110 protein-coding genes (1 of these 110 only partly in view) are annotated in these 112,851 nt (G+C 58.4%); 42 read left to right on the top strand and 68 right to left on the bottom strand.

The annotated features are described in order from the left end of the window. The 9 genes from ACNY69_RS18100 to fkpA form a co-directional block, all read right to left on the bottom strand. Positions 1-624 (bottom strand): GTP-binding protein (locus ACNY69_RS18100; protein WP_418799430.1); only part of this gene is annotated, 624 nt, incomplete at its 3' end. Between the two features lie 67 nt (positions 625-691). Next, positions 692-2,806 carry an elongation factor G gene (gene fusA, locus ACNY69_RS18105; protein WP_111139691.1) on the bottom strand — a complete coding sequence of 705 codons (2,115 nt, stop codon included), beginning with the start codon at positions 2,804-2,806 and terminating at the stop codon, positions 692-694. 90 nt (positions 2,807-2,896) lie between these two features. Beyond that, the gene (gene rpsG, locus ACNY69_RS18110; RefSeq protein ID WP_009087603.1) at positions 2,897-3,367 is read right to left on the bottom strand and encodes a 30S ribosomal protein S7; all 471 of its coding nucleotides are present in this window, start codon (positions 3,365-3,367) and stop codon (positions 2,897-2,899) included. A 96-nt stretch (positions 3,368-3,463) separates the two neighbouring features. Then, positions 3,464-3,838: a 30S ribosomal protein S12 gene (rpsL, locus tag ACNY69_RS18115; protein ID WP_003852912.1), complete on the bottom strand. Its 375-nt coding sequence runs from the start codon at positions 3,836-3,838 to the stop codon at positions 3,464-3,466. A 124-nt stretch (positions 3,839-3,962) separates the two neighbouring features. Continuing rightward, positions 3,963-4,250 carry a sulfurtransferase complex subunit TusB gene (gene tusB / locus ACNY69_RS18120; RefSeq protein WP_111139692.1) on the bottom strand — a complete coding sequence of 96 codons (288 nt, stop codon included), beginning with the start codon at positions 4,248-4,250 and terminating at the stop codon, positions 3,963-3,965. Positions 4,251-4,259: 9 nt separating this feature from the next. Next, positions 4,260-4,619: a sulfurtransferase complex subunit TusC gene (tusC, locus tag ACNY69_RS18125; RefSeq protein ID WP_111139693.1), complete on the bottom strand. Its 360-nt coding sequence runs from the start codon at positions 4,617-4,619 to the stop codon at positions 4,260-4,262. Then, a complete protein-coding gene (gene tusD, locus ACNY69_RS18130) occupies positions 4,619-5,005 on the bottom strand; it encodes a sulfurtransferase complex subunit TusD (RefSeq protein WP_111139694.1) in 387 nt (128 codons plus the stop codon). The genes tusC and tusD overlap by 1 nt, the downstream gene beginning before the upstream one ends. Next, positions 5,005-5,727 carry a helix-turn-helix transcriptional regulator gene (locus tag ACNY69_RS18135; protein WP_111139695.1) on the bottom strand — a complete coding sequence of 241 codons (723 nt, stop codon included), beginning with the start codon at positions 5,725-5,727 and terminating at the stop codon, positions 5,005-5,007. The genes tusD and ACNY69_RS18135 overlap by 1 nt, the downstream gene beginning before the upstream one ends. Positions 5,728-5,893: 166 nt before the next feature. Continuing rightward, complete coding sequence (gene fkpA / locus ACNY69_RS18140) at positions 5,894-6,742, bottom strand: FKBP-type peptidyl-prolyl cis-trans isomerase (protein ID WP_111139696.1); 849 nt, start codon at positions 6,740-6,742, stop codon at positions 5,894-5,896. A gap of 269 nt (positions 6,743-7,011) precedes the next feature. Between fkpA and ACNY69_RS18145 the strand changes: the two genes are divergently transcribed. After that, positions 7,012-7,230, top strand: a complete 219-nt coding sequence (locus tag ACNY69_RS18145; protein WP_111139697.1) for a SlyX family protein — start codon at positions 7,012-7,014, stop codon at positions 7,228-7,230. Between the two features lie 93 nt (positions 7,231-7,323). Here ACNY69_RS18145 and slyD read toward each other — a convergent pair whose 3' ends face one another. The 4 genes from slyD to kefG all read right to left on the bottom strand — a co-directional run bounded on the left by slyD (position 7,324) and on the right by kefG (position 10,657). After that, the gene (gene slyD, locus ACNY69_RS18150; protein WP_111139698.1) at positions 7,324-7,884 is read right to left on the bottom strand and encodes a peptidylprolyl isomerase; all 561 of its coding nucleotides are present in this window, start codon (positions 7,882-7,884) and stop codon (positions 7,324-7,326) included. Between the two features lie 197 nt (positions 7,885-8,081). Beyond that, positions 8,082-8,276 carry a YheV family putative zinc ribbon protein gene (locus ACNY69_RS18155; protein ID WP_010253033.1) on the bottom strand — a complete coding sequence of 65 codons (195 nt, stop codon included), beginning with the start codon at positions 8,274-8,276 and terminating at the stop codon, positions 8,082-8,084. A gap of 23 nt (positions 8,277-8,299) precedes the next feature. Then, complete coding sequence (gene kefB, locus ACNY69_RS18160) at positions 8,300-10,105, bottom strand: glutathione-regulated potassium-efflux system protein KefB (protein WP_111139699.1); 1,806 nt, start codon at positions 10,103-10,105, stop codon at positions 8,300-8,302. Beyond that, positions 10,106-10,657, bottom strand: coding sequence for a glutathione-regulated potassium-efflux system ancillary protein KefG (gene kefG, locus ACNY69_RS18165; RefSeq protein WP_111139700.1), 552 nt, complete (start codon positions 10,655-10,657; stop codon positions 10,106-10,108). It abuts the gene before it with no gap. Positions 10,658-10,769: 112 nt separating this feature from the next. Here kefG and ACNY69_RS18170 point away from each other — a divergent pair, with 112 nt between their 5' ends. Further along, on the top strand, positions 10,770-12,674 hold the full coding sequence (locus tag ACNY69_RS18170; protein ID WP_111139701.1) for an ABC transporter ATP-binding protein: 1,905 nt from the start codon (positions 10,770-10,772) through the stop codon (positions 12,672-12,674). 42 nt (positions 12,675-12,716) lie between these two features. Here ACNY69_RS18170 and tauD read toward each other — a convergent pair whose 3' ends face one another. The 4 genes from tauD to tauA are packed head-to-tail and all read right to left on the bottom strand — an operon-like array spanning position 12,717 to position 16,131. Continuing rightward, positions 12,717-13,556, bottom strand: coding sequence for a taurine dioxygenase (gene tauD, locus ACNY69_RS18175; protein ID WP_111139702.1), 840 nt, complete (start codon positions 13,554-13,556; stop codon positions 12,717-12,719). Continuing rightward, the gene (gene tauC, locus ACNY69_RS18180) at positions 13,553-14,380 is read right to left on the bottom strand and encodes a taurine ABC transporter permease TauC (RefSeq protein ID WP_111139703.1); all 828 of its coding nucleotides are present in this window, start codon (positions 14,378-14,380) and stop codon (positions 13,553-13,555) included. Before tauC ends, tauD begins: the two co-directional genes overlap by 4 nt. Further along, positions 14,377-15,144 (bottom strand): taurine ABC transporter ATP-binding subunit, encoded by a 768-nt coding sequence (gene tauB, locus ACNY69_RS18185; RefSeq protein ID WP_418799435.1) that lies wholly within the window; start codon positions 15,142-15,144, stop codon positions 14,377-14,379. Before tauB ends, tauC begins: the two co-directional genes overlap by 4 nt. 9 nt (positions 15,145-15,153) lie before the next feature. Continuing rightward, complete coding sequence (tauA, locus tag ACNY69_RS18190) at positions 15,154-16,131, bottom strand: taurine ABC transporter substrate-binding protein (protein ID WP_367395876.1); 978 nt, start codon at positions 16,129-16,131, stop codon at positions 15,154-15,156. 235 nt (positions 16,132-16,366) lie between these two features. Between tauA and ACNY69_RS18195 the strand changes: the two genes are divergently transcribed. Next, positions 16,367-17,347 (top strand): LacI family DNA-binding transcriptional regulator, encoded by a 981-nt coding sequence (locus ACNY69_RS18195; protein WP_111139706.1) that lies wholly within the window; start codon positions 16,367-16,369, stop codon positions 17,345-17,347. 1 nt (position 17,348) lies between these two features. Here the strand turns inward: ACNY69_RS18195 and ACNY69_RS18200 are convergent, their stop codons facing one another. Then, complete coding sequence (locus ACNY69_RS18200) at positions 17,349-17,951, bottom strand: LysE family translocator (RefSeq protein ID WP_111139707.1); 603 nt, start codon at positions 17,949-17,951, stop codon at positions 17,349-17,351. Positions 17,952-18,009: 58 nt separating this feature from the next. Here ACNY69_RS18200 and ACNY69_RS18205 point away from each other — a divergent pair, with 58 nt between their 5' ends. The 3 genes from ACNY69_RS18205 to ACNY69_RS18215 all read left to right on the top strand — a co-directional run bounded on the left by ACNY69_RS18205 (position 18,010) and on the right by ACNY69_RS18215 (position 20,180). Further along, positions 18,010-19,026, top strand: coding sequence for a hydrolase (locus ACNY69_RS18205; RefSeq protein WP_418799438.1), 1,017 nt, complete (start codon positions 18,010-18,012; stop codon positions 19,024-19,026). A gap of 4 nt (positions 19,027-19,030) precedes the next feature. After that, entirely contained in the window at positions 19,031-19,249 is a 219-nt protein-coding gene (locus ACNY69_RS18210; RefSeq protein WP_111139709.1) for a YheU family protein, read from the top strand. A gap of 61 nt (positions 19,250-19,310) precedes the next feature. Continuing rightward, positions 19,311-20,180 carry a phosphoribulokinase gene (locus ACNY69_RS18215; protein WP_111139710.1) on the top strand — a complete coding sequence of 290 codons (870 nt, stop codon included), beginning with the start codon at positions 19,311-19,313 and terminating at the stop codon, positions 20,178-20,180. Positions 20,181-20,423: 243 nt separating this feature from the next. Here the strand turns inward: ACNY69_RS18215 and ACNY69_RS18220 are convergent, their stop codons facing one another. Further along, positions 20,424-20,828, bottom strand: coding sequence for an OsmC family protein (locus ACNY69_RS18220; protein ID WP_003852949.1), 405 nt, complete (start codon positions 20,826-20,828; stop codon positions 20,424-20,426). 304 nt (positions 20,829-21,132) lie between these two features. On the opposite strand from ACNY69_RS18220, the gene crp reads away from it, so the two are divergent. Both crp and ACNY69_RS18230 read left to right on the top strand, forming a co-directional pair. Then, positions 21,133-21,765: a cAMP-activated global transcriptional regulator CRP gene (gene crp / locus ACNY69_RS18225; RefSeq protein WP_003852956.1), complete on the top strand. Its 633-nt coding sequence runs from the start codon at positions 21,133-21,135 to the stop codon at positions 21,763-21,765. A 57-nt stretch (positions 21,766-21,822) separates the two neighbouring features. Further along, on the top strand, positions 21,823-23,898 hold the full coding sequence (locus tag ACNY69_RS18230) for a YccS/YhfK family putative transporter (protein ID WP_111139711.1): 2,076 nt from the start codon (positions 21,823-21,825) through the stop codon (positions 23,896-23,898). 1 nt (position 23,899) lies between these two features. On the opposite strand, the gene argD is transcribed toward ACNY69_RS18230, so the two are convergent. The 5 genes from argD to ppiA all read right to left on the bottom strand — a co-directional run bounded on the left by argD (position 23,900) and on the right by ppiA (position 27,245). Next, on the bottom strand, positions 23,900-25,120 hold the full coding sequence (argD, locus tag ACNY69_RS18235) for a bifunctional acetylornithine/succinyldiaminopimelate transaminase (protein WP_293773422.1): 1,221 nt from the start codon (positions 25,118-25,120) through the stop codon (positions 23,900-23,902). Positions 25,121-25,201: 81 nt separating this feature from the next. Continuing rightward, positions 25,202-25,777 carry an aminodeoxychorismate/anthranilate synthase component II gene (locus ACNY69_RS18240; RefSeq protein ID WP_111139713.1) on the bottom strand — a complete coding sequence of 192 codons (576 nt, stop codon included), beginning with the start codon at positions 25,775-25,777 and terminating at the stop codon, positions 25,202-25,204. Positions 25,778-25,818: 41 nt separating this feature from the next. Then, positions 25,819-26,412: a putative adenosine monophosphate-protein transferase Fic gene (locus ACNY69_RS18245; RefSeq protein ID WP_418799441.1), complete on the bottom strand. Its 594-nt coding sequence runs from the start codon at positions 26,410-26,412 to the stop codon at positions 25,819-25,821. After that, the gene (locus tag ACNY69_RS18250; RefSeq protein WP_111139715.1) at positions 26,402-26,572 is read right to left on the bottom strand and encodes a YhfG family protein; all 171 of its coding nucleotides are present in this window, start codon (positions 26,570-26,572) and stop codon (positions 26,402-26,404) included. Before ACNY69_RS18250 ends, ACNY69_RS18245 begins: the two co-directional genes overlap by 11 nt. Before the next feature lie 100 nt (positions 26,573-26,672). Next, positions 26,673-27,245 (bottom strand): peptidylprolyl isomerase A, encoded by a 573-nt coding sequence (gene ppiA / locus ACNY69_RS18255; RefSeq protein ID WP_111139716.1) that lies wholly within the window; start codon positions 27,243-27,245, stop codon positions 26,673-26,675. Between the two features lie 261 nt (positions 27,246-27,506). Here ppiA and tsgA point away from each other — a divergent pair, with 261 nt between their 5' ends. Beyond that, positions 27,507-28,685 carry an MFS transporter TsgA gene (gene tsgA, locus ACNY69_RS18260; protein WP_111139717.1) on the top strand — a complete coding sequence of 393 codons (1,179 nt, stop codon included), beginning with the start codon at positions 27,507-27,509 and terminating at the stop codon, positions 28,683-28,685. A 35-nt stretch (positions 28,686-28,720) separates the two neighbouring features. Here tsgA and ACNY69_RS18265 read toward each other — a convergent pair whose 3' ends face one another. Then, positions 28,721-29,998: a cytosine deaminase gene (locus ACNY69_RS18265; RefSeq protein ID WP_418799444.1), complete on the bottom strand. Its 1,278-nt coding sequence runs from the start codon at positions 29,996-29,998 to the stop codon at positions 28,721-28,723. A gap of 221 nt (positions 29,999-30,219) precedes the next feature. On the opposite strand from ACNY69_RS18265, the gene nirB reads away from it, so the two are divergent. Genes nirB through cysG form a run of 3 tightly spaced genes read left to right on the top strand, consistent with a single transcriptional unit; the run spans position 30,220 to position 34,495 of the window. Continuing rightward, on the top strand, positions 30,220-32,760 hold the full coding sequence (nirB, locus tag ACNY69_RS18270; RefSeq protein ID WP_418799446.1) for a nitrite reductase large subunit NirB: 2,541 nt from the start codon (positions 30,220-30,222) through the stop codon (positions 32,758-32,760). Beyond that, positions 32,757-33,083: a nitrite reductase small subunit NirD gene (nirD, locus tag ACNY69_RS18275; RefSeq protein ID WP_293773411.1), complete on the top strand. Its 327-nt coding sequence runs from the start codon at positions 32,757-32,759 to the stop codon at positions 33,081-33,083. The genes nirB and nirD overlap by 4 nt, the downstream gene beginning before the upstream one ends. Before the next feature lie 47 nt (positions 33,084-33,130). Next, entirely contained in the window at positions 33,131-34,495 is a 1,365-nt protein-coding gene (gene cysG, locus ACNY69_RS18280; RefSeq protein ID WP_111139721.1) for a siroheme synthase CysG, read from the top strand. A 57-nt stretch (positions 34,496-34,552) separates the two neighbouring features. Here cysG and trpS read toward each other — a convergent pair whose 3' ends face one another. The 12 genes from trpS to pilM form a co-directional block, all read right to left on the bottom strand. Beyond that, positions 34,553-35,554 carry a tryptophan--tRNA ligase gene (gene trpS, locus ACNY69_RS18285; protein ID WP_418799448.1) on the bottom strand — a complete coding sequence of 334 codons (1,002 nt, stop codon included), beginning with the start codon at positions 35,552-35,554 and terminating at the stop codon, positions 34,553-34,555. A 16-nt stretch (positions 35,555-35,570) separates the two neighbouring features. After that, the gene (locus ACNY69_RS18290; RefSeq protein ID WP_111139723.1) at positions 35,571-36,248 is read right to left on the bottom strand and encodes a phosphoglycolate phosphatase; all 678 of its coding nucleotides are present in this window, start codon (positions 36,246-36,248) and stop codon (positions 35,571-35,573) included. Beyond that, positions 36,232-36,915, bottom strand: a complete 684-nt coding sequence (gene rpe, locus ACNY69_RS18295; protein WP_111139724.1) for a ribulose-phosphate 3-epimerase — start codon at positions 36,913-36,915, stop codon at positions 36,232-36,234. Before rpe ends, ACNY69_RS18290 begins: the two co-directional genes overlap by 17 nt. Before the next feature lie 67 nt (positions 36,916-36,982). After that, the gene (gene dam / locus ACNY69_RS18300; RefSeq protein ID WP_111139733.1) at positions 36,983-37,798 is read right to left on the bottom strand and encodes an adenine-specific DNA-methyltransferase; all 816 of its coding nucleotides are present in this window, start codon (positions 37,796-37,798) and stop codon (positions 36,983-36,985) included. A gap of 93 nt (positions 37,799-37,891) precedes the next feature. Then, entirely contained in the window at positions 37,892-38,920 is a 1,029-nt protein-coding gene (locus ACNY69_RS18305; protein ID WP_111139725.1) for an SPOR domain-containing protein, read from the bottom strand. Positions 38,921-38,992: 72 nt separating this feature from the next. Continuing rightward, a complete protein-coding gene (gene aroB / locus ACNY69_RS18310; RefSeq protein WP_111139726.1) occupies positions 38,993-40,081 on the bottom strand; it encodes a 3-dehydroquinate synthase in 1,089 nt (362 codons plus the stop codon). A gap of 38 nt (positions 40,082-40,119) precedes the next feature. Next, positions 40,120-40,641 (bottom strand): shikimate kinase AroK, encoded by a 522-nt coding sequence (gene aroK / locus ACNY69_RS18315; protein WP_003852989.1) that lies wholly within the window; start codon positions 40,639-40,641, stop codon positions 40,120-40,122. Between the two features lie 362 nt (positions 40,642-41,003). Then, entirely contained in the window at positions 41,004-42,275 is a 1,272-nt protein-coding gene (gene hofQ, locus ACNY69_RS18320; protein ID WP_418799451.1) for a DNA uptake porin HofQ, read from the bottom strand. Continuing rightward, positions 42,211-42,597 (bottom strand): DUF2531 domain-containing protein, encoded by a 387-nt coding sequence (locus ACNY69_RS18325; RefSeq protein ID WP_418799453.1) that lies wholly within the window; start codon positions 42,595-42,597, stop codon positions 42,211-42,213. Before ACNY69_RS18325 ends, hofQ begins: the two co-directional genes overlap by 65 nt. Beyond that, complete coding sequence (locus ACNY69_RS18330; RefSeq protein ID WP_233498979.1) at positions 42,587-43,078, bottom strand: HofO family protein; 492 nt, start codon at positions 43,076-43,078, stop codon at positions 42,587-42,589. Before ACNY69_RS18330 ends, ACNY69_RS18325 begins: the two co-directional genes overlap by 11 nt. Then, positions 43,068-43,613, bottom strand: coding sequence for a PilN domain-containing protein (locus ACNY69_RS18335; protein WP_418799454.1), 546 nt, complete (start codon positions 43,611-43,613; stop codon positions 43,068-43,070). Before ACNY69_RS18335 ends, ACNY69_RS18330 begins: the two co-directional genes overlap by 11 nt. Beyond that, a complete protein-coding gene (pilM, locus tag ACNY69_RS18340; protein ID WP_418799456.1) occupies positions 43,613-44,413 on the bottom strand; it encodes a type IV pilus biogenesis protein PilM in 801 nt (266 codons plus the stop codon). The genes ACNY69_RS18335 and pilM overlap by 1 nt, the downstream gene beginning before the upstream one ends. A 116-nt stretch (positions 44,414-44,529) precedes the next feature. Here pilM and mrcA point away from each other — a divergent pair, with 116 nt between their 5' ends. From mrcA to ACNY69_RS18360, 4 genes are all read left to right on the top strand, one after another. Next, positions 44,530-47,079, top strand: a complete 2,550-nt coding sequence (gene mrcA / locus ACNY69_RS18345; protein ID WP_293773385.1) for a peptidoglycan glycosyltransferase/peptidoglycan DD-transpeptidase MrcA — start codon at positions 44,530-44,532, stop codon at positions 47,077-47,079. Positions 47,080-47,619: 540 nt separating this feature from the next. Next, positions 47,620-48,030 (top strand): GNAT family N-acetyltransferase, encoded by a 411-nt coding sequence (locus tag ACNY69_RS18350; RefSeq protein WP_111140881.1) that lies wholly within the window; start codon positions 47,620-47,622, stop codon positions 48,028-48,030. 24 nt (positions 48,031-48,054) lie between these two features. Then, a complete protein-coding gene (locus ACNY69_RS18355; protein WP_111140880.1) occupies positions 48,055-48,744 on the top strand; it encodes a helix-turn-helix transcriptional regulator in 690 nt (229 codons plus the stop codon). A gap of 20 nt (positions 48,745-48,764) precedes the next feature. Continuing rightward, positions 48,765-50,063, top strand: coding sequence for a cytosine permease (locus ACNY69_RS18360; protein WP_367395881.1), 1,299 nt, complete (start codon positions 48,765-48,767; stop codon positions 50,061-50,063). 41 nt (positions 50,064-50,104) lie between these two features. On the opposite strand, the gene nudE is transcribed toward ACNY69_RS18360, so the two are convergent. Further along, entirely contained in the window at positions 50,105-50,668 is a 564-nt protein-coding gene (gene nudE, locus ACNY69_RS18365) for an ADP compounds hydrolase NudE (protein ID WP_111140878.1), read from the bottom strand. A 391-nt stretch (positions 50,669-51,059) separates the two neighbouring features. Between nudE and ACNY69_RS18370 the strand changes: the two genes are divergently transcribed. The 5 genes from ACNY69_RS18370 to pckA all read left to right on the top strand — a co-directional run bounded on the left by ACNY69_RS18370 (position 51,060) and on the right by pckA (position 57,215). Continuing rightward, positions 51,060-53,195: an intracellular growth attenuator family protein gene (locus ACNY69_RS18370; protein ID WP_293773379.1), complete on the top strand. Its 2,136-nt coding sequence runs from the start codon at positions 51,060-51,062 to the stop codon at positions 53,193-53,195. Between the two features lie 56 nt (positions 53,196-53,251). After that, positions 53,252-53,899 carry a GMP/IMP nucleotidase gene (gene yrfG / locus ACNY69_RS18375; protein ID WP_111140876.1) on the top strand — a complete coding sequence of 216 codons (648 nt, stop codon included), beginning with the start codon at positions 53,252-53,254 and terminating at the stop codon, positions 53,897-53,899. 13 nt (positions 53,900-53,912) lie between these two features. Continuing rightward, complete coding sequence (gene hslR / locus ACNY69_RS18380) at positions 53,913-54,314, top strand: ribosome-associated heat shock protein Hsp15 (protein ID WP_111140875.1); 402 nt, start codon at positions 53,913-53,915, stop codon at positions 54,312-54,314. Positions 54,315-54,363: 49 nt separating this feature from the next. Further along, complete coding sequence (gene hslO, locus ACNY69_RS18385; protein WP_111140874.1) at positions 54,364-55,230, top strand: Hsp33 family molecular chaperone HslO; 867 nt, start codon at positions 54,364-54,366, stop codon at positions 55,228-55,230. Positions 55,231-55,595: 365 nt separating this feature from the next. Beyond that, positions 55,596-57,215: a phosphoenolpyruvate carboxykinase (ATP) gene (gene pckA, locus ACNY69_RS18390; RefSeq protein ID WP_111140873.1), complete on the top strand. Its 1,620-nt coding sequence runs from the start codon at positions 55,596-55,598 to the stop codon at positions 57,213-57,215. A gap of 39 nt (positions 57,216-57,254) precedes the next feature. Here pckA and envZ read toward each other — a convergent pair whose 3' ends face one another. Both envZ and ompR read right to left on the bottom strand, forming a co-directional pair. After that, positions 57,255-58,622 carry a two-component system sensor histidine kinase EnvZ gene (gene envZ / locus ACNY69_RS18395; RefSeq protein WP_111140872.1) on the bottom strand — a complete coding sequence of 456 codons (1,368 nt, stop codon included), beginning with the start codon at positions 58,620-58,622 and terminating at the stop codon, positions 57,255-57,257. After that, positions 58,619-59,338 (bottom strand): osmolarity response regulator transcription factor OmpR, encoded by a 720-nt coding sequence (ompR, locus tag ACNY69_RS18400; RefSeq protein ID WP_003853014.1) that lies wholly within the window; start codon positions 59,336-59,338, stop codon positions 58,619-58,621. Before ompR ends, envZ begins: the two co-directional genes overlap by 4 nt. 537 nt (positions 59,339-59,875) lie before the next feature. Here ompR and yjbE point away from each other — a divergent pair. The 4 genes from yjbE to ACNY69_RS18420 all read left to right on the top strand — a co-directional run bounded on the left by yjbE (position 59,876) and on the right by ACNY69_RS18420 (position 65,024). After that, the gene (gene yjbE, locus ACNY69_RS18405) at positions 59,876-60,124 is read left to right on the top strand and encodes an exopolysaccharide production protein YjbE (protein ID WP_111140871.1); all 249 of its coding nucleotides are present in this window, start codon (positions 59,876-59,878) and stop codon (positions 60,122-60,124) included. Between the two features lie 182 nt (positions 60,125-60,306). Then, positions 60,307-60,780 carry a transcription elongation factor GreB gene (gene greB, locus ACNY69_RS18410; protein WP_111140870.1) on the top strand — a complete coding sequence of 158 codons (474 nt, stop codon included), beginning with the start codon at positions 60,307-60,309 and terminating at the stop codon, positions 60,778-60,780. A gap of 103 nt (positions 60,781-60,883) precedes the next feature. Next, a complete protein-coding gene (locus ACNY69_RS18415) occupies positions 60,884-63,211 on the top strand; it encodes a Tex family protein (RefSeq protein ID WP_418799460.1) in 2,328 nt (775 codons plus the stop codon). 127 nt (positions 63,212-63,338) lie between these two features. Beyond that, positions 63,339-65,024: an alpha-amylase family glycosyl hydrolase gene (locus ACNY69_RS18420; protein ID WP_111140868.1), complete on the top strand. Its 1,686-nt coding sequence runs from the start codon at positions 63,339-63,341 to the stop codon at positions 65,022-65,024. On the opposite strand, the gene ACNY69_RS18425 is transcribed toward ACNY69_RS18420, so the two are convergent. After that, positions 65,025-65,294: a YdgH/BhsA/McbA-like domain containing protein gene (locus ACNY69_RS18425; protein WP_111140867.1), complete on the bottom strand. Its 270-nt coding sequence runs from the start codon at positions 65,292-65,294 to the stop codon at positions 65,025-65,027. Positions 65,295-65,464: 170 nt separating this feature from the next. After that, positions 65,465-66,241, bottom strand: a complete 777-nt coding sequence (gene bioH / locus ACNY69_RS18430) for a pimeloyl-ACP methyl ester esterase BioH (RefSeq protein ID WP_111140866.1) — start codon at positions 66,239-66,241, stop codon at positions 65,465-65,467. A gap of 34 nt (positions 66,242-66,275) precedes the next feature. On the opposite strand from bioH, the gene gntX reads away from it, so the two are divergent. After that, complete coding sequence (gene gntX / locus ACNY69_RS18435; protein WP_293773365.1) at positions 66,276-66,956, top strand: DNA utilization protein GntX; 681 nt, start codon at positions 66,276-66,278, stop codon at positions 66,954-66,956. A 58-nt stretch (positions 66,957-67,014) separates the two neighbouring features. Next, positions 67,015-67,590, top strand: a complete 576-nt coding sequence (gene nfuA / locus ACNY69_RS18440) for a Fe-S biogenesis protein NfuA (RefSeq protein ID WP_009087718.1) — start codon at positions 67,015-67,017, stop codon at positions 67,588-67,590. 36 nt (positions 67,591-67,626) lie between these two features. Here nfuA and malQ read toward each other — a convergent pair whose 3' ends face one another. The 5 genes from malQ to glpE form a co-directional block, all read right to left on the bottom strand. Further along, complete coding sequence (gene malQ, locus ACNY69_RS18445; protein ID WP_418799462.1) at positions 67,627-69,708, bottom strand: 4-alpha-glucanotransferase; 2,082 nt, start codon at positions 69,706-69,708, stop codon at positions 67,627-67,629. 9 nt (positions 69,709-69,717) lie between these two features. Further along, the gene (gene malP, locus ACNY69_RS18450; RefSeq protein ID WP_418799464.1) at positions 69,718-72,123 is read right to left on the bottom strand and encodes a maltodextrin phosphorylase; all 2,406 of its coding nucleotides are present in this window, start codon (positions 72,121-72,123) and stop codon (positions 69,718-69,720) included. A 155-nt stretch (positions 72,124-72,278) separates the two neighbouring features. Further along, positions 72,279-73,037, bottom strand: coding sequence for a DeoR/GlpR family transcriptional regulator (locus ACNY69_RS18455; protein ID WP_111140862.1), 759 nt, complete (start codon positions 73,035-73,037; stop codon positions 72,279-72,281). 31 nt (positions 73,038-73,068) lie between these two features. Beyond that, the gene (gene glpG / locus ACNY69_RS18460; protein WP_111140883.1) at positions 73,069-73,890 is read right to left on the bottom strand and encodes a rhomboid family intramembrane serine protease GlpG; all 822 of its coding nucleotides are present in this window, start codon (positions 73,888-73,890) and stop codon (positions 73,069-73,071) included. A gap of 29 nt (positions 73,891-73,919) precedes the next feature. Beyond that, a complete protein-coding gene (gene glpE, locus ACNY69_RS18465) occupies positions 73,920-74,246 on the bottom strand; it encodes a thiosulfate sulfurtransferase GlpE (protein ID WP_199560041.1) in 327 nt (108 codons plus the stop codon). 227 nt (positions 74,247-74,473) lie between these two features. On the opposite strand from glpE, the gene glpD reads away from it, so the two are divergent. The 9 genes from glpD (at position 74,474) to mdcH (ending at position 83,290) form a co-directional block, all read left to right on the top strand. Further along, positions 74,474-75,979, top strand: a complete 1,506-nt coding sequence (glpD, locus tag ACNY69_RS18470; protein ID WP_111141800.1) for a glycerol-3-phosphate dehydrogenase — start codon at positions 74,474-74,476, stop codon at positions 75,977-75,979. A gap of 252 nt (positions 75,980-76,231) precedes the next feature. Continuing rightward, a complete protein-coding gene (mdcA, locus tag ACNY69_RS18475; protein ID WP_111141798.1) occupies positions 76,232-77,887 on the top strand; it encodes a malonate decarboxylase subunit alpha in 1,656 nt (551 codons plus the stop codon). Further along, complete coding sequence (locus ACNY69_RS18480) at positions 77,887-78,747, top strand: triphosphoribosyl-dephospho-CoA synthase (RefSeq protein WP_418799468.1); 861 nt, start codon at positions 77,887-77,889, stop codon at positions 78,745-78,747. The genes mdcA and ACNY69_RS18480 overlap by 1 nt, the downstream gene beginning before the upstream one ends. 8 nt (positions 78,748-78,755) lie before the next feature. Further along, positions 78,756-79,055: a malonate decarboxylase acyl carrier protein gene (mdcC, locus tag ACNY69_RS18485; RefSeq protein WP_111141794.1), complete on the top strand. Its 300-nt coding sequence runs from the start codon at positions 78,756-78,758 to the stop codon at positions 79,053-79,055. Further along, positions 79,048-79,881 carry a biotin-independent malonate decarboxylase subunit beta gene (locus tag ACNY69_RS18490; protein ID WP_418799469.1) on the top strand — a complete coding sequence of 278 codons (834 nt, stop codon included), beginning with the start codon at positions 79,048-79,050 and terminating at the stop codon, positions 79,879-79,881. The genes mdcC and ACNY69_RS18490 overlap by 8 nt, the downstream gene beginning before the upstream one ends. Beyond that, positions 79,881-80,681, top strand: coding sequence for a biotin-independent malonate decarboxylase subunit gamma (gene mdcE / locus ACNY69_RS18495; RefSeq protein WP_418799470.1), 801 nt, complete (start codon positions 79,881-79,883; stop codon positions 80,679-80,681). Before ACNY69_RS18490 ends, mdcE begins: the two co-directional genes overlap by 1 nt. Before the next feature lie 131 nt (positions 80,682-80,812). Next, positions 80,813-81,772 (top strand): AEC family transporter, encoded by a 960-nt coding sequence (locus tag ACNY69_RS18500; protein ID WP_111141788.1) that lies wholly within the window; start codon positions 80,813-80,815, stop codon positions 81,770-81,772. A gap of 1 nt (position 81,773) precedes the next feature. Further along, positions 81,774-82,391, top strand: coding sequence for a malonate decarboxylase holo-ACP synthase (locus tag ACNY69_RS18505; protein ID WP_111141786.1), 618 nt, complete (start codon positions 81,774-81,776; stop codon positions 82,389-82,391). Beyond that, a complete protein-coding gene (mdcH, locus tag ACNY69_RS18510) occupies positions 82,388-83,290 on the top strand; it encodes a malonate decarboxylase subunit epsilon (protein ID WP_111141784.1) in 903 nt (300 codons plus the stop codon). The genes ACNY69_RS18505 and mdcH overlap by 4 nt, the downstream gene beginning before the upstream one ends. Here the strand turns inward: mdcH and ACNY69_RS18515 are convergent. From ACNY69_RS18515 to asd, 7 genes are all read right to left on the bottom strand, one after another. After that, positions 83,271-84,206 (bottom strand): LysR family transcriptional regulator, encoded by a 936-nt coding sequence (locus ACNY69_RS18515; RefSeq protein ID WP_111141782.1) that lies wholly within the window; start codon positions 84,204-84,206, stop codon positions 83,271-83,273. The two genes, mdcH and ACNY69_RS18515, sit on opposite strands and share 20 nt — an antisense overlap. A 174-nt stretch (positions 84,207-84,380) precedes the next feature. Next, complete coding sequence (glgP, locus tag ACNY69_RS18520; RefSeq protein WP_293773335.1) at positions 84,381-86,828, bottom strand: glycogen phosphorylase; 2,448 nt, start codon at positions 86,826-86,828, stop codon at positions 84,381-84,383. A gap of 18 nt (positions 86,829-86,846) precedes the next feature. Next, complete coding sequence (gene glgA, locus ACNY69_RS18525) at positions 86,847-88,280, bottom strand: glycogen synthase GlgA (RefSeq protein WP_367395888.1); 1,434 nt, start codon at positions 88,278-88,280, stop codon at positions 86,847-86,849. A 63-nt stretch (positions 88,281-88,343) separates the two neighbouring features. Continuing rightward, positions 88,344-89,636, bottom strand: coding sequence for a glucose-1-phosphate adenylyltransferase (gene glgC, locus ACNY69_RS18530; protein ID WP_111140383.1), 1,293 nt, complete (start codon positions 89,634-89,636; stop codon positions 88,344-88,346). A 10-nt stretch (positions 89,637-89,646) separates the two neighbouring features. Continuing rightward, positions 89,647-91,629: a glycogen debranching protein GlgX gene (glgX, locus tag ACNY69_RS18535; RefSeq protein WP_293773329.1), complete on the bottom strand. Its 1,983-nt coding sequence runs from the start codon at positions 91,627-91,629 to the stop codon at positions 89,647-89,649. Then, on the bottom strand, positions 91,626-93,809 hold the full coding sequence (gene glgB, locus ACNY69_RS18540; RefSeq protein WP_111140385.1) for a 1,4-alpha-glucan branching enzyme: 2,184 nt from the start codon (positions 93,807-93,809) through the stop codon (positions 91,626-91,628). The genes glgX and glgB overlap by 4 nt, the downstream gene beginning before the upstream one ends. A 356-nt stretch (positions 93,810-94,165) precedes the next feature. After that, entirely contained in the window at positions 94,166-95,275 is a 1,110-nt protein-coding gene (gene asd, locus ACNY69_RS18545) for an aspartate-semialdehyde dehydrogenase (RefSeq protein ID WP_293773325.1), read from the bottom strand. Between the two features lie 219 nt (positions 95,276-95,494). Between asd and ACNY69_RS18550 the strand changes: the two genes are divergently transcribed. The 4 genes from ACNY69_RS18550 (at position 95,495) to ACNY69_RS18565 (ending at position 97,519) form a co-directional block, all read left to right on the top strand. After that, entirely contained in the window at positions 95,495-96,088 is a 594-nt protein-coding gene (locus tag ACNY69_RS18550; RefSeq protein WP_111140387.1) for a YhgN family NAAT transporter, read from the top strand. Between the two features lie 122 nt (positions 96,089-96,210). Then, the gene (locus ACNY69_RS18555) at positions 96,211-96,792 is read left to right on the top strand and encodes a hypothetical protein (protein ID WP_418799474.1); all 582 of its coding nucleotides are present in this window, start codon (positions 96,211-96,213) and stop codon (positions 96,790-96,792) included. Then, positions 96,789-97,214, top strand: a complete 426-nt coding sequence (locus ACNY69_RS18560; RefSeq protein WP_111140389.1) for a hypothetical protein — start codon at positions 96,789-96,791, stop codon at positions 97,212-97,214. The genes ACNY69_RS18555 and ACNY69_RS18560 overlap by 4 nt, the downstream gene beginning before the upstream one ends. Next, on the top strand, positions 97,211-97,519 hold the full coding sequence (locus ACNY69_RS18565) for a DUF805 domain-containing protein (RefSeq protein WP_233498989.1): 309 nt from the start codon (positions 97,211-97,213) through the stop codon (positions 97,517-97,519). The genes ACNY69_RS18560 and ACNY69_RS18565 overlap by 4 nt, the downstream gene beginning before the upstream one ends. A 33-nt stretch (positions 97,520-97,552) precedes the next feature. On the opposite strand, the gene gntU is transcribed toward ACNY69_RS18565, so the two are convergent. The 4 genes from gntU to ACNY69_RS18585 form a co-directional block, all read right to left on the bottom strand. Beyond that, complete coding sequence (gene gntU, locus ACNY69_RS18570) at positions 97,553-98,893, bottom strand: gluconate transporter (RefSeq protein ID WP_111140391.1); 1,341 nt, start codon at positions 98,891-98,893, stop codon at positions 97,553-97,555. A 2-nt stretch (positions 98,894-98,895) separates the two neighbouring features. Then, positions 98,896-99,432, bottom strand: a complete 537-nt coding sequence (gntK, locus tag ACNY69_RS18575; protein WP_111140392.1) for a gluconokinase — start codon at positions 99,430-99,432, stop codon at positions 98,896-98,898. Positions 99,433-99,571: 139 nt separating this feature from the next. After that, positions 99,572-100,567 carry a gluconate operon transcriptional repressor GntR gene (gntR, locus tag ACNY69_RS18580; protein WP_111140393.1) on the bottom strand — a complete coding sequence of 332 codons (996 nt, stop codon included), beginning with the start codon at positions 100,565-100,567 and terminating at the stop codon, positions 99,572-99,574. A 102-nt stretch (positions 100,568-100,669) separates the two neighbouring features. Continuing rightward, positions 100,670-101,365: a pirin family protein gene (locus ACNY69_RS18585; RefSeq protein ID WP_111140394.1), complete on the bottom strand. Its 696-nt coding sequence runs from the start codon at positions 101,363-101,365 to the stop codon at positions 100,670-100,672. Between the two features lie 346 nt (positions 101,366-101,711). On the opposite strand from ACNY69_RS18585, the gene ACNY69_RS18590 reads away from it, so the two are divergent. Further along, complete coding sequence (locus ACNY69_RS18590; protein WP_233498990.1) at positions 101,712-102,203, top strand: GNAT family N-acetyltransferase; 492 nt, start codon at positions 101,712-101,714, stop codon at positions 102,201-102,203. A 68-nt stretch (positions 102,204-102,271) separates the two neighbouring features. On the opposite strand, the gene ggt is transcribed toward ACNY69_RS18590, so the two are convergent. Beyond that, positions 102,272-104,023: a gamma-glutamyltransferase gene (gene ggt / locus ACNY69_RS18595; protein ID WP_367395891.1), complete on the bottom strand. Its 1,752-nt coding sequence runs from the start codon at positions 104,021-104,023 to the stop codon at positions 102,272-102,274. Between the two features lie 207 nt (positions 104,024-104,230). Here ggt and ACNY69_RS18600 point away from each other — a divergent pair, with 207 nt between their 5' ends. Beyond that, on the top strand, positions 104,231-104,518 hold the full coding sequence (locus ACNY69_RS18600; protein ID WP_111140396.1) for a DUF2756 domain-containing protein: 288 nt from the start codon (positions 104,231-104,233) through the stop codon (positions 104,516-104,518). Here ACNY69_RS18600 and ugpQ read toward each other — a convergent pair. From ugpQ to livH, 9 genes are all read right to left on the bottom strand, one after another. After that, a complete protein-coding gene (gene ugpQ / locus ACNY69_RS18605; RefSeq protein WP_111140397.1) occupies positions 104,509-105,258 on the bottom strand; it encodes a glycerophosphodiester phosphodiesterase in 750 nt (249 codons plus the stop codon). The genes ACNY69_RS18600 and ugpQ overlap by 10 nt on opposite strands. Further along, positions 105,255-106,328 carry a sn-glycerol-3-phosphate import ATP-binding protein UgpC gene (locus tag ACNY69_RS18610; protein ID WP_111140398.1) on the bottom strand — a complete coding sequence of 358 codons (1,074 nt, stop codon included), beginning with the start codon at positions 106,326-106,328 and terminating at the stop codon, positions 105,255-105,257. Before ACNY69_RS18610 ends, ugpQ begins: the two co-directional genes overlap by 4 nt. A 1-nt stretch (position 106,329) precedes the next feature. Beyond that, positions 106,330-107,175: a sn-glycerol-3-phosphate ABC transporter permease UgpE gene (gene ugpE, locus ACNY69_RS18615; protein ID WP_111140399.1), complete on the bottom strand. Its 846-nt coding sequence runs from the start codon at positions 107,173-107,175 to the stop codon at positions 106,330-106,332. After that, positions 107,172-108,059 carry a sn-glycerol-3-phosphate ABC transporter permease UgpA gene (gene ugpA, locus ACNY69_RS18620; RefSeq protein WP_111140400.1) on the bottom strand — a complete coding sequence of 296 codons (888 nt, stop codon included), beginning with the start codon at positions 108,057-108,059 and terminating at the stop codon, positions 107,172-107,174. The genes ugpE and ugpA overlap by 4 nt, the downstream gene beginning before the upstream one ends. Positions 108,060-108,115: 56 nt before the next feature. Then, a complete protein-coding gene (gene ugpB, locus ACNY69_RS18625; RefSeq protein WP_418799478.1) occupies positions 108,116-109,432 on the bottom strand; it encodes a sn-glycerol-3-phosphate ABC transporter substrate-binding protein UgpB in 1,317 nt (438 codons plus the stop codon). A 573-nt stretch (positions 109,433-110,005) separates the two neighbouring features. Further along, on the bottom strand, positions 110,006-110,719 hold the full coding sequence (gene livF, locus ACNY69_RS18630; protein ID WP_111140402.1) for a high-affinity branched-chain amino acid ABC transporter ATP-binding protein LivF: 714 nt from the start codon (positions 110,717-110,719) through the stop codon (positions 110,006-110,008). A 1-nt stretch (position 110,720) separates the two neighbouring features. Further along, a complete protein-coding gene (livG, locus tag ACNY69_RS18635) occupies positions 110,721-111,488 on the bottom strand; it encodes a high-affinity branched-chain amino acid ABC transporter ATP-binding protein LivG (RefSeq protein WP_111140403.1) in 768 nt (255 codons plus the stop codon). Continuing rightward, positions 111,485-112,756 carry a high-affinity branched-chain amino acid ABC transporter permease LivM gene (locus ACNY69_RS18640; RefSeq protein ID WP_293773287.1) on the bottom strand — a complete coding sequence of 424 codons (1,272 nt, stop codon included), beginning with the start codon at positions 112,754-112,756 and terminating at the stop codon, positions 111,485-111,487. The genes livG and ACNY69_RS18640 overlap by 4 nt, the downstream gene beginning before the upstream one ends. Next, a protein-coding gene (livH, locus tag ACNY69_RS18645) for a high-affinity branched-chain amino acid ABC transporter permease LivH (RefSeq protein WP_111140405.1) crosses the window boundary here: on the bottom strand, positions 112,753-112,851 show its 3' portion. 828 nt of this gene lie beyond the right edge of the window; the window shows 99 of its 927 coding nt (coding positions 829-927); its start codon lies off the right edge, out of view — the gene reads right to left on this strand; its stop codon occupies positions 112,753-112,755. The genes ACNY69_RS18640 and livH overlap by 4 nt, the downstream gene beginning before the upstream one ends.

Here is a 112,851-nt window from a genome sequence, read left to right on the forward strand (position 1 = left end):
ATCGATTGCACGCTGTGGTTCCGGGATGTAGTTGTCCAGGTGTTCAGCCAGCTCGATGATTTTTGCTTCCCACTCAGCGTCGCCTTCCAGCGCTTTCAGCGCAGAACCACGAACGATTGGGGTGTCGTCGCCTGGGAAGTCATAAGCTGACAGCAGGTCACGCACTTCCATCTCAACCAGTTCCAGCAGCTCTTCATCATCAACCATGTCACACTTGTTCAGGAACACGATGATGTAAGGAACGCCAACCTGACGGCCCAGCAGGATGTGCTCACGGGTCTGTGGCATCGGGCCATCAGTCGCAGCAACAACCAGGATCGCGCCGTCCATCTGCGCAGCACCGGTGATCATGTTTTTCACATAGTCGGCGTGGCCTGGGCAGTCAACGTGTGCGTAGTGACGAGTCGGGGTTTCATACTCAACGTGTGAAGTGTTGATGGTGATACCACGAGCTTTCTCTTCTGGTGCGTTATCGATCTGATCGAATGCACGCGCCTGGCCGCCGTAAGTTTTAGACAGTACGGTGGTGATAGCTGCAGTCAGGGTGGTTTTACCGTGGTCAACGTGACCGATGGTGCCCACGTTTACGTGCAGTTTGTTACGCTGAAATTGCTCTTTCGCCATGGCGATAATTCCTTACGTTGTGCCTTCACCCTCGGGTGAAGGCATCAGTTCAAATTTAAACCGTAGCTTATTTGCTACGAGCTTCAATAACGGCCTGCGCTACGTTGTTCGGCGCATCGTCATACTTCAGGAACTCCATGGAGTAAGAAGCACGACCTTTGGTCAGAGAACGCAGCTGAGTTGCGTATCCGAACATTTCAGACAACGGAACTTCAGCGTGAATCTGAACGCCAGTAGCGTTAGATTCCTGCCCTTTAAGCATACCACGACGACGGCTAAGGTCACCGATGACATCACCTGTGTTCTCTTCCGGCGTTTCAACTTCAACCTTCATGATAGGCTCAAGCAGAACAGGTTGCGCTTGTTTAAAGCCCTGTTTGAAGGCGATAGACGCGGCCAGTTTAAACGCCAGTTCTGAGGAGTCGACATCATGGTAAGAACCAAAGTGCAGACGAATACCCAGATCCACAACCGGATAACCAGCCAGTGGGCCTGATTTCAGCTGCTCCTGGATACCTTTATCAACCGCAGGGATGTATTCACCAGGAATCACACCACCTTTGATGTCGTTGATAAATTCGTAACCTTTCGGGTTCGAACCTGGCTCCAGTGGGTACATGTCGATAACAACATGACCATACTGACCACGACCACCAGACTGCTTGGCGTGTTTACCTTCAACATCGGTAACTTTGGTGCGAATTGCTTCACGGTAAGCAACCTGTGGTTTACCCACGTTTGCTTCAACGTTGAACTCACGCTTCATGCGGTCAACGATGATGTCGAGGTGCAATTCACCCATACCGGCGATGATGGTCTGGTTAGATTCTTCATCAGTCCATACGCGGAATGATGGGTCTTCTTTCGCCAGACGGCCCAGAGCCAGACCCATTTTTTCCTGGTCAGCTTTGGTTTTTGGTTCCACGGCGATAGAGATTACCGGCTCCGGGAACTCCATGCGCTCAAGGATGATGACGTTGTCTGGGTCACACAGGGTATCACCAGTGGTCACATCTTTCAGGCCGATCGCAGCTGCGATATCGCCCGCACGGACTTCTTTGATTTCTTCACGCTTGTTAGCGTGCATCTGAACGATACGGCCCAGACGCTCACGGTTTGACTTAACCGGGTTAAACACGGTGTCACCGGTGTTAACCACACCAGAGTAAACGCGGAAGAAGGTCAGGTTACCTACAAACGGGTCAGTAGCGATTTTGAACGCCAGTGCAGCAAACGGCTCGTTGTCGTCAGAGTGACGAACAGCCGGCGTGTCTTTACCGTCGTCCAGCATACCGTTGATCGCGGTAACGTCAGTTGGTGCTGGCAGATATTCAACCACTGCATCCAGCATCGCCTGAACACCTTTGTTCTTAAATGCAGAACCACAGGTTACCAGGATGATTTCGTTGTTCAGAACACGCTTACGCAGAGATGTTTTGATCTCTTCTTCAGTCAGTTCTTCACCACCGAAGAATTTCTCCATCAGCTCATCAGAGCCTTCAGCAGCGGCTTCAACCAGCTTCGCACGCCATTCTTCAGCCAGTTCCTGCATATCAGCTGGAATATCTTCGTAGTCGAAGGTTACGCCCTGATCGGCGTCGTTCCAGTTGATTGCTTTCATTTTCACCAGGTCAACAACACCGGTGAATTTCTCTTCTGCGCCGATAGCCAGCTGCAGAGGAACTGGAGTTGCACCCAGACGAACTTCCATCTGGTTAACAACTTTCAGGAAGTTAGCACCCATGCGGTCCATTTTGTTAACGAACGCAATGCGTGGAACTTTATATTTGTTAGCCTGACGCCATACGGTCTCAGACTGTGGCTGAACGCCACCAACTGCACAGTAAACCATTACCGCGCCATCAAGCACACGCATAGAACGTTCTACTTCGATGGTGAAGTCAACGTGTCCTGGGGTGTCGATGATGTTGATGTGGTGTGGTTCAAACTGCTTAGCCATACCAGACCAGTAACAGGTGGTCGCAGCGGACGTGATGGTAATACCACGTTCCTGTTCCTGCTCCATCCAGTCCATGGTTGCTGCGCCGTCGTGTACTTCACCGATTTTGTGGTTTACACCGGTGTAGAACAGAACGCGTTCGGTAGTGGTAGTCTTACCGGCGTCGATGTGCGCACTGATACCGATGTTACGGTAGCGAGCAATGGGTGTTTTACGAGCCATTTGATTCCTCTGATTCTCGGACGTTCAAGGTAAGTCGACCCCAGCGGGTTGGCTATCTGAGCGCCCGCTGGTTTAACAACTACGTGGTTATTACCAACGGTAGTGAGCGAACGCCTTGTTGGCTTCTGCCATGCGGTGAACGTCTTCACGTTTCTTAACTGCAGTACCTTTGTTCTCTGCAGCATCAGAAAGTTCGTTCGCCAGGCGAAGAGCCATTGATTTATCACCGCGTTTACGAGCAGCATCTACGATCCAGCGCATTGCCAGGGCATTACGACGAACCGGACGGACTTCAACAGGAACCTGATAAGTAGAACCACCAACGCGACGTGACTTAACTTCGACAGTCGGACGCACGTTTTCCAGTGCTACTTCAAAAGCTTCCAGAGAGTTTTTACCTGAACGCTGAGCCAGGGTCTCAAGCGCGGTATAAACGATAGATTCTGCAGTAGATTTTTTACCATCTACCATCAGGATATTTACAAATTTGGCCAGCAGCTCTGATCCGAACTTAGGATCTGGCAGAATTTTACGCTGACCAATGACGCGACGACGTGGCATGGAAATACTCCGTTGTTAATTCAGGATTGTCCAAAACTCTATGAGTTTATTTTGACATTTAATTTAAAACGTTTGGCCTTACTTAACGGAGAACCATTAAGCCTTTGGCTTCTTCACGCCGTACTTGGAGCGAGCCTGCTTACGGTCTTTAACACCTGAGCAGTCCAGCGCGCCACGAACGGTGTGGTAACGCACACCTGGCAGGTCTTTTACACGACCGCCACGGATCAGGATCACGGAGTGTTCCTGCAGGTTGTGACCTTCACCACCGATGTAGGAGGTGACTTCGAAACCGTTGGTCAGACGCACACGGCAGACTTTACGCAGTGCGGAGTTTGGTTTCTTAGGAGTGGTGGTGTACACACGAGTACAAACGCCACGTTTTTGCGGGCAAGCTTCCAGCGCCGGCACGTTGCTCTTTGCAACTTTGCGGACGCGTGGTTTGCGAACCAGCTGGTTAACTGTTGCCATTAAATAGCTCCTGGATTTGCTTTTGCTTCGTAAACACGTAATAAATCGCCTCGTAGAATTACGAGGAGGCAGAATTTTAGGGCTGCGTCAAAGGGGTGTCAAGAAATAACCAGGTTTTAGCCGATCACCAGACCATTTGTTGCGGATGCCTGATCGTTAGCGTGACAAACCCATTATAGTCTACGGATTGCACGCTGGTCGAAATTTGTCCAGCGAGACCGCGCGCCTGGACGTCCTCCTCCAGCACCCACAGCGTTGCAGGGCTGGCGGCCAGCCGCTGCAGCGCGCGACTGCCCGCCACGGCTGCCAGTACCCCATCCTGCAGTAGCAGCAGGTCATCTCCGGCTTCTGTCATGGATATCAGCGTTTCAAGATCGCTGTGTGACGGAGAGTGCAGTAAAGTGTGCAGCATTCGCGCCTCTTAAAAAGTCAGGATACGGTCGTAACGGGCCAGAGTCTGGCGCAACGCAGGCGCATCCAGCAGCGTAACGTCCAGCAACCGTTCTGCCTCAGCATCCAGCCCCCGCGCCAGCAGCGATGTCCGGCAGAGATAGCACTGATCAATGTCATACAAAGCCAGTACGCCAAAGGTCGCCGCGTAGTGACGGCTCTTAATTGCCTCGGGTTGTTGATGCAGATTGAGCTGCAGTACGCCATCGCCGATAAAGAACAGGCCAATATCTTCACTGAGCGCGCCCGTTGCCAGTGCCGCGTCCAGCCCTTCGCGTCCGGCACTGCTGCCGTGCGGTGCCTGCGTAAAAACAAATGCGATGCGATTCATCAGAACTGCACCAGACGTTCGCAGCGCAGCGCCGCCTCGGCCAGCGCCCCCAGCCCGCTCAGGGTAAAGCCCGGCTGCAGGTTACTCCCCGCCAGCTGAAGCCGTGCCGACTCCTGCGCATCGCTTATGCCACGCCGCAGCGCGGCCGCCACACAGATATTCAGTGCCACGCCCTGCTCCTGATGTAATGTCTGCCACGCCCGGACCAGATCGAACTCATCGCTGGCTGGCGCAGTCAACTGATTCGCGTTCAGTACGCCTTCCCGGTAGAAGAACACGCTCTCCAGCTGATGGCCTGCCGCTAACAGCGCACGGGCAAAGAGCCACGCGCTGGTCGCCTGTTGCGTACCATAGGCCGGGCCGGTGACCAGCAGGGTGTAACGCATTACCGCTCCTGCCCCTGAAAGTCGCCATTTTTAAACTGGCGGATATAGAGATAGACCGTGTGCTTCGAGATGTTCAGGCGATCCGCCACCTGGTTTATCGCATCCTTGATGTCGAAGATCCCCTTCTCATAGAGATTCAGCACAATCTGACGGTTCTTGGCGTTGTTCGAGACATTGCGGTCCGCACTCACCTCTTCGATGGTGAACTCCAGCGTCTGCATCACCAGATCATCTACCGAGCTGGCGAAGTTAACGCTGGAATCGACCTGCTGCATCTCCGGTGGCATAAAGGTCGACATGATCTGCGAGAACGGCACATCAAGGTTCATGTTGATACAGAGCAGGCCAATCACCCGCTGCTGACGGTTACGGATAGCGATAGTGACCGACTTCATCAGCACACCGCTTTTGGCCCGGGTGAAATAGGCGCGCGACACATTACTGTCCGCCCCATGCATATCGTGCAGCATCCGCAGGGCTAAATCGGTAATCGGCGAACCGACTTTACGCCCCGTGTGCTCGCCATTGGCGATGCGCACAGCCGAACACTTAAGGTCTTCAAGCGAATGCAGGACAATCTCGCAATGGGAGCCAATCAGCATGGCAAGGCCATCCACGACAGCCTCGTACGATTTCAGAATATCGTAATCAGTTTGTTCGAACGGGCGCTGCTCAAGCAGATCGAAGTCGCTCAGTTCACCCGGATTGAATGGATTAGACATTGAAGAGTTTCACCCTGAATGGCTGGAGCCTGTCACAGCGGCTTATGGGCAGACTCAATATTGGGATAATTCGGCAGGCATTAGTCTGGCAAATGTCACCGGCTTATGCCAGAGGTTTGTCGTGAAGCGGAAATGAAACCGCCGCCCGGAGGCGGCGGCTGGCAGATTACTGCGCTTTCGGTGCAGCGGCAGCAGGCGCTGGCGCCTGTGCTTTTTCATCGGCCTTTGGTGCCGGTTTGATATCCAGCAGTTCGACATCGAACACCAGAGTGGAGTTAGCCGGGATGCCCGGAACGCCATTTTTACCGTAGGCCAGCTGTGGTGGGATCACCAGCTTGATCTTGCCGCCTTTCTTCACATGCTTCAGACCTTCAGTCCAGCCCGGGATCACGCCATCCAGACGGAACGAAAGTGGCTCGCCACGGGTGTAAGAGTTGTCGAACTCCGTACCGTCGATCAGCGTACCTTTATAGTTCACGACTACGGTGTCGCTGTCTTTAGGTGCGTCGCCGGTGCCCTCTTTCTCGACTTTATAGAGCAGGCCGGTTTCAGATTTCTTCACGCCGCTCTCTTTAGCAAATTTGGTTGCGTAAGCTGCGCCCTTATCGGCGTTCTCTTTCGCATCTTTTTCCATTTTCGCTGAGGCTGCGCCTTTCACGCGACCTTCGAAGGATTGCAGGGTCTGCTCGATCTCTTCATCAGAGAGTTTGCTCTTGCCACCGAATGCATCCTGAACACCTGCGATCAGCTGCTGCTTGTCCAGCTTAATGCCCAGTTTTTCCTGCTCCTTCAGGGAGTTGTCCATGTAGCGACCCAGTGAAGCACCCAGTGCGTAAGCAGACTGCTGGTCTTCATCTTTGAAGGCTGCATTTTTCGGTGCCTGCGGCGCAGACTGGGGTGCCGCGGCTGGTGCAGCCTGTGGCGCCGCAGCCGTCTCTGCCGCCATTGCCAGCGGAGCATTCAGCGCAACAGCCATTGTGGTAGCTAACAATGTGACTTTAAACAGTGATTTCATCCTTTCTCCAAAACCGAAGCGTCTAACCTCGGGAAACATTGCGGACCTGGGAGTCCACACTATAACTTTACGTGGCAGTGTCGAACACTCCCACAATGTAATTACCCGGTCTACCTCCGACCTTTATAACATCGGGAAGTTTCATCAGAGATGATGGCGCGCCCCGTTTTTTCAAGCGCAACGCCGGAGATCGTGAAAAAAACAGGTGATTCCTGGCAGTCAGGTCGTAGAATCACGCCCCGAGTCGCACCTTAACAGAGGAACAGGTCATGCAACAATCTGAGTGGGAACAGCGTCTGGAGACGTTAGAGAGCAAACTGGCCTTTCAGGAGATGACGATTGATCAGCTGAACAATGCGGTCGTCGAGCACGAACTGCAGATGAGCAAGCTGCGGGAGCAGATGCGGATTTTAACCGACAAGCTCAAGGCGAATGCGCCCTCTATGGTCGCCTCGCAATCGGAAGAGACACCCCCGCCGCACTATTAAGCGCAGCCTGTCTGGCGTTTCTCAGATGCGCCGGACCCGATGAGCGCCAAAAGAAAGGCCACCCGGAGGTGGCCTTGAACGGTCTGTTGAGACTTAGTGGCTGCAGCCACAGCCGCCTGTGCCACAACCGCCTTTGCCGTGATCGTGGTCGTGATCATGGCCGTGATCGTGGTCATGATGATGGCCATCAGCACCGTGAACATGGCCATGAGCCAGTTCTTCCGGGGTGGCTTCACGGATAGCAACCACTTCAACGTTGAAGTTCAGGTTCTGACCCGCCAGCATGTGGTTACCATCAACCACAACGTGATCATCTTCCACTTCGGTAATTTCTACCGGTACCGGACCCTGATCGGTTTCTGCCAGGAAGCGCATGCCGACCTGCAGTTCGTCAACGCCCATGAACACGTCTTTAGGAACGCGCTGCACCAGGTTGTCGTCATACTGACCGTAGGCATCGTTTGCCGGGATATGCACGTCAAACTTGTCGCCGGCAATGTGGTTTTCCAGCGCATTTTCCAGACCAGAAATCAGGGAACCATGACCGTGCAGGTAGTCCAACGGTGCACTCACCGGTGACTCGTCAACTAACACGCCGTCTTCTGTACGTACCTGATAGGCCAGGCTTACCACCAGGTCTTTTGCTACTTTCATGATATCTCCTAACCGTTGAGAGCTGAGATCCCGTCTCATTGGTCTATTCTTGCGTGCAATAACACCAACCAGAAAGGTTCGGGGCTGAGTACAAGAGGGGTTTCACTTTCTCTTGCGACTCCAGCCTTAATGGCGTCAATTGTAACGGAATTCAATGCCGCTGTAAGTTTAAGCGTAAAAAAAGCTGGTCGTTTACGCTATTCCGGGTGGAAAATGCCGATCACCTGCTCATTCGTGCGAACCTGATCGCGGGCCTGTTTATCGGCCTCACGCATCTGGTGACCACATTTCACGCACTCCACCACATCGACATTATTTTCACGCCACATCGCCAGCGTGTCCTTCTCCTGGCAGTGCGGGCATGTCGCACCTGCAATAAAACGTTTACGCATCAGCTTCTGCCTGTTTAAAGAGATTATTGATCATCGTCCCAGCCGTCGATCTGCCGCTTCTCGCGCTGCATTTCGCGCTGGAAGATATCTTCCAGTTCACGCCGCGCTTCACGGACGCGTGAAGCCTGGGCGCTTTCAGCCGGATTGGGCATCAGCTCGCGCAGCATCCGCATGTCCAGCCGGCGGAAATGCTGCTGGGCGCGGTGCGCCTGATGCGGATGCATCCCCAGCGACATCAATGTCTTGCGCCCCAGCTCCAGCGCACTGGAGAAGGTTTCGCGCGAGAACTGTGTGACGCCCGCCTGTAACAGCTCATGCGCTTCCACACGACCACGGGCGCGCGCCTGAATCTGCAACTGCGGAAAGTGCTGCTGGCAGAGATGCACGATGGTCATCACATCTTCCGGCTCGCTACAGGTAATCACTATCGACTGGGCGCTGGCCGCACCGGCGGCCCGCAGCAGCTCCAGCTCGGTCGCGTCGCCGTAATAGACCTTATAGCCATATTTCCGCATCAGATTGACCGCACTGATGTCGCGCTCCAGCACGGTGATGCGTTTGTTGTTCGCCATCAGCAGACGACCCACCACCTGCCCGAAGCGGCCAAAGCCCACCACAATCACCTGCGGCTGATCGTCCTCAACGAAGTGCTTTTCCGCCTCGTCGTCCGGCTCATTGAAGCGTCGCGCCAGCAGACGGTCGATGCCCTGCATCAGCAGCGGCGTGGTCATCATCGACAGCGTGACGGTGACCAGCAGCATTGGCAACTGATCGCCAGCGAACAGTTTTGCCGACGACGCGGCGGAAAAGAGCACAAAGGCGAACTCACCGCCCTGACTCAGCACCCCTGCAAACTGCTGCCGCTCGGAGCTGCGCAGACCATAAATGCGGGCCAGCAGATAGAGCACCACCGTTTTCACCGCCACCAGCGTGATCACGCCCAGCAGGATGGTCACAATATGGGTATAGAGCACCCCGAGGTTAAGCGCCATGCCTACCGAGATAAAGAACAGCCCCAGCAGTAACCCCTTAAACGGCTCGATCGCGACTTCCAGCTCGTGACGATATTCGCTCTCCGCCAGCAGGATACCGGCGATAAAGGTGCCCAGCGCCATCGACAGCCCCAGCGCATCCATAAAAAGCGCCGAGCCAAGAACCAGCAGCAGTGACGCCGCCGTAAAGACCTCGCGCACGCCCGATGCGGCGATATAGCGGAAGATGGGCCGCAGCAGATAGCGTCCGCCCACCAGCATCCCGGCGAACGCCACGACCTTCATGCCGACTTTCATCCAGTCGATATGGCCGCTGTCGGTGCCCGCCAGCAGCGGGATCAGCGCCAGCGCAGGGATGACCGCGATATCCTGAAACAGCAGAACCGAAAAGCCCAGCTGCCCCGCTTCGCTGCGGTTCATCCCCTTGTCCATCATCAGCTGCAGCGCCATCGCGGTCGAAGACATCGCCAGCCCGATGCCGCCGATGATCGCCGCCTGCCAGCTAAAGTCCGTCAGCCACAACAACCCGCCGAGGATCGCGGCGGAGAAGATAACCTGCGCCGCGCCGACCCCAAAAATGGAGCGGCGCAGCGCCCACAGCTTTGCCGGGTTCAGCTCCAGCCCGATGATAAACATCAGGAAGACCACGCCCAGCTCCGAGAAATGAAGAATCTCTTCGACGTCACTGATAAAGCCCAATCCCCACGGGCCGATAGCGATACCCGCAACCAGATAGCCCAGCACGGCACCAATCCCGAGACGAGCGGCCACCGGAACCAGCAAGACCGCCGCGACCAGATAGATCACCCCGGCGGTCAGCAGCGTTTGTCCTTCCATCTATACTCCTCCGTTCGGCAGCGGTGCTGCCAGCCAGTCGCCATAGGCGCGGGCGTAGTTTTTCATTAATTCCGGCCCCTGACGACGCGCCCAGTAGACGATCATCGGCGGCATCCAGTGCATCCGGCACATCTGCGCGGTCAGCTCAAAAGGACGCATAATGTCATTGAGCGAGTAGCGGTTCAGCCCCTGCTGTTTAAAGGCACTTTCCGGTTCGCCAGTGGTGACGACGCTGCGCCAGTACTTTCCTTCCAGCGCATTGCCATCCACGCCGTTGGCGAAGCCGCGCGACAATACGCGATCCAGCCACTCTTTCAGCAGGGCCGGACAGCTATAGGTATAGAGCGGATGTTGAAAAATGATGACATCGTGCTCACGCAGCAGCTGCTGTTCGTGATGAATATCGATAAAAAAATCCGGATAGGTCGCGTACAGATCGTGCACGGTGACATGTTCCAGCGCCTGAGCCGGCTGCAGCAGAATCCGGTTAGCCACCGAATCCTGTAATTCCGGATGAGCAAAAAGCAGTAATACCCTGGGTGGCTGCGACATCCTTTCCCTCCAAAGCGTCGTCATTGAGGCGGATTTCCGCTACCATGCACGACGCAGCAAAATCTCATTATGTTGCCAGTAAATTAACATATTCTGACGATACGGCGCTTACATGATTGTCTTCTCTGCCTTACAAATTCGCCGCGGCATCCGCGTCCTGCTCGACAACGCTACCGCCACCATCAATCCGGGTCAGAAGGTCGGGCTGGTGGGAAAAAACGGCTGTGGTAAATCCACGCTGCTGTCGCTGTTAAAAGGTGAAATCACCAGCGATGCCGGCACCGTTACGCTTCCGGCACACTGGGCGCTGGCCTGGGTGAATCAGGAAACCCCGGCGCTCGACAAAGCCGCGCTGGAGTATGTCATCGACGGTGACCGCGTCTATCGCCAGCTGGAGGCGGAACTGGCGGACGCCAATCTGCGTGACGATGGCAACGCCATCGCGCTGCTGCATGGCAAGCTGGATGCGGTGCAGGCGTGGAGTATCCATGCGCGCGCCGCAAGCCTGCTGCACGGTCTGGGCTTCAGCCAGGAGCAGCTGCAACGCCCGGTCAGCGACTTCTCCGGTGGCTGGCGCATGCGACTGAACCTGGCGCAGGCACTGATTTGCCGCTCCGATCTGCTGCTGCTGGATGAACCGACCAACCACCTGGATCTCGATGCCGTGATCTGGCTGGAGCGCTGGCTGAAGAGTTATGAAGGCACGCTGATCCTGATCTCGCACGATCGCGACTTTCTCGATCCGGTCGTCGACAAAATCATTCATATCGAACAGGCGTCGATGTTCGAATATACCGGCAACTACAGCTCCTTTGAGCGGCAGCGCGTCGCCAAACTGGCGCAGCAGCAGTCGCTGTATGAGAGCCAGCAGCAGAAAGTGGCGCACCTGCACAGCTACATCGATCGCTTCCGCGCCCAGGCGACCAAGGCGAAGCAGGCGCAGAGCCGCATCAAGATGCTGGAGCGTATGGAGATGATCGCGCCCGCCCATGTCGATAACCCGTTCAGCTTCACCTTCCGCAAGCCGGAAAACCTGCCCAATCCGCTGCTGAAGATGGAGAAGGTCACCGCGGGTTATGGCGATCGCATCATTCTGGACGCCATCAAACTTAACCTGGTGCCGGGTTCACGGATCGGCCTGCTGGGGCGCAACGGTGCCGGTAAATCGACGCTGATCAAGCTGCTGGCGGGCGAGCTGGAGGCGATGGAGGGCAGGATCGGGCTGTCGAAAGGGATCAAGCTCGGCTACTTCGCCCAGCATCAGCTGGAATATCTGCGGGCCGATGAATCGCCGCTTCAGCATCTGGCGCGCATTGCGCCCAACGTGCTGGAGCAGCAGCTGCGCGACTATCTGGGCGGTTTCGATTTCCGTGGCGACAAGGTGACTGAAAACACGGAGCGTTTCTCCGGCGGCGAAAAAGCGCGGCTGGTGCTGGCGCTGATTGTCTGGCAGCGCCCTAACCTGCTGCTGCTCGATGAACCGACCAACCATCTCGATCTCGATATGCGTCAGGCGCTGACCGAGGCGCTGATCGACTTTGAAGGTGCGCTGGTGGTGGTCTCGCACGACCGTCATCTGCTGCGCGCCACCACCGACGACCTCTATCTGGTACACGATGGCAAAGTCGATGTGTTTGCCGGCGATCTCGAAGATTATCAGCAGTGGCTGAGCGACCTGCAAAAGCAGCAGGCGCAGCAGGAGGCCGCGCCGAAAGCGGATAATGGCAACAGCGCCCAGGCACGCAAAGATCAGAAACGCCGCGATGCCGAACTGCGCACCCAGACGCAGCCGCTGCGTAAAGAGATCGAGAAGCTGGAAAAGCAGATGAGCAAGTGGCAGAGCCAGCTCGCCGAGGCGGAAGCGCAGCTCTCCGACAGTGCGATTTATGAGCCGGGGCGTAAAGCCGATCTGACCACGGCGCTGCAGCGTCAGGCGGAGAGTAAATCGGCGCTGGAAGAGGTGGAGATGGCGTGGCTCGACGCGCAGGAACAGCTCGAACAGATGATGAGTGCCTGACACGCAGGCGTTCTCCCTGCCCGCAGGGAGAACGCGGCGCGTTTAGCGCGGTCTGTCACCCAGCACCGTCGCCCGCTGCATGACCCGCCGGGCAGGATAGTAGTCAGCATTGGCATAATGCTGTGTCACCCGGTTATCCCAGATAGCCAGATCGTCCGGCTGCCAGCGCCAGCGCACCTGAAACTCCGGTTTGGTGGCGTGGGCAAACAGAAAGCTCAGCACCGCATCGCTCTCCTTCTCGCTAAGATCCACAATCCGCGTGGTAAAGCCCTCATTCACAAACAGCGCTTTCCTGCCGCTGACCGGGTGGGTACGGATCACCGGATGCTGCACCGGCGGATGCTTCGCCACCGCCTGCTGCCAGCGCCGATGCTCCTCTTCCGTTTTGCGGTATTTAAACTCCTGGAAGGACTTTTTGAAATCATGTTCGGCGTGGAGATTGGCCAGCAGCTGCTTAAAGGGTTCAGAGAGTGCCTCGTAAGCCGCAATCCCGCTGGTCCAGAGCGTGTCGCCGCCCGCTTCCGGCAGCACCTTTGAGGCCAGCAGAGCGATGGCCGGAGGCGTGTCGATAAAGGTGACATCGGTGTGCCAGTTGTCGTTATCCGGCGGATTATCCTGGTGGGTATCCAGCACGATAATCTCCTCGACGCCCTCCGCATGAGGGTAGACCGGATGGATGTGCAGATCGCCAAAGCGGATCGCCAGCGCCCGATGCTGTTCCGGCGTTATTTTCTGGTCGCGCAGAAACAGCACCTGATGACGCAGCAGGCCGTGATAGAGCTGCTCAAACTGCGCATCGCTCAGCGGGCGGGAGAGATCCAGGTTTGACACCTGCGCGCCAATCCAGGGACCAAGCGGGGTAAAACTGAGACGTTCATTCATGACTGTTCTCCACTCCAGGGCGTCAGGCGACGCTGCAACGCGCGCAGCCCGAGTTCTAAACTAAAAGCGATCAGGGCGATCACTGCGATCCCCGCCAGCACCACATCCGTGGCGAGAAACTCTCCTGCTGACTGCACCATAAATCCCAGGCCCCGCGTGGCGGCAATCAGCTCCGCCGCTACCAGGGTGGACCAGCCTACTCCCAGGCCAATACGCAGGCCGGTCAGGATCTCCGGCAGCGCACCGGGCAGAATCACCCAGCGCAGCAGCTGCCAGCGATTCGCCCCCAGTGAACGGGCCGCCCGCAGTCGTACCTGCTGCGTGTTACGCACCCCCGCCAGGGTCGAGAGCGTGACCGGCGCGAAGATGGCCAGATAGATCAGCAGGATCTTCGAGGTTTCCCCGATGCCGAACCAGATCACCATCAGCGGCAGATAGGCGAGCGGTGGAATCGGCCGATAGAGTTCGATCAGCGGATCGAGCAGCCCGCGGGCAACCGGGCTGAGCCCCATCAGGATCCCCACCGGAATACCCATCGCCGCCGCAGCCGTCAGCGCAATCAGCATCCGCGTCAGGCTGGCGGCCAGATGCTGCCACAGCGTGGCATCCATAAAGCCCTGCGCGCTGGCGATCACCAGCAGCTTGCTGAACACCTGCTGCGGCGACGGCAGAAAGAGCGGCGCGATCAGGCCCAGCGCGGTTACACCCCACCAGATCAGTAGCAGCAGTGAAAGACTCAGCAGGCTTAGCGTAAAGGGGATCGAAAAGGGCCAGCGCAGGCGGCGACGGACCGGCAGCGACTTGTCGTGCGTGAAGGCGCTCATGCAAACGCCTCCCGCTGGTCGAATACCCGGCTCAGCACATATTCACGCTGAGCGATAAAGTCCGGATCGGATTTAATGCTGCGGCACGACTCGCCCGCGGCAAAGCGCTGACCGAAGCCGGGGCGCAGCCGCTCAACGATGCGGCCCGGCCCCGGCGACAGCAGGATCAGTTCACTGGCGAGGAAGATCGCCTCTTCTATATCGTGCGTAATCAGCAGGATCTGTTTGCCGCTGTCGCGCCACAGCGTCAGCAGCAGGGTCTGCATCTGCTCACGGGTAAAGGCATCCAGCGCGCCGAAGGGTTCATCCAATAGCAGCAGTTGCGGATCGGTGGCCAGCGCACGCGCGATACCGACCCGCTGCCGCTGACCGCCGGAGAGCTGCCAGATGGCGCGCTTTTCTGCACCCTCCAGGCCGACCTGCCTGATAAGCCTCCGTGCGATAGTCTCGCGTGCCTCGCGTGCCATCCCCGCCAGCTGCAGGCCAAAGGCCACGTTCTCCAGCACGTTACGCCACGGCAGCAGACCTTCGTGCTGAAACACCATGCCGCGCTCCGCGCCAGGGCCGGTCACCGGCTGGTTATCCAGCGTGATGCTGCCCGACTCCACCGGCAGAAATCCGGCAACCAGATTGAGCAGGGTCGTTTTGCCGCAGCCGGAGGGGCCGAGCACCACCAGCAGTTCATGGCTCTCCAGCTGCAGGTTGATATCCTGCAATACCGGCTGTCCGGCATAACGAGCATTGAGGTGAGCGATGCGCAGCATGGTGCCTCCTTAAGGTTTCACGAGTGGTGCGACAAAGCGCGAGGTCACGTAGCTGCTGTAGTCGTTGTCCGCCTGCGGCACTCTGCCCTGCGCTTTCAGAAAGTGCGCGGTATCGACGATCGCTTGATTAACTGGTTTGCCCAGCTGCTCAACCTGCTGCTGCGCCGTGAGATAGGTGTTGCCTTTAACCAGGCCCGGCACCTGCGCTTCCGGCACACCGCTCAGACGGGAGAGCTTACTGAGGTTCTCCGGCTGCTTCAGCCAGCTGTCGGGGCTGTTAAGATAGGCCTGCTGAGCCTCGATCGCGCTGCGGGCGAAGGCGGTAACGATCTCAGGATGTTGCTCCGCAAAATCTTTGCGCACCACCCAGACATCCAGCGTTGGCGATCCCCAGCGGCCCACGTCTGCCGAGTCGGTTAACACCCGGCCCTCTTTTTCCAGCTCGTTCACCGCCGGTGCCCAGACGTAGGCGCCATCGATATCGCCCCGCTGCCAGGCCGCGATAATGGCGGGCGGCTGCAGGTTCACCAGCTGGACCTGCGACGGTTTAATGCCCCAGTGTTTCAGGGCCGCCAGCAGGCTGTAATGGGTGGTGGAGATAAAGGGTACAGCGATACGCTTGCCGATGAGATCCTGGGGGTTCGTGATGCTCTTCTTCACCACCAGCGCTTCAGAGTTCCCCAGCTGAGAGGCGAGTAAAAAGGCTTCGATCGGCAGCTTCTGCGCCGCTGCGACCGCCAGCGGGCTGGAGCCGATATTGCCGATCTGCACGTCGCCGGAGGCCAGCGCGCGGAGCACGCCCGCGCCGCTGTCGAATTTGCGCCAGTCAACGCTGGCCCCGCTCGCTTTAGCAAAAGTGTTGTCGGCCTGCGCCACCTTTGCCGGTTCCGCTGAGGTCTGCCAGGCGACGGTGACGTTGACCGCCTCTGCCCTGAAAGCCAGCAGCGCCAGCGCCGCCGCTAAAAATGTTAAACGTGTTGCTGCCATGATCGCGTCCCCCTGTTTTTATCGTGGGGGCAGTGTCTCCGGGCGCTATAATTTCATAAAGGAATTAAAAATTATCCCCTATAGAAATAAGTTCTTAGATCACTATCTGCAAACGTAAGTCGGAAATCGCAATTGCTGAAAAAGGCTAAAGTAAGCAAAAATGTCAGGCGCTCACATTGTCCCTGTGTTATTGATATGCATTCCCAATTACTGCCTGTTAAGGTCTCTGTATCTGATGTCGATCGAGAAAGTCGCTCAGCTGGCTGGCGTCTCTAAAGCCACGGTATCGCGGGTTCTCAACGCGAATCCCGGCGTAAAGCCTCATACGCGTGAAAAAGTTCTGGCGGCCATCTCTGCCTGCGACTATCAGCCTAACCTGCTGGCGCGTCAGCTGCGCACGGCGCAGAGCCACATGCTGCTGGTGCTGATCTCGGATATCACCAACCCCTTCTGTTCGCGCGTGGTTCAGGGCATTGAGGCCGAAGCCGAACTGCATGGCTACCATATCCTGCTCTGCAACTCCGCCTCGCAGCTTCAGCGCGAAGCCGCCTATCTGAGTCTGCTGACCGGCAAAGTGGTGGATGGCGTGATCACGATGGATGCGGCGTCCGGCTTACAGGATCTGCAGGCGCTGATTGCGGGTGCGCCCTGGGTGCAGTGCTGTGAATTCGATCCGGCGATCCCCGCCTCTTCCGTCAGTATCGACCACCTTGAGGCGGCGCGTGACACCGTCCACTACCTCGCGGGCAAAGGGCGACAGCGCATCGGGCTGGTGAATGGCGACATGCGCTACCTCTATTCGCATCATCGGGAAAAGGGTTACCGGCAGGCGATAGAGGAGCTGGGCCATGCGTGGTCTGCCGTCGCCTATACCTATGAAATTACGCCCGAAGCGGGGAGTCAGGCGCTGCGCGAACTGATGGCGCTGCCGCAGCCGCCCGATGCGGTGTTTGCCGTGTCCGATGTGCTGGCAGTAGGCGTGGTTCACGCGGCGCTGGAGGCGGGCCTGCGCGTGCCGGAGGATCTGGCGGTCGTCGGATTCGATGGCGTGCCCTTTACCCGCAGCCTTAACCCGCCGCTGACCACCATCGAGCAGCCGATGAACGAACTGGGCGCACGCAGCGTGCAGTTGCTGCTGCAGAAGATCCGTCAGCCTAACGCGCCAGTGATCCATGAGGTATTGCCCTGGACGCGCGTTGAACGCGCATCCAGCTGACTCAGTGCCAGATTAACAGGACGCAGGCGGCAGTCAGCAGCCCCATCGCCAGATTAAAGATTTTCCAGGCGCGACGGCTGCGCAGGATGCGGCCAATCATCGCGCCAAATCCCATCCAGATGACGCCCGAGACCAGGTTAACCAGAAACATGCCGACGCTAATCGCCATTACAGAGTGACGATAGGCGTCACCGGCCAGGCTGAAGCTGGCGACCGCGCCCAGCGCCATCAGCCAGGCCTTGGGATTGATCAGCTGCAGCAGCCCGCCCTGCCAGAACGGCATAGGCGCATCCGGTGCCTGGTCAGTCTCCAGCTTCTCGTAGCTGGCGGTGGCGATTTTCCACGCCAGCCAGAGCAGATAGAGGCTGCCAGCAATTTTCAGCACCAGATGCAGCGAAGGATAGAGCAGGATCAGCCCCCCTACGCCAAAGGCCACCATCAGCAGCATCACCTGCATCCCGATCATGATGCCAATCATCAATGGAAAGGTGCGCACGAAGCCAAAATTAGCACCCGAGGCGGTGAGTAACATATTATTGGGGCCGGGCGTAATCGCCGCGACCCAGAGAAAGCCCAACATTGAGAAGAAAAGACTCAGTTCCATGACAATCGGGTACTCCCTGCCCCGGTAAGAAAAAACCTCTCGAAGCTAACAGTGTGATATGGAACAGACAAGCTTTTACCACATGAAATTTACCGGACCGGAAAACGAGCAGTTCACGCCGCCTGCCGGGCTGCGTAACGCGCATCTGCAGACGATGCTGCCGCGTCTGTTACGCCGGCGCAGCACGCTGGTTCCCCACTGGCAGCGTCTCGATCTGCCGGATGGCGACTTTGTCGATCTCGCCTGGAGTGAAGATCCGCACTCTGCGCAGCATAAGCCACGCGTGGTGCTGTTTCACGGGCTGGAGGGAAGTTTTCACAGCCCCTATATTCACGGCCTGATGATGATCTGCCGCGCGCGCGGCTGGCTGGCGGTGGTGATGCATTTTCGCGGCTGCAGCGGCGAACCTAACCGGCTGAACCGCATTTATCACTCTGGTGAAACCGACGACGCCCGCTTTTTCCTGCGCTGGCTGCACACCCGCTGGGGCCGCGTGCCTACCGCCGCCGTGGGGTTTTCGCTGGGCGGCAACATGCTGGGCTGCCTGCTGGGTCAGGAGGGCGCCGCCGCAGAGGTCGACGCTGGCGTGATTGTTTCAGCGCCGCTGCTGCTGGAGCCCTGCAGCGTAAAACTGGAACGCGGTTTTTCGCGCTTCTATCAATACTATCTGCTGGCACAGCTCAAGAAGAATGCCCGCCGTAAGCTGCACGCCTGGCCGGATACGCTGCCGGTGAATCTGGCAGAGCTCAAGGGGCTGCGGCGACTGCGCGACTTCGATGATGCGATTACGGCGCGCGCCCACGGTTTTATGGATGCGGCAGATTACTATCATCGGGCCAGCGCCATGCCCTGGCTGAAGCAGATAGAAAAACCGCTGCTGATCCTGCACGCCCGGGACGATCCCTTTATGAGTGATGAGGTGATCCCGCAGAGCAGTCAATTATCTGCCACTATTACGTATCAACTGACATCACACGGCGGCCACGTAGGGTTTGTCGGCGGCACATTACGCCAGCCTGAAATGTGGCTGGAACAGCGCATCCCTCAGTGGATCGCCCCTTTTCTGGATAACTGATCTCGTGATTATTCCCTGGCAACAGGTCTCGCCTGAGACCCTTGAAAACCTGATTGAAACCTTTGTGCTGCGCGAAGGCACAGACTACGGCGAGCAGGAGCGCAGCCTGCTGGACAAAGTGGCGGACGTGCGACGTCAGCTGGAAAGCGGTGAAGTGGTGCTGGTATGGTCAGAACTGCATGAGTCGGTCAATATTATGCCGCGCAACGCCTTTCGTGGCTGATGCACCCGCCGCCATTTCATGCTAACAATGCCTGTTACCCGATCTCACAGGGAGCTTCTCTATGTCTGCACGTCATCCTATTATCGCGGTGACCGGTTCCAGTGGTGCAGGAACCACCACCACCAGCCTGGCGTTTCGCAAAATCTTTCAGCAGCTTGATCTTCATGCGGCGGAGCTGGAGGGTGACAGCTTTCACCGCTTTACCCGTCCTGAGATGGATATGGCGATTCGTAAAGCGCGCGATTTAGGACGCCACGTCAGCTACTTCGGCCCCGAAGCCAATGACTTTGGCCTGCTGGAGCAGAGCTTTAAAGAGTATGGCTATAGCGGACAGGGGCAGTCGCGCAAATATCTGCACACTTACGATGAGGCGGTGCCGTGGAATCAGGTGCCAGGCACCTTTACGCCGTGGCAGCCGCTGCCGCAGAACACCGATATTCTCTTCTATGAGGGGCTGCATGGCGGTGTGGTAACGGCGCAGCACAATGTGGCGGAGCAGGTTGATCTGCTGGTTGGCGTGGTCCCGATTGTAAACCTGGAGTGGATCCAGAAGCTGGTGCGCGACACCGGCGAGCGCGGCCACTCCCGTGAAGCGGTGATGGACTCGGTGGTCCGGTCGATGGAGGATTACATCAACTTCATCACGCCCCAGTTCTCCCGCACCCATATCAACTTTCAGCGTGTCCCGACCGTAGATACCTCCAACCCGTTCGCTGCCCGTGCCATCCCATCGCTGGATGAGAGTTTTGTGGTGATTCATTTCCAGGCGCTGGAGGATATCGACTTCCCCTATCTGCTGGCGATGCTGCAGGGCTCCTTTATCTCGCACATCAATACCCTGGTGGTGCCGGGCGGCAAAATGGGTCTGGCGATGGAGTTAATTATGGGCCCGCTGGTGAAGCGGCTGATGCAAGGCAAACGGATAGAGTAAGGGACGGCATGCGCAGGCTTCAGGAAGGTCGCTACAGGCAAAACCCGGACACAAAGGATCTGACAGCAGCCCATAAGCTCAACACGCAGGGAACCGGATCAGAAGAGGAAAGCGTCCCCCGCCAGGGACAGCGCGGGACGAGCGGTCAGGGACTGGCTCAGGCGACCTTCTGATCTGACCCGGTTCTCTGTGCAGGCACGGTCTTACAACAGCGTGCCGGCAACGTTAAAAATCCTGCGGCTATTACAGTTCAATCACTTCGTAGCTGTGGGTAATCGTTACGCCTTTACCCAGCATGATGGCGACCGAGCAATATTTTTCCGCCGAAAGATCGACGGCGCGTGAGACCGCTTTATCCTGGAGTGCTTTGCCACTGACGATAAAATGCAGGTTGATGTGCGTAAAGATTCGCGGCGCCTCTTCACGACGTTCTGAGGTCAGTTTTACTTCACAATCAGCCACATCGTTGCGGCCTTTTTGCAGAATTGATACCACGTCGATTGCGCTGCATCCGCCCGCCGCCATCAGCACCATCTCCATTGGGCTGGGCGCTTTATCCCCTGAATTGCCATCCATCAGGATCTGATGGCCCGATGAGGATTCTCCGAGGAATGTCAGCCCTTCTACCCATTTCACTCTTGCCTGCATGATTTTTGCTCCGGAATATGCTGTTTTGTCGTCAGAGTACGCTTTCCCCTGGTAAACAGCAATCCGGAGAAATCCGCCCGTAGCTGAAGCGAGACAACAGAAGACAGTCGGCTTAAGCTGTGCTACAAACAGTGCTGAAAATATTTTTCGTCACCCGATGACGAAGCCGGGAAGAATGATGCGCACTGCGCCTGATGCGGCCCGAATAATTTCCTGAAATGGAAAACGCTTGAAGCTTTCACCGCCTGACAGGGAAAACTGCCCCCTGTGTTTTGGGCACGATTACAACAGAGGATAATAGCGAATGGTTCTCGGCAAACCGCAAACAGACCCTACACTCGAATGGTTCCTGTCCCATTGCCATATTCACAAGTATCCATCCAAAAGTACGCTGATTCATCAAGGTGAAAAAGCCGAAACGCTTTACTACATCGTGAAAGGTTCCGTTGCGGTTCTGATTAAAGATGAAGAAGGCAAGGAGATGATTCTTTCCTACCTGAATCAGGGTGATTTTATTGGTGAGCTTGGCCTGTTTGAAGAAGGCCAGGAGCGCAGCGCCTGGGTACGTGCGAAAAGCGCATGTGAAGTGGCAGAGATTTCTTATAAGAAGTTCCGTCAGCTGATCCAGGTTAACCCTGATATCCTGATGCGACTCTCGTCGCAGATGGCGCGTCGCCTGCAGGTCACGTCTGAAAAAGTGGGTAATCTCGCTTTCCTTGACGTGACCGGGCGCATTGCACAGACCCTGCTTAACCTGGCGAAACAGCCAGATGCCATGACGCATCCCGACGGCATGCAAATTAAAATCACTCGTCAGGAAATTGGCCAGATTGTTGGTTGTTCACGCGAAACCGTGGGCCGTATTCTGAAGATGCTGGAAGATCAGAACCTGATCTCCGCACACGGCAAAACCATCGTCGTTTACGGCACCCGCTGATTCCTGTCACCCACGGCGTGATGGCAACATCACGCCGTTATTGTTTGTGCTGAGCCGATGTGGCGTCGAATAATCTACCACCCTGAAGTGAACTACGCTTTGCGGCAAACGCTGGTGCTCTGCCTGCCGGTGGCGCTGGGCTGGCTGGCGGGCGACCTGCAAAAAGGCCTGCTCTTCTCGCTGGTGCCCGCCTGCTGCAATATCGCTGGTCTGGATACCCCGCATAAACGCTTCTTCAAACGCCTGATCGTGGGCGGCAGCCTGTTTGCCCTCGGCAGCTTCCTGATCCAGTGGCTCACCCTGCAGGCGGTGCCGCTGCCGCTGATCCTGTTCGCCATGTCGCTGTTGCTCGGAGTAACCGGAGAGATCAGTCCACTGCATGGCCGTCTGCTGCCCGGCACCCTTATCGCCGCCATCTTTACCCTGAGCCTGGTGGGTCGCATGCCGATCTATGTTCCGCCCCTGCTCTATATCGGCGGCACGCTCTGGTATGGGCTGTTTAACTGGTTCTGGTTCTGGCTGTGGAAAGAGCAGCCGATGCGCGAGAGCCTGAGTCTGATCTACCGCGAACTGGCTAACTACTGCGACGCCAAATATACCCTGCTGACACAGCTGACCGATCCGGAGAAGGCCCTGCCGCCGCTGCTGGCTCGCCAGCAGAAAGTGGTCGACCTGATCAACACCTGTTATCAGCAGATGCATATGCTGTCGGCCAGCCGCGACCACAGTCATAAGCGGCTGACGCGCGCCTTTCAGGTGGCGCTGGATCTGCAGGAGCATATCTCAGTCAGCCTGCATCGGCCGGAAGAGGTGCAGAAGCTGGTGGAGCAGAGCCACGCCGAAGCGGTGATCCGCTGGAATGCCAAAACGATCTCGGCCCGGCTGCGGGTGCTGGCGGATAATATTCTTTATCACCAGTTACCCGAACGCTTTGCGATGGACAAGCAGCTCGGCGCGCTGGAGAAAATCACCTGGCAGCATCCCGACAACCCGGTCGGGCACTTCTGCCTCTATCACTTCAACCGGATTGCCCGGGTCCTGCGCACGCAGAAACCGCTCTATCAGCGCGACCTGATGGCCGACCGCCAGCGCCGCCTGCCGCTGCTGCCTGCCCTGCGCAACTATCTCTCCCTGCGCTCCTCGGCGCTGCGCACCGCCGGTCGTTTTGCGGTCATGCTGATGCTGGGCAGCGCACTGGCGCTGTTCTTCAACATTCCCAAGCCCTACTGGATCCTGATGACCATCATGTTCGTCAGCCAGAACGGCTACAGCGCCACCCGTGTCCGCATCCAGCACCGGGCGCTGGGCACGTTTGCCGGGCTGGTGATCGCGGCCGCTACGCTGCGCCTGGCGGTGCCGGAGTCACTGGTGCTGCTGATCATGCTGGCGATTACCTTTATCAGCTATCGCTTTACCCGTCAGTTTTATGGCTGGTCGATGATTGGCTTCACGGTGACTGCCGTTTATTCGCTGCAGCTGCTGTCGCTGAACGGCGCACAGTTTCTGCTGCCGCGCCTGATGGATACGCTGATGGGCTGTCTGATCGCTTTTGGCGGAATGCTCTGGCTCTGGCCGCAGTGGCAGAGCGGCTTACTGCGGCAGAACGCGCATGATGCGCTGGAAACCTATCAGGATGCGCTGCGTCTGCTGCTGGGCGATGAGCAATCACCCGACAAACTCGCCTACCAGCGCGTGCAGGTGAATCAGGCGCACAATGCGCTGTTCAACTCCCTGAATCAGGCGATGCAGGAGCCGGCATTCAACGCCCAGTATCTGAAAGATATGCGGCTCTGGGTAACGCACAGCCAGTTTATCGTCGAGCACATTAATGCGATGACGATTCTGGCGCGCGAACACACCATGCTCACGGCCTCGCTGGCCCAGCGCTATCTGCAATCCTGTGAAATCGCGCTGCAGCGGTGTCAGCAGCGGCTGGAATATGATGGGGCAAGCTCACAGGTTAATCTGCTGGATGAGCTGGAGAATATCAGTGAGGGGCCGGTGACGGTCGTGGAGCAGCATGTGCGGCGTATTCTCGATCATCTGAGCGTGATGCACACTATCTCTTCACTGGCGTGGAGCCAGCGACCGCAACATGGCCGCTGGCTGATCCGTCATTTACGGAAAAGCTGATTCAGCCGTTGAGCACCCTGCCGACCGCCGTGGCGAAGCGATGCATGCCCTCTTCGATGTCAGCCGGTTCAATGATCAGCGACGGCGCGAAACGCATTACGTCAGTCCCGGCGACCAGCACCATCACCCCTTCTGCCGCAGCGGCATTCAGGATGTCGCGCGATTTACCGGCATGCTGAGGCTTCAGCGCCGCACCAATCAGCAGGCCTTTGCCGCGGATATCGCTGAACAGATCATACTTCGCGTCAATCGCCTGCAGCGCCGTCACAAAGTGCTGACGACGCGCTTCCACGCCCGCCAGCACCGCCGGGGTGTTGATGATATCCAGCGCGGTTTCGGCGATGGCGCAGGCCAGGGGATTCCCGCCATAGGTGGTACCATGCACGCCCGGTGCCATCGTCGAGGCGATCTCATTGGTGGTCAGCATGGCGCTGACCGGGAAGCCGCCGCCCAGCGCTTTGGCAGAGGTCAGGATATCGGGCTGAATGCCATAGTGCTCATAGGCAAACAGCTTGCCGCTGCGCCCCATGCCGCTCTGCACCTCATCCAGCACCAGCAGCGCCTGATGCTGATCGCAAAGCTCACGCAATCCCTGCATAAAGGCCGGAGTGGCCGGCATCACGCCGCCTTCGCCCTGAACAGGCTCAACCACGATGGCGCAGGTATGGTCGTCGATCACCGCTTTTACCGCATCCAGATCGTTGAACGGCACATGAACGATATCCGCCGGTTTAGGCCCGAATCCGTCTGAATATTTTGGCTGCCCGCCGACCGTGACGGTAAAGAGCGTCCGGCCATGAAATGCGTTGTGGAAGGCGATGATCTTGCTTTTGAACGGGCTGTGACGCTTGCAGGCGTAATAACGCGCCAGCTTAAACGCCGCTTCGTTGGCTTCGGCGCCGGAGTTCGCGAAGAAAACGCGCTCGGCAAAGGTCGCGTGTATGAGCTTACTGGCAAGACGCAGCGCCGGTTCGTTGGTGAAGACGTTGCTGGTGTGCCACAGCGTCTCACCCTGGCTTTTCAGCGTCTCCACCAGCGCAGGATGGCAGTGTCCAAGTGCGGTGACGGCGATGCCACCCGAGAAATCGATATACTCTTTGCCCTGCTGATCCCATACACGGCTGCCCTTGCCTTTTACCGGCACGAACTGCGCAGGTGCATAAACAGGCAAAATAACGTTATCGAACGTCTCCCGCGTGACCGCAATTTTTTCGGCTGCCATTGATGACCCCATTTGAATGATGTTTGTGCAATCATGAAATAATAATCACAAAATATGCATAAAAAATCACTCAAAGGCAACTTATTGCGTCAGGAAATTGCGCAGCAGCTGGTGCCCCTGCTCGCTGAGAATGCTCTCGGGATGGAACTGCACGCCCTCCAGCGCAAGGGTTTTGTGGCGGAATCCCATGATTTCGTCGGGTTCGCCGTCACGCACTGTCCAGGCCGTTATCTCGAACGCCTCCGGCAGGGAGTCGCGTTTGACGATCAGCGAATGGTAGCGGGTCACCGTAAGGGGATTGTTGAGATGGCGGAACACACCCTGACCGGTGTGCTGAATGGCGGACGTTTTACCGTGCATCACCTGACGCGCCCGTACTACCTGTGCCCCATACGCCTGGGCGATAGCCTGATGCCCCAGGCAGACGCCCAGCACCGGCAGCTTCCCGGCAAAGTGCCGGATCGCCGCCAGCGAAATGCCTGACTCCGACGGCGTGCAGGGACCTGGTGAGATCACCAGATGAGTCAGCGGTAAGGCCGCCATCTGCGCCAGGGTGATAGCATCATTGCGCACCACCTGCACCTCTGCACCCAGTTCGCAGAAATATTGATAAAGATTCCAGGTAAAGGAGTCGTAGTTGTCGATAAGCAGCAGCATGAACCATCCAGAGTGATAACCCGCGCGGCTATTCTACGCGGTTACGCCGCCTCACTCACCACTTTCGCAAACACCTGCTCCAGCGGCTCCAGGTCTCCGGCTACGCCAGCCTGATTCGCCGCTTTCCAGCTTTCCGCATCCGTCTCATCCCACGACAGCAGATAACCGGCATGCAGCGCCAGCTGTTCGAAGAAGATGCGCTGTGCGCGGCCATTTCCATGACGGAACGGATGCAGCATATTGATTTCACAATAGTAGTGCGCGATGCGGCGGATAAACTCCTCGCGCGGCAGCTCCGCCAGCCCCTTCTCCTCCTCCAGCGCGGCCATCAGTGCGTTGCCCTCTTTTTCGATATATTCGAAATGGCAGAACGGCGTCTCATCACGCCAGATATCGATGGTGCGCAGCTCACCGGCCCAGCTGTAGATATCCTGGAACAGCGTGCGGTGGATCAGACGCAGGTAGGGCAATCCCGGATTGCGCGGGCCCAGCTCCAGTGTCGCGGCCCGCGCCGCGCTGAAGCTCAGCTCAGCCTTGCGCAGCTGGGCGGGATCGTGAATATCGGCCAGGTTTTTCAGGACGTTGTCATGCTGCCACAGGTAAGGATCCTGACTGACGGCGCTGTTAGAGTCCATATTGCCTCCTCAGGGATGCCAGGCGTGCCGCCGCATCATCGCTGTTAACGCTGGTTTCAGTCGGTGCAAAGCCCTCCAGACGGCAACTGGCCTGATAGCTGGCGCTACGCCGCTGTTGCCACAGGGTGACTTTCTGTTTTTCGGTGAGTCTGTTCGCCATACCGCCTCCTGCTCAGGTTTTTTGCCCTAAGTATAAGAGCAAATTCTGGCTTTGCCGGAGACGGCAGGCCGTCGCCATCCGCAGATGGCGATCCGGAGGCTTAAGGCAGGACTTTGGCGGAGAGAATGACGACCGGTTTTGACGGGACATTCTGGTAAGGACCGACATCTTTGGTCGGCACCTGCGAAATTTTTTCTACCACATCCTGACCTTTCACGATCTTACCAAACACGGCATAGCCAAAGTCGCGCTGTCCGTGGTCCAGGAACGCATTGTCCGCCACGTTCAGGAAGAACTGGCTGGTCGCGCTGTCTTTGTCTGCGGTACGCGCCATCGAGATAGTGCCACGCAGGTTACGCAGGCCATTATCCGCTTCATTTTTGATCGGCGCATTAGTCTGCTTCTGCTGCATGTCGGTGGTGAATCCCCCGCCCTGCACCATAAAGCCCGGGATCACGCGATGAAAAATGGTGTTGTTATAGAAACCGCTGTTCACGTAATCAACGAAGTTTTTCACGGAGACCGGCGCTTTCTGATTATTCAGTTCGAGTTCGATATTGCCGGCAGAAGTGGTGAGCAGAACGTGCGTGTCACCTTTGGCGGCCAGCGCCTGGGCGGAAACGGAAGAGAGCGCGAACAGGGTAAAGGCCGCTGCTAAAGTACGTTTAAACATGAAAGATTCCTTACCTGGGAGAGCGGGCACAAAAACGTGATTGATTGTAAAGAGACTCTATTCCAGGAGCCAGTGTTTTACCTATATTTACGCTGTGGCGGTAAAAGCCGGGAGCAAACGATAAACCAGGGCTACAGCGTGATTAAAATCACACAACACATGAAATATGGATCTCATGTTTCACTGCTTGTTTATTAAGATCACAGTTCCGTTTACACTTTCTGACACTTTTTGCCACCCGGTTCTCAACAGGTTCAGAACATGACAAACCGTAATCGTATTGGCCTCACCTGGATAAGCTTCTTCTCCTACGCGCTGACCGGCGCGCTGGTGATCGTTACCGGTATGGTGATGGGCGATATCGCCAAAGATTTTCAGATCCCCATCTCCAGCATGAGTAACACCTTCACCTTCCTGAACAGCGGCATCCTGGCGGCCGTTTTCCTGAACGCCTGGCTGATGGTCATCGTGCCACTGAAGCGTCAGCTGATTTTTGGCTTCGTCCTGATGGTGCTGGCGATCATCGGATTAATGACCAGTCGCGATCTGACGGTCTTTTCGCTCTGTATGTTCGTGCTGGGCGTGGTCAGCGGCATCACCATGTCGATCGGGACCTTCCTGATCACCCACCTGTATGAAGGCCGTCAGCGCGGTTCCCGCCTGCTGTTTACCGACTCCTTCTTCAGCATGGCAGGCACGCTGTTTCCGGTGCTGGCAGGCATTCTGCTGGCGCGTCAGCTGCCCTGGTACTGGGTCTATGTCTGCATCGGCTTTATCTACGTCGCCATCTTCATCATGACGCTGTTTGTGGAGTTCCCGGTGCTGCGTAAACCCGAGAACAGCCCGACGGTTGAGAAGGAAAAATGGGGCGTGGGCGTCCTGCTGCTGGCGGTGGCGGCACTCTGCTACATTCTGGGCCAGCTCGGTTTCATCTCCTGGGTGCCGGAATATGCCACCAAAGTGATGGGCATGAATATTGATGACGCCGGACAGCTGGTCGGCAGCTTCTGGACCGCGTACATGGTCGGCATGTGGGCCTTCAGCTTCCTGCTGCGTTTCTTCGACCTGCAACGCATTCTGATGGTGCTGGCGGGTCTGGCTACCCTGCTGATGTACTGGTTCGTCAGCAGCAGCGATGCCGGGATGCTGAAATGGATCATCATGATTCTGGGCTTCAGCTCCAGCGCCATCTACACCACCATTATCACCCTGGGTTCGCTGCAGACCCGAGTGGCCTCACCGAAGCTGGTAAACTTCATTCTGACCTGCGGCACGGTCGGCACCATGCTGACCTTCGTGGTGACCGCGCCTATCGTGGAGAAGAGTGGTGTGCATACTGCACTGGCAACGGCGAACGCGCTCTACGCTGTGGTGTTTGTGATGTGTGCCCTGCTTGGCTTTGTCAGCCGTCACCGCTCTCACGGTCACGTCATGCACTAATTGTTCGGGGCGGCGTTCTGGCGCCGCCCTGCCCGTTAACGCCGGAAGTCCACCCGCTCCCGCGCCCGCCAGTAAATCTCGCTCTCTGCCGGCTTCGTCTCTGCCACTACCGTACCCTGACGCAGCGAATAGCGCACCGGCACCTGCCTTCTTACCGCATCAAAACCACTCTCCGCAGGCAGAATCACCAGGCTGGCGTCATGGCCGACCTCAATGCCGTAACCCGGCAGCTGCAGCGTCCTGGCGCTGTGATGCGTAATCAGATCCAGGCCCGCATTGATCTGCTCATAGCCCATCAGCTGACAGACATGCAATCCCATATGCAGCACCTGCAGCATGCTGGCGGTGCCCAGCGGATACCAGGGATCAAACACATCGTCGTGACCGAAGCAGACGTTAATCTCCGCCTCCAGCATCTCTTTTACCCGCGTGATGCCGCGCCGTTTAGGGTAGGTGTCAAAACGCCCCTGCAGATGGATATTGACCAGCGGGTTAGCGACAAAGTTGATGCCGGAGAGTTTCAGCAGCCGGAACAGCCGCGAGGTGTAAGCCCCGTTGTAAGAGTGCATCGCGGTGGTATGACTGGCCGTCACCCGCGCTCCGTTGCCATCGCGATGCGCCAGCGCCGCCACGGTTTCAACGAAGCGCGACTGCTCATCGTCGATCTCGTCGCAGTGAACATCGATCAGGCGATCGTAGCGGTTCGCCAGCGCAAAGGTCTTATGCAGCGATTCGACGCCATATTCGCGGGTAAATTCGAAGTGCGGGATCGCGCCGACCACATCCGCGCCCAGCCGCAGTGCCTCCTCCAGCAGCGCTTCGCCGTTGGGATAGGAGAGAATCCCCTCCTGCGGAAAAGCGACGATCTGAATGGTGATCCAGGGGGCCATCTCTGTCTTCAGCTCCAGCATCGCTTTCAGGGCCGTCAGCGACGGGTCGGAGACATCGACGTGGGTGCGGACAAACTGGATGCCGTTGGCGATCTGCCACTTCAGCGTCTGCAGCGCCCGCTGTTTCACATCTTCGTGGCTGAGCAGGGCTTTGCGCTCGGCCCAGCGTTCGATCCCCTCAAACAGGGTGCCGGACTGATTCCAGGCAGGCTCACCCGCCGTCTGGGTCGTGTCCAGATGAATATGCGGCTCAACAAAGGGGGCGCAGGCCAGGCCGCCCTCTCCATCCAGCACCTGCTCTGTCACCGGGAGCGGCTGCGGCTGGGCCGAAAGCCGGGTGATTTTGCCGTCGGCGATGTCGATTTGCCACAACCCTTCCCGTCCGGGCAAGCGCACGTTATTGATTCTGCCGGGTGACTGCATGGCTGATTCCTTATCCGATTAACCTGTGTGGTTAAAACTAGCACGATTCATACCAGGAACAGCAATGCAGGTTATTCAGCAGGTTAGCCGCATCCGATAAAATTAATGAAAATCATATATATACCCCTTAATAGGTATATGGCGTTGTGGTTGATGCATATCAATAAGCGTCAGAAACGGCGCGCTATTGTAGCCGCAGATATCGCAAATTTGAGGCAAAAATGAGCAAGCACAATGTCGTCGTTATCGGTAACGGCATGGTCGGCCACCGCTTCATCGAAGAGTTACTGGAGAAAGCGGAACCCGACCAGTTTTCGCTGACCGTCTTTTGTGAAGAACCCCGCGTCGCCTACGATCGTGTCCATCTGTCCGCTTACTTCTCCCATCATACTGCTGAAGAACTGTCGCTGGTCCGGGAAGGCTATTACGACAAACAACAGGTCACCCTGCTGCTGGGCGAGCGCGCCATCACCATTAACCGTGATGAGAAGCTCATCCACTCCAGCACCGGACGCGCGGTGCACTACGACACGCTGATTTTTGCGACCGGCTCCTATCCGTGGATCCCACCCATTACCGGGGCAGAAGGCAGCGACTGCTTTGTCTATCGCACCATCGAAGATCTCAACGCCATTGAAGCCTGCTCACGTCGCTGCAAACGCGGTGCAGTGATTGGCGGTGGGCTGCTGGGGCTGGAAGCGGCGGGCGCGCTGAAAAATCTGGGCATCGAAACCCACGTTATCGAGTTCGCGCCGGTACTGATGGCGGAGCAGCTGGATCAGCAGGGCGGAGAACTGCTGCGTCACAAGATTGAACAGATGGGCGTGCGGGTACATACCAGTAAAAATACCCGGCAGATTGTGCATCACAAGCACGGCGGCAAAACGCTGGAATTTGCCGATGGCAGTGCGCTGGAGGTCGATTTTATCGTCTTTTCCACCGGCATTCGTCCGCAGGACAAACTGGCAAAACAGTGTGGGCTGACCCTGGGGCCGCGCGGCGGCATCGCCATTGATGACCAGTGCCGCACCAGCGATCCCTCTATCTATGCGATTGGTGAGTGCGCCGCCTGGCAGAATCGCGTCTATGGCCTGGTGGCCCCGGGCTACAAAATGGCGCAGGTCGCCAGCGACCACCTGCTGGGCCGCGATAATGCCTTTACCGGCGCGGACATGAGCGCCAGGCTGAAACTGCTGGGTGTGGATGTGGGCGGCATTGGCGATGCCCGCGGCACCACGCCCGGCGCACGCAGCGTGGTCTGGCTGGATGAAGGCAAATCAATCTACAAACGTCTGGTGATCAGCAACGACCAGAAAACCCTGCTGGGTGCCGTGCTGGTGGGCGACACCCGCGACTATGGCAACCTGCTGCAACTGGTGCTGAATGCGATTCCGCTGCCGGCCAATCCGGAGGCGCTGATCCTGCCTGAAGGCAGCGGGGACAAACCGGCGATTGGCGTCGATTCCCTGCCGGATAGCGCGCAGATCTGCTCCTGCTTCGACGTCAGCAAAGGCGATATCGTGAAGGCGGTTCAGGGCGGCTGTCATACCGTGGCGGCCCTGAAAAGCGCGACCCGCGCAGGCACCGGCTGCGGCGGCTGTATTCCGCTGATTACCCAGGTGCTGAACAGCGAACTCAGCCGTCAGGGGATTGAGGTCACTAACCATCTCTGCGCCCATTTCGCCTGGTCACGTCAGGAGCTTTATCACCTGATTCAGGTGGAGGGGATCAAAACCTTTGATGAGCTGCTGGCGCGCTACGGTCAGGGTTACGGCTGTGAAATCTGCAAGCCAGCGGTGGGTTCACTGCTCGCCTCCTGCTGGAATGAGTATGTGCTGGCGCCTCAGCATACGCCGTTACAGGACAGCAACGACCTCTATCTGGGCAATATCCAGAAAGATGGCACCTATTCGGTGATCCCGCGTTCACCCGGCGGTGAGATTACGCCGCAGGGCCTCAAGGCGATCGGTGAGGTCGCCGAACGTTATCGCCTCTATACCAAGATCACCGGCTCCCAGCGTATTGGTCTGTTTGGCGCGCAGAAAGATGACCTGCCTGCGATCTGGTCCCAGCTGATCGACGCCGGATTTGAAACCGGCCAGGCCTACGCCAAGGCGCTGCGTATGGCGAAAACCTGCGTCGGCAGCGCCTGGTGCCGCTATGGCGTGGGCGACAGCCTCGGCCTTGGCGTGATGCTGGAGAACCGCTACAAAGGGATCCGGACGCCGCACAAGATGAAGTTTGGCGTTTCCGGCTGCACCCGCGAATGCGCGGAAGCACAGGGCAAAGATGTCGGCGTAATCGCCACGGAAAAAGGCTGGAACCTCTACGTCTGCGGCAACGGCGGCATGAAGCCCCGCCACGGCGATCTGCTGGCGGCCGATCTGGATCAGCAGTCGCTCATCACCTTTCTTGACCGCTTCATGATGTTCTACATCCGCACCGCCGACCGTCTGCAGCGTACCTCGCTGTGGCTGGAGAGTCTGGAAGGCGGCATCGATTATCTGCGCGACGTGATCGTGAATGACAGGCTCGGCCTCAACAGCCAGATGGAAGAGCAGCTGGCCGCGCTGCGCGCTACGGCGCATTGTGAATGGAAAACCACGCTGGAGGATAAAGCGCATCTGACGCGCTTCGCCCACTTTATCAACTCATCACAGCGCGATCCTGATGTGCAGTGGGTTGCCGAGCGCGATCAGCATCGCCCGGCACGCGTTGATGAACGTATCGCTGTGACCCTGATTGAGGAGACTGAACGATGAGCCAGTGGAATCCGGTTTGCCCGCTGACGCAGATCCTGCCCGCCACCGGCGTCTGTGCGCTGATAGCAGGCCAGCAGGTTGCGATCTTCCGTCCCCGCGACGATGAACAGCTCTATGCCCTCAGCAATATTGACCCCTTTGCTCATGCCAGCGTACTGTCACGCGGCATTATTGCCGAACACGAGGGCACGCTCTGGGTCGCCAGCCCGCTGAAGAAGCAGCGGTTTCGCCTCAGCGATGGCTACTGCATGGAGGATGAGACCCGCTCCGTCGCGGTCTGGCCGGTGCGGGTCAACGCCGGACAGGTTGAAGTCTGCCTGTAACGCCCGTCAACAGCCCGCCTGCGCGGGCTTTTTATTAAGGACGCCTGATGGACTACTTTCCCCTGTTCTGCCGTCTGCAGGGCAGACGCTGCCTGCTGGTAGGCGCAGGTGATGTGGCGGAGCGAAAAGCCCGCCTGCTGCTGGCGGCCGGGGCCGATCTCTGGGTCGGCGCGACTGATTTCTCCCCCGTGTTCCGGCACTGGGCACAGCAGCAGGCTGTGACGCTGCTGCATGGCCCTTTTGAGCCGCACTGGCTGACGGACTGCTGGCTGGTCGTGGCGGCCACCAGCGACAACGCCGTGAATCAGCAGGTCGCTGACGCGGCGGAAAAGCAGCAGATCTTCTGCAATCTGGTGGATGCCCCGCAGCAGGCCAGCGCCATTATGCCTTCCGTCATCGACCGTTCACCGCTGATGGTCGCCGTCTCTTCCGGCGGACGTGCGCCGGTGCTGGCGCGTCTGCTGCGGGAGAAGCTGGAGGCGATGCTGCCGCAGCATCTCGGCAAGCTGGCGCAGCGGGCAGGTACTCTACGCGACCGGGTGAAAACGCAGTTCGCCTCTCTCAATGGCCGCCGCCATTTCTGGGAGCGCTTTTTCAACAGCGAACGACTGGCGCAGACGCTGGCAAACGGTGATGAGGATCGCGCCGCGCAGATCACGGAGACGCTCCTGAGTGCCGATCCTGCCGTGCGGGGAGAAGTGGCGCTGGTGGGTGCTGGTCCTGGCGATGCCGGACTGCTGACCCTGAAAGGCCTGCAGCTGATCCAGCAGGCGGATGTCATCGTCTATGACCGGCTGGTTTCTGATGCGATTCTGAATCTGGTGCGTCGCGATGCCGAACGCATTTTTGTCGGTAAACGGGCCGGATACCACTGCGTGCCGCAGGAGGAAATCAATCAGTTACTCTGCGAGCAGGCGCAGCGCGGTAAACGGGTGGTGCGGCTGAAAGGGGGCGATCCCTTTATATTCGGGCGCGGCGGCGAAGAGCTGGAGGCGCTGGCGCAGCGGCAGATCCCGTTCAGCGTGGTGCCCGGCATCACCGCCGCTTCGGGCTGTGCCGCCTACAGCGGTATTCCCCTGACCCACCGAGATCATGCGCAGAGCGTGAGGCTGATTACCGGGCATCTGCAGAAAACGGGCTCGCTCGAATGGCAGACGCTGGCGGCGGAACAGCAGACGCTGGTGTTTTATATGGGCCTGACCCAGGCCGCAGAGATACAGCAGCAGCTGATCACGCACGGTATGCGCCGCGATATGCCGGTGGCGCTGGTGGAAAACGGCACCTCGCCCCGTCAGCGTGTGGTCAGTGGAACACTCGGCGAGCTGGAAGCACTGGCGGCTCAGGTCGCCAGCCCCAGCCTGATGATTATCGGCAGCGTGGTCGCGCTGCGTGACACGCTGCGCTGGTTCTGAGCCTGTAAATAAAAACGGCGGGCACCATGCCCGCCGTTCTGTCTGTCGCTTTCGCCGTTACGGCATCGCGACAAAGCCCACCGCTTCATACACCTTCTTCAGCGTTTCCTGCGCCTGGGCGCGGGCTTTGGCCGCGCCATCACGCATCACCTGCTCCAGCAGCGCTTCATCGTTGCGGAAACGGTGATAACGTTCCTGCAGCTCAGAGAGCATACCGGAGACGGCATCCGCCACTGCGCCCTTCAGGTGGCCATACATCCTGCCTTCGAACTCCTGCTCCAGCTCGGCGATGGTTTTGCCGGTCACGCCTGACAGAATGTCCAGCAGGTTAGAGACGCCCGCTTTCTCTTTGATGTCGTAACGCACGACAGGCGGATCTTCAGAGTCGGTCACGGCACGTTTAATCTTCTTCACCACCGCTTTAGGATCTTCCAGCAGGCCGATAACGTTGTTGCGGTTATCGTCAGACTTGGACATTTTCTTCGTCGGCTCCAGCAGCGACATTACGCGCGCGCCGGACTTCGGAATAAACGGCTCCGGCACCTTGAAGATCTCGCCATAAAGCGCGTTGAAGCGATGCGCGATATCGCGGCTCAGCTCCAGATGCTGTTTCTGATCTTCACCGACCGGCACCTGATGGGTCTGATAGAGCAGGATGTCAGCCGCCATCAGCACCGGATAGTCGAACAGACCAGCGTTGATGTTCTCTTCGTAACGCGCGGATTTATCCTTGAACTGAGTCATGCGGCTCAGCTCACCGAAGTAGGCGTAGCAATTCAGGATCCAGCTCAGCTGCGTGTGCTCCGGCACATGTGACTGCACGAAGATGGTGCTTTTTTCGGGGTCGATACCACAGGCCAGATAGAGCGCCAGCGTATCCAGCGTCGCCTTACGCAGTGCAGCAGGATCCTGACGCACAGTGATCGCATGCAGATCCACGATGCAGTAGATGCAGTGGAAATCATCCTGCATCTGCACCCACTGACGCAGTGCTCCCATGTAGTTGCCGATGGTCAGTTCGCCGGACGGCTGTGCGCCGCTGAAAACGATGGGTTTCATACTTATGTCCTGATATTTACAGCCCCAGAGCGGGCAATAGTTCGTCGAAAGAGTCGAGGGTTAAATCGGGCTGGCTGGTGGCAATCGGCTCGCCATAGTTGTAGCCAAAGGTCAGGCCGACATGCGGAACGCCCGCCGCCTGCGCAGCCTGGATATCATTGCGGGAATCACCGATAAACAGCAACTCCTTCTGCAGCAGACCAAAGGTGCCCAGCACCTTAAAGATCGCCGCCGGATGCGGTTTTTTAACCGGCACATCGTCGCCACCGATAATCAGTGAAAACGCATCCTCAATACCCAGCGACGCGAGCAGCGGTGCCACAAACGGCGTCGGCTTGTTGGTGACAATCGCCATCGGCAGCCCGGCGGCTTTGAAGGCGGCCAGCGTCTCCTTCACCTGCGGGAACAGCGTACTGCCCGCCTCGACGGTGTCGGCATAATGACGGTCAAACAGCGCCCGGGCATCACGCTGCTCTTCTGGCTGCGGCTCGCGGCCCAGCGCGAAGGTCAGCGCGCGGGCCATCATGATATCGGCACCGTTACCAATCCAGGTTGACACACGCGCCAGACCCGCCTGCGGCAGACGAAGGTCGTTCAGCGTGCGGTCGATTGCATCGGCCAGGCCTGGCGCGCTATCGACCAGCGTGCCGTCCAGATCGAACGCCAGCGCACGGATATCAGTGAAATGAGCCATTGGTCTTCTCCAGTTCGTTGCGCATATCGTCGATCACTTTCTTGTAATCGGGATGACCAAAGATGGCCGAGCCGGCCACAAACATATCCGCCCCGGCGGCCGCGATCTGGCCGATGTTGTCGATCTTGACGCCGCCATCCACTTCCAGACGAATGTCGTAGCCGCTCTGATCGATACGTCTGCGCGCTTCGCGCAGCTTATCCAGCGTGCCAGGAATAAAGGACTGACCGCCAAAACCGGGGTTGACGGACATCAGCAGAATGATATCCAGCTTGTCCATCACGTAATCGAGGTAGCTCAGCGGCGTCGCCGGATTAAAGACCAGGCCCGCTTTGCAGCCATGCTCTTTAATCAGTTGCAGGGTACGATCGACATGTTCGCTGGCTTCGGGATGAAAAGTGATATAGGTGGCGCCTGCTCTGGCGAACTCGGGGATAAGCGCATCCACCGGTTTCACCATCAGATGCACATCGATGGGGGCGGTGATGCCATAGTCGCGCAGGGCTTTCAGCACCATCGGACCCATGGTCAGGTTAGGGACGTAGTGGTTGTCCATCACGTCGAAGTGAACCACGTCACCTCCGGCCGCCAGCGCTTTGGCCGTATCTTCGCCCAGGCGAGCAAAGTCTGCCGAAAGGATTGAAGGGGCCAGCAAATATTGTTTCATCCGATTCTCCCACTGTTGTGCGCCAGCCCTGCGGCTGGCGTAATGCGTTGGTCGCGGACGAAACAGACTAGCGATAAAGTGCCAGCAGTTCGTCGACCTTGGTGCGACCGGTTATGCTCCGGCTGATAGAACGCCGGGCTTTGACCACATGTAACACTGCACCCTGATACCACAAACGCGTCAGTGCAGTGTCGTGGTTGGAAATCAGTACCGGAATCCGGTGCTCCGATGAAGAGATCTCTGCGGCCAGCGCCGCCAGATTCTCCTGCTCACGCAGGCTGAAGCTGTTGGTGTGGTAAGCCGTAAAATTGGCCGTTGCCGACAGCGGCGCATAAGGCGGGTCGCAATAAACCACCGATCCTTTACCGGCACTCTTCAGGGTAACATCGTACGATTCACAGACAAACGTCGCTTTCTGTGCACGCTCAGCAAACCATAACAGTTCTGCTTCGGGAAAGTAGGGTTTGCGATAGCGGCCGAACGGGACGTTGAATTCACCCCGCAGGTTATAGCGGCACAGACCGTTGTAACAGTGACGGTTCAGATAGAGGAACAGCAGCGCACGCTGATAGGCGTCCGTGCTGGTATTAAATTCAGTGCGGTGCTGGTAATAACAGATTTCGTTGTTATTTTCTGGCGTGAAGAGCCGCTGCGCATCGCGGATAAAGTCCGACGTGCGCGTTTTAACGATGTTGTAGAGATTGATCAGGTCACTGTTAATATCGGCAAGATGATAGCGATCAAATTCAGTGTTCAGAAACACCGAACCTGCGCCAACAAATGGCTCGACCAGACAGTCGCCCTGCGGCAGATGGCGATGGATCTCTTCTACTAAGGGAAATTTTCCCCCTGCCCATTTCAGGAAAGCGCGATTTTTTTTCATGCTGTCGTGGTTATTACATCTTATTGTGAGGCTGTGGCTGAACCGACAGCAGATCTGCGCTTTAAACGGGGCCAGCGAGTGGCCCCACATCCGCTATTGGCTGGCTTCTTTCTTCACCTGGCTGACGGGCTTCACCCACGGGTTCTTCGCACGCACGTCTGCAGGCAGTGAGGCCACTGCCCGTTTAGCATCCGCTGGCGTCGCGTAGGAGCCACTGACCAGCACGTACCACGGCTGACCGCTGCGGGTGGTTTTGTAGACGTGATAGCCACTCAGATTCTGCTGCTTCGCCCAGGCGTTCAGACTTTCCGGCTTCGACGCGCCGCTCAGTTGCAGCGTGTAGCTGCCGCCAGGCAGGGATTTGCTGGCCGTACCGCTGCCGGCGACGGACGTAGCAGGCGCAGAGGTGGCAGGTGTCCGCGCGGGCGTCGTGTGGGTTCTGCTGTCACGGGTAACCGGCTTCGACGCGGTGGCCGTTTTGTGCGATGACTCGTGCGCCGGACGGGCCGCAGTCGTGGTGCGGTTTGGCGTCTGGCGGCCCGGTGCGGTAACCGGGTTGGCTGCCGTGCCGGACGTGCCCGCCGTGCCGCTGACGGTCGCAGGCGCGGTTGGCAGAGAGCTGCCCCCCTGCGAGCCCATCGCGGCGTTATCGACCTGCTGCTGCTGATTGGTCAGCGCGCTGTTGAGGTCGCCCGGCAGCGTTACACGCTGCTGACTGGCGGGCGTATCAACCGGTGCTGCCTGCGTCGGCGTGGAGGCTACAGGCGGCATCGAGATGTCGCGCTGCGCGTCAGATCCACTATTTGCGCTGGTCGCCGGGCTGTTTTCGGTCGTGGCCGGGCTATTCTGTGCACCTGACATAGAGGAGGAACCGGTCAGATCGATATTTTTCTCGCTGCCGGAACCGCCACCCGCCGCCGTGGTGGATTTCTTCTCATCCGGGCCATTCAGTGCCGATCCAATGCCCAGCACCAGTAACAGCAGGACCAGGATCCCGACACCCATCATGATACGCTGGCGCGAAACCGGTATTCTGGCTGCGGTAGACGACTTACGAGGGCGCGAGGGACGGCGGTCGCTGGCGTCAGGTTTTAACTCGTCTTCCGGTTTAAACTCATCCATTTTGCCTCCTCCGTAAAGCGGCATTCCGCACTGCGCACCCTGCGCGCCGCGTCACCACTCAACTGCTTAATCTCAGGGTTGCTGACAATCGTTAATTGCAGCCAGCACCATATCATGTGCCACGCCGCCACGCACTTCAGAGCGGCCAATCGACAGCGGGAGTATCAGCCGCAATTCGCCCGCCAGAACTTTTTTATCGCGCATCATGTGTGGCAGGTACATCTCTGCACTCATCGCCTGCGGCCCGTGTACCGGTAAACCGGCACGTCGCAACAGAGCAATAATGCGGTCTGTCTCTTCCGCACTGAACTGTCCCAGACGTTCCGCCGTGCGCGCCGCCATCACCATGCCTGCGGCAATCGCTTCGCCATGCAGCCAGTTGCCGTAGCCCATGTGGGCTTCAATCGCATGGCCAAAGGTATGACCCAGATTGAGCAGCGCCCGCTGACCGTTTTCACGCTCATCGGCAGCCACCACGTCCGCTTTCAGTTCACAGCAGCGACGGATGCAGTAGGCCAGCGCCTGCGCATCCAGCGCCAGCAGCGCATCCAGGTTCTGCTCCAGCCACTGGAAAAATGCGCCATCAAGGATGATGCCGTATTTGATCACTTCGGCCAGACCGGACGCCAGTTCGCGCGCGGGTAGCGTCTGCAGACAGGTTGTATCGATCACCACCGATGCGGGCTGATAAAACGCACCGATCATGTTTTTGCCCAGCGGGTGGTTAACGGCCGTTTTGCCACCAACCGACGAGTCAACCTGCGACAGTAAGGAGGTCGGCACCTGAATAAAGCGAACGCCACGCTGATAACTCGCCGCAGCAAAACCGGTCAGATCGCCAATGACGCCGCCGCCTAAGGCGACAAGCGTCGTATCACGACCGTGCGGTTTTTGCAGAAGGGCGGTAAAGACCTGATCCATCACGGCCAGCGTCTTATACTGCTCGCCGTCGGGTAAGATCACCTGATCCACATTGACCCCTGCCGCTGTCAGCTGCGCTATCAGCGGGTCAAGATAGAGCGGGGCCAGCGTCTGGTTTGTCACCACCATGGCGTTTTCGCCCGCCTTCAGCGGCCAAAAAGAAGCCGGATCGTTAAACAGTCCGGCGGCGATAGTGATGGGGTAACTGCGTTCCCCCAGTGAGACGGTGATCTTCTCCATGATGCCCGATACCTGTTAAAGAGTCTTCGAACGTTGGATCAACTTTTTTCCAACATGTGGATAATCTGATTCGCCACCACTTTGGCACTCTGATCATCGGTGCGGATGGTGACATCGGCGATCTCTTCATAGAGCGGATTACGTTCACCGGCCAGTGCTTCGAGCACTTCGCGCGGCGGCGAATCCACCTGCAGCAACGGACGTTTTTTGTCACGCTGGGTGCGCGCCAGCTGCTTCTCGATGGTGGTTTCAAGATAAACCACAACACCGCGGGCGGAGAGACGATTACGCGTTTCCCGGGATTTGACGGAACCCCCGCCTGTCGCCAGGACGATGCCTTGCTTCTCGGTCAGTTCGTTAATGATTTTTTCTTCGCGATCGCGAAAGCCAGCTTCGCCTTCGACATCAAAAACCCAGCCCACATCCGCTCCGGTGCGTCGCTCAATTTCCTGATCGGAATCGAAGAACTCCATGTTGAGTTGCTGAGCCAACTGACGGCCAATAGTGCTTTTGCCGGCACCCATCGGCCCAACCAGAAAGATATTGCGTTTCTCTGCCATTTTGTCGGTATTACTAAGAATTCGTTAATGATACCCCGCGTTCAGCATTTGCTGGCGGGACAGGAACTGAGACCTCATGAGCGTTAGCAAGAGTCAGATGAAAAATTATCTCAACACTCAAGGCTGTTTGGCAACCGATTATATTGCCTTCAGCACATCCATTTCTGGATTGGCCTGTGTTCGCGAAACTGTAACGCGCCAGCGCTGCGTCTTTACAACGCGGCTTACAGAGGAGTTTACTAATCTGCTTGCCTGGATTTACCGGGCATAGACGGTTACACCGTATTGAAAATCGCTAAACCTTGTAAGCTAATTCCTCTCCGGCGTCAACGCAGTTGGCCTTCAGGAACACATTTTCCGTTTTATCCACCCGTAAGCGCTGATTCCCTGACCAATCGCGGCGTAATGAAGATGACCAGCTCTCTTTTTTTGCGCTGTTCCGAATGCTGGCGAAACAGCCCGCCAATCAGCGGCACGTTTCCCAGCAGCGGCACCTGATTCTGCCCGCGCGTGCGCTGCTGCTGAAAGATACCGCCTAATGCCAGCGTTTGCCCGTCGCTGACCGTGACCTGCGTCTCAATTTCCTGTTTATCAATAGATAATATGTCGCTGTCGCCGCTTCGGATGGTGCGACCCGGCATATTCTGGCTGATATGGATTTTCAGCTGAATGCGGCCCTTGCCGGAGATGGCGGGCGTCACCTCCATGCCCAGCACCGCCTCTTTAAACTCAATACTGGTGGCGCCGCTGTTGCCTGCCGACACGGCATAGGGAATTTCGGTGCCCTGCTTGATCGAGGCGGTCTGCTGATGCGAGGTAAAGAGACGGGGACTGGCGATAATTTCAATCTGGTTCTCCTGCTCCAGCGCACTGAGCTCCAGATCCAGAAGCCCGCCGCCGATGCGCGCCAGCGCCATCCCTACGCTGATGCCCGGAGAACTCACCGCCAGCGGAATAGCCAGCCGGGGATGATGCAGGATGTCGGTCACCGCCGCATCACCCGCCTGCAGCCCCCACTTCACCCCCAGCTCCTGCAGATGCTCTTCGCTGATGGTCACGATGTGCGCCGAAAGCTCGATCTGCTCCAGCGGCCGATCCAGCGCCCGTATCCAGCGCTCCGTCTCTTTTAACGCGGCCGCCGTATCGCGCAACAGCAGTGCATTGGTGCGTTTATCGATTGTTACGCTGCCGCGCGGCGTCATGAGTGTCTGCCGTTCACTCAGCAGACTCGCATGGACCTCACTGGCGCTGGCATAGCGCAACACTACGCTACGCTGCTGCAGGGGGCGCTGCTGTAACGCTTCCTGCTGCTCAGCCTGACGCGCCTGTTGCTGAGCCTGCTGCCAGCTGGCCGGGTAGACCATCAGGACATTGTCCTGTTCGATCAGCGTCAGCTTTGCCATGCGCGCCACCAGATCCAGCGCCTGATGCCAGGGCACATTATCCAGCCGCAGAGACAGCGTCCCCTCCACGTCCGGCGCAATCAGCAGGTTGATCTGCTGATAATCCGCCAGTGCCTGCAGAATACGCGTCACCGGCGCATGATCAAACGTCAGGCTGAGCGGCTCTTCATCGGCGGCGTAAACCGGCAGCAGGCCGCTCAGGGCCAGCAGCAGCAGGGCTATCCTTGTCATGCGCTCCTCCGTTTAAATAGATCCGGGTCTGTTGTGCCTCGCAGCTATCCGGCACCACCAGGGTGATACTGTGACGGCGGATATCAGCAGGCTGCCAGGGGGCAACGGGAAACGGCCTGCCGCTGCGGGCCATTATGCTCTGCCCCTGTGGGGTCAGCAGCCAGGCGTGATAATGCGCCTCGCGCCCGACGATCCCCTGCAGCCGCCAGCCGGTCAGGGGCGCGACGACGGCCTTGCAGAGCGACGTTGCGACAGGCTGAAACGGATCCCGCGCCAGCACGCCGCCACCGCAGAGCAGCAGAATCAGCAGGCTATAGCGCATCGTCAGGGTCCAGCCAGAGCTGCGCGACCAGAAACGGCGGCTGTGAGCGCAGCTGAAAATGGTGCGGAAAAGGCGCATCACCTTCGGCAAGCTCGGCAAACAGCGACTGGAACGCCGGCCACTGCAGATGCAGCGTCAGCGTGCGCGAAGCGGTATCGGGCTGCCACGCCTCAAGCTGGTGATGACGTGCGGCCAGAATCGCGTCCATGGCCCCGTCCGAATCGGGTCTGGCGCGCTGCAGGGCCTGCAGTTGCGCCTTCAGCTGCGCACTAGCGGGATGCTGCTGCCACTGCTGCTGGCGTTGCTGCAGAGTGTGGGTTAACTGCGACAGCATCTGCTGTTCCACGATCAGCGCCTGCTGCCGGGGGCGTAACAGAGCGACCCCGAAGAGCAGCAACAGCCCGGCAGAGACGATCGCGAGCAGCCCGTAGCGTGGCAACGCAGTCATCTGCCACCAGCGATCCCACCACTCACTCATCATTCACCTCCCGCAACGTCAGTTGCAGTGAAAAGTGATAACGGCCATCAGGCTGGCGCTTAACGCCGCCCTGCTTCACCTGGTCAAACAGGGTGACAGTGGTTAACCGCTGGCGGAACTGCCGGATCGCCACCATATCCTGTGCCATTCCCTCCAGCATCAGACGCTGGTCGCGCTTCTCCAGCCGGGTCAGCCAGGCGCTGTCGGGTAACAATGCGGGTAAATCCAGCCAGAACTGCTGCCAGGCGACCCGCTGCGCCCGCTGCCTGCGCTGCTTCGCCTGCTGCTTCTGTACGACCGCGAGCTGCGCCAGCAACGCCTTCTGTTCCGCCAGCTGTTTTGCCAGATGGTTCAGCGCCTGCTGCTGCACACCGGTAGCCTGCGCCACATGCTGACGCGCCTGCTGGATACGCCATGCCTGCTGCATCACCGCCAATAAGAGGCTGATGGCCACCAGTAACAGCACCGCCAGGCTCTGCCGTCGCTGCTGCTGAAGACGTCGCTGCCGCCAGGGCAGCAGATTAACCGCGATATGCATTATTCGTCCCCGCGCAGCGCCAGTCCGGCGGCCAGCACAAACGCGCCCGGATTTTCCGGCAGAGGCGGCTGTTGATAGCGAAAGAGATCGAAAGGAGAAAACAGAGTGGCGTCAGCCGGCAGCACCGCTTCTCCGGCTGCACACCAGGCGACAGCTGGCGCGTCAGGAAAAGCCTGCCGGAGAGCCTCGGGCGTGGCAACCCCGGCGGTATCGACAGCGGTATGCGCATCGCTCCAGAGCCAGCGTTCATCCTGATGCAGGGCCAGCACCGCGCCCGGCGGCCATGCTGCCTGCCGGACCAGTCGCTTCAGCGCGTCGGTCGTGAGTTCAAACACCTGCGGCGTGAGTCCCGCCTGCAACAGGGGAGTCATCCACTGTTCGATGATCTCCAGCCGTGCTGCCGTCACGCAGAGCTGACCTTCCTGTGCCGCCGGGCGATAATCCAGCGCCAGCGCGGCAGGCTCCAGCGGAAAGAGACGGCGCGCAGCCGCCTGCACATAGTGTTCCAGTGCCTGCGCCTTCAGCGGCTGCGCGGGCAGCGGGAGCTGACGCTGCAGCACCAGCCGGGCGGGCAGTGCGACCCGCAGCGAGTAACGGCGCGGCAATCGCTGACGCCAGGCGGTTAAGGCCGCCAGTAACTCAGGTGAAGATTGCAGCACGTCGTTTCTTAACGTATCTTGCGGCAGCCGCTGCTGCCACCAGTGGCGTAGCTGCCAGCCATCACGACGGGGCTGGAGGGCCAGGGCGCAAATCTGCCTATTCTGAATATCCAGCCCAATTTGCCAGGTATGAAAAGCCATCCGCGCGATCTCCTTATCGTCCGGGAAAATGGACATATCAAAGCGTCTGGCTTGCCTTTATACTACCGCGCGGTTGTTTATAAACTGCTCAAACGACAACAGATGGGAAATTCCAGGTGAAGTTCGTAAAGTATTTATTGATCCTTGCAGTGTGTTGCATCCTGTTGGGAGCTGGCTCGATTTATGGTTTATACAAATACATAGAGCCGCAGCTGCCTGACGTCAACACGCTGAAAGATGTGCGTCTGCAGACCCCTATGCAGGTTTACAGCGCCGATGGCGATCTGATCGCCCAGTATGGCGAGATGCGCCGTATTCCTTTGACGCTGCAACAGGTGCCACCGGTGATGGTGAAAGCTTTTATCGCCACCGAAGACAGCCGCTTTTATGAGCATCACGGCGTGGACCCGGTGGGAATTTTCCGTGCGGCCAGCATTGCGCTGGTTTCCGGTCATGCCTCCCAGGGTGCCAGTACCATTACGCAGCAGCTGGCCCGTAACTTCTTCCTGAGCCCTGAACGCACCCTGATGCGTAAGATAAAAGAGGCGTTCCTGGCGATCCGCATTGAGCAGTTGCTGAATAAAGATGAGATTCTTGAGCTCTATCTGAACAAGATCTATCTGGGCTACCGGGCTTATGGCATCGGAGCCGCCTCGCAGGTCTATTTTGGTAAGCCGGTGGACCAGCTGTCGCTGAGTGAGATGGCGATGATTGCAGGACTGCCGAAGGCGCCCTCAACCTTCAACCCGCTTTACTCACCGAGCCGCGCCCTGTCGCGCCGCAACGTCGTGCTGGCGCGTATGCTGGATCAGCATTACATCACCCAGCAGCAGTATGACGAAGCCCGCAACACGCCACTGGTCGCGAAGTATCACGGTCCTGAAATTGCGTTCTCTGCCCCCTATCTGAGCGAAATGGTGCGTCAGGAGATGGTGAAGCGTTACGGTGACAGCGCCTACACCGACGGTTATAAGGTCTACACTACCGTGACCCGTCGTCTGCAGGAAGCCGCACAGACTTCGGTGCGCAACAACGTCATGGCCTACGATATGCGTCATGGCTATCGCGGGCCGACTCGTGTGCTGTGGAAAGTGGGTGAACCCGCCTGGGATCAGACAAAGATTGAGAACACGCTGAAGCCGCTGCCGGTCTACGGTCCGCTCCATCCGGCAGTGGTCACGGATGCGCGCAGCGATGAAGCGACGGTGATGCTGAAAGATGGCAGCAACGTATCGCTGACGTTAGCCGGTGTACGCTGGGCGCGTCCCTACAAGTCCGACACCGTGCAGGGGCCGACGCCGAAGAGCGTGACGCAGGTCCTGCAGGCCGGTCAGCAGATCTGGGTGCGCAAAGTGGGTGACGACTGGTGGCTGGGCCAGGTGCCGGATGTCAATTCAGCGCTGGTTTCACTGAATCCTGATGATGGTGCGGTACGTGCGCTGGTGGGCGGTTTCGCCTTTAACCAGAGCATGTTTAACCGTGCCACCCAGGCGCTGCGACAGGTCGGTTCTAACATCAAGCCTTTCCTCTACACCGCTGCGATGGATCGCGGGCTGACGCTCGCCTCGATCCTTAACGATGTGCCGATCTCACGCTGGGATGCAGGAGCCGGTGCGGACTGGCGTCCCAAGAACTCACCGCCAACCTATGATGGTCCGATTCGTCTGCGTCAGGGCCTGGGGCAGTCGAAAAACGTCGTGATGGTGCGGGCGATGCGTGCGATGGGCGTGGATTACGCCGCAGAGTATCTGCAGCGCTTTGGTTTCCCGGCGCAGAACATCATTCACACCGAGTCGCTGGCGCTGGGCGCCGCCTCGTTCACCCCGCTCCAGGTGGTGCGCGGCTACTCCGTGATGGCGAATGGTGGCTTCCTGATTGACCCCTACTTCATCAGCCGGATTGAGAATGAACAGGGCAACACCGTGTTCGAAGAGAAACCGAAGATCGCCTGTCCACAGTGCAATCTGCCGGTGATCTACGGTGAAACCAGGAAAGCGCTGGCGCTGAACGAAGAGAGTGTAGAGAACGTCGCAGCCTCAGACGCTAAGCAGAATCAGGCGGCGCCTCAGCCTGCACTGGAGCAGGTGCCGGCTCAGGCCCAGCAGGGCGGTCAGGCGTATGCGCCACATGTCATCAATACCCCGCTTAGCTTCCTGATCAAGAGTGCGCTGAACAGTAATATCTTCGGCGAACCGGGCTGGATGGGCACCGGCTGGCGTGCCGGCCGTGACCTTAAACGTAATGATATCGGCGGTAAAACCGGTACCACCAACAGTTCGAAAGACGCCTGGTTCTCGGGCTACGGCCCGGGTGTGGTGACCTCCGTCTGGATCGGTTTCGATGATGCGCGCCGTGATCTGGGCCGCAGCACGCTCTCCGGTGCCATTCCCGATCAGATTTCGGGCTATGAAGGCGGCGCGAAGAGTGCGCAACCGGCATGGGATGAGTTCATGAAGAGCGCGCTGGAAGGCGTCCCGGTGCAGCCGTTAACGCCGCCGGACGGGGTGGTGACGGTCACCATCGACCGCAGCACCGGCAAACTGGCTAATGGTGGCGGCAATACCCGTCAGGAATATTTCATCAATGGCACCCAGCCGACCGAATATTCGGTTCATGATGTGGGCACCACCATCATGGACAATGGCGAGAGTCACGAGCTGTTCTGACGTAACCGCTGGCGTGTGAAATCAACAAAGCCGATCGCTCTGACGATCGGCTTTTTTTTGCGTAAAAAGGGGATGGCCCAGGGGTTTAAAAAAGGATACGCAACGCTGCGTTTTCACATCACTGCCCTCCTCTGCTTTGCTGCCATCAGCAGGGAGTATCAGAGCGTAGTCTGGATCGATGGGGATAAAGTAGCGGGGGGACAGAATCAAATCAGAGGTTCAGCGGCGACACGCATAAAAAAATACCGCCCACATCAGTGACCGGCATTTTTTGTGCCTTATGTTATAAGGCGACAGCGTCCTGGCTTATTTGTGACTGTCACGAAAAAAGTCAATCGCATGTTATTATAGTGCTGAAAATCGCATTTCCCTGGCGCCAGCGGATAAAACAGATTGCATGGCAACGCAATACGTCGGGCCAGCATAATAGTTACCGCTTCGGATAACAGGGGGGATATTGGCTCTTGCGCCTCGCTTTTTATCGTGATAAGAAGCCTGCCAGATTGCTCATATTTAATTATTCGCGGAAACTGTTTATATATGGAAATTGAAATTGGCGATGTGCCGGACCAGAAGAGTGAAGAATATATTATTCAGCAACTCTGGCAGCATAATAGTGCTTTCGCTGACATCAACATGAAAACATTGAATGTTATCCTGTATGACGATGAGAAAAATATTCAGGGTGGCCTGTTAGCGCACACCTGGTGCGGCACGCTGGATATCCACTATTTCTGGATAGCCGAGGCGCAGCGCATGCATGGCACAGGGCGTAAGATGATGCAGGCAGCGGAAGAAGAGGCGCGTAACCGACACTGTCATATGGCAGTGGTAGACACACTGAGTTTTCAGGCTCGCGGTTTCTACGAGAAATTAGGTTATCGCGTTTATGGCGAACAGGAAGGCTATGCAGAGCGCTACGCACGCTACTATCTGGCAAAACGATTATAACCTGAATGATTTCAGCGAGGTGCCATGGATAGCCCCTACCGTAGTATCGATGAGTTTATTGCCCCATTCGCCACAACAATGGATCTGTTACCGACCCCGTGGGGATTTAAGGATGCGGCTTCACAGCATCTTTATATGAATGAAGCGGCCAGAAAGTACACGGCGACGCCTGAAAATTATCGCTTAGAGGGTAAGAGGGACAATGAATTCCCTACCCCCTGGAGCGATTGTGCCGATCAATTCTGCGAGCACGATCAACAGGCTGAAGCGGCAAAAGGCAGCGTTGCCGTGATTGAAACACATTACTGGTACGGCAATAACTACCTCTCCCCTTTTATCAGCGAAAAATATCCGGTGTTCGACCACAATAAGCAGCTGCTGGGCTGTATCTGGAATGCACGTCCGGTCGATAATCTCTCCGCGATGCGCTTTATCGATCAAAAGAAGGCGTCCGTTCTGACCACGCGGCTGGCGCATCCCCTGTTTACCTCCGCCGAACTGGATGTCATCTTCCTGCTGCTGCGGCGGTTCAATGCCAAAGAGATCGCGCGTATCTATAACCTGAGCGTAAAAACCATCAGCAACCGCATCACGACGCTTTATCAGAAAGCCGGAGTCCATTCGCTTCAGCAATTTGAGAGCTACTGCTACGCGGAATCGCTGGAAAGTTATCTGCCAGAGCGCTTTCTCAGCGCTGGCGTTATTTTTATTTAAATCGGTAAGGAAACCCTGCAGTGAGTAAATTTGACGATTACCCCCTGAGTCGCGTGCCTGAAAATAAACGACTTTCGCTGCTGAGCGTGGCGATTGTGCACATGGGTATGCTGACGGCGCTGGACCAGTTTATGCTCGGGGCCGTGCTGGGCAACGGTATGTCCACGGGTGAAGCTTTTACCGCGATTACCCTGGCCAGCCTGCTGTTTGGTGTGCTGACGTTTGCGCTCGGCTATGCCGGAATGCGCGAAGGTCTGCCCGGTAGCCTGCTGGCACGCTGGTGCGGCTTTGGCCGTCACGGTTCGGTGCTGATTGGCCTGCTGGTGGCAATCAGCCTGCTGGGGTGGTTCGGCATCCAGAATGCGGTCTTCGCCCGGTCGCTGAGCTATGCGCTCGATGGCCGGCTCAGCTTCGCCGAAGCGGCAGCCCTGTCAGGGGGTGTCCTGACCCTGCTGGTGACCTTTGGTTTCCGGGCGCTGCGGTTTACCGCCCGCATTGCCGTACCACTCTTTATTGCACTGGTGGGCTGGATTTTCTGGCACGCCTTTCACGGTCAGGCTGGCCCTGTTGCTCAGCCAGCGGTAGCGGCTGATCCCATTACCGTGAGCGCCGCAATTACCATGGTGATTGGCGGCGCAATCCTGGCCAGCCTGATGACGCCCGATCTGACCCGTTTCTCACGCAACGGAAAAGATGTGTTTGCCATTACGCTGCTGACTATTCTGGCGGGCGAATATGGGATCAATGGCCTGGCGATTCTGGTCGCCAGAGAGCTGCAGACTGCCGACATTATTGCCATCATTACGCAGACCACCAGCACCCTGGGGTTGTTTGCGGTAGTCTTTTCAACCCTGCGCGTTAACGATCTGAATCTCTACTCCTCCACCCTGGGCATCAGCAATGCGATCGAGGGGGTGACGGGCTATAAGCCGCGCTATCAGGTGATTACGCTGCTGCTGGGGGTGCTCGGCACGCTCTGTTCTATTCTGGGGATCCTCGACCGGTTCGTCGATTTTCTGGAGCTGCTGGGTGTGGTCTTCCCACCGGTTCTGGGGGTGATGATTATTGATTACTACGTGCTGAAAACCAGCCGTCAGACGCTTGCGCTGGGCCGCACGGAGAATGCCCTGCCGCCCGTCTCGGTGTCGATTGGCTGGCCGGCACTGATCGCCAGCCTCGCGGGTGCGGCCACCGGCCTGTTTATTGAGCGCGGCGTCCCGGTCTTCAACTCGTTAATCGTCGCCTGCCTGGCTTATCTGGTGGCGGCGCCTCTGTCCAGGCGGCTATCAGCGCGGCAGACAGGCGCGCTGACGGACTGATTACGCTCCTTCTCTGCTGATTGCGCCGCTGGCTGGCGCAATCAGTAGCTCAGCCGTCCCTGTCTGACCAGCCATTCACGGGCCATAAACAGCGCACTGACGTTGCGCGCCTCGCGGAAGTCGGGCTCTGCCAGCAGCGACATCATATCGCTCAGCGGCCAGCGATGAACAATCAGCGGCTCCGGCTCATCCCCTTCCAGCCTTTCGGCGTAGAGCCCTTCCGCTACCACAATATTCATTTTGCTGGAGAAATAGGAGGGGGCCAGCGTGAGTTTGCCCAGCGTCGTCAGCGCGTTTGCGCCAAAACCGACCTCTTCCTTCAGTTCACGCACCGCGGCCTCGTTGACGGTTTCCCCGGCGTCGATCAGCCCTTTCGGAAAGCCGAGCTCATAAGTTTCCAGTCCGACAGCATATTCCTGAATCAGGATCAGATGATCATCGATAATCGGTACAATCATCACAGCTTCCCGTTCTGAGGGCTTCATGCGCTCATAAACGCGACGTGCGCCATTACTGAAGGCCAGGTCGACCGATTCAATCGTGAATAACCGCGAACGCGCCACGGCAGTGATATTGAGGATGTCAGGTTTTTTTGGAATTTTCATATCAGCCTCAAAGTAATCTGCGCCTCCTGGCGGGAGCAAATTAGCATACCTAACCACAGACAATTGTGCGACAGTCAGACAAGAACGTTATCGTTGCATAGATTCTGACGATTGAATAACAGCCTTTAGTTACCAGTTAAGACTAAATTTGCATTAGTCAATATGCTGCGATAAGTTTCAGATAATACCGATATTTAATCCAGTCTGGGCCGGTTACCATTCGGACAAGGCATGGTTTAACAAATGCTAATCAGATATACGCTGGCACTATTTCATCAGATGCCTGACACCCTGGGGTTATATAATCTTCCGCTGTGCCGCGCTGACCGTGCGCACGACCGGAAGCGTAAGTTAAAAGTGAAGGCAGCATTTTGGCTGAGTTGAGCAGAGCATGAGCACAATCTTTATGATCCTGGCCATAGTGCTGACCTGTTCAATCCTGGCAGGTATTGGGTTCTGGTACGCGATGCGGCATCGCCCGCCCCTGGCGAAACCACTGCCATTTATCAGCCCGCCCTGTCGTAAACTCTCTGCTCAGGAGCGGGAGGCCGTCGACAAGTATGTCGCCGCGCTGGAAAAGCAGTCCCGCACTACGGTAACCACCGATAAACGCAGGGCATCTGAACGTCTGGCGCTGACCGCACAGAGCAATAACGTCTATCCGGTTACCCGGGCGATCACCCGCTACGGCCTGTCAACGGACGACCCCCACAAATGGCGCTACTACCTGGATGAAGTCGAAGTTCATCTGCCGCCGCTGTGGGAGCAGTACATCACCGACGAAAACTATGTTGAGTTAATCCGCACCCAATCCATTCCGCTGGTGATCTCGCTGAACGGCCATTCGCTGGCCGATTACGCCGTGGATCAGCAGTCGCTGCCGACGCTGATGCGTCCGATGTCGACCAACGCCTCTATCCGCAAAGCAGAAACGGAAAATATTGAGCTGCTGAAGGTGCGCAAAGAGACGCCGGAAGAGTATCGACTGTCACGCCCTGACGGCACCCGTGAAGCGGTGATGATCTCCCTGGCCTTTCTCCTGTTCTTCTTCAGCCTGTTAGTGCCCGCCTCCCTGATGATCTGGCTGGTGCTGACCGGTGCCCTGATGATTGCGGCCAGCCTGTGGCTGCTCTATCGCATTCCCGGCGAGCGCGGCCTGCGCGATATCCACTGTCTGCGCGGTGCGCCGAAACGCTGGGGCCTGTTCAGCGAGTCGAACCAGGAGCAGAGCAACATTACCCTGGGGATTATCGACCTCGCCTATCCGCCGCACTGGCAGCCTTACGTGGCGCACGATCTCGGTCAGATCACCGATGTGGAGATCTACCTCAATCGTCAGGTAGTGCGTCAGGGCCGCTTTCTGTCACTGCAGGATGAAGTGAAAAACTTCCCGATTCAGCGCTGGCGGAAAAATGTAGTGCTGGCCTGCGGTTCACTGATGGTGCTGACCCTGCTGGTCACCTGGATCCCGCTCGGGATGCCGGTGAAGCTCAGCCTGGCCTGGGCCAGAGGCACAGACAGCCTGGAAGTCAGCAGCGTCGATAAACTCAGCGGTGTGGCGCTGAACATTGGCGACAGCCTTAAAGTCAGCGGCACCGGGATGTGTTCGGTACCGGATAACTATCAGAGCAACCGCAGTTACGCCTATATGCCCTTTGACTGCTCTGCAGTCTACTGGAACAACGCTACGCCGCTGCCGCAGCCTCAGTCGGACATTATCGACAAAGCCTCGGCGCTGCTGGATACCACGACAAAGCAGCTGCATCCGGAAACTAATACCGATCCCAAACTGAACCCGCAACTGGCCTCGGCGATTCAGAAGTCCGGGATGATCCTGCTGGACGATTTCTCCGATCTGGTGATGAAGACCCAGGACCTCTGTAATCAGCCGCAGGATTGCCTGCGCCTGAAGAATGCGCTGGTGAATCTGGGTAATGCCAAAGACTGGGAGGCGCTGATGCGCCGGGCGGACTCCGGCCAGCTCAACGGCATGAATGTGCTGCTGCGTCCGGTCAGCGCAGAAGCGCTGGAAAACCTGGTGAATACCGCCACCTCGACCTTCTTTTTCCGCGAAACCCGCCGGGCGGCAGAGAATCTTAACAGCCCGCCGCCGGGTGGCTTCCTGATCGTCAGCGACGAAGGCCGTCAGCTGGTGAATCAGCCTCAGCCAACCGTATCGCTGTTCGACCTCGATCCCCCTTCTCAGTGGCGCGAGCTGCAACGGCTCTCCGCCATGCTGCTGCACACGCCTTTCAGCGCCAGCGGCATTATCACCAGCATCTCCACCGATGCCAACGGAACACGGCATATCGCGCTGCACAACGAGCCGGATGCCATGGCGCAGTGGCGCTACCTGGGCACCGTGTTGCTGCTGCTGGTGCTGATGATCTGCGGTGTGTTCAACGGCGTGCTGGCGCTGCGTCGTATGCACCGCAACCGTCAGCGCATGATCGATATCCAGCAATATTACGATAAGTGCTTCAACCACAACCTCGGGACTTTACAGGGCGTGCGCTCGATATTCTGAGCCCTGCCCTTCTGTGCTACCCTGTCGCCCGGTTTTTTTCAGGGTGAGACCCCGCAATGCTTAACTGGTCTGAGATTGATACCGTGCTGCTCGACATGGACGGCACGCTGCTGGATCTGGCGTTTGACCGTCACTTCTGGCTGGAGCATGTGCCTGAACAGCTCAGCCAGCAGCGCGGCATCGCCCGGGCAGAAGCCGATGCGATCATCGCGGAAAAGTATCAGGCCGTCGCCCATACGCTAAACTGGTATTGTCTCGATTACTGGGCCGGGGCGCTGGCGCTGGACATCCGCGCCATGACCTGGGCGATGCGCAGCCGGATCGCGCTGCGTGACGATACGCTGCCTTTTTTACAGGCACTGCGGCGCATGGGTAAGCGCACCATCCTGCTGACCAATGCGCATCCTTACAATCTTGACGTCAAACTGGCGCAGACAGGTTTAGCGCCGCACCTTGATTTATTACTTTCCACCCATACCTTTGGGTATCCGAAAGAAGACCAGCGCTTATGGCAGGCGGTACAACAGCACACCGGCTTTTCTGCGCCGCGCACGCTGTTTATCGATGATAGCGAAGTGATTCTGGATGCTGCGGCGTTATGGGGCATCGGCGGGTGCTTAGGCGTAAAAAACCCCGATTCGGGTCGTCCTGAGCAAATCTTTCAGCGTCACCGCGCCACCGGCGATTACCGGACGCTGATCTGAGTCAGGAGCAGCAATGAAAGAGAAAAGCAGCGAAGAGGTACGCCTCGACAAATGGCTGTGGGCCGCGCGCTTCTACAAAACCCGGGCGATTGCGCGGGAGATGATTGAAGGCGGCAAAGTGCATTACAACGGTCAGCGCAGCAAACCCAGCAAAGTGGTGGAGCTGAATGCAGAGCTGACGCTGCGTCAGGGCAACGACGAACGCACGGTGATCGTGGCAGAAGTCAGCACTCAGCGCCGTCCTGCCAGCGAAGCTCAGCTGCTCTATCGGGAAACCGAGGCCAGCATCGAAAAACGCGAAAAAGTGGCGCAGGCGCGCAAGCTCAATGCGCTGACTATGCCCCATCCCGATCGGCGACCTGATAAAAAAGAGCGTCGCGATTTGATGAAATTTAAATTATCGGGTGATGAATAACGTCGTCTTCGCTGACGCGCCATCACCCCGTTCCAGTGAGAGAAAAAATATGTCAGTCCAGGATCAACTGCACCGTTATCTGTTTGAAAATGCCGCTGTGCGCGGCGAGCTGGTGAACGTCTCTGACACCTGGCGTGAAACCGTGAAGAACCATGACTACCCGGCTCCGGTGAAAACCCTGCTGGGTGAGATGCTGGTCGCCACCAGTCTGCTGACCGCCACGCTGAAGTTCGATGGCGAAATCACCGTGCAGCTGCAGGGCGATGGCCCGCTGTCGCTGGCGGTCATTAACGGCAACAACAATCAGGAGCTGCGCGGCGTCGCGCGTCTCAAAGGCGACATTCCCGCTGACAGTACCCTGAAAAGCATGGTCGGCAATGGTTATCTGGTGATCACCATTACCCCGGAAAAGGGTGAGCGTTATCAGGGCGTGGTCGGTCTGGAAGGGGATACCCTGGCGGCGTGCCTGGAAGATTACTTCATGCGCTCAGAGCAGCTGCCGACGCGTCTGTTTATCCGCACCAGCGACAAAGGCGCGGCCGGGATCCTGCTGCAGGTACTGCCTGCGCAGGATACGGAAAAAGAGGCGTTTGAGCATCTGGCCACGCTGACCGAAACCATCAAAACGGAAGAGCTGATCGACCTGCCCGCCAATGAAACGCTCTGGCGTCTCTACCACCAGGAGGAGGTCACGCTCTACGATCCGCAGCCGGTGATCTACAAATGCACCTGTTCACGCGAACGCTGTGGCGAAGTGCTGACCACGCTGCCGCAGGAAGAGGTGGATGAGATTATTGCGGAAGATGGCAAAATCGAAATGCACTGCGACTACTGCGGTTCAGACTATGTGTTTGACGCGGTCGATATTGCCGCTATCCGCAGCCACTCGCACGAAAACAGCGACCGACTACACTGATTTTCCGGGCGGCCTCTGCCGCCCCTTTTCTCCCGCCCCGCTATCCCCATAATTTTTCAGACAAATTATCTTTTTTTACTTTCATAACATCTTTTAAACGTTCGAAACATGGCCTTAACGCGCCCTGAGTCGCATTTTTGGATCACTGCCCTTTTTCCCGAAACGCAGAAGAGTAAACTGCGCGCGATCGTGCAAACGCCCGGAAGCCCGGGGCCGATGCCTGAACAGCCCGGCTCACATTGCAGCGTTCCGCAACGATATGCCGGGGTGCGTCAGTCATCGGTCATATCCGATGCAACAGCTGGCGGCACGATCCCAACCTATCTCTGCTGTGCAGAACAGACACCGATTTAAGGAGCAGTAAAATGCGCGTTAACGGCCTGACCTCGCAAGACCTTGCCGCTTTGGGCATCGTGGATACCACGGAAGTGGTTTACAACCCTGATTACGACACGCTATTTCAGGAAGAGACGCGCCCGGACCTCGAAGGTTTTGCTCGTGGCACCCTGACGCAGAGCGGTGCGATTGCCGTAGATACCGGGATTTTCACCGGGCGATCGCCTAAGGATAAGTACATCGTACGTGATGACACCACGCGCGATACCCTGTGGTGGAACGATCAGGGCACCGGCAAAAACGACAACCAGCCACTGTCGCAGGAGACCTGGAACGCGCTGAAAAGCTGCGTCACCCGTCAGCTCTCCGGCAAACGCCTGTTTGTGGTGGATGCCTTCTGCGGCGCCAATGCCGATTCGCGTCTGAGCGTGCGTTTTATCACCGAAGTGGCCTGGCAGGCGCACTTTGTGAAGAACATGTTCATTCAGCCGGATGATGCCGAACTGGCCGACTTCACGCCCGATTTTGTGGTGATGAACGGCGCCAGATGCACTAACCCTGACTGGCAGGCGCAGGGGCTGCACTCTGAAAACTTCGTCGCCTTTAATCTCACCGAACGCATGCAGCTGATTGGCGGTACGTGGTACGGCGGCGAGATGAAGAAGGGTCTGTTCGCCATCATGAACTATCTGCTGCCGCTGAAGGGCATCGCGTCGATGCACTGTTCAGCCAACGTCGGCAAAGCGGGTGACGTGGCGGTCTTCTTTGGCCTCTCCGGCACCGGCAAAACCACGCTCTCCACCGATCCCGATCGTCAGCTGATTGGCGATGATGAGCACGGCTGGGACGACGATGGCGTGTTTAACTTCGAAGGCGGCTGCTACGCGAAAACCATCAACCTCTCTGAGCAGGCTGAACCGGAAATCTACCGCGCCATTCGCCGCAACGCGCTGCTGGAAAACGTGGTGGTACGCGAAGATGGCAGCATCGATTACGCCGACGGCAGCAAGACGGAAAACACCCGCGTTTCCTATCCAATCAATCACATCGACAATATCGTGCAGCCGGTCTCTAAAGCGGGCCACGCGAAGAAAGTCATTTTCCTGACCGCCGACGCGTTTGGCGTGCTGCCGCCGGTTTCACGTCTGACGCCGGAGCAGACGCAGTATCACTTCCTGTCAGGCTTCACCGCTAAACTGGCCGGCACCGAACGTGGCGTCACGGCGCCTGTCCCGACCTTCTCCGCCTGCTTTGGCGCGGCTTTCCTGACGCTGCATCCGACGCAGTATGCGGAAGTGCTGGTGAAACGAATGGAAGCGTCTGGTGCGCAGGCTTATCTGGTCAATACCGGCTGGAACGGCAGCGGCAAACGCATCTCCCTGAAGAATACCCGCGCCATTATCAATGCGATCCTGGCGGGTGAGCTGGATGATGCGCCGACGGAAACCCTGCCGATCTTCAACCTGCAGATGCCGGTTACGCTGGGTGAACTGGACAGTGATACGCTCGATCCGCGTCGTAGCTGGGAGAGTGAAGAGAAGTGGACCGCCGCCGCCAACGATCTGGCGCAGCGTTTTATTGATAACTTCACGAAGTACACCGATAACGCCGCAGGTGCTGCGCTGGTGAAAGCCGGCCCGCAACGCTAAAAAAAACGGCGCGGCAGTGTGCCTGCTGCGCCGCTTTTATCAGTTTGAGATGCTGTTGCCGCCGTTGTTATGGCTCAGTGCCATACTCTCTACCAGCGGTAGCCAGGCGCGAATACGCAATCCCCCGCGTTCGCTCTCGCCAATCTCCAGCGATCCCTGATGCGCATCGATAATACGCTGCACAATCGCCAGGCCAAGCCCCGTGCCGCTGGTGCTGCGGGCGCTGTCGCCCCGCACAAACGGCTGGAACAGATGCGCCAGCTGATCCGGCTTGATGCCCGGGCCATCATCCTCCACCTGGAACCAGGCGCGATGCAGCTCCCGTCCGCTGCTGACCTTGATCCAGCCATTGCCGTAACGTGCGGCGTTGACCACCAGATTGGCCAGCGCACGCTTAATCGACAGTGGATTGATATCCAGCATCAGCTCTTCCGGCATGACCGCATTTTCGATCTCACGCTCGTAGCCGCTTTCCGCAGCGACCACTTCGCCCAGCACGCTGTTGAGGTCGGCGCGCTCCGTCTGCATCTCCTGACCGGTGCGCAGGTAGTCGATGAACTGCTCAATGATGGCGTTGCACTCTTCGATATCTTTGTTAATCGATTCGGCCAGATAGCCATCCTGCTCGCCCATCATTTCGGTGGCCAGACGAATACGGGTCAGCGGCGTGCGCAGATCGTGACTGACGCCCGCCATTAACAGCGTGCGATCGTCAGCCAGTTGCTTCACCCCGGCGGCCATCTGGTTAAAGGCGCGGGTCACTGACCGCACCTCTGACGCACCATATTCGCGCAGCGGCGGTGGAATAATGCCGCGTCCGACCTGCAGAGCCGCATGTTCCAGATCCACCAGGGGTCGGTTCTGGATGCGGATAAAGAGCCAGGCCCCGCCGATCGCCAGCAGCATAATCGCCAGGGTATAGCGGAACAGCGGTGAGAAGTCGCCCTGATGAATCTCCGTCAGCGGCACCCGCACCCAGATATCGGGCGACAGCCAGGTTTTCAGCCAGACGACCGGGGAGTTCTTGTTGACCTCCACCCGTACATCGGTCGGCCCGCCCAGCTGCTGCCCCATCTGCTCGCTCAGAAATTCGTAGTGCTGCGCCCAACGCAAGCCGTTCTCTTCTGCCGCCGCATTGGTAAACAGCGAAATACCCAGTTCACGGTAGATCTCCCGGCGAAAGGCCGGCGGAACTTCCAGCTGCGTGCCATCTTCCAGCTGCAGCCGGTCGGTCATCAGCATACGGACTTCGTAGGCGAGCACCTTGTTGAACTGCTGCAGGCTGGGAAGGATGGCAAAGTTCAGCACCACCAGATAGGTCGTGACCAGGCTGACGAACAGCAGGGTCACGATCAGCAGCAGCGTGCGGGCGAATGAACTGCGTGGCGAGAAGCGCAGCCGCTTCATGCTTTGCTGCCGTCCGGCACAAAGACGTAGCCCAGGCCCCAGACGGTCTGGATATAACGTGGATGCGCAGGATCTTCTTCCACCATGCGACGCAGGCGGGAGATCTGAACGTCAATCGAACGCTCCATGGCGCTGTATTCACGGCCACGCGCCAGGTTCATCAGCTTATCGCGGGAGAGCGGCTCACGCGGATGGCTGACCAGCGCCTTCAGCACCGCGAACTCACCGCTGGTCAGTGGCATCGGCTCATCTTCACGGAACATTTCGCGGGTGCCAAGGTTCAGCTTGAACTTACCAAAGGCAATGATCGCCTCTTCCTGTGACGGTGCGCCTGGCAGCTCATTGGCCTGACGACGCAGCACGGCACGGATACGCGCCAGCAGCTCACGCGGGTTAAACGGTTTAGGAATGTAGTCATCTGCACCGATTTCCAGCCCGACGATGCGGTCCACCTCTTCACCCTTGGCCGTCACCATAATAATCGGCATCGGGTTGCTCTGACTGCGCAGACGACGACAGATAGAGAGGCCATCTTCGCCCGGCAGCATCAGGTCGAGCACCATCAGATGGAAGGATTCACGGGTTAACAGACGATCCATCTGTTCGGCATTAGCGACACTGCGCACCTGAAAGCCCTGCTCGGTGAGATAGCGTTCCAGCAGTGCACGCAGACGCATATCATCATCGACGACCAGAATTTTGTAGTTCTCTTGCATTTTCAACTCCCAAAGGCGCTATTGCCTGAGCCAACATTGTTAAAAAAAGATGCCTTATAGTGACAGTCATTAATGGTTTATATTCTAGCCAAAATTGTTACAAAGCATATTAAACAGGAGCTTATATTTATTCTGCGCCCCTTTCGGGCCGTTATCGCCCTTTTTACCCGCCGTCCGGGACGGTTACGGCAAATCTGAAAAAAAAGCGAAATTTCTCTGAATGGCTGGCGTCAGAAGCGTACCAGCGTTTATACAGTGAATAAATTCAGCGCGTTAGCAGATAATTTGACTTATAAACAAGCCATCACGGCAACGACCCTCCAGATAATCCACCTTATCTTCATTCTGACAGCATAATATTCCGGTCAAACCTGTTAAAGCACCACGCCTCTCTCGGATTAATTTGAGCCGGGCTTTCAGCAAGACCAGCAGAAATTAAAGTCCATTAAATCAATCAGTAAAGCCAACTTTTCGCCCCCCGAATTTTGAACCAGACTGCTCAGGCACCATTCGATGTCTCAACGGGGATTACACACAATGAAAAAAACAATTTTACTGCTCAGCGCGCTGGCTTTCAGCAGCATCAGCCCGGTCTATGCTGCAACAGCAACCGGTGAAGCGGCCGGTGCGGCTGCCACCACTACCGCAAAAGGTAACTCCGACGCCATCGGCGTGGGTGCTGTCGCTGCCCTGCTGGGCGTAGCGCTGGCCACCATGGGCGGCGGCGGTGGTGACGGTCACGGTACCGGCACCTCAACCACCACGGCGACCCACGCCGGAAAATAAGTTCGGACCGGCGAGTCCGGCTTCAGAACATCGGTTTAATTTTGATAGCAAGCTCCAACCCTTTCGCCGCCGGGGAAGTCAACGTGGGTTTTTAGCCTTTAAAAACCCTTTCCCCGACTCTTTTTTGCCGCCGCCTGTTTGCCTTACACTGAGCCTCTTTCGATCTCTCTGGCCGGTATAGCATGAAAACCCGACTGATTACCCGCGAAGGCTTTGACAAACTCAAAGCGGAACTCGACTATCTGTGGCGTGAAGAGCGTCCGGAAGTGACCAAAAAAGTGACCTGGGCTGCCAGCCTGGGCGACCGCAGTGAAAATGCGGACTACCAGTACAATAAAAAGCGGCTGCGTGAAATCGACAGGCGCGTCCGCTATCTGACCAAAAGTCTTGAGCAGCTGCGTATCGTTGACTACTCACCGCAGCAGGATGGCAGAGTCTTCTTCGGGGCCTGGGTAGAAATAGAAAACGATGAGGGCGACATCAAACGCTTCCGCATCGTGGGCTACGATGAGATTTTTGGCCGCAAAGATTACATCTCCATCGACTCGCCAATGGCGCGGGCGCTGCTGAAAAAAGAGGTCGGCGATGCCGCAACGGTGGAGACGCCGGTGGGCCCGGCGCGGTGGTATGTCAACGCCATTGATTACCCGCAATAACCATTCAGATTATCGCTGAAAGCCGCCCGCGTCTCTGGCATTTTTAACCATCAATCCGTATAACTGTCGGCTATTTCTCAACCCGGAAAGCAAGACAGTCCTGATGATGAAAGTTCTGAGCCAGATAATTGCCAGTGAGCTTCAGGCGCGTCCCGAACAAGTTGACGCCGCCGTTCGCCTGCTGGATGAAGGGAACACCGTGCCGTTTATCGCACGCTATCGTAAAGAGGTGACGGGCGGACTGGATGATACCCAGCTTCGCCAGCTTGAGACCCGCCTCAGCTATCTGCGCGAACTCGAAGAGCGGCGTCAGTCGATTCTGAAATCGATCGGGGATCAGGGTAAACTGACTGACGACCTCGCCCGCGCCATCAACACCACCCTCAGTAAAACCGAGCTTGAAGATCTCTACCTGCCCTATAAACAGAAACGCCGCACGCGTGGACAGATCGCGATCGAAGCCGGTCTGGAACCGCTGGCAGAGGCGCTCTGGCAGGATCCATCCCATCTCCCTGAGCAGCTGGCAGAGCAGTATGTCGATGCCGACAAAGGCGTTGCCGACGTTCGGGCCGCGCTGGATGGTGCCCGCTACATCCTGATGGAGCGTTTCGCTGAAGATGCCGCGCTGCTGGCGAAGGTGCGTAACTACCTGTGGAAAAATGCCCACCTGGTGTCGCGCGTGGTCGAAGGCCAGCAAGAAGCGGGCGCGAAGTTCCGCGACTACTTCGATCACCACGAAGCCCTGAGTAGCGTGCCGTCGCACCGGGCGCTGGCGATGCTGCGTGGCCGCAACGAAGGCGTGCTGCAACTGTCGCTGAATGCCGATCCACAGTTCGATGAAGCCCCGCGCGAAAGCTACGGCGAAACCCTGATCGCCGAACACCTGAACCTGCGCCTGAACAACGCACCGGCCGACAGCTGGCGCAAGGCGGTCGTAAGCTGGACGTGGCGCATCAAGGTGATGCTGCATCTGGAAACCGAGCTGATGGGCACGGTGCGCGAACGCGCTGAAGATGAAGCGATCAACGTCTTTGCCCGCAACCTGCACGACCTGCTGATGGCGGCCCCTGCCGGGATGCGCGCCACCATGGGGCTGGACCCCGGCCTGCGCACCGGCGTGAAAGTCGCGGTGGTGGATGCGACCGGCAAGCTGGTGGCGACCGATACCGTCTATCCGCACACCGGCCAGGCCGCCAAAGCCGCCGCCGCTGTCGCCGCGCTCTGCATGAAGCATCAGGTCGAGCTGGTGGCGATCGGCAACGGCACGGCGTCACGCGAAACGGAACGCTTCTTCCTGGAGCTGCAGCAGCAGTTCCCGCAGGTCACGGCGCAGAAGGTGATTGTCAGTGAAGCCGGGGCCTCGGTCTACTCCGCCTCAGAGCTGGCGGCGCTGGAGTTCCCGGATCTTGATGTGTCGCTGCGCGGCGCGGTGTCGATTGCCCGACGCCTGCAGGATCCGCTGGCTGAGCTGGTCAAAATCGACCCGAAATCGATTGGGGTCGGCCAGTATCAGCATGACGTCAGCCAGAGTCAGCTGGCGAAGAAACTCGATGCGGTGGTGGAGGATTGCGTGAACGCCGTCGGCGTGGATCTCAACACCGCCTCGGTCCCCTTACTGACCCGCGTGGCGGGCCTGACGCGCATGATGGCGCAGAATATCGTCAGCTGGCGTGATGAGAATGGCCGCTTTCAGAACCGTCAGCAGTTACTGAAAGTGAGCCGCCTTGGGCCAAAAGCCTTTGAGCAGTGTGCGGGCTTCCTGCGCATCAATCATGGCGATAACCCGCTGGATGCCTCAACCGTTCACCCGGAAGCCTATCCGGTGGTCGAGCGCATCCTGGCCGCGACTGAGCAGGCGCTGAGTGACCTGATGGGTAACGCGGGTAGCCTGCGTAACCTCAGCCCCCGCGACTTCATCGATGAGCGATTTGGTCTGCCGACCGTAACCGACATCATGAAAGAGCTGGAGAAGCCGGGCCGCGATCCGCGTCCTGAGTTTAAAACCGCGCAGTTCGCGGAGGGCGTGGAAACGCTAAACGACCTGACCCCAGGCCTGATTCTGGAAGGTGCCGTCACCAACGTGACCAACTTCGGCGCCTTTGTGGATATCGGTGTGCATCAGGATGGGCTGGTCCACATCTCCTCGCTCTCTGACCGCTTCGTCGACGATCCTCATCAGGTGGTGAAAGCGGGCGATATCGTCAAAGTGAAAGTGATGGAGGTCGATCTCCAGCGCAAGCGTATCGCCCTGACCATGCGTCTTGATGAGCAGCCGGGTGAAGGCAATGCACGCGGTGGAGCGCGGAGCGGAGCGCCGCGCGATGAGAAGCGTCAGGCCAGCCCGAAAGGTCGTCCGCGTCCGGCCACCGCCGCCGCCGGTAACAGTGCGATGGGCGATGCACTGGCCGCCGCGTTCGGTAAAAAACGCTAAGCTTTTCAGGGGCCATCTTCTGGCCCCTTTTTCACACCGCGCCGTCCGGTTGAAAATCCCCGCCATAACGCTACGCTAAAAAGACGCCTGTCATAAAAACAATACCTGCTGCGGCACCCAATTCACGATGGAAAAAATCACCGATCTGATCGATAAGATTTATGCTGGCACATTTCCGGAGGCGATCCTGGCGCGCCTGCTGGCTGACATCGCCGCCGCCCGTGACACGATCAAGCTGCCGCGTAAGGCACACTGGGATGAGCAGGATGTGGTGCTGATCACCTACGCCGATCAGTTCCGCGAGGCCGATAAACCAACGCTCAGCACCTTTTCCCGCTTCTATCAGCAGCATCTGCAATCTATTTTTCCGCTGGTTCACCTGCTGCCGTTCTACCCCTGGTCCTCCGATGATGGCTTTTCGGTCATGGATTACCATCAGGTCAATCCGCAGTACGGTGACTGGCAGGACATCGCACGTCTGCATCAGGAAACGCGGCTGATGTTTGACTTCGTCTGCAACCATATGTCGGCCGGCAGCGCCTGGTTCAGCCACTTTCTGGCGCAGGATCCCGGCTGGGACGACTTCTTTATCAGCATGCCGCCCGCTACCGATCTCAGTGCCGTGACACGTCCGCGCACCTCGCCGCTGCTGACCCCGTTTACCCTGGCAGATGGCGAGACCCGCTTTATCTGGACCACCTTCAGCGCCGACCAGATCGACCTGAACTTCGCCAGCCCTGAGGTACTGCGGCGCATGGTCAACGTCCTGCTCGACTATCTGATCCGTGGCGCCGACTATGTGCGGCTGGATGCGGTGGGCTATATGTGGAAAACGCCCGGTACACGCTGTATCCATCTGGAAAAGACCCATCAGCTGGTAAAGCTGTTTCGCGCGATAGCCGATCAGGTCGCGCCGGGCACGGTGATTATCACTGAAACCAACGTGCCGCATCAGGACAACATCAGCTATCTCGGCAACGGGCACGATGAAGCGCAGATGGTCTATCAGTTTTCGCTGCCGCCGCTGGTGCTGCACGCTCTCCACACCGGTTCGGCGCGCGCGCTGCGGCAGTGGGCCAGCACGCTGGATCTCAGCAACCGCGACACCACCTTCTTCAACTTTCTGGCGTCACACGATGGCATTGGACTGAACCCGGCGCGCGGCATCCTCCCTGAAGTGGAGATTGTGGCGCTGGTGCGCGATCTGGCGCTGGAAGGCGCCCTGGTCTCCTACAAAAATAACCCCGACGGCACCACCAGCCCCTATGAAATCAACGTCACCTTTCTGGATGCGTTGAATCGTGAAAGCGACGACGACGCCACGCGGCTGAAACGCTTTTTGCTGGCGCATGCGATTCTGCTGGCTTTTCCCGGTGTGCCGGCCATCTATATCCAGAGCATTCTGGGCGGCCGGAATGATTATGCCGGGGTGCGGGCTGCCGGGCACAACCGGGCGATCAATCGTCAGAAGTATGAACTGCAGCAGATAGAGTCGGCGCTGGCGGGCGGGGAGTGGCTGCGTCAGCAGATCTCTATCCGGCTCGGACAGCTGATCCAGTTGCGTCGGCGACAGCCGGCTTTTCATCCGGATAATGCGATGACGCTCTATGAGAGCGAAAACGCTGTGCTGGTGCTGCGCCGTCATCAGCCGGAAAGCGGTGAGGGTTTACTCTGCGTGTTTAATCTCAGTGGACGAACGGTGGAGACGCGGTTGCCAATGGCGCATACGCTGCAGGATGTGGTGAGCGGCGAGAAAGTTGATGGCACCCAGCCGGTTAAGCTGGATGCCTGGCAGTTCATGTGGCTGCGATAATTACTTGTAAACTTCAGCGGTGGCGCTGAACTTACCGTGTTCGCGACCGGCGATCACGCGGTAATATTTGCCGCCTTTTTCGTCAGCAAGTTTAGACAGCACTTTTTTGGCATCCATTGGCGACGTGGTTTCCGCCGTGGTGTTCACGGTACCAATCTTCTCCAGTTTCATTGTCTTAACTTCTTCGTTAGTGACTTCCTTTGCTGCCATTGCAGAAAATGAAATCGCGCCCATCATCATTGAAGCCACAACCCATTTTAAAACCTTCATTATGTTTACCCTCATTCATGATCCATTGTGAGATGTAAGCAGCCGCTAAACGCGTAAGGCAGTATGGAACGGCATAGTCATTTCCGTGACTAATCACATAAAATTGCAGCGGCCTTGCTCACAAAGAGAAGTATTGCTGCTGCCAGCGATTTTGCCACCACAAAGCCTGATTATCCCGGCAAATTATTGATAAAACTAACAATATGCTGACAAAATACCCCGGTGTGCGAAATAAAAGGCGCATGTGCTGCTTTTTCAATAACCACCGAAGGCGATGCCGGTAACGTCTCATCCAGTTCTGCAGCAATGCGGCGCGGTACCAGTCCGTCCAGTGCGCCATAGAGCCGCAGAAACGGCAGCGTGATTTGCGGCAGCGCGTCGCGCAGATCGACCTCGCGCAGAATCTCCAGCCCGGCATCCAGCACCGCCACCTCCGGCATCGGCTGCGACAGCACCACGTCTTTCAGCTGCCGCGCATCGGCGCGCGCCGTTTCGGTGCCCAGCGTCTGCAGCGCCAGGAAACGCTCAACCGTGCGCTGGAAATCGTTGCTGAGCATCTGCTGAAAGTTCTGCAGCGTCTCCGGTTTAATGCCGGGCCAGCCCTCTGTGGCGGTAAAACAGGGCGAGGAGGCGACGGTGATCAGAGCCGCCAGCCGGTCAGGGGCGGTCAGCGCCAGCTCCGTGGCCACCAGCCCGCCCAGCGACCAGCCCATCACGATCGCCTGCGGCGGCAGCGACGGCAGCAGCTGCGCGGCCATCTGTTTCAGCGTTAATGCGCCCGCGTTCTGACTGCGGCCATAACCCGGCAGATCGACCAGATGCAGGCGACAGTGCGGCCTGAGTCGCGGAATAATGGTTTGCCAGACTTCAGCATTCAGTCCCCATCCGTGCAGCAGCACAAGATCGCGTTTTCCTTCCCCGCAGGTGTGCCAGTAAAGCGACGTCATCAGTTACTATCCCGAAAATGAAAAGGAGGTCGCTATGCTAGCAATGCCCGCCCTGTGTTGGCTATGCCGGATGCCACTGCGGATCGCCGGGCATGGCCTCTGCAGCCTCTGCCTGCGCGAACTACCGCCGCTTCCCCTGCTCTGTCCGCGCTGTGGCTTACCGGCAGGCTCCGCCACGCTCATCTGTGGTCGCTGCCAGCAAAAACCGCCCGCCTGGCAGGCGCTCATCTGCGTGAATGACTACCGTCCCCCCTTCAGCCAGTGGGTTAATCAGCTGAAGTTTTCGCACATAACCGCACTCAGGGTGATGCTGGCCCGGCTGCTTTTGCTAAGCTGGCAGACGGTGTACCGGCGCGGCGGCGTGCCGCGTCCCGACCTGCTGCTGCCGGTGCCGCTGCATCATCGCCGACGCTGGCAGCGCGGCTATAACCAGACGGGTTTGCTGGCCGCACCGCTGGCGCACTGGCTGGGGTGTGAATGGCGCGAAGGCGTTTCCCGCCCACATCGGGGCGCAGTGCAGCATCAGCTCAGCGCCCGCCAGCGCCGCACCAACTTACGCGGGGCATTCCGCCTTGAAATGGCGGTTCAGGGCCGCCATATCGCCCTGCTGGATGACGTGATTACCACCGGCAGCACCGTAGAGGAAATCAGCCGCCTGTTACTGACGCAGGGCGCGGCCAGCGTGCAGGTCTGGTGCCTGTGTCGTACCTTGTAGAGCGTCTGTGATGGGCGTATTATAACCAACTAAATTAGTCAACTATTGAGCAATCGACATGATCCGAATTACTGACTCTGCCCAGGAACATTTTTCTAAACTGCTATCCAAACAAGAAGATGGCACCCAGATTCGCGTATTCGTGATTAACCCGGGTACGCCAACGGCTGAATGTGGCGTCTCATACTGTCCGCCCGATGCCGTTGAAGCCACCGACACCGAACTGAAGTTTGAAAAGCTGTCAGCCTACGTTGATGAACTGAGCAAACCCTATCTGGAAGATGCTGAGATCGACTTCGTGACCGATAACCTCGGTTCACAGCTGACGCTGAAAGCGCCGAACGCCAAAATGCGTAAAGTCTCCGATGATGCGCCGATGGTAGAACGCGTTGAGTATCTGCTGCAGGCGCAGATTAACCCGCAGCTGGCCGGCCACGGCGGTCGCGTGTCGCTGATGGAGATCACCGACGACGGTTACGCCATCCTGCAGTTTGGCGGCGGCTGTAACGGCTGTTCGATGATCGACGTGACGCTGAAAGATGGTATCGAAAAAGAGCTGCTGGCCGCCTTCCCGGAACTGAAAGGCGTGCGGGACATCACCGAGCACCAGCGCGGCGAACACTCCTTCTACTGATGAACAGCGCGCGGCAGCCTGACTGCCGCGCTTTTTTTACCCCTCTTTCTCGCCTGACTGACGCTGCTGGCTCACCACCTTCAGTAGCGCATTCACCTCCTTGTCCGCAAACATCTCCTCCAGCGTTTTGCTCAGCTTGCGTCGCCAGTTAGGGTACTCATCCACCGTGCCCGGCACGTTGACCGGCGTGGTCATGCCGAGCCAGTCTTCCGGCTGCAGACCCAGAAGCGCACTGTCCGTATCTGCCAGGAAGCGATGTATCGCCCGGTTCAGCGCAGGCGTCATCGCGAGCTTTTCCGCCTTTTTCTGGCTGCGGGCCGGTAAGGCACCCGCCTGATGCAGCGCATCCAGCAGCGCCTGTTTCTGTGTGGCGCGCTGCTCATGCAGCGCCTTCACCGCATCACCCGGATAGAGGCCCAGCTTCTCGCCCAGCGTCAGGTCGCCCTGCTCCCAGAAGCCGGTCAGCGTCGGCAGGTCGTGCGTGCTGGCGCTGGCGATCGACTGGCGCGGATAGTCCTGTGGTGCGCGATAACGCTCATCTTTCTCCTGCTCAAACCAGAGCACCTTCCATGAAAAGACGCCGCTCTTGCGCAGCAGGCTGACGATCTCCTGCGGCACGGTGCCCAGGTCTTCGCCAATGACCATGCAGCGCAGCCGGTGACTCTCCAGCGCCAGGATGCTCAGCAGGTCGTTCACCGGGTAGGCCACATAGGCCCCTTTATCGGCGGTTTCTCCGGCGGGCACCCACCAGAGACGCAGCAGGGACATCACATGGTCGATGCGCAGCGCACCGCAGTCGCGCATGTTGGCGCGCAGCATATCGATAAACGGCTGATAACCACGCGCCTGCATCACATGCGGATCCATCGGCGGCAGCCCCCAGTTCTGCCCCAGCGGGCCGAGGCGATCCGGCGGCGCGCCGACGGAGGCCTGCAGGCGATAGAGCTCAGGGTCGTGCCAGGTTTCCGCGCTGCCTTCCGCCACGCCCACGGCCAGATCCCGGTAGAGGCCGACGCTCATTCCCAGCGCCTGACTGTGCGCCCAGCAGCCAGAGAACTGCTGCTGCGCCAGCCATTGCAGCCATTGCCAGAACGCAATCTCCTCTTCATGCTCTTCACACCACTGCTGCACCTCCGGCGACTGGCTGTTGCGCCACGCTTCCGGCCATGCGGGCCAGCCGCCCTGCTGGCTCTTGTCGGCCTGTCGCGCCAGCTGGATGCCGTCATAGGCCGCCTGATAGCGCAGGCTGTCGCCGCCCTCACGGACAAACGCAGCCCAGGACTGCTGCTCCTCGCTCTGGCTGTCCCGCCCCCGGAAGTGTGTCCAGGCGTGGCGCAGCGCCGCGAGCTTCAGCGCCATGACCGCCTCATAATCGACGTGCTCCGCCTCACGCGCCCGGGTCAGCGCCTTTTGCGTTCTGGCGCTTTTCCACCACTTCTGCGCCGCGGCACTTTCCCGGAAATCGCTTACCTGATCGACGTCGATATAGATGACGTTCAGCCAGCGGCGCGACGACGGGCTGTAGGGGCTGGCGAAACCGGGGCTGGCGGGATAGAGCGCATGCAGCGGATTAAGCCCGACGAAGTCGCCGCCGCGTGCAGCCAGCTGCACCAGCAGCCGATCGAGATCGCCGAAGTCGCCGATCCCCCAGTTCTGCTCTGAGCGTACGGTATAGAGCTGCACCAGCGCGCCCCAGCGTTTTTCGCCCGCCTCCAGCGCCGGCGGCAGATAGCAGCGGCGTGGCGCAACGACAATCCGCGTCTGCCAGCTTTTCTTCCCTTTGGTGAGCGTCAGCTGATGATACCCCTGCGTCAGCGGGCCAGGCAGCGTAAAAGGCTCACCTGCGGTCAGTTCGCCGCTGTGCTGTTTGCCCTTTTCCGTCTGCAACTGCCAGTGATAGACGCCGCTGCCCTCTGGCGTCAGCTGGCGTTTGCCGCTGCCGCTGAAGACCGCAACCGGGGGCAGCGGCGATTTTTTTGCCTTCTGCGGCTGGCTCATTATCGCCAGCAGCGCGCGCTTAGTCTCATCGCTGATTCCTGCTTTTTTGCCGTTTACGTCGATGTAATTCAGTGAGATACCCGCGGCACGGGCGGACTGATCGAGTGAATCTTGTTTCATTGCTGCTCCTTAGCGCGGTGCCTGCCAGATACGTTGCTGATAATCACGAATGGATCGGTCCGAACTGAACATGCCGGTTCGGGCCGTGTTGAGAATTGCGGCGCGGGTCCAGCCTTCCGGGTCGCGCCACAGCGCTTCGACCCGCTGCTGCGCCTCGATATAGGCCTGGAAATCGGCCAGCACCAGCCAGGGATCGCCCTGCTTAGTCAGGCTCGCCAGCATCAGGTCAAACGCCTGTTTGTCGCCGTCGCTGAATTTGCCTTTTTCCAGCGCCTTCAGCAGGTCATCCAGCGCCGGGTTCTGCTTACGCACCTTTTTCGGGTTGTAGCCTTTCGCCCGGAGCGCCTTAACCTCCTCCACGGTGTGCCCGAAGATAAAGATGTTCTCCTCTCCTACCTGTTCAGCAATCTCGACGTTCGCGCCATCCAGCGTGCCGATGGTCAGTGCGCCGTTCAGCGCCAGCTTCATGTTGCCGGTGCCGGAGGCTTCATAACCGGCGGTGGAGATCTGCTCTGAAAGGTCGGCCGCCGGGATCATCTGTTCGGCCACCGTGATGCGGTAGTCAGGGATAAAGACCACTTTGAGTCGATCGCCAACGCGCGGGTCGTTGTTAACCACCTCCGCCACCCGGTTAATGGCGTAGATAATGTTTTTCGCCAGGTAGTAGCCTGGTGCGGCTTTGGCCCCAAACAGGAACACCCTTGGCGTGAGGGTCTGATCGTCGGGCTGCTTAATGAGTTTCTGATAGCAGTAGAGGATGTGCAGCAGGCTGAGGTGCTGCCGCTTATACTCGTGCAGGCGTTTGATCTGCACATCGAACAGCGCCGCCGGATTGACGACAATGCCTGTGTGCCGGGCGATGTAGCGGGTAAGCTGCGCTTTGTTCTGCTGCTTGATGCTGCGATAGCGCTGACGGAACGCCGGATCGTCGGCATAGCTCTCCAGGCCGATCAGCGCCTCCAGGTTGTTGGCCCACTCAGTTTTCAGCGTCTCATCGATCAGCCCGGCCAGCGCCGGATTACACTGCTTCAGCCAGCGGCGCGGTGTGATGCCGTTGGTGACGTTGTGGAACTTCTGCGGCCAGAGCTGGTGATACTCGGGAAAGAGATCGCTGACTACCAGCCGCGAGTGCAGCGCCGCCACGCCGTTGACCGCAAACCCGCTGACCACGCAGAGATTGGCCATCCGCACCTGCCCCTCCGCGACAACCGCCAGCTTGTGCCACATCGCCTTATCGTCCGGCCAGTGCTGCTTCACCTGCTTTTTCAGCCGCCGGTTGATCTCTTTGATAATCACCATATGGCGCGGCAGCAGCGTGCGCATCAGCTTCTCATCCCAGCGTTCCAGCGCCTCCGGCATCAGCGTGTGGTTGGTGTAAGCAAAGACCCGGCTGCTGATCTGCCAGGCCTCATCCCAGCTCAGCTGATGCTCATCCAGCAGCAGGCGCAGCATCTCCGGGATGGCAATGGTGGGATGGGTGTCGTTGAGCTGGATCACCTCAAAATCGGGCAGGCTGTGAATGCTGCGCCCTGCCAGATGGTGACGCCGCAGGATATCGGCTACCGCGCAGGCGCACTGAAAATATTGCTGCATCAGGCGCAGCCGCTTGCCCGCCTGATGATTGTCGTTGGGATAGAGCACTTTGGTCAGCTTCGCCGCCTCAATGCCGGGCTGCTCGGCCTGCAGAAAGTGGCCATCATTAAATACTGTGAGATCAAACGGCTGCGCGCTGACGGCCTGCCAGAGGCGCAGCGGCAGCGTCACGCCGTTGCGGTAGCCAGTGACCGGCAGATCCCAGGCCTCACCGCGCAGCCTGAAGTCGGGATACCAGCGAACGGTGCCATCCTCCTGCTTTTCGACCCGTCCCCCCATCGCCACCTCGACATCCAGCGCCGCATTGTGGCGAAACCAGGGGTAGTGCTCGCGCTGCCAGTCATCGGGCGCCTCCTTCTGGTGGCCCTCCTCAAAAGACTGGCGGAACAGACCGTACTGGTAGTTAAGGCCGTGACCGGTCGCTGGCTGGCCCACCGTGGCCATCGAATCGAGATAGCAGGCAGCCAGCCGCCCCAGTCCGCCGTTGCCCAGCGCCGGGTCGACCTCCTGCTCCAGCAGCTCCGATAAGTCGAGCTGCTGCTCAGCCAGCGCGGCGCTGACCTCGTTATACCAGCCGAGGTTCAGCAGATTGTTGCCGGTCAGACGGCCAATCAGGAACTCCATCGACAGATAATTGACGTGCCGCTGCCCCTCAGACAGGCGCGGGGCCGGTTGCGCGGCCAGCAGCTCCGCCAGCGCCGCGCTGACTGCCTGCCACGCCTGATGCGGTGTCATCTCCCGGGCTGAACGCAGATTTAACTGTTGCCACTGGCGGGTCAGCGCGGCAGTGAAACGGGCTTTACTGAATTTTTGCTGCGGCATATCACTCCCTTCTGTTAAGCATGAGGTGAAGCAAAAAGAGAACGCGCACAGGCTGACAATCGTCTGCCAGCAACCGATTAAGTAAAGACGCGAGTGAGGAAAAAAGCGACAGCAATCAAAGAAAAACGCCAGCCGGGCGGCTGGCGTGGCAGGAATCAGCAGAGTTCGAGATGGACCTCATGCTGCTCAATCACTTTCATGACGCTGGCGGGCGGCATTTTATCGGTGTAGAGGTAATCCAGCAGGCTCATATTGCCGAGATTCACCATTGCGTTGCGGCCAAACTTGGAGTGGTCCACCACCAGCATGACGCAGCGTGAATTTTCGATAATGGCGCGCTTGGTGCGCACTTCGTGATAGTCGAACTCCAGCAGGGAGCCATCCATATCGATGCCGCTGATGCCGAGAATGCCGTAATCGAGCCGGAACTGAGAGATGAAGTCGAGCGTCGCTTCCCCCATCACCGCGCCATCGCGGGTCCGCACCTCACCACCCGCGATAATGACCCGGAAGTCGGGTTTGCCCATCAGCAGCATCGCCACGTTAAGGTTGTTGGTGACGACCCGGAGATCGCTGTGGTTCAGCAGCGCATGGGCCACCGCTTCCGGCGTAGTGCCGATGTCGATAAACAGCGTGGCCCCATCCGGGATCTGGCTGGCCACGCGCTCGGCGATGCGCGCCTTTTCCGCTGACCACATCATCTTACGATCGTGCCAGGCGGTATTCTCAGAGCTGGACGGAAGCGCCGCGCCGCCGTGATGACGCTGTATCTTATTCTGATCGGCCAGATCGTTGAGATCGCGACGAATGGTCTGCGGACTGACCTCAAAATGGTCCACCAGCTCCTCAGTACTGACATATCCCTGACGACGGACTAAATCGATAATCGCGTCATGACGTTGCGTCTGCTTCACGTTCCTCTCCTGTTAACCTGCATAATCCCGTCTACCGACGCGTGACGTGACGCGTGTCGACCAGCGCCATCGCCAGCCCGACCAGCAGCCCGGCCACATGGGCCGCGTTGGCGATCGCCAGACCAAAGACGCCGAACCAGCCAATGACCAGCCAGACCAGCGCAAAACCGATCAGCCCCCGTTCAAGATAGACGCCACTGTCGGGATCGCGCTCGCCGCGCAGCCAGCAGTAGCCCATCAGGGCATACACCACGCCCGACAGGCCGCCAAACCAGATGCCGCTGAACTTCGCCTGCAGCCAGCCACTGAGCAGGGCCGAAATCAGCATAATCACGAACAGTTTGCCGCTGCCGAGCCGCTTCTCCACGGCCCCGCCCAGATACCACCACCACATCAGATTAAACAGGATGTGCAGCAGTGAAAAGTGCAGCAGCGCATGGCTGAACCAGCGCCAGACCTGAAAATGCTGGTCGGCATCCGGCCAGGAGAGCCAGGCCATCACGGTCTGATCGCCCATCACCTGCATCAGAATAAATACTGCGATGCAGAGCACCATCACGCTCATCGTCAGCGGCCCCGCACGCTCGCGGATGTTCGCCCAGATGTTGCTGCGCTCATAGCGCAGGCCGCTGTCCGTTTTACCGCTGTGCCAGCTGGCCGCCTGATAGCGCGGGTGGTTGGGATCGTGCAGGAACTGCTGAAGTTCGTTTTCGACCACGGCAATTTTGCTTTCATCATCCAGCATGATGACGTAGTGGTTGTCATGCTCGATCCGCAGCGTGACGCCGCGCGTCGCCATATAGTCCACAAACGCCTGCGCCATGCGCGGCTGGTTAAACTGGGTAATGCGCATCAGTAACGCTCCATGTGCCGGGCCGCCGTCTACTCACTGCCGAGGGCAACCTGCTGAGGAAAAGCAGCGCGCCAGGCATCAAAGCCGCCGTCGATGCTGTACGCTGCGCTGAAGCCCTGGCCCAGCAGATACTGTGCTGCGCTTTTGCTGCTGTTGCCGTGATAGCACATCACCAGCACCGGCAGGCTGTGGTCAGCACCGCTGATAAAGTCGCTGAGGTTGGTGTTGGTCAGATGCAGCGCGCCGGCCGCATGGCCCAGGGCATAACTCTGTGGATCGCGGATATCCACCAGCAGCGCACCCTGCGCCAGACGCGCCTGCGCCTGCTGCACATCAATACATTCGAACGTTTCCATGAGATCTCTCATAACAGCATCACGATAGCGGATAGTGTAACCCGAGAATCCACGCCGATAACCTGACAATCGTTACGGGTATCGGTTTTTTTGGTGGGCAGAATGTTAGCTATATCACGCAAAATTGTTTTTAGCGGGTTAAAAGCTGGCGTAAATGTTGGTTTGTGATTATGATTATGCTCGAAAACGAACATTAGTGAACTATTCCGAACATCGGAGGAGATGACGTGGAAACCAAAGACCTGATCGTGATCGGCGGCGGCATCAACGGTGCCGGCATTGCAGCAGACGCTGCAGGACGCGGACTGTCGGTGTTAATGCTGGAGGCGCGGGATCTGGCTTGCGCGACCTCCTCTGCCAGTTCAAAACTGATTCACGGCGGCTTGCGCTACCTTGAACACTACGAATTCCGTCTGGTCAGCGAAGCGCTGGCTGAACGTGAAGTGCTGCTGAAAATGGCCCCGCATCTGGCGTTCCCGATGCGCTTCCGCCTGCCGCACCGCCCGCATCTGCGTCCGGCGTGGATGATCCGCACCGGCCTGTTTATGTATGACCACCTCGGTAAACGTACCAGCCTGCCGGGCAGCAAGAGCCTGCGCTTTGGCGCGGATTCGGCCCTGAAGCCGGAGATCACGCGCGGATTCGAATATTCAGACTGCTGGGTGGACGACGCCCGCATGGTGGTACTGAATGCGCAGGAAGTGGTGAAGCGCGGCGGCGAAGTGCGTACCCGTACCCGCGTGACCCGCGCCTGGCGTGAAGGCGGCCTGTGGAAGGTGGAAGCGGAAGATGTCGACAGCGGCAAAATCCATACCTGGCAGGCAAAAGGTCTGGTCAATGCGGCTGGCCCGTGGGTCAAACAGCTGTTCGATGATGGCCTGCAGCTGAAATCGCCGTACGGTATCCGCCTGATTAAGGGCAGCCATATCGTGGTGCCGCGCGTGCACACCGAGAAGCAGGCCTATATTCTGCAGAACGAAGACAATCGCATCGTGTTTGTGATCCCGTGGATGGATGAGTTCTCCATCATCGGTACGACCGACGTGGAGTACAAAGGCGATCCGAAAAACGTCCACATCGACGACAACGAAACCGAGTATCTGCTGAAAGTGTTCAACGGACACTTTAAAAAGCAGCTGACCGCCGACGATATCGTCTGGTCTTACTCCGGTGTGCGTCCGCTGTGTGATGACGAATCGGATTCACCGCAGGCGATCACCCGTGATTACACGCTGGATGTGCGCGACGATCATGGTCAGGCACCACTGCTGTCGGTGTTTGGCGGCAAGCTGACGACCTACCGTAAGCTGGCTGAACATGCGATGGAGAAACTGGCGAAGTATTACCCGAATGCGGGCCCGGCCTGGACGAAGAACTGCGTGTTACCCGGCGGGAACATCTCCGGCACCCGTGAAGATTATGCCGCCAGCCTGCGTCGCCGCTATCCGTTCATCAGCGAAAACATGGCGCGTCACTTCTCGCGTACCTACGGCAGCAGTACCGAAACCCTGCTGGCGGGCGCGAAGAGCCTGAACGATCTGGGCGAGAACTTCGGCCATGAGTTCTACGAGGCGGAGTTACGCTACCTGGTGCAGCATGAGTGGGTGCGTGAACTGGATGATGCGATCTGGCGTCGTACCAAACAGGGTATGTGGCTGACCAAAGAGCAGCAGGCCCGTGTCGCCGAATGGCTGGCAGCGAAGGCGAAACCGGTTCTGTCGCTGGCTTCATAAGCAGCCCCCCTTGATCATAAAGCAGGCTCCGGCCTGCTTTTTTTATGCCCGTCCGCCGGGGCCACGTTCAGATCCGGCGCAGACCTGAGCCACATCGTTTACGGCTCAGACGCCGTACTTCGCTCTCCCTCCTCCCCATCATTACCTTAAGCCTAACGTTCCGCCTTTTTGCTTAATTGAACAGGGCAGGCATAAGGCACAGACTTTACACAGCAAAAACGTCAACAGATCGATTCCAATCAGGAGGTTGAAATGAACACAGGCCAAACGCCTGTCCGGGAGTGGAACACACGCCGCAGTGAAAAAGCGCGTCGTATGGCCTCCTTTCCCCTCGATGGCAAAGTCATTCCTGTAGAAAGAGCCACAGAAGCACTGGAACAGTTAATCGCCCCGGGCGATCGGGTGGTACTGGAAGGGAACAACCAGAAACAGGCGGACTTCCTGTCCCGCACGCTGGCACAGGTTAACCCGGCAAAGATCCACGACCTGCATATGATTATGCCCAGCGTCGGCCGCAGCGAGCATCTCGATATTTTTGAAAAAGGCATCGCCCGCAAACTCGACTTCTCCTTTTCCGGTCCGCAGAGCCTGCGCATGTCGCAGCTGCTGGAGGATGGCCAGCTGGAAATCGGCGCTATCCACACCTATATCGAACTTTACTCCCGCCTCTATGTTGATCTCAGCCCGAATGTGGCGCTGATTGCCGGTTACAAAGCTGACCGCAAAGGCAACCTCTATACCGGTCCGGGTACCGAAGATACCCCGGCGCTGGTGGAAGCCGCAGCGTTTCGCGATGGGATCGTTATCGCTCAGGTAAATGAACTGGTCGACGATGAAACTGACCTGCCGCGCGTCGATATTCCCGGCTCGTGGATCGACTACGTTGTGGTCGCCGACAAACCCTTCTTTATCGAGCCGCTGTTTACCCGCGATCCGCGCCTGATTAAACAGGAACATATCCTGATGGCGATGATGGCGATCAAGGGCATCTACGCCGAGCATCAGGTGCAGTCGCTCAACCACGGCATCGGCTTTAACACCGCCGCGATTGAGCTGCTGCTGCCCACCTACGGCGAACAGCTGGGTCTGAAAGGCAAAATCTGTAAGCACTGGGCGCTGAACCCGCATCCGACACTGATCCCGGCAATTGAGAGCGGCTGGGTGGAGAGCGTGCACTGCTTTGGTGGCGAGCTGGGGATGGAAGAGTATATCCGCGCCCGTCCCGACATCTTCTTTACCGGCAGCGACGGTTCGATGCGCTCTAACCGCGCCTTCTGTCAGCTGGCGGGCCAGTACGCGGTCGATATGTTTATCGGCGCGACCCTGCAGGTGGACGGGCTGGCAAACTCCTCGACCGTGACCCGTGGCCGCCTTTCCGGCTTCGGTGGCGCACCGAACATGGGCCATGACCCGCACGGCCGCCGCCACGCCTCCCCCGCCTGGCTGAATATGATCACTGAGCCGGACCCGATGCAGCGCGGTAAGAAACTGGTGGTGCAGATGGTGGAGACCTTCCAGGCCGGGGCCAAACCGACCTTTGTGGAAAAACTTGATGCGGTCGATGTCGCCAAAGCCTCCGGTATGCCGCTGGCACCGGTCATGATCTACGGCGATGACGTCACCCATGTCCTGACCGAAGAGGGTATCGCCTATCTCTACCGGGCGGAGAGCCTGGAAGAGCGTCGCGCCATGGTCGCCGCCGTCGCGGGCATTACCGATATCGGTCTGGGCGTCGATGCCGCCCGGGTTGCCGCGCTGCGTAAAAGCGGCAAAGTGGTCTACCCGGAAGATATGGGCATCCGCCGCTCCGACGCCACCCGCTCCCTGCTGGCGGCTGGCAGCGTGGCCGATCTGGTTGAATGGTCAGGCGGCCTGTACAACCCACCCGCTAAATTCCGGAGCTGGTAATGAAACTCCTGTCACCGACCCAGAGCGAGGCGCAGGCCAGCCTGCTGGCCACGATTGCGCGTGATTGTCTGATCGATGAAGCCCGTCTGAGCCCCAAACCGGGTCTGGTTGACAGTCGGGGAAACGGCGCGCATCAGGATCTGACGCTGGCGCTGATGGAACGTTCTGCTCACAGCCTGGTGCCCGTCTTTCTGGCGCTGGCCCGTCACAGCTGGCTGCGTCCCGCCGATATCGCCCTGCGCGAAACGGTAGGCCGCCTGGGCCGCGACGGCGAACAGCAGATGATGGCGGCGACCGGCGGCGTGAACACCCATCGCGGCGCGATCTGGGCGCTGGGCCTGCTGGTCAGTGCCGCAGCCATGCTGGGTGGCACCGGCCGGGCGGCTCAGCTGACCCGCACCGCGGCCGCGCTGGCCAGCCTGCCGGATAGCGGTGCGCCTAAACAGTTCAGCAAAGGGCTGAAAGCGATCCACCGCTATCGGGTGCCCGGCGCACGCGAAGAGGCACAACAGGCGTTTCCGCACATCATGAAACTGGCGCTGCCGCAGCTGATGGCAAGCCGGGCCATGGGCGCCAGCGAAAGCGCAGCCCGGCTGGATGCGCTGATGGCGATCATGACCTCGCTCAGCGATACCTGCGTGCTGTCGCGGGCCGGTATGACCGGGCTCAACGCGATGCAACAGGGGGCGCGCGCCGTTCTGCTGGCGGGCGGCAGCCACACCGCAGAGGGGGCGGAGGCGCTGGCGCGGCTCGACCGCCGGATGCTGGCTCTCAACGCCTCACCGGGCGGGGCCGCTGACCTGCTGGCCGCGACGCTGTTTATCGATCGGGTCTGTTCGCCTGAACACTCATATTTTTAGAGGCCATTATGGAACACATCACATTATCTCTCCCTGCTAATCGCCTGCTCAGTGGCAGAGCGCTGGCCGGGGTCGTTGGTTCCGGTGATATGGAAGTGCTGTACACCGCAACCAGCGGCCAGACACTGAACATCGCTATCACCACCTCGCTGGATAACAGCGACGCCCGCTGGAAGGCGCTGTTTGACCGCCTGAATCTGATCAGCGGCCTGCCCGCTGGCGAGCTGATTATCCACGATTTCGGTGCGACGCCCGGCGTAGCGCGCATCCGTATTGAACAGGTTTTTGAAGAGGTGAGCCATGCGTAACGATGCCAGCTTTATTGAATTACGGGCCCGTGAACGCGCCCATGCGCTGCTCGATGCGGGCAGCTATCGTGAACTGCTCGATCCCTTTGAAGGCATTATGTCGCCGTGGCTCGCCCCGCAGGGCGTGGTTCCGCAGTCGGATGATGGCATGGTGGTGGCGCGCGGCACGCTGAACGGTCAGTCTGCCGTGGTGATTGCCATCGAAGGTACCTTCCAGGGCGGCAGCATGGGTGAAGTCTCCGGCGCGAAGATGGCGGCGGCGCTGGAGCTGGCGGCGGAAGATAACCGCAACGGTATTCCGACCCAGGCGGTGCTCTGCCTGGAAACCGGCGGCGTGCGCTTACAGGAGGCCAATCTGGGCCTGGCGGCGATTGCCGATATCCATGCGGCGATTGTCGATCTGCGCCGCTATACCCCGGTGATCGGCATCATCAGCGGCACCGTGGGCTGCTTTGGCGGCATGTCTATCGCCGCCGCGCTCTGCAGCTATCTGATTGTGACGCGTGAAGCCCGGCTGGGGCTGAACGGCCCGCAGGTCATCGAGCAGGAAGTGGGGATTGAAGAGTATGACTCACGCGACCGTCCGTTTATCTGGAGCATGACCGGCGGCGAGATCCGCTACGCCAGTGGCCTGGTCGATGCGCTGGTGGATGACGGGATTAATGCCGTGAAAACGGCCATGCAGGGCTTTATCGCCAGAGGCGTCCCGGCGCAGCATCGCAGCGATAACTATGACGATTTTCTGTCACGTCTGACGCAGTTCGACACCCGCCAGCAGGCGGACACCGCGCAGATTAAACAGCTTTTTGCCCGGGAGGAGAAATAATGACGCAGACAAGCAGCCGCGGTGCCACCTGGCTGGAAAAACTGGCACCCCATGCGCAGCGCCTGAGCGGCCTGTGCGCCTCTGTTCAGGTGGCTGACGGCCAGCTCAACGGCGAAAACGTACGCTTTGTCGCCGTAGTGCCCGATGCGCATAACCACTATCCACGCGCCGCACGGGGCGAAGTCGGCCTGCTGGAGGGCTGGACGCTGGCGAAGGTGGTGAATGAAACGTGGGAAGCGGACAAAAACCGCGCCGTGAAGCGCCCGATTGTGGCGGTGATTGACGTACCGAGTCAGGCCTATGGCCGCCGCGAAGAGGCGTTTGGGATCCACCAGGCGCTGGCGGGCGCGGCGGGTGCCTACGCCAATGCGCGCCTGGATGGTCATCCGGTTATCGGCCTGATTGTCGGCAAGGCGATGTCCGGTGCGTTTCTGGCGCACGGTTATCAGGCTAACCGGCTGATTGCGCTTAACGATCAGGGGGTTCTGGTGCACGCTATGGGCAAAGCGTCAGCGGCCCGTATTACGCTGCGATCCGTGGAGGCGCTGGAAAAACTGGCCGCCACCATTCCGCCGATGGCGTATGACGTCGATAACTTCGCCACTCTCGGCCTGCTCGCCGATCTGCTGAACGTGGCCGATCCCGATGCGCCGTCCGATGCGGATGTCGCGATGGTGGAAATCGCCCTGCAGAAGGCTATCAGTGATGCCCGTCAGGATCCGAGCCTGAAGAACCGCCTGGGGGCAGCCAACCGTCACAGCTCTTCCCTGGTTCGCGAGCGCATGCGCGCGACCTGGTAAAAACATAAAAATAAACCTGCCGAAAACGGTCTGACGGGGCGCATTAAGGCGTGCGCCCCGGTGCAGTGGCCGTGTTCAGAATTATAAACATCGCTGTTTTTAAAGAATTTTTTCTTATTAACAGGTGATTTATGATCTATACAATTGTTCATGCCCTTGCGCCAATCTTCGTCATTATGCTGCTCGGTTTCTGGGCGGGTAAGGCCGGAATGGTCAATAACAAAGATGTCTCGCTGCTCAATATTTTCGTGATGGATTTTGCGCTACCTGCCGCGCTGTTCAGCGCCACGGTTCAGACACCGTGGTCGGGCATCGTCGCACAGTCGCCGCTGATTGTGGTCTTAACCGGCGCGATGTGGATTGTCTATGCGGCGCTCTATTTCCTGGCGACCCGCGTCTTTAAAAAGTCGCCGCAGGATGCCGCGGTGCTGACCCTGACGGTCGCCCTGCCGAACTACGCCGCGCTGGGCCTGCCGATTCTGGGCAGCGTGCTGGGCGAAGGCTCTGCAACCTCCCTGTCTGTGGCGGTTTCGATTGCCTGCGGCTCAGTGCTGATGACGCCATTCTGTCTGCTGATCCTGGAGCGGGAAAAAGCGCGCAGCGCCGGTGAAAATGCCGGTTCGACACTGGCCATGCTGCCGGTTCTGATGTGGCGCTCGATTAAGAAACCGATCGTCTGGGGGCCGCTGCTGGGCGTGGTGCTGAGCGCATTCGGTCTCAGAATGCCGGAACTGGTAATCTCGGCGATTAAACCGCTGGGTCTGTCGGCCACCGCCGCCGCCCTGTTCCTGACCGGCGTGATCCTCTCTGCCCGCAAACTGAAATTCAATGCTGTCGTAGGTCTCGGCACCGTCGCCAAGCTGCTGATCCAGCCTTTTGTGGCCTGGGGTCTGGTGCTGGTCATGGGCCTTCACGGTTCGGTGGCGATCACCGCTATCCTGATGATTGCGCTGTCGGCCGGTTTCTTCGGTGTGGTATTTGGCAATCGCTTTGGCGTACAGTCACCCGATGCGGAAGCCGTGCTGCTGCTCAGTTCGCTTCTCTCTGTTTTATCGTTACCGCTGTTCATTACGCTGACATCAGGAATGTAATATGTGTGATCCGCGCCCCCACGATTTGCTCTGGCTGCGAACCCGCAGTGCGTTAGCCTCGCTCCAGGAGAGCTGGGTCAGGCAGCAGTGGCATCCCGACCTGCCCGTGGTGGTGCGGCGCGATCACCGGGCGTCCGGGCTAATCCCGATTGGCGTGCGCGGCGAGCGCCGTGAGCAGCGCGCCGCCGGCTGGATCCCGCCAGCCGATATCAGCCGGATCGTGACGCCGGAGAGCCTGGCTGAGCGGGCATCCCTGCTGGCTTCGCCTTTCGCCGCCTGTGCGCCGGTCAGCGCAGCGATAGTGCTCAGCGGAACCCGCTGGCCGTGGCGCTGGGGCATCACCGGCAGCACCGGTTATGCGCTGGCGACACAGCGCCCCACGCTGCACGCCGCCAGCGATCTGGATGTTGTGATCCGTGCCCCGCAGCCGCTGCCCCGTGAGGCACTGCAGCAATGGCAGGCGCTGACCGCGACGCTGGCGTGCCGGACAGATACGCAGGTGGAAACGCCGTCTGGCGCGTTTGCCCTGGATGAGTGGCTGCGGAGAGGCCGGGTGCTGCTGAAAACCGACACCGGCCCGCGGCTGACCGCTTCCCCCTGGAGCAGAGAGGATCAATGAAAATACTCTTTACCTTTCCCGGTCAGGGCACCCAGCGTGCCGGTATGCTGCAGCATCTGCCCGACGGCGATGCGCTGTTAAGCCAGGCGCGCGCGGTACTGGGCGACGAGGCCAATCGGCTCGACAGTGCAGAGGCGCTGCGCCACACCCGTGCGGTGCAGCTCTCGCTGCTGATTTGCGGTGTTGCCTGGGCGCGTGAGCTGATTCGCCGGGGCGTGGCGCCCGATATCGTCAGCGGCCTGTCGATCGGCGCATTTCCTGCGGCGGTGATTGCGGGGGCACTCGATTTTGCGGATGCCCTGCAGCTGGTTGCACGGCGTGGCGATCTGATGGAGCAGGCCTATCCGCAGGGGTATGGCCTGACCGCGATCGCCGGCTTAACGCTGAACCGTCTGGAGCCCCTGCTGTCGGGCAGCCATACCTATCTCGCCAATCTCAACGCCGAGACACAGATTGTGATTGCCGGACGCGATGAGGATATGGCGAGGGTCGCGCAGAAAGCGCTGGAGGCCGGTGCCAGCAAAGCGATTAAGCTCGCGGTGAGCGTGCCGTCGCACTGCGCCCTGCTGGACGAGCCTGCCGCCGAACTGGCGCGCGCCTTTGAGTCTGTAACGCTCTCCCGGCCCCGCTGTGCCTACCTCAGCGGGTCCACCGGACGGGTTATCCACGATCCCGCCAGGATAGCCGACGATCTCGCCTTCAATATGGCGCGCACCGTGCAGTGGCACGATGCGATGGTCGCCGCTAATCAGCGCGATGCCCGGCTGGCGATTGAGATGCCGCCCGGCAATGTTCTGACGGGTCTGACGCTGCAGGCGGGCTGGCAGGGAGACGCGATCTGCATGGAGCGCAACAGCATTGAGGTTGCACTTCATCTGGCTAAACGGCTGGATCGGTAAGGGTGCGGGCGTACATCCGCCCTTCTGCCGCCAGCGCCAGCAGATCCTGATCGCGTTCGCGCCGGTGTGAATAGACGATCGCGATCTGCTGACACATCTGATAGGGCTCTGCGAGCGTCAGCAGCTGAATATTGTTCTCATAGACTTTTTTCATGCGCCCCGGAATCAGCGCCAGCCCGATGCCCGCCTGCACCAGACTTATCATTGAGAAGATGTCGTTGACCCGGGTAACCATCCGCGGTTCGAATCCGGCGATCTGAAACGCCTCCTGCGAACCGGTGTAGGTCGCAAAGCCTTCTGCCAGCGAGACAAAATCGCGGTCAGCATAGTCACGCAGGTCGACCGGCCCGCTGCCGTTCCGCGTCTCGCCAGCTGGCGCGGCCAGGAAGATCCGATCTTCAAACAGCGGGATGACATCGAACCGTGTGTCATTCAGCTCGTCCTTATCGGTGGCGATCAGGATCGCATCCAGCACATCATCTTCCAGCATAGCCAGCAGCGTCTGATTGGAACCCATGGTCAGGTCGAGTTCCAGCGTGGGTCGCCGCAGCTTCATCCCCATGATCAGGCGCGGAATGGTCTCCAGCGTCAGCGAGTAGAGCGTGCCCAGCCGCAGCCGTCCGCCGCCGATGCCCGCCACCTTGCGCGCCTCTTCGATACCCTTCCCCATCAGCGTGGTCACATCGCGACAGTACTCCAGCAGGGTCCACGCGGCCGGCATCGGCACCAGGTTGCGGCCCTTGTGGATAAACAGCGGGCAGTCGATCCCCTCCTCCAGCGTGTGCAGTGCGCGATGCACGCTGACGCTGCTCAGATCGAGCGCCTCCGCCGTCCTCGCGATATTGCCCTTACTCATAAACATCATAAAAACGCTGAGCTTACGAAAGGTAATTTCCTGGTTGATGTTGTCACTCATTCGCGGGGGTTCCCTGCAGACGCATCCTGATTGTCCACATAGTAGCGATTCTCAGTCAGGGTGTAATGATCTGGCTCGCACAAGCGGGACGGGAGCGGCTGAAAAAGGGGGGAAGCGGTGAGAAGAAGAGAGCGTGCGGCCGGTGGGCTGGCCGCACGGAAATAAACGCCTGACTTACAACCTGACCGGCGTAATGTTCCAGATCTCGTCGGCGTACTCCTGAATGGTACGATCTGACGAGAAGTAGCCCATTCCGGCGATGTTTCTGGCCGCGCGACGCTGCCACTCATCCGGTTTACGGTAGAGCGCGTCCACCTTATCCTGGGTGTCCACGTAGCTGCGATAATCCGCCAGTAACTGGTAGTGGTCGCCGAAGTTGACCAGCGAATCGAACAGATTGCGGTAGCGGCCTGGCTCCTGCGGACTGAAGACGCCCGAGGCAATCTGGGTCAGCACCTGATGCAGCTCCTCATCGCCTTCATAGTAGTCACGCGGGTTGTAGCCCTTTTTACGCAGGGCTTCGACCTGCGGCGTGGTGTTCCCGAAGATAAAGATGTTCTCTTCGCCGACGTGATCCAGCATCTCAACGTTCGCCCCATCCAGCGTGCCAATGGTCAGGGCGCCGTTCAGCGCAAACTTCATGTTACTGGTGCCGGACGCTTCCGTTCCTGCCGTCGAAATCTGCTCGGAGAGATCGGCCGCCGGGATAATGATCTGCGCCAGGCTGACGCTGTAGTTCGGGATAAAGACAACCTTCAGCTTGTTCTTCACCTGCGGATCGTTGTTGATCACGTTAGCGACATCGTTGATCAGATGAATGATGTGTTTGGCGACGTAATAGGCCGACGCCGCTTTCCCGGCAAAGATGTTGACGCGCGGCACCCAGTCAGCCTGCGGATCGGCCTTGATACGGTTGTATCGCGTGATCACATGCAGGACATTGAGCAGCTGACGTTTGTACTCATGAATACGCTTGATCTGCACATCGAACAGCGCATTCGGATCGAGCACCACATCCAGATTCTTCGCCACCCAGCTGGCCAGTCGCCGCTTATTCTGATGCTTGGCCACCGCCACCTTTTCGATAAAGGCCGGATAGTCGATCTGCGCTTTCAGCTCGCCGAGCTGGCTGAGATCGGTACGCCAGTTGCGGCCAATCTCGTCGTCCAGCACCTCAGAGAGCGCCGGGTTCGCCAGCGCCAGCCAGCGACGTGGCGTCACGCCGTTGGTCTTGTTACAGAAGCGACCGGGGAACAGACGGGAGAAATCGGCAAACAGCGACTGCACCATCAGATTCGAGTGCAGCTCGGAGACACCGTTGACCTTGTGGCTGACGACTACCGCCAGCCAGGCCATACGCACCCGGCGGCCATCGTTTTCGTCAATGATCGAAATGCGCGACAGCAGATCGATGTCATCGGGATAGTGATCCTGCACGGTCTTCAGGAAGAAGTCGTTGATCTCAAAAATGATGCTGAGATGGCGCGGCAGGATCTTGCCGATCATATCTACCGGCCAGGTCTCCAGCGCCTCGCTCATCAGCGTGTGGTTGGTGTAGGAGAAGACCTGACAGCAGACGTCGAAGGCGCTGTCCCAGCTGAACTTATACTCGTCGATCAGCAGGCGCATCAGTTCGGGGATCGCCAGCACCGGATGCGTGTCATTCAGGTGAATGGCAATTTTATCCGCCAGGTTGTCCCAGGTCTGATGCATTCGCCAGTGGCGATTCAGGATATCCTGCACCGTGGCAGAGACCAGGAAATATTCCTGACGCAGACGCAGCTCGCGCCCGGAGTAGGTCGAGTCATCCGGGTAGAGCACCCGTGAGACGTTTTCGGAGTGGTTTTTATCTTCCACCGCCGCGAAGTAGTCACCCTGGTTGAACTTGCCGAGATTGATCTCGTTGCTGGCCTGCGCCCCCCACAGCCGCAGCGTATTGGTGGCGTCGGTGTCGTAACCCGGGATGATCTGGTCATAGGCCATCGCCAGGATCTCTTCGGTCTCCAGCCAGCGCACTTTGGTGCCTTCATGCTGAACACGGCCACCGAAACGAACTTTGTAACGGGTGTTGAAACGCTGGAACTCCCACGGATTACCATATTCCAGCCAGTAATCCGGCGACTCTTTCTGCTCACCTTCCACGATGTTCTGTTTGAACATGCCGTAGTCATAGCGGATGCCGTAACCCCGGCCCGGCATACCCAGCGTCGCCAGTGAGTCGAGGAAGCAGGCCGCCAGACGCCCCAGGCCGCCGTTGCCCAGCCCCGGATCGTTCTCCTCTTCCATCAGCTCGGCCAGATCCAGACCCATCTCATCCAGTGCCTGGTTGAGATCGTCATAGATCCCCATCGCCAGCAGCGCATTGCCCAGCGTGCGGCCCATCAGGAACTCCATCGACAGGTAATAGACCTGGCGGACATCCTGAGAGAGCTGGGCACGGCTGGAACGCAGCCAGCGCTCGACCATCCGGTCGCGCACCGCCAGCAGTGAGGCGTTGAGCCACTCATGTTTATTGGCGATAGAGGGATCTTTGCCGATGGTAAACATCAGCTTGTAGGCAATCGAATGCTTTAAGGCATCAACCGTCAACGTTGGTGAGGCGTAAGTGAAAGGTGCGTTCATATCCAGTTTCCCAATCCGTTACATCAAACGTTGGTAGAGATCACGGTAGGCTTGTGCCGCCACCTGCCAGCTAAAGTCCATACCCATCGCCTGGCGCTGAACGTAACGCCAGAGTGACGGACGGGACCACAATACAAACGCGCGCCGGATAGCCCGAAGCAGCGACCAGGCATTGGCGTCTTCAAAACTGAATCCGCTGGCGATACCGTCGGCCAGGTTCTCTAACGAACTGTCGTTGACGGTATCGGCCAGGCCACCCGTGCGGCGCACTAAAGGCAACGTACCATACTTCAGGCCATAAAGTTGTGTCAGACCACAGGGCTCAAAGCGACTTGGCACCACGATCACATCCGCCCCGCCGACAATGCGGTGAGAGAACGCCTCGTGATAGCCAATCTGCACACCAACGCTGCCCGGATGCTCTGCTGCCGCGGCCAGGAAGCCCTGCTGCAGCTCGGCATCGCCCTGTCCCAGCAGCACCAGCTGACCGCCCTGCGCCAGCAGGCCGGGCAGCGCCTCCAGCACCAGGTCCAGCCCTTTCTGTTTGGTCAGACGGCTGATAACGCAGAACACCGGCGCTTTGTCATCGACCTTGAGACCCATCGCCACCTGCAGCTGACGTTTGTTTTCAGCCTTTGCTTCCAGCGTGTCGCGGTTGTAGCGCGCGCTGAGCAGCAGGTCGTGCGCCGGGTCCCAGATAGAGGGATCGACCCCGTTAAGGATCCCGCTCAGACGCCCTTCCCGCATCCGCTGTGCCAGCAGGGTCTCCATGCCGTAGCCATATTCTGCCGAGGTAATCTCATGGGCATAGGTCGGGCTGACCGCCGTCACATGGTCGGCGTAGAAGAGTCCCGCTTTCAGGAAGGAGATCTGGCCGTAAAACTCCAGCCCATGCATGTTAAAGAACGACCATGGCAGGCCAATCTGGTCCATGTGGTGCGCCGAGAACAGCCCCTGATAGGCCAGGTTATGCACGGTAAAGACCGATTTGGCCGGACGACCGCGCGTTTCCAGATAGGCGCAGGTCAGGCCGGCATGCCAGTCGTGAGCATGCACGATATCGGGACGCCACATGGAATCCATGCCGCACGCCAGTTCACAGCCGACCCAGCCCAGCAGCGCAAAGCGCAGGTAGTTGTCGACATAGGCAAACTGCGACTCGTCATGATAGGGACTGCCGGGACGGTCGTAGAGATCAGGCGCATCGATTAAGTAGATGCCCACACCGTTAAATTCACCAAAAAGCAGACGCATATGACCGGCAAATGTCTCTCGCTCTGTCACTACCTGGAGATCAGGTATGCCTTTGCGCAATGCGGGAAAAGCGGGCAACAGTACCCGCGTATCCGTACCACCCGCAATCTGCGCCTGAGGTAATGCCCCGACTACATCAGCCAGTCCGCCCGTTTTCAGCAGCGGGAAAAGTTCTGAACAGACATGTAAAACCTGCATCCTCGACCTCATTAAGTTATCCGGCACGCTCCGCGTGCCGATTGCGTAAGTTCCGCTTATCGCTTACAGCCCCGCTTTGGCCAGTCTGGCCAGCATGGCGCGGGTAACCAGCACGATTCCTTCATCCGAACGGTGAAACCGACGACTGTCTTCATCAGGGTTTTCGCCAATGACCATGCCTTCCGGCAACTCGCAGGCGCGATCGATCACGCAGCGACGCAGACGACAGGAACGGCCAACAACCACATCAGGCAGCAGTACGGTTGAATCAATATTGCAAAATGAGTTCACGCGAACCCGGGGGAACAGGACAGAATTGACCACCACCGACCCGGAGATGATGCAGCCACCCGACACCAGCGAATTCATGGTCATCCCGTGACTGCCGGAACGATCCTGAACAAATTTGGCGGGCGGCAGCGGCTCCATATGGGTACGGATCGGCCAGGTAACGTCATACATATCGAGCTCTGGCATCACAGAGGCCAGGTCGAGATTGGCGCGCCAGTAGGCTTCCAGCGTGCCGACATCGCGCCAGTAAGGCGGCGCGTTGTCATCATTCTGCACGCAGGAGAGCGCAAAGGAGTGCGCGTAGCCTTCACCGCTGGCTACGATTTTCGGCAGGATATCTTTGCCGAAATCGTGGTTGGAGCCTGGCGTCTGCAGATCCTCTTCCAGCAGTTCATAGAGATAATCCGCGTTGAACACGTAGATCCCCATGCTGGCGAGCGACTGCGTGTCATCACCTGGCATGGTGGGCGGCTTCGCGGGTTTTTCCACGAAGTCGATCACCATGTTCTCTTCATCCACCGCCATCACGCCAAAGGCGGTGGCTTCATGCACCGGTACGGGCAGACAGGCGATGGTACATTTCGCCTCGTTCACCACATGGTCCAGCAGCATGCGGGAGTAATCCATCTTATAAATGTGGTCCCCGGCGAGGATCACGATGTACTGCGCCTGATAGCGGCGAATCACATCAAGGTTTTGCGTCACCGCATCTGCCGTGCCGCGATACCACTGTTCGGTCGAAAAACGCTGCTGCGCTGGCAGCAAATCGACAAATTCATTCATCTCTTCGTTGAAGATCGACCAGCCGCGCTGGATATGCTGAGTCAGGGTGTGAGACTGATATTGCGTAATCACGCCAATCCGTCGGATACCGGAGTTGACGCAGTTGGAGAGGGCAAAGTCGATAATGCGGAATTTGCCGCCGAAATGCACCGCCGGTTTGGCACGCTTGGCCGTTAAATCGACCAGTCGTGTGCCGCGTCCGCCGGCGAGGATCAGAGCAACCGTCTGTGTAGGGAGCTGGCGAGCCAGCATCAGGTGATCTGTTCTATCTAACTTAACCATGTCTGACTCCTTATGATTGCTTTTGGAACACGCACACGCCGTGTGCGGGACCATGCCAGACAGTTAGCAGGATGGGGTTGTCGTCCCCGGCGAAAGGAGGAAGGGCACGCCATTCTCCGTCTGGTAACACGATGTCATTCACCTTATCCGTGGCGTTTATTGTTATTAACCAGCGGCCGGACAGCAGGATCTGCAATCTGTGCATCCCCTGCGCCCATTCATCGTGTTGCAGTGGCTGGCCACCGGCATTGAGCCACTGCACATTGCCGTCACCGTCCTGCCACCAGCGGTCTGCGGTCAGCGCCGGAATGCGCTGACGCAGACGAATCAGTGCGGCGGTAAATCCGACTAATCCCTTCTCATCCGCCCGCCAGTCAAGCCAGCTCAGGGCGTTGTCCTGACAGTAGGCGTTGTTATTGCCACGCTGCGTATGGCCACGTTCGTCGCCCGCCAGCAGCATGGGTGTGCCCTGCGACAGCAGCAGCGTGGTCAGCAATGCCCGCACGCTGCGGCGACGCCGCTCAACCACGTCATACGTGACGTTCAGCCCCTCTTTGCCGTGGTTATGGCTGTAGTTATCGCCGTGACCATCGCGGTTATCTTCCCCGTTCGCTTCGTTGTGTTTGCGTTCGAAGCTCACCACGTCCCAGAGCGTAAAACCGTCATGGGCGGTAATCAGGTTAACCGTCGCGTGCGGCGCCCGGTCATCGTGCTGGTAGAGATCGCTTGAGGCAGCAAAGCGGCGGGCAAACTCGCCGTTACTTAATGCGCCGTGCAACCAGTAACGACGTGCGGTGTCACGAAACTGATCGTTCCATTCGGCAAACGGCGGCGGAAAACGGCCTGCCTGATAGCCGTCAGGACCGATGTCCCAGGGTTCGGCTATCAGCTTGACCTGAGAGAGCAGCGGACAGGCGCGAATCGCGGCAAAAAAGGGCGCATCGCGCTGGTAATCAGGTGTGCGGCCCAGTACCGGGGCCAGGTCGAAGCGGAAACCGTCGACATGGCAGACCCTGACCCAGTAGCGCAGCGCCTCTAACGTCCACGCCATCACCTGCGGATGGTGGATGTTCAGCGTGTTGCCGCAGCCGGTCCAGTTCTGATAACCGCCCTGCTCATCCAGCCAGTAGTAGCTGGCGTTATCAATGCCCCGCATGGAGAGGGTCGGGCCAATCTCATCCAGTTCGGCGGTGTGGTTAAACACCACATCCAGCACCACTTCGATGCCCGCAGCGTGCAGGTTTTTCACCGCCTGCTGAAACTCCTGCAACGGCGTTACCCCCGGCTGGCCGGAGCCGTAACGGGGGTCAACGGCCCAGAGCGCAAAGGGGTTGTAACCCCAGTAGTTGCTGAGGCCGAGCTGCAGCAGCCGCGGTTCGCTGGCGAAATGCGCCACCGGCAGCAGCTCCAGGGTGGTAATCCCGAGCTGACGCAGGTAATCCACCATAACAGGATGACCCAGCGCCGCGTAAGTCCCGCGCAGCGTTTCCGGAATTTCCGGATGCAGCAGCGTCAGACCGCGAACGTGGGCCTCATAGATAATCGTATTGCCCCACGGGATGCGTGGCGCGACATCGTCCTGCCAGTCAAAGTCTTCCGCAACGACCCGTGACTTCGGCGCAATCGCCGCATTGTCATGCGGGTCGGGCTGCGTGTCGCCGCCATAAAACAGCGGATCGTCCGGTACATCGCCCTCAACCGCGCGAGCGCAGGGATCGACCAGCAGCTTCGCCGGATTAAAGCGGTGCCCCTGCGCCGGTGCCCAGGGGCCATGCACCCGATAGCCGTAGCGTTGTCCGGGCTTGAGTGCCGGAATGTATCCATGCCAGATATCCCCACTGCGGCCAGGCAGGTCAAAGCGCACTTCTGCGCCCTCTTCATCAAACAGGCAGAGCTCTACGCGCCCGGCGTGCTGGGAAAAGAGGGTGAAGTTAACGCCTTTGCCATCGTAACTGGCACCCAGCGGTTCGGGATCGCCGGCAGTGATGATCATTCCGCCTCCCGCACCAGCCAGACCGTTGCCAGCGGCGGCAGATTAAGGCTCAGCGACTGTGGTCGCCCGTGGCTGTGCTGCTCATCGGTATGCACCCGGTGAATGCGCACATCGCTGCCGTGATACTCATGCTGATCGGTGTTCAGCACTTCACGCCAGTAGCCAGGCTGGTTTACGCCAAGGCGATAGCCCGGACGCGGCACCGGCGTAAAGTTACTGATCACAATGATTTCGTTACCTTCACGGTCACGGCGCACAAAGGCGAAGACCGAGTGCTCCGCATCATCCACGACCAGCCACTCAAAGCCTGCCGGATCGAAGTCGAGCTGATGCAGCGGCGTGTAGTGCTGATAGGTGTGGTTGAGGTCGCGCACCAGACGCTGAACACCGTGATGCCAGTTGTCATCGCCTTCCAGCAGATGCCAGTCCAGGCTGACGTCATGGTTCCATTCGCGGCCCTGCGCAAATTCGTTGCCCATAAACAGCAGTTTCTTGCCGGGGAAGCCCCACATCCAGCCGTAATAGGCGCGCAGGTTGGCGAATTTCTGCCAGGCGTCGCCCGGCATCCGATCGAGAATCGAACGCTTGCCGTGCACCACTTCGTCATGCGACAGCGGTAGCACAAAGTTTTCGGTGTAGTTGTACATCATGCCGAAGCTCATCAGGTTGTGATGGTGCTTGCGGTAGATGGGATCGACCTGCATGTAGTCGAGGGTGTCGTGCATCCAGCCCAGATTCCATTTGAACCAGAAGCCCAGCCCGCCGCCCTCGGTGGGACGCGTCACGCCAGGGTAGTCGGTTGACTCCTCCGCCATCGTGACCGAACCGGGTGCCACGGTGCCGAGCGTGCGGTTGGTGTAGCGCAGGAATTCGATCGCCTCAAGATTCTCGCGGCCACCATACTGGTTCGGCACCCATTCGCCTTCGTTGCGGCTGTAGTCGCGATAGATCATCGACGCCACCGCATCCACGCGCAGGCCATCGATCCCAAAGCGTTCTGTCCAGTAAAGTGCATTGCCTGACAGGTAGTTGCTCACTTCCCGGCGGCCAAAGTTGTAGATCAGGGTATTCCAGTCCTGATGGAACCCTTCGCGCGGATCGCTATGCTCATAGAGCTGGGTGCCATCAAACCGCGCCAGACCAAAGTCATCGCTGGGGAAATGGCCTGGCACCCAGTCGAGCAGCACGTTCAGGCCCGCTTCGTGGGCGCTGTCGATAAAAGCGCGGAACTCATCACGGGTGCCGAAGCGGCGGGTCGGCGCATACATGCCCAGCGGCTGATAGCCCCAGCTGCCGTCAAACGGATGTTCGTTGATGGGCAGCAGTTCGATATGGGTAAAGCCCATCTCTTTAACGTAGGGCACCAGCTGTTCAGCCAGCTCTTTGTAGCTCAGCCAGAAGTTGTTGTCGGTGTGACGACGCCAGGAGCCGAGGTGCACTTCATAGATGGAAATGGGCGCGTCAAAACCATTGGCGGCTTTACGCTCCTCTTTCATCTCAACCGGCTCTGGCAGGCCGCAGATCATCGATGCGCTCTCCGGACGCATCTGCGCTTCGAACGCATAGGGGTCCGCCTTGATACGCAGTTCGCCATTCGCATCGATAATTTCATATTTGTAGAGCTGGCCGTTGACGGCACCCGGCACAAAGAGTTCCCAGATCCCCAGCTCCTGACGCAGACGCATCGGATGACGGCGGCCATCCCAGAAGTTGAAGTCGCCGACCACCGAGACGCGACGGGCGTTGGGTGCCCAGACGCAGAAACGGGTGCCGGTGACGCCATCGATCACGTCGCCATGTGCGCCCAGTGTTTCATAAGGACGCAGATGCGTACCTTCCGCCAGCAGCCACAGGTCCATCTCCTGCAGCAGCGGGCCGAAACGATAGGCGTCGTCCACCAGGTTCTGCTGGCCGTGCCAGTTGACCGCCAGCTGATAGCGGAACGGATTTTTACGGCGTGGAATGACGCCACTGAAGAAGCCGCGCGCATCTTCACACGCCAGCTGAGCCAGTTTGCGCCCGGTAGAGGTTTCAATGACCCAAACTTCGAGCGCTTCGGGGAGCAGCGCCCTGACTTCAAGGCCCTGCTGAGTTCGGTGCATCCCTAGTAACGAAAAAGGGTCAGCATAATTACCCGCAAACAGGGCATTGATCGCCTCGCGATCGGGAAGCTCTGACATGACTTTCTTCCTGTGATAATTGGCAGCCGAAATGAACGCAACATAGCCTGTGGCGCTTCATCTGCGCTGCTCTTCATTGAGCCATACGTACGACGGCAAAAGGAGTCAGGCCATTCCATGGAAAAGGGTTTTGCCGTGTACCACAACATTTAGTCCAAAAAGCAAAAGCGTTACCTGTGGCACATCATGGTTAAATCATAGCTTGGTCCCGGCAGTTGCCATGGACTTAAGCAAAATATTCTTTGTCGATCGGCAAAAAACGGAAGCCGATCACTGAGTAAGCGAAACGGCAGGTTATTTCGCATACGGTAAAGACAAAAAAGGCCGGATAAATCCGGCCCTTGAAGAAATTTAACTCAGTCGATTAACAACCGCAGCATACGACGTAACGGTTCGGCTGCGCCCCACAACAGCTGGTCGCCCACCGTGAAGGCGGAGAGATATTCCGGCCCCATATTCAGTTTGCGCAAGCGGCCAACCGGCGTGGTCAGCGTGCCGGTGACGGCGGCGGGTGTCAGCTCACGCATGGTCAGCTCACGGTCATTCGGCACTACTTTGACCCACTCATTGTGTGACGCCAGCAGCTGTTCAATTTCCGCCAGCGGCAGGTCACGTTTCAGTTTCAGCGTGAAGGCCTGGCTGTGGCAGCGCAACGCGCCGACGCGCACGCATAATCCGTCAACCGGGATGATGTCGGTGGTGGCGAGGATCTTGTTAGTCTCCGCCTGACCTTTCCACTCTTCGCGGCTCTGGCCATTCTCCAGCTGTTTGTCGATCCACGGGATCAGGCTGCCAGCCAGCGGCACACCGAAGTTATCGGTCGGCAGCGTGCCGGAACGGGTGAAGTCGGTGACGCTACGCTCGATATCAAGAATGGCGGAAGCCGGATTCTGCAGCGCAGGCGCAACGTGGTCGTGCAGCATGCCCATCTGGGTCAGCAGTTCGCGCATGTGGCGCGCGCCGCCGCCAGAAGCGGCCTGATAGGTGGCGACCGAGGCCCACTCCACCAGGTTATGCGCAAACAGGCCACCCAGCGACATCAGCATCAGGCTGACGGTGCAGTTCCCGCCGACAAAGGTCCTGATGCCCTGGTCGATGCCCTGGCGGATCACAGCATGGTTGACCGGGTCCAGGATGATAATAGCGTCTTCTTTCATGCGCAGCGTGGAGGCCGCATCAATCCAGTAGCCCTGCCAGCCGCTTTCGCGCAGTTTTGGGTAAACGTCGCTGGTGTAGTCGCCACCCTGGCAGGTAATAATGATATCCAGTGCACGCAGTGCCTCGATATCAAATGCATCCTGCAGGGTGCCCTGCTGCTTACCGGCAAAGGCGGGAGCCGCCTGACCGTGCTGCGACGTTGAGAAGAAGACCGGATTGATTGCATCAAAATCGCGCTCTTCGCTCATGCGGGACATCAGCACAGAGCCGACCATACCGCGCCAACCAACAAAACCTACATTCTTCATGTCGTGTCCGTCTCAGGCAGTTTTACACCTGCTTTTCATTTCAGAGGAGAGAGCGGCATGCTATTTTCACGCCGCTCTGCGTAATAATAAGAGTTACCTGTCTCTGCTCACTCTACAAAATGCAGAGCGGGTAGCAAGTGAATTAATTCGATTACGCTAACTTTTTCAGCAGTGTAACTAATAACCCCGCTTTTTCGCGAACAACTGGGTGCCAGACCGATGACTGAAATGATTTCAGCGACAATATTATTGTTGTTAATTATGGATCCGCTGGGCAATCTGCCGATTTTTATGTCGGTTTTAAAGCATCTGGAGCCGAAACGGCGGCGAGTAGTGCTGATCCGCGAAATGCTGATCGCCCTGATTATCATGCTGCTGTTCCTGTTTACCGGTGAACGCATCCTGGCGTTTCTGAATCTGCGCACCGAAACGGTGTCGATTTCCGGCGGCATCATCCTGTTTCTGATCGCCATCAAGATGATTTTCCCCTCGGCCGAAAGCAGCAGTTCTGGCTTACCGGCGGGTGAAGAGCCTTTCCTGGTGCCGCTGGCGATTCCGCTGGTCGCCGGGCCGTCGCTGCTGGCAACGCTGATGCTGCTGTCGCATCAGTATCCGAATCAGATGTCGCATCTGGTGGGCGCGCTGCTGATCGCCTGGGGCGTAACGGTCGCTATTCTGCTGATGTCAGGTCTGTTCCTGCGTCTGCTGGGCGATAAGGGTGTGAATGCGCTGGAACGTCTGATGGGCTTGATACTGATTATGCTGGCAACCCAGATGTTCCTGGACGGCATCCGGGCCTATCTGAAGTTATAAGCGCACCTTTGTCCTTTTGAACTGACAAGCATGCAGCCACATCAATTCAGCCTGTTTATCACAAAGTTACGACATTGAAATGAACAATAATATTAATGTAATGTTGTAAAAAAGAGATTGCTATGGCGGGTAGTATCGAAAATTATGCCTGGACAGGCGTCTTTATTATCGTTGAGCGGCTTTATAGCAGGGATGCACCGAACTGGCACGGTGTTGGCGCCTCCATGATGCAGATTCACAAAATGGTTTACCAACTTTATCATAAACAAGATGTTTATCTGGAAGGCGCAAAGATAGAACCCGACAGCGCGACGGTCTGGCAGCGTTTAAAAATCCTGTTTGGCGCGGATTTGGTACAGAAAAATGCAGCCGATAGCAGTACCTGCTTTTCTCTCGATTATGCAGGTTCCCGCTTTGTCACTACGCCTTTCTCAGGCGTCAACTCAAAAAAAATCCCGGAATTTTTGACCAGAGAATATACCCTGCCTGGCCGAAACGTGCTGGCCTTTGGCAGCGATCCCTTCCCGCATGTCGGCCTTTATGGCCGTGCAGATGCACGCTTTGTGATGGCGGAGGGCGGTAAAGGTGACCCGACCGCCGCCGCGAAATACGATGCAAAAAGTAAACAGCTGGTGATGGTGGACCCCGGAAAAGAGCTGCCGCAGCTGATGCAGCGGCTGAAAACCCGGAGGGAAATGCAATGAGGTTGTTATTACCCTTTTTCTTTGGCGCGCTCTATCTGATAACAGGTTATCTCTCCCTTCAGGAAGTCCTGGAGTATGCCAGCAGCGGCCATTCAGGGGTGATCACAGATATGCGCAGTTATCTGGTTGCCCCGCTACTCTGCGCGTTACTCTGGCTACTGGTTTATCTGGTAGCCTGGTGGGGTTTCAGAAAAATTGCCACCCTGTCCGTGGCTAAAGAAACAACCTTTCAGTCGCTATTTTTTCTGGCAAATATACTCTGTTTAGCTGGCCTGACCGTTTTATCCGTCCCGGGCCAGAAAGCGGCGTTAAATGACGTGCAACTGATGCAAGTTGACGTCACTGATTTTGCCTGGATTTACTTGCTTGCCGCCGCCATCACGCTGGTTTTTTTTGCTCTGATAAGAAGAAAATGGGCATGAACAGTCTGCCGCAGATGATCAAAAGCTGTCTGCTGCGCACGTTTAACTATGAAGGGCGTGAAGAAAGGACGAGCTATTTTATTTTCCTGCTGTTTCAGCTGGTCTGGTTCTGCAGTTATCTGCAATGGTTTACCGGGCCAGAGCATGAAATAGGCTTAATCGCGCTGCTGCTGTTTATTTTGCCTCTATTTTCCTGCGGGGTGAGAAGAATAAATGACGCTGGCTATTCACGCGGCGTCATTGTCCTTTTGGTAGTAGCACCTTATCTGCTGTTCCCTTTTTTAATCTTCCCCCGCTCGCGGTAAAGAACCTGACGGGCAGATAGCCCGTCAGACTGGTCAGGAAAGCAATTCAAAAGCAATCATCCCGATGACCGCCCCCACAGTGCCGAGAATGGTCTCCATCAGCGTCCAGGTCTTCAGCGTTTCCGCTTCGCTGGCCCCGGTAAAGCGGCCAAAGAGCCAGAAACCGGCATCGTTGACGTGGCTGATAATGATAGATCCCCCGCCGATACAGATCGACAGCGCCGCCAGCTGGGCACCGCTGTAGTGCAGCGGTTCAATCACCGGCATGATCAGCCCGACCGTGGTCAGACAGGCGACCGTCGCCGATCCCTGAATAACCCGCACCGCACCCGACAGGATAAAGCAGGCCAGCGCGATCGGCAGGCCCGCGCCGGTCAGCGCATTGCCCAGTACCGGACCCACGCCAGAGTCCACCAGCACCTGCTTAAACACACCGCCTGCTCCAATCACCAGCAGGATAATCCCGGCGGGCTGCAGTGCACTGCCGCATACCTGCATCACCCGCTCTTTATCCATGCCCTGACGATAGGCCAGGCCATAGATCGCCACCAGCAGCGCCAGCAGAATAGCGGTGAAAGGATGGCCGATAAATTCCAGCCACTCATACAGCGTGGTGCCTTCGGTCGTGAAGCGTGCGCCAATGGTTTTCAGCCCCACCAGCACCAGCGGGAACAGAATCAGTGAGAGGCTGAAGCCAAACGACGGCAGCTTGCTCTCATCAACATCGGGTTGATGATCTTCCGGCGGCGCGCTGAAGGTGACATGTTTGCCGATGAAGTTGCCAAACAGCGGCCCGGCAATCAGCATACCGGGGATAGCTGCGCAGAGCCCCAGCAGGATCATCCAGCCAAAGTCCGCGTGCATCTGTGATGCCAGCAGCATCGGGGCCGGTCCGGGCAACAGAAACGCCGCCGCAGCCGCCACACCGGCAAACAGTGGGATGACCAGCTTCACCAGATTGCCCCCCGTGCGCCGCGCCACCGCAAACGCGATGCTGATCAGCAGCACGACGGCCACCTCAAAGAAGAGCGGCAGCGCGCAGATCAACCCGGCAATGCCCATCGCATAGTGCGCACGGCTCTGCCCAAAGGTTTTCAGCATCCGGATAGCGATCTGATCCACCGCGCCGGTTTCATGCAGGATTTTGCCGAACATCGCGCCCAGCGCCACCACGATAGCAAGGAAGCCGAGCGTGCCGCCCATCCCCTTCTGCATGGTTTCAGCGATTTTATTGAGGGGCATGCCGGAGAACAGCCCGGCACCGATGGAGACTAACATCAGCGCGACAAAGGCGTGCATACGCGCCTTCATCACCAGAAAAAGCAGCAGCAGGACAGAGCCTGCTGCGGTCAGAACAAGTGTTGCGGTATTCATCTCTAACCCTGGCTGATTGCGTCCCGGATCGTCGCAACTGTCGCCGCCACAACCTCGTCCAGTGAATGGGTGATATCCACGACCAGCACATCCTGCTCGTCGCTGCCCGGCTCTTCCAGCGTGGCAAACTGCGTCACCAGCATCTGCGGCTTAAAGAAGTGGCCCTTACGCGCTTTCAGACGGGCTTCGATGGTGTCGAAATCGCCTTTCAGGTAGATGAAACGCAGGTTGTCATTTCCCTGACGCAGAATGTCGCGATAACTCTTCTTCAGGGCTGAACAGACAATCACGGAGATCGCCTGAGTACGCTGCATCGCAAAAGCGGCATCGTTCAGCGCCTGCAGCCACGGCTGGCGATCATTGTCATCCAGCGGATGACCATCGGCCATCTTCATGATGTTGGCGCGGGGATGGAGAAAATCACCGTCAAGAAAGGCTGTGTTCAGCTGGTGAGAAACCTGGTTGGCGACGGCAGACTTTCCGCTGCCTGAAACGCCCATCAGGATAAAAACGTGATGCGACGGGGATTGCGTAGTCATTTTCTGCTCCGGCAGGTGAGAATTTGCCAATGTTACCGATAACAATGTCATTTCTCATTCTCCTGGCCGCTTAACAGCCTGGCAACCTTTTTACCGGGAAAAGCGTGAAAGTGTGAGCTGACTCATAAAAACATCACAATCAGATGCTGCCACCTTCACTGATCTCAAAGCCGACATCGCGCAGCCGGTTATCGCTGCTCTCACCGGCGATCCGCGCCAGCAGCAGCGCCGCCGCTTCGCGCCCCATCCGGTCGCGCGGCGTCAGCACGGTGGCGAGCTGTGGCGTGACCACCTGACTGATATCATGGCCGTGAAAGCCGGCAATCGCCATCTGTGAAGGCACCTGTAATCCCTGACGCTGGCACTCAAACATTGCGCCGACCGCCAGGTCGTCATTGGTACAGAACAGGCTGTCCGTTTCAGGATAGAGACGCTGCGCCTCTCGCAGCAGATCGCCACCGGCACTGAAGGAGGAGGCATCCTCCATCATCACGCTGCGTGGCGTCAGTCCCGCTTCGCGCATCGCGATTTCATATCCGCGCTGCTTCTGCAGCGTACGTTCATCCAGACGCGCGCCGAGGTAGACCGTGTAGCGATGACCTTTGCCGAGGATGGCCCGCGTCATCTGCCGCGCGGCCTCGACGTTGTCAAAGCCCACGGCCATATCCAGACAGGGCGTCACGCTGTCCATCACCTCAATCACCGGAATCCCGGCCACCTCCAGCATCCGCAGCGTGCCCGGCGTATGGGTACGTTCGGTGAGGATGACGCCATCAATGTTCCAGCCCAGCAGCGAGCGCAGCTGCAGCTCCTCCTTTTGCGGGTTGTAGCCAAAGTGGGCGACCAGGGTCTGATAGTTGGCTTCGTCAGTGACGGCTTCGATGCCGCGCAGCACGTCGGCAAACACCTGGTTGGTGAGAGAGGGCAGCAGCACGCCGATGGCGCGGCTGGTGGCGTTAGAAAGCATATCGGGGGCGCGATTGGGGATGTAGCCCAGCTCATCCAGCGCCACCGCGATCTTATCCCGCAGGGCAACGGAGACCTGCTCAGGATTGCGCAGGTAGCGGCTGACGGTCATTTTTGTAATGCCGACGCGATCGGCAACGTCCTGTAATACCGGTCTTTTCTTCTTCATCGTAGCGCCTGAGATCGCCCTGAAAGCTAAAGTACGATGAGTCTATCACTTTTTTGTCACAACATTGCCAACCGGGCGCGACAAGGCGCGCCCGTCATCGGCTTAAACCGGTGGCAAATCAAACAGCAGAACTTCTGCTGCGGAGCTGGCTTCGAGAGTCAGCGCGCTTTCGTCCCAGATAGCCAGCGCGTCGCTGGTGGTGACCGGATGACCGTTAACGGTCACGTCCCCTTTCACGACCTGGATCCAGATCCGGCGGCCCGTCTCAATCGCGACGTTATCCTGTTCACCGGCTGACAGCACCCAGCGCGACAGCGTCATATCCTGATAGACCTTCAGCGATCCGTCACGCGCGTCCGGGCTGAGCACCAGCTGGCGACCCTGCACATCCGGGAAGCGGCGCTGGTCATAGCGCGGCTCGATGCCGTTGCGCTCAGGCATGATCCAGATCTGATAAAGGTGCAGCGGTTCGCTTTCGCTGGCGTTGTACTCGGAGTGACGCACGCCGGTGCCGGCGCTCATAATCTGGAACTCACCCGCCGGGATCTGCTCTTTGTTACCCATGCTGTCCTGATGCTCAACCGTACCGGAGAGTACGTAGGTCAGGATCTCCATATCTTTATGGGGATGAGTACCAAACCCCTGACCGCCATCGATCACATCTTCGTTGATGACCCGCAGCGCGGAGAAGCCCATAAAGTTGGCGTCGTAGTAGCTGGCAAAAGAGAAAGTGTGCCAGCTATCCAGCCAGCCATGGTTTGCGTGACCGCGTTCTTCAGCTTTACGTACATAGATCATGTTCAAATCTCCTCAATGTTTTTTGTAGTGTGTTCCTGAGGGGGTCAGATTGATAGCTGAAAAACTTCACTCCTCTGTTCAAAATAGTTGAATAAGGAATAGGCAGTGGCTGAAAAGCACTGAAGGAGAGCAGCCAAAAAAAAGCCAGCTCGCGGCTGGCTAAAAATACTGGAAGCAATGTGAGCAATGTCGTGCTTTCTCAGGCTGTCATGCGACATCCCGCGAATGCATGGCAATAATAATCATTATCATTCTCGTCTGTAAAGCCTTTTCCGATCATTCCTGCTTGATTAACCGGATGATTTCCATGATGTTTAAAAGGTTTCTGCCGATTAGAGGAGCGCTCATGGAAATCACTGTCCGCCACGTTATGCCCGACGATGCCGCTGCGCTGCACCGGATCTACAGCCAGCCCGATACGCAGGCCAGCACACTCCATCTTCCCCATTCGTCGCTTCAGATGTGGCAGAGTCGTCTCGCCGCCCCACAGCCCAATGCGCATCTGCTGGTCGCCTGCATCAGTGAGGAGATCGTGGGTCAGTGTGCGCTGCAGGTGGAAGAGCGCGCCAGACGCCGCCATGTCGCCTCCCTGGGGATGGGCGTGGATGCGCGTTACCGGCAGCGCGGCGTGGGCACCACGCTGATGCGTGAAATGGTTGCGCTGTGCGACGACTGGCTTCAGGTGCGCCGGATGGAGCTGACGGTGTTTGTCGACAATGGCCCGGCCATCGCGCTTTATCAGCGTTTTGGCTTTGAGATTGAGGGAACGGCGAAGGGCTTTGCGATGCGGCACGGCGAGCTGATTGATGCACACTATATGGCGCGGGTTAAGGCCTGACGGCTGAAAGCAGCAGAGGCACCGGCGTGCCCCTGCTGCGGATACTCCCTGTCAGTTAGCGTCCGGGCTCAGTAGCCGGCGCTCAGATCATCAACGCTGCGCGGATCGGAGGCACCATACAGCATACCGTCCGGCCCGATCATGATGCTCTGGGTGCTGCCCATCGACGGCAGTACCTTCACATGCTGACCTTTATTCTCCAGCAGGCGCAGCGTGTCCGGACTGAAGCCCTTCTCAACGCGCAGCTGATCCGGCAACCACTGATGATGGAAGCGCGGCGCATTGGTGGCTTCGGCCACGTTCATGCCGAAATCGATGCTGTTGACCACCATCTGCAACACCGTGGTGATAATGCGGCTGCCGCCAGGACTGCCGGTAACCAGCCAGGTTTTTCCGCCTTTGGCGACGATGGTTGGCGACATGGAGGAGAGCGGCCGTTTCGCCGGCTGCACGGCGTTCGCTTCGCCGCCCACCAGCCCGTAGACATTCGGCGTGCCCGGCTTGGCGGAGAAGTCATCCATCTCGTTGTTCATCAGGATGCCGCTGTTGCCCGCCACAATCCCGCTGCCAAAATAGGTGTTAAGCGTATAAGTGACCGCGACCGCGTTACCCTGCTTATCCACCACCGAGAAATGGGTAGTCTGATTACTCTCATAAGGTTCCAGCTTGCCCGGTTTGATCTCGCTGGAAGGGCGCGCCTTCGCCACGTCGATCTGCTGCGCCAGCGTTTTCGCATAGGCTTTGCTGGTCAGCGCCTGCCAGGGCACCTTCACGAAATCGGGATCGCCGAGGTATTCCGAGCGATCGGCATAGGCATATTTTTCTGCTTCTGCCATCACCTGCATGGCGTCGGCGCTGCCGAAGCCCATCTTCGCCAGATCGAAGTTCTCCAGGATATTCAGGATCTGCACGATGTGAATACCACCGGATGAGGGCGGTGGCATGGAGAAGACTTCATAGCCCCGGTAGGTGCCGCTGACAGGCGTTCGTTCGACCGCCCGGTAGGCCGCCAGATCCGCTTTGCTGATCAGGCCGCCATGCTGCGCCATCTCTCCGGCGATCTCATCGGCGATCTCTCCCTTGTAGAACGCATCCGGCCCCTGACGGGCGATAAGCTGCAGGCTGTGCGCCAGGTTTTTCTGAACCAGCCGATCGCCCTTCTGCCACGGCGTACCGTCCGGCTTATAGAAGATCGCCTTGCTGTTGGGATGAGTAATCAGGACCTCTTTGCCGTAGGTTTTGAGATCATCTGCCAGCGCGTCGTTGACCGGAATGCCTTCACGCGCCAGTTTGATCGCCGGGGCCAGCAGGGTGCTCAGCGGCAGCGTGCCATATTTCTGTGCGGCCAGCGCCAGTCCGGCAACGGTGCCGGGCGTCCCGGAAGCGAGGTGTGAAGTCAGCGACAGTTTGCTGTCGGCGTTGCCCTGCTTGTCCAGGAACATATCGCGCGACGCGTGTCCCGGTGCCATTTCACGAAAATCGATGGCGGTGGCGCGGCCTGAGGCCGTGCGCAGCAGCATAAAGCCCCCGCCGCCCAGGTTGCCCGCCTGCGGATGGGTTACGGCCAGCGCAAAGCCCACGGCGACGGCGGCATCGACCGCATTGCCGCCCTGGCGCAGGATCTCTACGCCCACCCGGGTCGCCATCGCATCCACCGACGCGACCATGCCGTGCTGCGCCTTCACCGGATGAAACGTATCGCTGTCCACCCCGTAAGAGACCGGCGGAGCCTGCACTGCCGCAGCCTGAGCGCCAGCCACCACGGTCATGCTCATCACCAGCGACCAGCTCAGCTGACGCACCCTTTTCTGCATTTTCATCCTGCCACCATCCTGTGTTGTTATTTACATTTTTTTATCATTTCTGCAAGTGCCTACAAATACAGCAAAATAACCGGGGTTAAGTCAAATCCGGAATACATCTGAAAGTAAGGTCTGTGATATCGGGTAAACTTATGGCTGCGACCCCGATGTCGGTGTGCGGTATTGCGCACCCGGAACCCTGTCGCGCTTGAGAAAGGAGGAGTGATGAAAAAGTGGATGATGGTTTTAGCCGCCCTGCTGCCTTTCGCCAGCCAGGCGACCACGCTGAACAGCACCAACGATCCAAACAGGCCGGGCTATAACCCCAGCCAGCAGCGGATGCAGTCGCAGATGCAGAGCCAGCAGCAGCAACAGCAGCTGAAGCTGCGTCAGGATCAGCAGCGTCAGACGCAGGATCTGCAGCGTAAAATGCAGGAACAGCGCGACAGCGCCCGGCAGCGGGTTATCGACGCGCAGCCGGGACACCAGACGCAGAACCCGAATCAGAACTGATTAAAATCGGGGCCGATGATGTCGATACTGTCGGTACAGATGGCATCGACGCCCCATTTCAGTAAGGTTCTGGCGCGATCCGGGTTGTTGACGGTGTAGACCAGAATCCTGAGGCCAGCGGCTTTGAGTTCGGCTACCCGCTCAGCGGTCAGCACGTTGTGATTCAGGTGGATCGAGACGCACTCCAGCGCAGCGGTTTTCGCCTGCCATTCCGGGTCCCAGCTGTGCGACAGCAGGCCGCGTGGCAGCTGCGGCTCGGCCTGCATTGCCGCCTCCAGGGCTTCGTAAGAGAACGAGGAGAGCAGTGGAGGCGTCTGATCCTGCCACAGGATTGCCGCAGCCTGCGCGATCGCCCGTCCGGTCTCCACTTCACTGCCAGTGGTGGGTTTGATTTCGATATTCGCCATCATCTGATGCTGGCGACAGCGGGCCGCGACCTCGTCCAGCCGCGCCAGCTTTTCGCCCGAAAACGCCCTGCCAAACCAGCTGCCCGCGTCGAGCTGAGAGAGTTTTTCCCACGGCAGCTGCCCCGCCACGCCCCAGCCGTCGCTGGTGCGGTCCAGCGTGTCATCGTGCAGCAGGAAGATCTGCGCATCTGCTGATAATTTGGCATCAAACTCAATCATCTGATGGCCATACTTCGCGCCGATGTCGATCGCCGCCAGGGTATTTTCCGGTGCCAGTTTGCCGCCGCCGCGATGGGCGACGATACGGGGATAAGGCCAGTGTTGTGTGCTCATTCCAGACGCTTTCCATGGGTTGAATCAAAAAAGTGTAACGCATCTGCTGGCAGATGCAGCCACAGCGTAGTGCCCGGCTGTGGCCGTTCGCTGTGGGGTAAGCGTACCACCAGTGGCGTCTCACCGATGCGGCCGTGCACCAGATTATCGGCACCCAGCATCTCCAGCGTATCAACCCGCAGAGGCACGCCGCCCTGCTCGCGGCTGCTCTGGCGGATATGTTCGGGCCGGATGCCCAGCACCACGGATCGGTTAGCCCACTTCGCTTTCATGTCGCTGAGCGGCAGTGCATGGGAGGCGTCGAGGTTAAAGCGTGAGCCGTCGCTGCTGAACTGCCCTTTCAGCAGATTCATCGCGGGTGCGCCGATAAACGAGGCCACAAACTGGCTGGCGGGACGTTCATACACCTCGGCCGGTGAGCCAATCTGCTCCACCACTCCTTTGTTCATCACCATCACCCGCTGCGCCAGCGTCATCGCCTCAACCTGATCGTGCGTCACATAGAGGCTGGTGGTCTGCAGGCGGCGATGAAGCTGCTGCAGCTCCAGCCGCATCTGCACCCGCAGGCGGGCATCAAGATTGGAGAGCGGCTCATCGAACAGAAACACCGCCGGTTCGCGCACGATGGCGCGGCCCATCGCCACGCGCTGGCGCTGTCCGCCGGAGAGTTCACGCGGACGGCGCATCAGCAGGTGATCCAGTTCCAGGCTGCGCGCCGCATCCAGCACCCGCTGGCGGATCTGCTCTTTGCCCATGCCGCGGATTTTCAGGCCATAAGCCATATTCTGCTCCACCGACATGTGGGGATAGAGCGCATAGTTCTGAAACACCATCGCGATGCCGCGATCTTTCGGCTCTTCCTGCGTCACGCGACGATTGTCGATGTAGATATCCCCGGAGCTGACGCGCTCCAGCCCGGCCACCATCCGCAGCAGCGTCGACTTACCACAGCCGGAGGGGCCAACCATCACCATAAATTCGCCATCATTGATCGTGACATTCAGCGGCTGAATGATCTGATTCTTGCCATCGTAGGATTTGGTTACTGCCTGAAGGGTTACGCCCGCCATCTTATTTCTCACTCTCAACCAGGCCGCGCACAAAGGCACGCTGCATGACTAACACCACCACCAGCGGTGGGATCAGGGTTAATAACATCGCCGCCATCACTTCGTTCCACTGGGTCGGCGAACCGCTGGTGGAGATCATGCTTTTGATCCCCGCCACCGCCGTGCCGAGACTGGCGTCATTGATGATCAGCAGCGGCCAGAGATACTGGTTCCAGCCGTAGATAAAGGTGATAACAAACAGCGCCGCCAGATTGGTTTTTGACAGCGGCAGAACGATGTCGATGAAGAAGCGCATGGCGCTGGCACCGTCGATGCGTGCCGCCTCCACCAGCTCATCCGGCAGTGACATAAAGAACTGGCGGAACAGGAAGGTGGCGGTGGCGGAAGCCATCAGCGGCAGGGTTAATCCGCTGTAGCTGTCGAGCAGATTGAGATCGGCAATCACCTGCACGGTAGGGAAAATACGCACCTCCACCGGCAGCATCAGAGTGACAAAGATCAGCCAGAAAAAGAGCGTGCGCAGCGGAAAACGGAACCAGACCAGCGCAAACGCCGACAGCATCGAAACGGTGATTTTGCCGAACGTGATCCCCAGCGCCATGATCATGCTGTTAAGCAGCATCAGGCCAAACGCCGGGCCGTTGCCGTTGACGCCGTGGGTCCAGATGCGCGAGATGTTCTCCCACAGGTGCGTGCCGGGCACCAGCGTCATCGGCACCTGATAGACCGCCGCGTTATCCAGCGTGGCCGCCACAAAAGCGACATAGAGCGGAAACAGGATGGTGAGCACGCCCAGCACCAGTACGATGTGGCTGAAGAGATCCAGCCCGCGTCGATTCTCAATCATTGATATTGCACCTTACGTTCAACAAAGCGGAACTGGATCACCGTCAGCCCGATCACCAGCAGCATCAGCACCACCGACTGCGCCGCCGACGCGGAGAGATCCAGCCCGGTAAAGCCTTCGCGATAGATTTTGTAGATCAGCGTCGTGGTCGCCTGCACCGGTCCGCCGCCGGTTGCAGCATCGATCACCGGGAAGGTGTCGAAGAAGGCGTAGATCAGGTTGACCACCAGCAGAAAGAAGCTGACCGGTGCTATCAGCGGCAGCGAAAGGTTGAAGAAGCGCCGTACCGGTCCCGCACCGTCAATCGCGGCGGCTTCCACCAGGGATTTTGGGATCGATTGCAGGGCGGCAAAGAAGAACAGGAAGTTGTAGCTCATCTGCTGCCAGATCGACGCCAGCACAATCAGGAACATCGCCTGGCCGCTGTTCTGCGCGTAGTTCCAGTTGTAGCCCAGGTGGTTCAGCAGGTAGCTGAACAGGCCCAGTCCAGGATTAAACAGGAACATCCAGAGCACCGCCGCCACCACCGGCGCTACGGCGTAGGGCAGCAGCAGCAGCGTCTGATAGAGGCGGCGCAGGCGCACCACATAGTCCACTAGCGCCGCCAGCAGCAGAGACGAGAGCATACCGAACACCGTCACCATCCCGCTGAATTTCAGGGTGGTCCAGAAGGTGTCGAGATAGTAGGGATCGGCAAACAGCCGCCTGAAGTTTTCCAGTCCGACAAAGCGGCTGGAGATGCCAAAGGGATCGAGACTTTGCAGCGAGTACCATAACGCTTCACCGGCGGGCCAGAGAAAGAAAATGGCGGTAATCAGCAGCTGCGGCAGCACCAGAAGATAGGGTAACAGGCTGGTGCGAAAGACGGGACGGGATGAAGACATGGCGTACCTGGCGTCAGAAAGAGGCGGGCCAGCCGGGGCTGACCCGCAAGGAGAGATTACTTCACCTGCTGTTCAAAGCGGCGCAGCAGCGCGTTGCCACGCTTCACGGCGTTATCCAGTGCGTTCTGCGGCGACTGTTTACCGGTCCAGACGCTTTCCAGCTCCTCGTCGATCACGGTACGGATCTGCGGCATATTGCCCAGACGCATGCCTTTCGTGAACGGCAGCGGCGGCTTATTCATCATCTGACGAGTGGCGATATCGGCGCCCGGATTTTTGTCGTAGAAGCCCTGCTGCTTTGTCAGCTCGTAGGCGGCGGTGGTGATCGGCAGATAACCGGTTTTCTGGTGCCACTCAGCGGCGATTTCCGGCTTAGCCAGAAACTGCATGAATTCGGCCACGCCTTTGTAGGTTGCCGCGTCCTTACCTTTCATCACCCACAGGCTGGCACCGCCGATCAGGGCGTTCTGTGGTGCCTCCGGCACGGTGTCGTCATATGGCATCATGCCCACGCCGAAGTTGAATTTTGCGTAGTGGCGGATATCCGCCAGCGATCCCGATGAGGCGGTTGTGATGCCGCAGTCACCGTTGTAGAACTTGGCGGTGGACTCATCCTTACGGCCAAAGTAGGTGAAGTCCCCTTTTTTGTTCATCGCTTCCAGCAGTCCGATGTGGCGAACCTGCACCGGCTTGTTGAACTCCAGAACCGCGTCCAGCCCGTCAAATCCGTTGTTTTTCGTCGCCACCGGCAGGGCATGCCAGGCACTGAAGTTTTCAATCTGGATCCAGCCCTGCCAGCCGCTGGCGTAGCCGCAGCTCATGCCCGACTTGCGCAGTGCGGCGGCATCCGTCGCCAGCTCCTGCCAGGTTTTCGGCGGCTGATCCGGGTTCAGGCCCGCTTTTTTAAAGGCGTCTTTGTTGTAGTAGAGCACCGGCGTCGAGCTGTTGAACGGCTGAGAGATCAGCTGACCTTTGCTGTCGCTGTAGTATCCCGCCACCGTGGGCACGAACTGCTTCTCGTCAAAGGGGATGCCCGCCTCTTTAAAGACCTGATGCACCGGCACGACCGCCTGGGAGGCCATCATGGTCGCCGTGCCGACTTCATAGACCTGCAGCACCGCAGGCGCTTTACCGCTGCGCACTGCCGCAATCCCGGCGGCAAGGCTCTGCTCGTAGTTACCTTTGTAGGTCGGAACAATTTTGTAATCGGGATGGGTCTGATTAAAACGCTGTGCCAGCGAATCGACTTCTTTGCCTAACTCGCCTTCCATGGAGTGCCAGAAAGGGATCTCAGTGGCGGCAAGCGCCTGGCCGCTGATCGCCAGACCGAGCAGCGCGCTCATCAGGCTACGACGAAAGGTAACGACGGACATAAAGTTTTCCTGTGCAGGTAAATACGCGTGAAATCACGGATTTCTGGTTCGCGAAGTAACATGACACGGAAAAATGACGGATTAATAACGGAGAGATGACAGCCGGATGACAGGCACAGAAGAGGAAAAGGCAGCGCGGTTAACGCGGGGTGAGAAGGATGATAACCCTGGCTGGGGTGCGGTCAGACTGAGTATGCACAGCGAACGGGGTCAGAGCGGAAAGACGCTAAATCCGTCATCCATGACATGCTGAGCCCGCGCGATTACGCACCTCATTCCTGAAATGCGCCCGTATACGGCCCGGCGCGTTGCGTTGTTCAAAACGCTCCCGGCGTTGTTGTCCATAGCGCGGGACGCTTTCCTCTTCTGCCCCTGTTCCCTGCGTCTTAAGCTTATTTGCTGCGGCCAGATTCGCCTGATTTGAGTTTGTCAGCCGCCTGAGCTGCTCTGCCCCCCCACGCCGACACCCGGAGCCGTGAACGGACAGCGCAGCCACCGGAACGTACACGTCGTACGTAAGGATGGCGAGCGCTGCCCAGCCGGAACCTGGCCAGCAGGCCAGGCCGTGCCCCATCAGGCGCCTAAGTAAGCGCTGCGGACGGCTTCGTTAGAGAGGAGTGCTGCGCCTGTGTCTTCGAGCACCACATGGCCGTTCTCCAGCACATAGCCCCGATCCGCCAGCTTCAGCGCCTGATTGGCGTTCTGCTCGACCAGGAAAATGGTCATCCCTTCGCTGCGCAGCTGCTCAATGGTGTCGAAAATCTGCTGAATAATGATCGGTGCCAGCCCCAGCGAGGGCTCATCCAGCAGCAGCAGGCGCGGCTGACTCATCAGCGCACGGCCAATCGCCAGCATCTGCTGCTCACCGCCCGACATCGTTCCGGCGCGCTGGATTTTACGCTCCTCAAGCCGTGGAAAGAGTTCGTAAACGCGCCGGATGCGTGTCAGATACGCCTGGCGGCTGGCAAAAAAGCCCCCCATCGCCAGGTTCTCTTCCACCGTCATACGTGAAAAGACCCGTCGTCCTTCCGGCACGATGGCAATCGCTTCCCGCATAATGCGCGACGTCTGCCAGTCGGTAATGGCTTTGCCATCAAAGGTGATGGTGCCCTGGGTCGCGCGGGGTTCGCCGCACAGCGTGCCCAGCAGCGTGGTTTTCCCGGCGCCGTTGGCCCCGATCAGGGTGACGATCTCCCCCTGGTTGATGTAGAGGCTGACGTTATGCAGCGCCTGAATCTTGCCATAGTGCGCGCTGACGTTTTCAATGGTTAACATCGTATTTGCCATCTCAGGCCTCTCCTAAATAGGCACGAATGACATCCGGATTGTTACGAATCTCCTCCGGCGTTCCGTTAGCCAGTGGCGTTCCCTGATTCACCACATAAATACGGTCAGAAATTCCCATGACCAGCTTCATATCATGTTCAATCAGCAGCACGGAAACCTTGTGTTCGCCCCGCAGCTCCGCGATCAGCGCATCCAGCTCATGCGTCTCTTTAGGGTTCAGGCCCGCAGCCGGTTCATCCAGCATCAGGATCTCCGGGCGCGTCACCATGCAGCGTGCGATCTCCAGCCGGCGCTGCTGACCATAGGCCAGGTTGCCCGCCTGACGGTTTGCCAGATCGAGCAGGCCGACCCGCTCCAGCCAGGTTGCGGCACGGTCCAGCGCCTCGCTCTCACTGCGGCGAAACGCCGGGGTTTTCAGCAGGCCGGAAAACACGCCGCTTTTGAGATGCTGATGCTGCGCGACCAGCAGGTTCTCAATCACCGTCATCTCACGGAACAGACGCACATGCTGGAAGGTCCGCACGATGCCCATCCGCGCGATCTTCTGGCCCGGCAGACCTTCCAGATGCTGTTCGCGCAGTTTAATGCTGCCGCCGGTGGGCTTGTAGAAGCCGGTCAGGCAGTTAAACACGGTGGTTTTACCGGCACCGTTCGGCCCGATCAGCGAGACGATCTCCTGTGGACGCAGCTCCAGCGCCACATTGTTCACGGCTAACAGACCGCCGAAGCGCATCATCAGGCCTTCAACGGCTAATAAAGGCTGAATCATGCCTGCTCTCCTTTTTTACCGGTTCTGAGTTTCAGATGCGGACGTTTCATCGGCAATAATCCCTGTGGCCGCCAGATCATCATCAGCACCATCAGGCCACCCAGCACCAGCATGCTGTACTCATTCAGATCGCGCATCAGTTCGCGTGACACCACCAGCAGAATGGCCGCCAGGATCACCGCAAACTGGGAGCCCATGCCGCCCAGAACCACAATCGCCAGCACAAAGGCGGATTCGACGAAGGTAAAGGATTCCGGGCTGACAAAGCCCTGACGCGCCGCGAACAGACTGCCGGCAAAGCCCGCAAAGGCGGCGCTGATAGTAAACGCGGTGAGCTTGATACGGGTCGGACTCAGGCCCAGCGAGCGACAGGCAATCTCATCTTCGCGCAGCGCTTCCCAGGCACGGCCCAGCGGCATCCGCAGCAGCCGGTTGATGACAAACAGCGTCAGCACCACCAGCAGCAGCGCCACCATGTAGAGGAAGATGATGCGATCGCTGGGGTCATACTTCAGACCAAAGAAGTTGTGGAAGGTATCCCAGCCGCCCTCGCGCGGCGTGCGGCCAAACTCCAGACCAAACAGCGTCGGTTTCGGGATCTGGCTGATGCCGTTTGGCCCACCGGTCAGAGCGGTGTTGTTCAGCAGCAGAATACGCACGATCTCGCCAAAGCCCAGCGTCACAATCGCCAGATAGTCGCCACGCAGTCGTAGCACCGGGAAGCCCAGCAGCAGGCCAAACAGTGCGGCAACCATGCCGGAGAGCGGCAGACACTGCCAGAAGCCGAGACCGTAATAGTGGTTCAGCAGCGCAAAAGTATAGGCGCCGATGGCATAGAAACCGCCATAACCCAGTACCAGCAGGCCCGACAGTCCGACCACCACGTTCAGGCCCAGACCGAGCATCACGTAGATCAGCGTCATGGTGGCGATATCGACGGTGCCGCGTGACACCAGGAAGGGCCAGGCAATCGCGGCGACAATCAGCACTGCCATCACCAGCTTCTGCTTCGGCGTCGAACCATCCAGGCCCGGTAACAGCAGCGCCGGACCAGACATTTTCTTCAGACCGCGTTGCCACACCGGACGCAGCAGCTGGAACAGAAACACCACCACACAGCCTGTCGCGATCCAGTTCCAGCGCACGCTACCGGCGTTCTGCACCACCAGCTGTGTGCCATCGAGGTTCAGGCGCAGCCCCATAAAGAAGGTGGCGAGCACCAGCAGCATCAGGGCCGAGATCAGCGCATTGATAAAGGAAGTCTTCATACTTTTTCGACCTCCGGGCGACCCAGAATCCCGGTCGGCATCACCAGCAACACCACGATCAGCAGCGCAAACGAGACCACATCTTTATATTCCGT

Origin of the sequence: Pantoea graminicola (genome assembly GCF_048452665.1) — a bacterium.
Classification (GTDB): domain Bacteria; phylum Pseudomonadota; class Gammaproteobacteria; order Enterobacterales; family Enterobacteriaceae; genus Pantoea.

Excerpts from the sequence above, each read along its gene's own strand:
- ACNY69_RS18505 (WP_111141786.1), top strand. The coding sequence starts at position 81,774 with ATGTGTGATCCGCGCCCCCACGATTTGCTCTGGCTGCGAACCCGCAGT.
- fusA (WP_111139691.1), bottom strand. The coding sequence starts at position 2,806 with ATGGCTCGTAAAACACCCATTGCTCGCTACCGTAACATCGGTATCAGT.
- ACNY69_RS18335 (WP_418799454.1), bottom strand. The coding sequence starts at position 43,613 with ATGCATATCGCGGTTAATCTGCTGCCCTGGCGGCAGCGACGTCTTCAG.
- gntU (WP_111140391.1), bottom strand. The coding sequence starts at position 98,893 with ATGAATACCGCAACACTTGTTCTGACCGCAGCAGGCTCTGTCCTGCTG.
- ACNY69_RS18330 (WP_233498979.1), bottom strand. The coding sequence starts at position 43,078 with ATGATGAGTGAGTGGTGGGATCGCTGGTGGCAGATGACTGCGTTGCCA.
- ACNY69_RS18350 (WP_111140881.1), top strand. The coding sequence starts at position 47,620 with ATGGAAATTGAAATTGGCGATGTGCCGGACCAGAAGAGTGAAGAATAT.
- crp (WP_003852956.1), top strand. The coding sequence starts at position 21,133 with ATGGTTCTCGGCAAACCGCAAACAGACCCTACACTCGAATGGTTCCTG.
- ACNY69_RS18290 (WP_111139723.1), bottom strand. The coding sequence starts at position 36,248 with ATGGCTCATTTCACTGATATCCGTGCGCTGGCGTTCGATCTGGACGGC.
- ACNY69_RS18265 (WP_418799444.1), bottom strand. The coding sequence starts at position 29,998 with ATGCAGTCACCCGGCAGAATCAATAACGTGCGCTTGCCCGGACGGGAA.
- trpS (WP_418799448.1), bottom strand. The coding sequence starts at position 35,554 with ATGAAACCCATCGTTTTCAGCGGCGCACAGCCGTCCGGCGAACTGACC.
- ACNY69_RS18420 (WP_111140868.1), top strand. The coding sequence starts at position 63,339 with ATGGAAAAAATCACCGATCTGATCGATAAGATTTATGCTGGCACATTT.
- dam (WP_111139733.1), bottom strand. The coding sequence starts at position 37,798 with ATGAAAAAAAATCGCGCTTTCCTGAAATGGGCAGGGGGAAAATTTCCC.
- ACNY69_RS18305 (WP_111139725.1), bottom strand. The coding sequence starts at position 38,920 with ATGGATGAGTTTAAACCGGAAGACGAGTTAAAACCTGACGCCAGCGAC.
- livF (WP_111140402.1), bottom strand. The coding sequence starts at position 110,719 with ATGGCAAATACGATGTTAACCATTGAAAACGTCAGCGCGCACTATGGC.
- mdcC (WP_111141794.1), top strand. The coding sequence starts at position 78,756 with ATGGAACACATCACATTATCTCTCCCTGCTAATCGCCTGCTCAGTGGC.
- ACNY69_RS18245 (WP_418799441.1), bottom strand. The coding sequence starts at position 26,412 with ATGGACTCTAACAGCGCCGTCAGTCAGGATCCTTACCTGTGGCAGCAT.
- glgA (WP_367395888.1), bottom strand. The coding sequence starts at position 88,280 with ATGCAGGTTTTACATGTCTGTTCAGAACTTTTCCCGCTGCTGAAAACG.
- glpG (WP_111140883.1), bottom strand. The coding sequence starts at position 73,890 with ATGCGCATTACCCAGTTTAACCAGCCGCGCATGGCGCAGGCGTTTGTG.
- tusC (WP_111139693.1), bottom strand. The coding sequence starts at position 4,619 with ATGAATCGCATCGCATTTGTTTTTACGCAGGCACCGCACGGCAGCAGT.
- ACNY69_RS18590 (WP_233498990.1), top strand. The coding sequence starts at position 101,712 with ATGGAAATCACTGTCCGCCACGTTATGCCCGACGATGCCGCTGCGCTG.
- rpsG (WP_009087603.1), bottom strand. The coding sequence starts at position 3,367 with ATGCCACGTCGTCGCGTCATTGGTCAGCGTAAAATTCTGCCAGATCCT.
- ACNY69_RS18640 (WP_293773287.1), bottom strand. The coding sequence starts at position 112,756 with ATGAAGACTTCCTTTATCAATGCGCTGATCTCGGCCCTGATGCTGCTG.
- glpE (WP_199560041.1), bottom strand. The coding sequence starts at position 74,246 with ATGGAAACGTTCGAATGTATTGATGTGCAGCAGGCGCAGGCGCGTCTG.
- ACNY69_RS18215 (WP_111139710.1), top strand. The coding sequence starts at position 19,311 with ATGTCTGCACGTCATCCTATTATCGCGGTGACCGGTTCCAGTGGTGCA.
- ACNY69_RS18135 (WP_111139695.1), bottom strand. The coding sequence starts at position 5,727 with ATGTCTAATCCATTCAATCCGGGTGAACTGAGCGACTTCGATCTGCTT.
- ACNY69_RS18205 (WP_418799438.1), top strand. The coding sequence starts at position 18,010 with ATGGAACAGACAAGCTTTTACCACATGAAATTTACCGGACCGGAAAAC.
- ACNY69_RS18555 (WP_418799474.1), top strand. The coding sequence starts at position 96,211 with ATGGCGGGTAGTATCGAAAATTATGCCTGGACAGGCGTCTTTATTATC.
- ACNY69_RS18500 (WP_111141788.1), top strand. The coding sequence starts at position 80,813 with ATGATCTATACAATTGTTCATGCCCTTGCGCCAATCTTCGTCATTATG.
- argD (WP_293773422.1), bottom strand. The coding sequence starts at position 25,120 with ATGGCAGCCGAAAAAATTGCGGTCACGCGGGAGACGTTCGATAACGTT.
- slyD (WP_111139698.1), bottom strand. The coding sequence starts at position 7,884 with ATGAAAGTAGCAAAAGACCTGGTGGTAAGCCTGGCCTATCAGGTACGT.
- ACNY69_RS18195 (WP_111139706.1), top strand. The coding sequence starts at position 16,367 with ATGTCGATCGAGAAAGTCGCTCAGCTGGCTGGCGTCTCTAAAGCCACG.
- yrfG (WP_111140876.1), top strand. The coding sequence starts at position 53,252 with ATGCTTAACTGGTCTGAGATTGATACCGTGCTGCTCGACATGGACGGC.
- tauA (WP_367395876.1), bottom strand. The coding sequence starts at position 16,131 with ATGGCAGCAACACGTTTAACATTTTTAGCGGCGGCGCTGGCGCTGCTG.
- hslO (WP_111140874.1), top strand. The coding sequence starts at position 54,364 with ATGTCAGTCCAGGATCAACTGCACCGTTATCTGTTTGAAAATGCCGCT.
- tusB (WP_111139692.1), bottom strand. The coding sequence starts at position 4,250 with ATGCTGCACACTTTACTGCACTCTCCGTCACACAGCGATCTTGAAACG.
- pilM (WP_418799456.1), bottom strand. The coding sequence starts at position 44,413 with ATGGCTTTTCATACCTGGCAAATTGGGCTGGATATTCAGAATAGGCAG.
- tauB (WP_418799435.1), bottom strand. The coding sequence starts at position 15,144 with ATGCTGCGCATCGCTCACCTCAATGCTCGTTATGCCGGACAGCCGGTA.
- ACNY69_RS18220 (WP_003852949.1), bottom strand. The coding sequence starts at position 20,828 with ATGCAGGCAAGAGTGAAATGGGTAGAAGGGCTGACATTCCTCGGAGAA.
- livG (WP_111140403.1), bottom strand. The coding sequence starts at position 111,488 with ATGATTCAGCCTTTATTAGCCGTTGAAGGCCTGATGATGCGCTTCGGC.
- glgC (WP_111140383.1), bottom strand. The coding sequence starts at position 89,636 with ATGGTTAAGTTAGATAGAACAGATCACCTGATGCTGGCTCGCCAGCTC.
- aroB (WP_111139726.1), bottom strand. The coding sequence starts at position 40,081 with ATGGAGAAGATCACCGTCTCACTGGGGGAACGCAGTTACCCCATCACT.
- gntR (WP_111140393.1), bottom strand. The coding sequence starts at position 100,567 with ATGAAGAAGAAAAGACCGGTATTACAGGACGTTGCCGATCGCGTCGGC.
- ACNY69_RS18550 (WP_111140387.1), top strand. The coding sequence starts at position 95,495 with ATGACTGAAATGATTTCAGCGACAATATTATTGTTGTTAATTATGGAT.
- mdcH (WP_111141784.1), top strand. The coding sequence starts at position 82,388 with ATGAAAATACTCTTTACCTTTCCCGGTCAGGGCACCCAGCGTGCCGGT.
- ACNY69_RS18515 (WP_111141782.1), bottom strand. The coding sequence starts at position 84,206 with ATGAGTGACAACATCAACCAGGAAATTACCTTTCGTAAGCTCAGCGTT.
- ACNY69_RS18250 (WP_111139715.1), bottom strand. The coding sequence starts at position 26,572 with ATGGCGAACAGACTCACCGAAAAACAGAAAGTCACCCTGTGGCAACAG.
- glgP (WP_293773335.1), bottom strand. The coding sequence starts at position 86,828 with ATGAACGCACCTTTCACTTACGCCTCACCAACGTTGACGGTTGATGCC.
- fkpA (WP_111139696.1), bottom strand. The coding sequence starts at position 6,742 with ATGAAATCACTGTTTAAAGTCACATTGTTAGCTACCACAATGGCTGTT.
- nfuA (WP_009087718.1), top strand. The coding sequence starts at position 67,015 with ATGATCCGAATTACTGACTCTGCCCAGGAACATTTTTCTAAACTGCTA.
- ompR (WP_003853014.1), bottom strand. The coding sequence starts at position 59,338 with ATGCAAGAGAACTACAAAATTCTGGTCGTCGATGATGATATGCGTCTG.
- gntX (WP_293773365.1), top strand. The coding sequence starts at position 66,276 with ATGCTAGCAATGCCCGCCCTGTGTTGGCTATGCCGGATGCCACTGCGG.
- glgX (WP_293773329.1), bottom strand. The coding sequence starts at position 91,629 with ATGATCATCACTGCCGGCGATCCCGAACCGCTGGGTGCCAGTTACGAT.
- cysG (WP_111139721.1), top strand. The coding sequence starts at position 33,131 with ATGGACTACTTTCCCCTGTTCTGCCGTCTGCAGGGCAGACGCTGCCTG.
- malQ (WP_418799462.1), bottom strand. The coding sequence starts at position 69,708 with ATGAAACAAGATTCACTCGATCAGTCCGCCCGTGCCGCGGGTATCTCA.
- ACNY69_RS18600 (WP_111140396.1), top strand. The coding sequence starts at position 104,231 with ATGAAAAAGTGGATGATGGTTTTAGCCGCCCTGCTGCCTTTCGCCAGC.
- aroK (WP_003852989.1), bottom strand. The coding sequence starts at position 40,641 with ATGGCAGAGAAACGCAATATCTTTCTGGTTGGGCCGATGGGTGCCGGC.
- ACNY69_RS18240 (WP_111139713.1), bottom strand. The coding sequence starts at position 25,777 with ATGCTGCTGCTTATCGACAACTACGACTCCTTTACCTGGAATCTTTAT.
- ugpQ (WP_111140397.1), bottom strand. The coding sequence starts at position 105,258 with ATGAGCACACAACACTGGCCTTATCCCCGTATCGTCGCCCATCGCGGC.
- ACNY69_RS18145 (WP_111139697.1), top strand. The coding sequence starts at position 7,012 with ATGCAACAATCTGAGTGGGAACAGCGTCTGGAGACGTTAGAGAGCAAA.
- ppiA (WP_111139716.1), bottom strand. The coding sequence starts at position 27,245 with ATGTTTAAACGTACTTTAGCAGCGGCCTTTACCCTGTTCGCGCTCTCT.
- mdcA (WP_111141798.1), top strand. The coding sequence starts at position 76,232 with ATGAACACAGGCCAAACGCCTGTCCGGGAGTGGAACACACGCCGCAGT.
- yjbE (WP_111140871.1), top strand. The coding sequence starts at position 59,876 with ATGAAAAAAACAATTTTACTGCTCAGCGCGCTGGCTTTCAGCAGCATC.
- ugpB (WP_418799478.1), bottom strand. The coding sequence starts at position 109,432 with ATGTCCGTCGTTACCTTTCGTCGTAGCCTGATGAGCGCGCTGCTCGGT.
- malP (WP_418799464.1), bottom strand. The coding sequence starts at position 72,123 with ATGCCGCAGCAAAAATTCAGTAAAGCCCGTTTCACTGCCGCGCTGACC.
- greB (WP_111140870.1), top strand. The coding sequence starts at position 60,307 with ATGAAAACCCGACTGATTACCCGCGAAGGCTTTGACAAACTCAAAGCG.
- ACNY69_RS18355 (WP_111140880.1), top strand. The coding sequence starts at position 48,055 with ATGGATAGCCCCTACCGTAGTATCGATGAGTTTATTGCCCCATTCGCC.
- ACNY69_RS18230 (WP_111139711.1), top strand. The coding sequence starts at position 21,823 with ATGTGGCGTCGAATAATCTACCACCCTGAAGTGAACTACGCTTTGCGG.
- asd (WP_293773325.1), bottom strand. The coding sequence starts at position 95,275 with ATGAAGAATGTAGGTTTTGTTGGTTGGCGCGGTATGGTCGGCTCTGTG.
- ACNY69_RS18560 (WP_111140389.1), top strand. The coding sequence starts at position 96,789 with ATGAGGTTGTTATTACCCTTTTTCTTTGGCGCGCTCTATCTGATAACA.
- tusD (WP_111139694.1), bottom strand. The coding sequence starts at position 5,005 with ATGCGTTACACCCTGCTGGTCACCGGCCCGGCCTATGGTACGCAACAG.
- ACNY69_RS18325 (WP_418799453.1), bottom strand. The coding sequence starts at position 42,597 with ATGCGCTATAGCCTGCTGATTCTGCTGCTCTGCGGTGGCGGCGTGCTG.
- ACNY69_RS18480 (WP_418799468.1), top strand. The coding sequence starts at position 77,887 with ATGAAACTCCTGTCACCGACCCAGAGCGAGGCGCAGGCCAGCCTGCTG.
- ugpA (WP_111140400.1), bottom strand. The coding sequence starts at position 108,059 with ATGTCTTCATCCCGTCCCGTCTTTCGCACCAGCCTGTTACCCTATCTT.
- tauC (WP_111139703.1), bottom strand. The coding sequence starts at position 14,380 with ATGAGCGCCTTCACGCACGACAAGTCGCTGCCGGTCCGTCGCCGCCTG.
- mdcE (WP_418799470.1), top strand. The coding sequence starts at position 79,881 with ATGACGCAGACAAGCAGCCGCGGTGCCACCTGGCTGGAAAAACTGGCA.
- glgB (WP_111140385.1), bottom strand. The coding sequence starts at position 93,809 with ATGTCAGAGCTTCCCGATCGCGAGGCGATCAATGCCCTGTTTGCGGGT.
- ACNY69_RS18425 (WP_111140867.1), bottom strand. The coding sequence starts at position 65,294 with ATGAAGGTTTTAAAATGGGTTGTGGCTTCAATGATGATGGGCGCGATT.
- ACNY69_RS18170 (WP_111139701.1), top strand. The coding sequence starts at position 10,770 with ATGATTGTCTTCTCTGCCTTACAAATTCGCCGCGGCATCCGCGTCCTG.
- ACNY69_RS18415 (WP_418799460.1), top strand. The coding sequence starts at position 60,884 with ATGATGAAAGTTCTGAGCCAGATAATTGCCAGTGAGCTTCAGGCGCGT.
- ACNY69_RS18370 (WP_293773379.1), top strand. The coding sequence starts at position 51,060 with ATGAGCACAATCTTTATGATCCTGGCCATAGTGCTGACCTGTTCAATC.
- kefG (WP_111139700.1), bottom strand. The coding sequence starts at position 10,657 with ATGTCGCAGCCACCCAGGGTATTACTGCTTTTTGCTCATCCGGAATTA.
- nudE (WP_111140878.1), bottom strand. The coding sequence starts at position 50,668 with ATGAAAATTCCAAAAAAACCTGACATCCTCAATATCACTGCCGTGGCG.
- tsgA (WP_111139717.1), top strand. The coding sequence starts at position 27,507 with ATGACAAACCGTAATCGTATTGGCCTCACCTGGATAAGCTTCTTCTCC.
- hslR (WP_111140875.1), top strand. The coding sequence starts at position 53,913 with ATGAAAGAGAAAAGCAGCGAAGAGGTACGCCTCGACAAATGGCTGTGG.
- ACNY69_RS18565 (WP_233498989.1), top strand. The coding sequence starts at position 97,211 with ATGAACAGTCTGCCGCAGATGATCAAAAGCTGTCTGCTGCGCACGTTT.
- rpsL (WP_003852912.1), bottom strand. The coding sequence starts at position 3,838 with ATGGCAACAGTTAACCAGCTGGTTCGCAAACCACGCGTCCGCAAAGTT.
- ggt (WP_367395891.1), bottom strand. The coding sequence starts at position 104,023 with ATGAAAATGCAGAAAAGGGTGCGTCAGCTGAGCTGGTCGCTGGTGATG.
- pckA (WP_111140873.1), top strand. The coding sequence starts at position 55,596 with ATGCGCGTTAACGGCCTGACCTCGCAAGACCTTGCCGCTTTGGGCATC.
- ACNY69_RS18200 (WP_111139707.1), bottom strand. The coding sequence starts at position 17,951 with ATGGAACTGAGTCTTTTCTTCTCAATGTTGGGCTTTCTCTGGGTCGCG.
- tauD (WP_111139702.1), bottom strand. The coding sequence starts at position 13,556 with ATGAATGAACGTCTCAGTTTTACCCCGCTTGGTCCCTGGATTGGCGCG.
- ACNY69_RS18585 (WP_111140394.1), bottom strand. The coding sequence starts at position 101,365 with ATGATCTATGTACGTAAAGCTGAAGAACGCGGTCACGCAAACCATGGC.
- bioH (WP_111140866.1), bottom strand. The coding sequence starts at position 66,241 with ATGACGTCGCTTTACTGGCACACCTGCGGGGAAGGAAAACGCGATCTT.
- ACNY69_RS18155 (WP_010253033.1), bottom strand. The coding sequence starts at position 8,276 with ATGCGTAAACGTTTTATTGCAGGTGCGACATGCCCGCACTGCCAGGAG.
- ugpE (WP_111140399.1), bottom strand. The coding sequence starts at position 107,175 with ATGATTGAGAATCGACGCGGGCTGGATCTCTTCAGCCACATCGTACTG.
- ACNY69_RS18490 (WP_418799469.1), top strand. The coding sequence starts at position 79,048 with ATGCGTAACGATGCCAGCTTTATTGAATTACGGGCCCGTGAACGCGCC.
- nirB (WP_418799446.1), top strand. The coding sequence starts at position 30,220 with ATGAGCAAGCACAATGTCGTCGTTATCGGTAACGGCATGGTCGGCCAC.
- envZ (WP_111140872.1), bottom strand. The coding sequence starts at position 58,622 with ATGAAGCGGCTGCGCTTCTCGCCACGCAGTTCATTCGCCCGCACGCTG.
- ACNY69_RS18610 (WP_111140398.1), bottom strand. The coding sequence starts at position 106,328 with ATGGCGGGCGTAACCCTTCAGGCAGTAACCAAATCCTACGATGGCAAG.
- nirD (WP_293773411.1), top strand. The coding sequence starts at position 32,757 with ATGAGCCAGTGGAATCCGGTTTGCCCGCTGACGCAGATCCTGCCCGCC.
- gntK (WP_111140392.1), bottom strand. The coding sequence starts at position 99,432 with ATGACTACGCAATCCCCGTCGCATCACGTTTTTATCCTGATGGGCGTT.
- hofQ (WP_418799451.1), bottom strand. The coding sequence starts at position 42,275 with ATGACAAGGATAGCCCTGCTGCTGCTGGCCCTGAGCGGCCTGCTGCCG.
- rpe (WP_111139724.1), bottom strand. The coding sequence starts at position 36,915 with ATGAAACAATATTTGCTGGCCCCTTCAATCCTTTCGGCAGACTTTGCT.
- kefB (WP_111139699.1), bottom strand. The coding sequence starts at position 10,105 with ATGGAAGGACAAACGCTGCTGACCGCCGGGGTGATCTATCTGGTCGCG.